Here is a 115,343-nt window from a genome sequence, read left to right as displayed (position 1 = left end):
CGCGCCGCTATCCCGACGACGCGCGCGCGCGCCTCGACGCCGACGCCGACCGGATCATCGCGCGCTACCCGCAGCCACGATCAGCGCTGCTGCCGCTGCTGCACCTCGTGCAGGCGGAGGACGGTTACATCACGCCGGCCGGCATCGAGTTCTGCGCCCGGCGGCTCGGACTCACCGGCGCCGAGGTCGCCGCCGTCTCCACCTTCTACACCATGTACCGCCGCTCGCCGACCGGCCGCCACCACGTCGGAGTGTGCACGAACGCGTTGTGCGCGACGATGGGCGGCGACGAGATCTTCTCCGCGCTGTGCACCCGGCTCGGCATCGGGCACGACGAGACCACCGCCGACGGCGCGATCACCCTCGAGCACATCGAATGCAACGCGGCGTGCGACTACGCCCCGGTGATGACCGTCGACTGGGAACTGTTCGACAACCGCACTATCGACTCCGCGATCGAACTCGTCGACGACCTGCTCGCCGGCGGCACCCCCGCACCGACGCGCGGCGCCCCGCTGCGCAGCTTCCGCGACACCGCACGCTTGCTCGCGGGGATCCCCGACGACCGGCCCGGTGCGCTCGAGGCCGCCGGTACCGCCGGGCCGGCCTCCCTCGCCGGGCTCGAGGTCGCCCGCAAGCACGACATGCGGGCACCCGAACCGCCGGAGAATGACGAGGCCGTCGTCGCCGTCGCGAAATCACCGACAGGTCTGACCCCCGTACTCACCCGTTATTGGGCCGAGGAACAGGCGTGGACCCTCGACGCCTACCGGCGGCACGGTGGATACGAAGCCCTGCCCATCGCGCTCGGCATGGACCCGGATGCGGTCATCGCCGCAGTCAAGGATTCCGGGATCCGCGGTCGCGGCGGCGCCGGATTCTCCACGGGCACCAAGTGGTCGTTCATCCCGCAGGGCGACGACAAGCCGCACTATCTCGTCGTCAACGCCGACGAATCCGAACCGGGCACCTGCAAGGACATCCCGTTCATGCTGGCCACCCCGCATGCCCTCGTCGAAGGCGTGATCATCGCCGCCTACGCGATCCGCGCCCGGCACGCGTTCGTCTATCTCCGCGGCGAAGCCGTCCCGGTGCTGCGGCGCCTGCACGCGGCGGTCGCCGAGGCCTACGAGGCCGGTTATCTCGGACGCGACATCCTCGGCTCCGGATACGACCTCGAACTCGTCGTCCACGCCGGTGCGGGCGCATACATCTGCGGTGAGGAGACGGCGCTGCTCGACTCCCTCGAGGGCCGCCGCGGCCAACCACGCCTGCGCCCGCCCTTTCCCGCCGTCGCCGGCCTGTACGCATGCCCGACCGTCGTCAACAACGTCGAATCCATCGCGAACGTCCCGTTCGTCATCCGCAACGGTGTGGACTGGTACCGCTCGATGGGCACCGAGAAATCACCGGGATTCGCGATGTTCTCGCTGTCCGGGCACGTCACCACCCCCGGCCAGTACGAGGCCCCGCTCGGCATCACCCTGCGCGAGCTGCTCGGCTACGCCGGAGGTGTGCGCGCCGGCCACCGGCTCAAGTTCTGGACACCCGGCGGTTCGTCGACCCCGATCTTCACCGACGAACACCTCGACGTCTCCCTGGACTACGAGAACGTCGCCGCCGCCGGGTCGATGCTCGGGACCCGGGCCCTGCAGATCTTCGACGAGACCACCTGCGTCGTCCGCACGGTGCTGCGCTGGACCGAGTTCTACGCGCACGAATCGTGCGGCAAGTGCACCCCCTGCCGCGAGGGCACCTGGTGGCTCGTGCAGATCCTCGAGCGGCTCGAACACGGCCGGGGCGCCGAAGCCGACCTGGAGAAGCTGCTCGACATCTCCGACAACATCCTCGGCCGGGCGTTCTGCGCGCTCGGGGACGGCGCGACCAGCCCGATCACGTCGTCGCTGAAGTACTTCCGCGACGAATACGTCGCCCACTTCGAGCACGGCGGCTGCCCGTTCGACCCGCACCTGTCGACGCTCGCCGCCGACGCCCCCGCGGAAGGAGGCGAGCGATGACCGCAGTGTCCGGTGCCGGTGCGGAGAAGTCCGAGACCACCGACCTCGTGAACGTCACCATCGACGACACCGAGATCGCCGTGCCCAAGGGCACTCTCGTGATCCGCGCCGCCGAACTGATCGGGGTCCAGATCCCGCGGTTCTGCGACCACCCGCTGCTCGAACCGGTCGGTGCGTGCCGCCAGTGCCTCGTCGAGGTCGAGGGCCAGCGCAAACCGCTCGCCTCGTGCACCTCCGTGGTCACCGACGGGATGGTCGTGCGCACCCAGTTCACCTCACCGGTGGCCGACAAGGCCCAGCGCGGCGTGATGGAACTGCTTCTCATCAACCATCCGCTCGACTGTCCGGTATGCGACAAGGGCGGCGAGTGCCCGCTGCAGAACCAGGCGATGTCCAACGGACGCGCCGAGTCCCGCTTCGAGGACACCAAACGCACCTACCCGAAACCCATCGCGATCTCCTCGCAGGTGCTCCTCGACCGCGAACGGTGCGTGCTGTGCGCGCGGTGCACCCGCTTCGCCGACCAGATCGCGGGCGACCGGTTCGTCGACATGCTCGACCGCGGGGCGCTGCAGCAGGTCGGTATCTACACCGAGGAACCGTTCGAGTCGTACTTCTCCGGCAACACTGTCCAGATCTGTCCGGTCGGCGCGCTCACCGGCGCCGCCTACCGGTTTCGCGCCCGCCCGTTCGATCTGGTCTCCACGCCGAGTGTGTGCGAACACTGCGCGAGCGGCTGCGCCCAGCGCACCGACCATCGTCGCGGTGCCGTGCTGCGCCGACTCGCCGGGGACGACCCCGAGGTCAACGAGGAATGGAACTGCGACAAGGGACGCTGGGCGTTCACCTACGCTACCGCCGACGATTGCCTCACGACACCGCTCGTCCGCGACGATACCGGAGCGCTCGTCCCCGCCTCGTGGATCGAGGCGCTCGGCGTCGCCGCCCGCGGGCTCGCGGCGGCGCGCGGTAGGGCCGGGGTGCTCACCGGTGGCCGGCTCACCGTCGAGGACGCCTACGCGTACGCGAAGTTCGCGCGAACGGCGCTCGGCACCAACGACATCGACTTCCGCAGTCGAGCCCTGTCGGGGGAGGAGACGGACTTCCTCGCCTCGCGGGTCGCCGGGCGGCGCCTCGACGTCACCTACCGCGACCTCGACCGCGCGCCGGCGGTGCTCCTCGTCGGATTCGAGCCGGAGGAGGAGTCGCCGATCGTCTTCCTGCGGCTGCGCAAGGCGGTCCGGCGGAACAGGCTGCAGGTCTTCACGATCGCACCGTTCGCCTCGCGCGGTGTCCACAAGCTGTCGGGCCGGGTCGAACAGTGCGTCCCGGGCGACGAGGCACGCGCGCTCGACGCGATCCGCACCGGCGCATCCGCCGACGCCGCGGCCGCGCTCCGGGCTCCCGGTGCGATCGTGCTGGTGGGGGAGCGGGCAGCAGCCTCGCCCGGCACGCTGTCCGCCGCCGCCGTCCTCGCCGACGAGACCGGAGCCCGCCTCGCGTGGATCCCGCGCCGCGCCGGTGATCGCGGAGCCCTCGAAGCCGGCGCCTTCCCGACACTTCTCCCCGGCGGTCGCCCGATCGGCGACCCGCAGGCCCGGCGCGACATCGAGTCGGCGTGGGGTCTACCGGCCGACACCCTGCCGTCGGAGCCGGGCCGCGACACCGACGCCATCCTCGCCGCGGCCGCCGAAGGTGATGTGGCTGCGCTCGTGGTCGCCGGCGTCGACCCCGCCGACCTGCCCGACCCCGATGCCGCACTCGCGGGTCTCGACGGTGCCGGCTTCGTCGTGAGTCTGGAAGTGCGACGCAGCGCGGTGACCGACCGCGCCCACGTCGTCTTCCCCGTCGCGCCGGTGGTCGAGAAGGCCGGGAGCTTCCTCGACTGGGAGGGACGCGAACGTGCCTTCCCGATCGCCCTCCGCGACACCGGAGCACTGCCCGACCACCGGGTGCTCGCGGCGATCACCGACGCGATGGACCTCGATGGAGGCCTCGACGATCCCGGCCCCCACGACGTCGAGACCCTCCGCCACGAACTCGCGGAGCTCGGACGATGGACGGGCACCGTTCCCGAATCGCCGGGAGTGTCCCCGCGACCCCCGCGACGTCCCGTTCTCGGGGAAGCGGTCCTCGCCACCTGGCGGATGCTCCTCGACGCGGGCCGGTTGCAGGACGACGAACCGCACCTCGCCGGAACGGCGCACGAACCCGTCGCCCGTCTGTCGGCCGCGACAGCCGCGGAGATCGGCGCCGCCGACCATCATTCGATCACCGTCTCCACCGAGCGCGGCTCGATCACGCTGCCGCTGGTGGTCGACGACCTGCCCGACCGTGTCGTCTGGCTGCCCACCGCCTCACCAGGATCGATGGTGCACGCCGATCTCGGTGTCACCGCCGGTGACGTGGTGCGGATCCGGGCCACCGCCACGACGGGCTCCGGATCGGACGAGGAGGATCCGCGATGAGCGTCACCGCCCAACCCGTGGACCTGTCGATGTTCGGCATCGACCCCTGGTGGCTCGTCGTCGTCAAGGCCGTGGCGATCTTCGCGTTCCTCGTCCTGACGACCCTCGTGATGATCCTCGCCGAACGCAAGATCATGGCCTGGATGCAGATGCGGGTCGGACCCGACCGGGTGGGGCCGAAGGGACTGTTCCAGACCGTCGCCGACGGTCTGAAACTCGCGCTCAAGGAAGGCATCATCCCTACCGGGGTGGACAAGCCGATCTACATGCTCGCCCCGATCATCGCGACGGCCCCGGCGTTCATGGCGTTCGCGGTCATTCCCTTCGGGCCCGAGGTGTCGATCCTCGGGAACCGGACGCCGCTGCAGCTGACCGATCTTCCCGTCGCGGTGCTCTACGTCCTGGCGATCACCTCCGTCGGCGTCTACGGGATCGTGCTCGCCGGCTGGGCCTCGGGTTCGACCTATCCGCTGCTCGGTGGTCTCCGCTCGACCGCGCAGGTCATCTCCTACGAGATCGCGATGGGACTCGCGTTCGCCGCGGTCTTCCTGCAGGCGGGCACGATGTCGACCTCGGGCATCGTCGCCGCGCAGAACGACCTGTGGTTCGTCGTGCTGCTGCTGCCGTCCTTCCTGGTGTACTCGGTGTCGATGGTGGGGGAGACCAACCGCGCCCCCTTCGACCTGCCCGAGGCCGAGGGCGAACTCGTGGGCGGTTTCCACACGGAGTACTCGTCGCTGCGGTTCGCGATGTTCATGCTCGCGGAGTACGTCAACATGGTCACCGTCTCCGCGCTCGCGACCACCCTGTTCCTCGGTGGCTGGCACGCGCCGTGGCCGCTGACACTGTGGAGCGGCGCGAACTCGGGCTGGTGGCCGCTGCTGTGGTTCGTGATCAAGGTGTGGGTCGTGCTGTTCGTCTTCGTGTGGCTGCGCAGCACCCTGCCGCGACTGCGCTACGACCAGTTCATGGCCCTGGGCTGGAAACTGCTCATCCCCGTCTCGGTGGTGTGGGTGATGATCGTGGCCGCGCTGCGCATCCTCGACACCGACGACGTCCTGCCCGGCACCGCGAGCCTCATCGTCGCCGGGGTGCTGTCCACCGCCCTGCTGTTCGCCTACCTCACCCTGCAGGGGCGGCGGAGCCGGCGCATCGCACAGGCGACGGAACCACCCGCCGGCGTCGACGAGGAGTTCGACGCCATGGCCGGAGGTTTCCCCGTGCCGCCACTACCTGCTCGGTCGAGCACCCGATCGAGTCCGCCCGCCCCGGCGGGTCGTCTCCCAGGAGGATCGTGATGGTCGAATTCCGCGGCCCGCTCGCCGGTTTCGGTGTGACGCTCACGACGATGTTCAAGAAGCCCAACACCGAGCAGTATCCGGAACAGAAGAGACCCACCGCCCCCCGCTATCACGGACGCCACCAGCTCAACCGGTATCCGGACGGACTCGAGAAGTGCATCGGCTGCGAACTGTGCGCGTGGGCCTGCCCCGCCGACGCCATCCACGTCGAGGGTGCCGACAACACCGACGAGGAGCGGTACTCGCCCGGCGAACGGTACGGGCGCGTCTACCAGATCAACTACCTGCGGTGCATCGGCTGCGGATTGTGCATCGAGGCGTGCCCGACCCGCGCGCTGACGATGACGAACGAGTACGAGATGGCCGCCGACAACCGCACCGACATGATCTACGAGAAGGACCGCCTGCTCGCGCCGCTCGAACCCGGGATGCAGCCACCCCCGCATCCCATGGCACCCGGCGCCACCGACGAGGACTACTACCGGGGCACGATCCCCGTCCCGGAACATGCGTCCGCCGCCGACGGGGAGGAACACCGGTGACCACCGCGCTGCTCGCCGCCGAACTCACCACGACCTCCACCGGGGAGGCCGTGCAGTTCTGGATCCTCGGTGCCGTCGCGGTACTCGGGGCGCTCGGTGTCGTCGTCGCCCCGAAGGCCGTGTACTCGGCGCTGTTCCTCGCCATGACGATGATCGTGCTCGCCGTCTTCTACATCGCGCAGGATGCGTTGTTCCTCGGTGTGGTGCAGATCGTCGTCTACACCGGCGCCGTGATGATGCTGTTCCTGTTCGTGCTCATGCTCGTCGGTATCGACTCCGCCGACTCCCTCGTCGAAACCATCAAGGGACAGCGCGTTCTCGCGATCGTCGTGGCGGTCGGCTTCGCGGCGATGCTCATCGGTGGCATCGGGAACACCGCGGTCTCCGGCTTCGCGGGACTCGACGCGGCCAACGCCGGCGGCAACGTCGAGGGCCTGGCGGTGCTGCTGTTCATCGACTACGTCTGGACGTTCGAACTCACCGGAGCGCTGCTCATCACCGCCACCGTCGGTGCGATGGTGCTCGCCCACCGGGAACGTCTGCAGCCGAGGCAGACCCAACGCGAACTCGCCGCACGCCGGTTCCGCGAAGGGGAGCGCGTCACACCGCTGCCGGCCGCGGGTGTCTATGCCCGCCACAACGCCGCCGACGTCCCGGCCCTGCTCCCGGACGGATCGTTCTCCGAACTGTCTGTCGGTGAGCTGCTCGGCCGCATCGGGCGCGACTGGGACCACACCGAACTCGGCCTGCGCGAACCCGGCGACGACGCGAGGAAGGATCGGCGATGAACCCCGAGAACTACCTCTACCTGTCGGCGCTGCTGTTCACCATCGGCGCGGTGGGAGTTCTCCTCCGCCGCAACGCGATCGTCGTGTTCATGTGCGTCGAGTTGATGCTCAACGCCGCGAACCTGGCCTTCGTCACCTTCGCGCGGATGCACGGCAACCTCCACGGACAGGTGTTCGCCTTCTTCACGATGGTCGTCGCGGCCGCCGAGGTCGTCGTCGGCCTCGCGATCATCGTGACCATCTTCCGGACGAGGCGATCGGCCTCCGTCGACAACGCCGACCTGCTCAAGTACTGACGACCCCACGAGGACGGTGAGTGTGAGAGCCCACGACGAACCGAGAGGACACGCGGCATGACTTCGTTCCTGAACTCGGCGCTGTGGACGATACCGGCACTGCCCCTGGCCGGCGCGTTCGTTCTGCTGCTCCTCGGGCGTCGCAGCGACCGCTGGGGACATCTGCTCGGGTGCGCCACGGCGATCGCCTCGTTCGTCGTCGGCGCCGTTATGTTCGCCGGACTGCTCGGACTCGACGCGAGCGAGAGGCTCGCGCAGCAGACCGTGTTCACCTGGGTGCCGGTCGGAGAACTGCAGGTCGATCTCGGACTGCGGCTCGACGCGCTGTCGATCTGCTTCGTACTGCTCATCACCGGCGTGGGCTCGCTGATCCACCTCTACTCGATCGGCTACATGGCGCACGATCCGGAACGCCGGAAGTTCTTCGCCTATCTCAACCTGTTCCTCGCGGCGATGCTGGTGCTCGTCCTCGCCGACAACTTCCTCGTCCTGTACCTCGGGTGGGAGGGCGTCGGTCTCGCCTCCTACCTGCTCATCGGCTTCTGGCAGTACAAGCCCACCGCCGCGACCGCCGCGAAGAAGGCGTTCGTCGTCAACCGCGTCGGCGACATGGGGTTGCTCATCGCTCTCATGATCATGTTCGCGACCTTCGGCAGCCTCGACTACGACACGGTCTTCGCCTCGGTCCCCGCCGCGACCGAAGGCACGGTGACGGCGATCGGCCTGTGTCTGCTCCTGGCCGCGTGCGCGAAATCCGCTCAGCTGCCGCTGCAGTCGTGGCTCGGCGACGCCATGGAGGGCCCCACCCCCGTCTCCGCACTCATCCACGCCGCGACCATGGTCACCGCCGGTGTCTACCTCGTGGTCCGCGCGAACGCGATCTTCGACGCCGCACCGTCCGCACGACTCGCGGTGGTGATCGTCGGCGCCGCGACGCTGCTCTTCGGCGCGATCATCGGCTGCGCCAAGGACGACATCAAGAAGGCGCTCGCGGCATCGACGATGAGCCAGATCGGCTATATGGTGCTCGCCGCCGGTCTCGGCCCCGCCGGGTACGCCTTCGCGATCCTGCACCTGCTCACCCACGGCTTCTTCAAGGCCGGACTGTTCCTCGGCGCCGGCTCGGTGATGCACGCGATGAACGACGAGACCGACATGCGCCGCTACGGCGGACTGCGCGCGGTCATGCCGATCACCTTCGCCACCTTCGGGCTGGGCTACCTCGCGATCATCGGCATCCCGCCGTTCGCCGGGTTCTTCTCCAAGGACAAGATCATCGAGGTGGCCTTCGCCGCCGGCGGTGTCGAAGGCCTCGTGCTCGGTGTCGTCGCGCTGCTCGGTGCGGGACTGACCGCCTTCTACATGACCCGCGTGATGATCCTGACCTTCTTCGGCGACCGGCGATGGGCGCCCGACGCCGTCCCGCACGAGTCGCCGGCCTCGATGACCTGGCCGATGATCGCTCTCGCCATGGGCTCGGTCGGTGCCGGCGGTCTGCTGGTGTTCGGTGGCTCGTTGCAGCACTGGCTCGAACCCGTCGTCGGCTACGACCATCACGAAGGTGGTTTGCCCGTCTGGCTCGTCACCACCGTCACGCTGGCGGTCGTGCTCGCCGGTGTCGCCGTCGCCTACCGGCAGTACGTGCGCGCACCGGTCCCGGCGACGGCACCCGAAGCGGTGTCGGCGCTGACCGTCGCCGCGCGTCGCGACCTCTACGGCGACGCCGTGAACGAAGCGGTGTTCATGCGTCCCGGTCAGGGTCTGGTGCGCGCCCTGGACGGCGTGGAATCCACCGGCATCGACGGCTCGGTCACCGGTGCCGCCACCGGGATCGGTGCGCTCTCGCGCGGACTGCGCCGGCTGCAGACCGGCTTCGTCCGTTCGTACGCGTTGTACATGTTCGCCGGCGCGACCGTCGTGGTCGGCGCGCTCGTCCTGATGACGCTGTGATGGGGGTGTACTGGTGACCACCGTTCCCTGGTTGACGATCCTGTGGGTGCTCCCGCTGCTCGGCGCCGCCGCGATCGCGGCCCTGCCCGCACGCCTCGGTTCCGCCACCCGGTCGATCGCCCTGACGGTGTCGATCGCCGTTCTGGTGGTCGCGGTGATCGTTGCCGTCGGATTCGACCGCGCGGGAGAGCGTTTCCAGTTCGTCGAATCGCACGACTGGATCCCCTCGTTCGGCGCCGGCTACCGGCTCGGCGTCGACGGCATCGCCCTGGTGCTGGTCCTGTTGACCGCCGCGCTCGTGCCGTTGCTCCTGGCCGCCGGATGGCACGATCACCGCGCCGCCGACGAGGACGCCGGCGCGGCCCGCCCACGCTCCGCGCACACCTATGTGGCGCTGATCCTGCTCGTCGAGTCGATGGTGCTCGTGTCGTTCACCGCCCTCGACATCCTGCTGTTCTACGTCTTCTTCGAGGTGATGCTCGTCCCGATGTACTTCCTCATAGGCGGGTTCGGGTCGCCGGGGACACCGCGTGCCGACCGGGCACGAGCCGCCGTGAAGTTCCTGCTGTACAACCTGCTCGGCGGACTGGTGATGCTCGCCGCGTTGATCGGCCTGTACGTGGTCACCGCCCGATCCGGGCTGGGGGAGACCGCGGGAGTGGGCACCTTCGACGTCCGGACCGTCACCGCCGCCGCCGTCGCCGGTGATCTCGACGCAACCCCCGCCGTGCTCGCCGCACTGTGTTTCGGTTTCCTCGTCGCCTTCGCGGTGAAGGCTCCACTGTGGCCGCTGCACGGGTGGCTACCCGACGCGGCGGTGCGGACCACGCCGGTCGCGGCGGTGCTCATGATGGCAGTGGTCGACAAAGTCGGCACCTTCGGCATGCTGCGCTACTGCCTGCAGCTCTTCCCCGACGCCTCGGTGACCTTCGCGCCGGTCGTGGTGACTCTCGCCGTCATCGGCATCGTCTACGGCGCGGTGCTCGCGATCGGTCAGACCGACGTGATGCGCCTGATCGCCTACACCTCCATCTCGCACTTCGGGTTCATCGTCCTCGGCATCTTCGCGCTGACCTCGCAGGGGCAGGCCGGCTCGACGCTGTACATGGTCAACCACGGGATCTCCACGGCCGCACTGTTCCTCATTGCCGGTTTCCTCGTCTCGCGGCGCGGAGACCGCACCATCGCCGCCTATGGCGGGGTGCAGAAGGTCGCTCCGGTCCTCGCCGGAACCTTCCTCGTCGCCGGACTGGCGACCCTGTCCCTGCCCGGGCTCGCGCCGTTCGTCAGCGAGTTCCTCGTCTTCGTCGGCACCTATCCGCGCTACCAGGTGGCTGCGGTGATCGCGACACTCGCGCTCGTGCTGTCCGCGCTCTACGTGCTGTGGCTCTACCAGCGCATGATGGGCGGACCCGTGCGCCTGCCCGGTGGGGACGACGGTGACGACGGGAACGGCGGTGCCGAACACGCCCGCAGGCTCTCCGATCTCGTGCCTCGTGAGGTCGCGGTGGTCGCGCCGCTGATCGCGTTGCTGCTCGTTCTGGGGATCTATCCGAAACCCGCGCTCGATGTCATCACCCCGGCGGTCGACGACACGCTCGTCTCGATCGACATCTCCCGGCCCGAACCGGTGGTGCCCGCCGAGCGACCCGTCGCCGAGAGTGGTGTTCCCGCGCACGGTTCCGAGGAAGGTGAAGCCGAATGAACCCCTCCGAGGGCATCGTCGTTCTAGCCGCATCAATTCCCGCCCCGGCGATCGACTACGGACTGATCGCACCGATCCTCATCGTCTTCGCCGCCGCCGTCGTCGGTGTGCTGATCGAGTCGTTCGCGCCGGCCTCGGCACGCTACCTCGCCCACGTGCTCCTGACGACGGGTGCGCTCGTGGCGGCGTTCGTCGCCGTGGTGATGCTCGCGGGAACCGGTGCGACCACCCTGTCGGGGGCGGTCGTGATCGACGGACCGGCGCTGTTCCTGCAGGGATCGGTCCTGATCGTGGCGGTGCTGTCGGTTGCGCTCGTCGCGGAACGGAGTATCGAACAGGTTCGCGCGCAATCGGTTTCCCGCGCCGCGGCCGGTGCGCATCTCGACGCATTCGCGCCCCAGGCGTCGGCGATTCCGGGTACCGCGGCCGAACGGCAGGCGCTCGCGGCGGGCGGCGCACGGACCGAGGTCTTCCCGCTCCTGCTGTTCGCGGTGGGCGGGATGCTCGTGTTCCCGGCCTCGAACGACCTGCTGACGATGTTCGTCGCGCTCGAGGTGCTGTCGCTGCCGCTGTACCTGCTGTGCGGTCTGGCGCGGCGCCGGCGGTTGCTCTCCCAGGAAGCAGCACTGAAGTACTTCCTGCTGGGCGCGTTCTCGTCGGCGTTCTTCCTGTACGGCGTGGCGATGCTCTACGGCTACGCCGGGACCGTCCACCTCGGCGGGATCGCCCTGGCCATCGACACCGGCGCGGGCAGCGAGACCACCGCGCTCGTCGGGGTGGGTCTGCTGGCCGTCGGGTTGCTCTTCAAGATCGGAGCGGTGCCCTTCCATTCGTGGACGCCGGACGTCTATCAGGGCGCGCCGACGCCCGTGACGGCGTTCATGGCCGCCGCGACGAAGATCGCCGCATTCGGCGCACTGCTGCGAGTGCTCTACGTCGCGGTTCCCGGTTCCGCCGACCAGTGGCGTCCGATCCTGTGGGCCGTCGCGATCGCGACGATGATCGTCGGTGCGGTTCTGGCGGTGACGCAGAACGACATCAAGCGCATGCTCGCGTACTCGGCGATCAGCCATACCGGATTCGTGCTCACCGGTGTCGTGGCCGGCACCGCGTCCGGGGTGTCGTCGACGTTGTTCTATCTGCTCGTCTACGGGATCGGGACGGTCGGTGTGTTCGCCGTGGTGACGCTTGTGCGCGACCCGGAAGGCGAGACGTGGGAGCTGTCGCGCTGGGCCGGTGTCGGGCGGCGCTCACCGTTGCTCGGCGGGGCGTTCGCGCTGTTCCTGCTGTCGCTGGCGGGCATTCCGCTCACCAGCGGGTTCATCGCGAAGTTCGCGGTCTTCGGTGCGGCGATCGAGGGCGGTGCGGCTCCGCTCGTGATCGTCGGTGTGCTGGTCAGTGCGGTCGCCGCCTACTTCTACGTGCGGGTGATCGTGCTGATGTTCTTCACCGACCCGACCGACGACGCCCCGCGGCTCGCGACCTCGACCGTGGCGACGAGCGCGGCGATCGCGTTCGCGGCGGTGGCGACGGTGCTGCTCGGCATCCTGCCGCAACCCGTCCTCGACCTCGCCGAACGGGCGGCGGTGTTCGTGCTCTGACCACGAGCGGGCGCGGGCAGGGAATGTCGCGACCGTCGTATCGGTTCCACCTCCCGAGGAGGCGTAATGACCGATACACGCAACGCGATTCTGGCAGGCGGATGCTTCTGGGGTATGGAGGAGCTGATCCGGAGACAGCCCGGGGTGGTGTCGACGCGGGTCGGCTACACCGGTGGGCAGAACGATCACCCTACCTACCGCAACCATCCGGGGCACGCGGAGTCCGTCGAGATCGTCTACGACCCCGCACGGACCGACTACCGGGCGCTGCTCGAGTTCTTCTTCCAGATCCACGATCCGACCACCCTGAACCGGCAGGGCAACGACGTCGGGGCGTCCTACCGTTCTGCGATCTTCTACCTCGACGACGAGCAGAAGCAGGTCGCGGTGGACACCATCGCCGACGTCGAGGCGTCGGGTCTGTGGCCCGGCACGGTGGTCACCGAGGTGACTCCCGCGAGCACCTTCTGGGAGGCCGAACCCGAGCACCAGGACTATCTCCAGCACTACCCGAACGGGTACACCTGCCACTTCCCGCGGCCGGGCTGGAAGCTGCCGAACAGTCGCATCACCGACGCGGCGAACTGAATCACGCGCACGGGTGGTTCCTTCCGCGGATCCGTATCGTGGAGGTACAGGTTGTGACGCCACTGCGGAGGAGTGCTCGATGGGAATGTTCGGCAAGGCTATGAAGAGCGCCGCCGTGGTCAAGGCGATCCAGGTCGTCCGACGCGAAGCGGCCAAGCCGGAGAATCAGCGCAAGGCCAAGGAGATGCTCGCCAAGCTGCAGCAGAAGCGCCGCGGCCCGCAATGATCTGTCCCTCGCCGGTCCGTTGTCCACCCGGGCAGCGGATCGGCGTGCAGGCTCCCCGGTTTCGTTCTGCCGTCGGTCCGCTCGGGACCGAGCCTCAGCGGTGCTGCTGCTTCACGAGGGTGAACTGCTGGACGTCGATGAGGCGACGTCGGAAGTTCGCGGCGCACCCGGTGAGGTACCTGATGTATCGCTGGTAGACCTCCTCGGAGGCCATCCGCACCGCGTCGTTGCGCCGCGCCTCGAGGGCTCGCGCCCACAGGTCGAGCGTGCGAGCGTAATGAGGTTGCAGGGACTCGATGTTCTGCACCCAGAAGCTGTTGCGTTGTGCGCCGGTGATGACCAGATCCCGGTCGGGGAGCTGTCCTCCGGGGAAGATTTCCCTCATGATGAACCGCAGGAACAGTGCGTCCTCGCGGGTGACCGGCACCTTCATCGCCTCGAACTGGGCGCGGGAATGGCCCACGATGGTGTGCAGCAGCATCCTGCCGTCGTCGGGCAGGATGCGAGAGGCGCGGTCGAAGAAGGTTTCGTACCGCTGTCGGCGGAAATGCTCGAACGCTCCGATGCTGACGATGCGGTCCACCGGCTCGTCGAACTCCTCCCAGCCTTGTAGACGCACTTCCGCGGTACGGCCTCCGGAGGCCATGCCCGAGAGCAGACCGGACACGTGTTCGTACTGGTTGCGGCTCAACGTCAGACCGATGACGTGCACGTCGTATCGCTCCGCCGCCCGCATCATCGTCGAGCCCCAACCGCAACCGATATCCAGCAGCGTCATCCCGGGCCGGAGATCGCACTTACGGAGAGCAAGATCGACTTTCGCGATCCGAGCTTCCTCGAGGTTCATGTCGTCGCATTCGAAGTAGGCGCAACTGTACGTGCGCGTGGGGTCGAGGAACAGTTCGAAGAAGTCGTCGGACAGGTCGTAGTGGGTCTGGACCTTCTCGTAGAACGGCGTCAGTTGCTGCATTCGGACCTACTCTCCGCGAGGAGTGGGACATGAGTTCCGGTGCGGGGCGTCGGTGCGTCCCGGCGATACACCGCTATCGGTCGATAGTGCTCCGGCAGAGCGCCTTCTCCCACGGGAACGGCGATTCCTGGGGCAGATGTCCGACTCGGGCACCGGCGTGCTGCCGTTATTCCGTGGTGTCAGCCCGCACGGACGGATGTCTCGTCGGCGACCGGCACGATGTCGAACGCGTCCTCCAGCTCTCCGAGGGCGGTATGGAAGTGGTCGAGCAGAGGCTGCAGCTGCGGCAGGCTGCGACTGCACGAGGTCAGGCCGAAAGCGATCGCGTCGTCGGTGCTCGTGCACGTGATGTTCAGTGCCTGACCGTCGACCGGCACGGACAGTGGATACACCGCATCCACGCGAGCGCCGTTCCAGTACAACGGATCCGGAGCTCCCGGCACGTTCGAGACGATGACGTTGAAGGGCGGTCGCGGGAGTGCACGATTGCGGGTGAGGATCCCCACCGCCAGAGGCGCGACGCCGAGTGCACTGGCCGCCAACCGGGACAGGGAGGACATCCCCTGCATAGAGGCCTTGCCCTGCGTCGTCGATGCCGACACCCGGGCCAGCCGGTCGGCCGGATCGGCGAGATCCGTACCCATATCAGCCATCAGGACACCGAGTTCGTTTCCGGCGCAATCTTTGTCGGGTCGCAGGCACATCGGGACCATGGCCACGAGCGACTTGTCGGGCAACGCCCCCTGCTCGCTCAGGAAGGCGCGCAGTGCTCCCGACGACATGGCCAGCACGACATCGTTGACGGTCGCGTCGGCCGCTCTCGACACAGCACGCAGGCGGGTCAGCGTCCACGAGCGCGCGGCAAACCGGCGCGTCCCCGAGATCGGCACGTTGATCATGGTGTTCGGCGCGGCGAGCGACAGCGATCCGCCACCGCCGCGCAGCGCCCTGTTCACGGTGCCGGCCAGCGCGGGCACGAAACCGGTGACCTCGGACGTCGCCGTCCGCACCGCCTGCATCGCGGCTTCGGGAAGATCTGGCGCGGTCCCGGACGAGTGGGAGCGGCTCGGCGCGTCGAAGAGCGACCACGGTGCCGGCATGTCGGTCTGCTCGGAGTCCGGACTCAGGGCGCGGCGCAGCAACTTCATCGCGCCCACGCCGTCGGCGAGGGCATGGTGGATCTTCGTGTAAACGGCGAGCCGGCCGTCCGCGAGACCCTCGATGACATGCATCTGCCACAACGGCCGGCTCCGGTCGAGCAGCGTGCTGTGCAGCCGGGAGACGAGATCCCACAGTTCGTCGAGCCCGCCGGGCTGCGGCAACGCGTTGCGTCGTACGTGGTAGCTCAGGTCCAATTCCGAGTCCTCTTCCCACGCCCACTGGCCGAAGGTGCCCAGGGAGCGGACCGCGCGCTTACGCCACAGCGGGGCGACCTCACCGTTCTGTGTGGCGGCGGTGAACAGTGCCCCGAGATCCGCGGCGCTCGTACCGTCCTGGGGACTCAGAAGGATCAGTCCGCCCACATGCATCGGATGATCACGGGACTCCCCGAGAAGGAACATCGAATCGGCGGGCGACATGGGTGGACGCATCAGCACGTTTCCTCCGCCCGGTACCCCGGGCAGTTCGCGACGAGGCCCCCCGCTGCCCCGTCGACATGTGCGTCAAACCATGACCCCATCACAGATTTATGACGCGACACAACTAATACGCGACACCGGGCCATATCGCCAAGTCCGGACGCCCGATTTCCCACCGAAGTGAGAATTGTTGTCCGATTTGCGAACTCCGAGGCGCTTTCGCGGTCCACATGACGCTGTCGACGACGGTTCCCCATTCAGCATCTCGGACCTCCGACATCTGCCAGTGGACGTCGAATCCTTTCAAGGATCACCCCGCGCGGCGGTTGGGGAATACCCGGACGCCGAATCGCGTAGGTCGATCCCGTGATCGGTCACTCCTCGTCCCCGCGATTGCGACGACGCCACTGCACGGCGGCCGTGAGCAATCGGATCCCGAGAGCGAGGAAGATCAGATTTGCGATCATCTGCACCGACACGACGGCTCGCGCGGTCTCGGTTACAGCGGAGATGTCCCCGAATCCCACCGTGGAGAAGACCGTCAGACAGAAGTACAGGGCATCGACGCGGGACAGTGGTTCGGTGAAGTTGTCCGGATGCGCCACGGACATGCGGAGGTAAAGGGTTGCGAAGACCACGAGATAGGCGGACACGATCGTGGTGAGTGCCTCGACGGCCTGGACCGCCGGGTACTCGGACGCGAGAATCCTGCGGATCTGCCACCAGCCGACCATCAGGACCGCAGTGCCACCACCGACGAGGGTCAGGACCTCGGACGTGCTGCGGACATGCTCGACCGGAATCACGAAGTAAACGCTGACCAGCACGAAGGCGGTGAGCGTCGGACGCGCTATCGCGGTCAGGATCAACCGTTTCCGCTCCCGCGGATCAGGTGTGCGCGGAGGATCGGCCACGGTCGTCCCCGTCCCGGAATGATGACCTTTGCCCCTACGGTATCGATCGGGCCGGGGCGACGATGGGAAGACCGAGTATCCGATCCGGCCCGGAAGGTCGACGCGGGCGGGGAGTGTGGGGAGTCGTCGATGACCGAACACGAACTGTGGGTCCGACCGATCGCGGAGGTGGGCGCCGCCGACGCGCCGACCGTCGGTGGCAAGTCCGCGAACCTCGGAGAGCTCACCCGCGCAGGCTTTCCGGTACCGCCGGCGTTCGCCGTCACCACCGCCGCCTATCTCGACGCGATGGACGCAGCCGGCATCCGATCCCGGCTGGCCGCCGAGGCCGTGCCCGACCCCGATATCGACGACGCCACCCTCATCCGTACCTCCGCGGAACTCGCCGCCCTGGTGACGGGTTCGAGCGTCCCGGCCGGGATGCGCGCGGCGATCGTCTCCGCCTACGAGAGCCTCGGTCCCGACGCGCCGGTTGCAGTGCGGTCGTCGGCTCCCGCGGAGGACGCCTCCGACACATCGTTCGCCGGGATCCACGAGTCGTACACGAACGTCATCGGTCCGGACGCGGTGATCCGCGCGGTGCAGGCGTGCTGGGCCTCGTTGTGGTCCGAACGCGCCCGCACCTACCGAGGGTTGCGCGGGGTGACCGACGAGCCGTCCATCGCGGTGGTGGTCCAGGTGATGGTGAAGTCCGAATTGTCGGGCGTGGCCTTCACGGCCGACCCGCGCACGGGCGAACTCGATCGCATCGTCATCGAGGCAGCTCTCGGTCTCGGAGAGGTCGTCGTCGGCGGGCAGGTCGAACCCGACACCTATGTCGTCGCGAAGGACGGCCTCGAGGTGCTCGACGTGCGTCTCGGTCATCAGGAGTTCCGCATCACCTCCACCGACAGCGGGGACAGTCGCGTCGCCGTCGATCCCACGCGCCGCACCCGAGTGCTCGACGACGATCAGCTCGTGCGCGTCGCGCGCCTGGCCGCCGGAGTCGAAGAGCACTACGGGCGCCCCCAGGACCTCGAGTTCGCGTTCGCGGACGACGAATTGTGGATCGTGCAGACCCGCCCGATCACCACGCTCGATCAACCGGCGGCGCCCGCCCCGTCCGGAAACGGCGAGGCACGAGCGTTGCTGGCCGGTCTCGGTGCCGGCCCCGGGACGGCGACCGGCCGAGTGCGGGTGCTCCACGAACTGGTCGACGGGAAGAAGCTGAGCGACGGCGAGATCATCGTGGCGCCGATGACCAGACCCGACTGGTTGCCGATTCTGCGCCGCGCCGGCGGCATCGTCACCGACGGTGGTGGTATCACCTGCCACGCGGCCATCGTCGGACGCGAACTCGGCAAGCCCGTCGTGGTCGGTGCACGTACCGCCACCAAGGATCTGAAGGACGGGCAACTGATCACCGTCGACGGCAACGCCGGTGTGGTGTTCGACGGCGCAGTCCACACGGCGGAACGGCCCGTCGCGACGGTATCCGCGTCTGCGGCGTCGGCCGTAGCCGCCGAAACCGTTACGGCCACAGCGGTCTACGTCAATCTCGCGACTCCGGATGCCGCGGAGTCGGTCGCCGCGACCGATGTCGACGGCGTCGGTCTGCTCCGTGCCGAGTTCATGATCACCGAAGCACTCGCGGGCGAACACCCTTCGCACATGATCGCGCAGGGGCGCCGCGACGAGTACGTGGAGAAGATGGCGGGTGGCCTGGCGCGGATCGCGGCGGCATTCGCCCCGCGTCCGGTCGTATACCGTGCGATCGACTTGCGCAGCAACGAATTCGCCGATCTCGAGGGTGGGGAGGTCGAACCCCACGAAGAGAACCCGATGATCGGTTACCGCGGGTGCTTCCGGTACATCCGGGATCCGGAACTGTTCTCCTTGGATCTCGATGTGCTGCACCGGGTTCGGCGCACACACCCGAACGTGCATCTGATGATCCCGTTCGTGCGCACCCGCTGGGAGCTGCGGGACTGCCTCGCCCAACTCGACCGGCATCCGCTCGGTTCCGACCAGCGCATGCAGCGCTGGATCATGGCCGAGGTCCCGTCGGTCGTCTACTGGTTGCCGGAATACGCGAAGCTCGGCATCCACGGCGTGTCCATCGGAACCAACGACCTCACGCAGTTGATGCTCGGCGTGGACCGGGACTCGGAGGTGTGCAAGGACCTGTTCGACACCCTCGACCCCGCGGTGCTCGACGCGATCGACCACATCATCGAACGGGCCTCGGCCGCGGGACTGACGACGTCGTTGTGCGGTCAGGCCGTGTCGACGAGCACCGACCTCGCCGAGCATCTCGTGCGGCGCGGCATCACCTCCGTGTCGGTCGCGCCCGACGCCGCGGCGCAGACGAGACGGACGGTGGCGCGAGCGGAACAACGCATCCTGCTCGACCGCGCCCGGCGCGCCGGGGCATGACCGGCGGGGAACCGTCCTTCGTCAGGGGCGCCGCGCACTACGGGACGACCATCACGGGCCAGGTCACCGTGTACAGCAGCGCCCATGTGGTGGATCCCAGCATCAGGTTCGGGAACCCGCCTCGACCACGACGGCCGAGAACGAGCAACTGCGCATCGGCAGCGTGCGATGCCAGATAGTGGGAGGGCTGGTCCAGCACCACCACCGGGTGCACCCGCACGTCGGGGAACTCCTCGCCGTGCCCGGCGAGACTCTCGGACAACAGTGCCCGCTCCTTGTTCTCCACGCTGTCCCACTCGATCCGGAATCGGAACGGACCGCGCACATCGAGGTCGGACCACGCGTGGGCTGCCACCACGTCGGTGCCGCGCAGCGAGGCCTCCTCGAACGCGGCGGACACCGCGCACACTGTGCTCCGAACCGTCGACGCCGACGACCACCGGACGCGTGACCACCGCTCGGCTGACCGAACCGAATCGCTCCCAGCCGAACCGGTTGTCCCCGGCCCCGACCACGACCATCGACGCCGACTTCGATCGGTCCACCAGTTCGAGCGACGGAGAATCGGTGCACAGGTGGGTCTCGATGTCGAGCTCATCCTCGGGCACCGCGCGGCGCGCGTATCCGGGCGGCATCGAGGAGCATGTCGCGTCCCTCGGATCCCTCCTGCTCGAAGAATCCGGCGGGCATGCCGATCGGGACACCGAACGTGTTGCGGACCGACACGATGGTGACCAGCGACAACCGGAGCCGGCACCGTTCCGCCTCGCGAGCTGCCCAGACCACGGCCTGCAGGGACGCTCTCGATCCGTCCACTCCGGCGACGATGGGGTGGTGTGCTGTCATCACGATCACCTCGGTGCCTGTCCGAGCTGCGGGCACGGCCGTTTCGGGCCCTGCTTTTTCCGGGATCCTGCGGTTTCGGGACCCTGCCAGCACACGCTCGGACCGGTCGGTCGCACAAGAGTCGACGGTCCCGACCTGCCCGCAGGAAGTGACCGAAGACCCTCACGTGCCGTGCACGCCGCTTCTCACACTGGAGACTGCATCCGGCGCAATCACCCACTGCCGAAAGGCCCCGCCATGTCCGTCCTGATCGGCTACGCGACCGCTCGAGGGTCGACGCGGGGAATCGCCGAACGCATCGCTACGGGACTGGAAAGCCGCGGTGCCGTGGAACTGCGCGCGCTCGGCGATGTCGCGTCGGTACGAACGTACGAGGCGCTGATCGTCGGAAGTGCGATCCACAACGGGCAGTGGCTCCCCGAGGCTTCCGATGCGATCTATCGGCTGGGCACCGAATCGGAAGGGCGACCGGTGTGGGCGTTCTCCGTCTCGTCGATCGGAGCGACCAGCACGATTCTCTCGCCCCGGGTGGCGGCATATCTGCGACGGGTCACGCCGGAACCTCGGGCGGTGCAGAACCTCCGTTCGATCACCGATGTGCGTGATCACCGTTTCTTCGCCGGTGCCATCGCTTCGGGCGACTGGGCCGGAATCGGGCGGATCGTCTTCCGGCTGATGGGCGGACACTACGGCGATGCCCGGGACTGGGTCGACGTCGACGCGTGGACGGAGAGGATCCGGGAAGGCCTCATCGATATACCGCGTGATCAGGGCTGACCGGTGCCGGTCGGGCCGGCCGGGGGAGTGACGGAGACCTAGCCATTTCACCAGCCACAGCCACCGCGACAACGGTTCGTCGAGATCGCCGCGCAGATGCACCGGATAGGGCACCGCCGCCGGGTGCGAAGGTGCGGTGACCGGAGTGGCGCCGGTAGCGGGAGCGGACACCGGACTGGGCGGCGGAGGCCCGTGCCGACCGAGTCCGACCGCGCCGGCGAGCAGCAGAGGGACACCGACGGCGAGAAGAACCAGACCGAGGATCAGCAGGGCGAGCACGGCCGGTCCGAGCAGGTCGATGTGGATCCCGGCGCGCACGTCCACGCCGATCCCTGCGGATGCGTCGGCGTTCATCACCACCACGGTCCATGTGCCGTCGCGCAGATCCCATTCCACTTGCTGGGTGCCGGTCCCTTCCGCCGATGCGACCCAGAACTGTTGCGCGTAAGGAGCAGCCGGGGTGTCGCCCCCGGGAACGTCACGGTAGGTGACCTCGAACGGCTCGAACCGCAGATCGGTCACGACGGTGTGGGCGACCCCTGAGAGATAGGCCTCGACCTCCCCGACGGGAGCGATCCCGACGAACACCGCCGATGCGGGATCGAGTGCGGTGGCCTGCACCAGAAGCCGGCCGATGTCCTCACTGCGCAGACCCGTGGGGCTCTGATCGTCGGTGACGAGGTCGAGACGTTCGGAGACCAACGCGTGCGTCTGCGTCCGGAGGGTCCCCTCGGGACCGGTGATGAAACCGTCGGCGCGCTGGACGACGAAGAACCACCCCAGAATGAGCGCTCCGACCGCGGCAGCGCCTCCGAGGAGCACGAGGAGAATACCGACGACCAGCATGACCACTTTGCCGACGTTCATCGATCCGTCCTCCGCGCACCGTGACGATCACCGAGTCGCTACGGGAGGGTGTTCGTAGAACGATTGTGGCAGCTCGATCGGTCTTTCTCGGCGTCAATCGAGCATTACGGGGTATCGAGAACTTCCTCGGCCGATCGAGCGATCAGCGAAGGCCGAAGGACGGACTCTCCTCGCGCCGCCGCGCGACGATGTCGTCGAACGCGTCGATCAGCCCCTCGGGATACCAGCGGGGATTCGTGTCGGCGGTGGTGGCGACGAGCAGCAACTGGTGTTCGCGTGCGTCCACGGCTACCCGGGCGAGCCGGGTGCGCCCCTCGTCGTCGAGCGCCGCGACCGTGGCGGCGAGATCGGCGACGAGCAACACGCGCGGGGGGTCGACGACCGGCGAATCGAGTTCGGCGACCACGTCGGTGATCTGATCGGTGGTGGTGGCCCAGCAACACGGCCCCGTGGGGAGCGAGGCGGAGCCACCGAGCCAGCGATGACGACGGTGCGGATCGATGACCACCAGGTCGTGGGTGCCGCCGGTCAGTGTCGTCATCGCGATCAGGTCGAGCGACACGCTGGGCGACGAGCGGCGCTCGTCGCGTCGGATCAGCAGGTGCCGTCCGGCGGACAGATCCCACGAGACGGGCGTGCCGTCGTTGTCGCGCCCGAACGGGATCGTCGTCCGGCACGCGATCACCCGGGAGCCCGGTCCGCGAGCGGGGCGCACCGGGACAGACGATCGACACGGTCGACGAGTGGGCGGAGTGGCGGGCATCGACATGGTGGATCCGTTTCGTGTCGCTGGTTCCGGAGCGATCCTCGGACGACCGAACTGTAGAGGCGGGCACCGACAGGAACGGCCGCGTGCAGGTCGCGGCCGTCACTGCTCGTCCGCTTCGGGGTAACCGCCCGATTGCGACAGCCCTCGCCGTAGCCGCCCTCACCGCCCTCGGCGGTCACATCGCCTCCGCAGCGCCCGCGCCGATCGTGGACGACACCGGCGCGATCCCTGCTCCCAGCAGTACCCAGATCTCGTTCGCGCACACCCCGACCGGTCTGCGCGCCGGCACTGCGAACGAGCACGAGTCCCGCGCCGACGTGTCGATCGTCAAGATGTATCCGGCCGAGTACGTTCTCACCTACGTCGATCCTGCGGATCACGCCGACGCGACGGAGATGATCCGGTCGTCGAACGACGCGATCGCGGACCGCCTGCACGCGGAATACCCCCAGGCGATCTCGTCGACCGCGGCGGAGTTCGGGCTCACCGACACCCACGTGCCCGGCTACTGGGGTGTGGGCACCACGTCGACGCACGACATGGTCACCTATCGCGAGACGAAGAAGCGCACTGATCCCGGTTCGCCGGTGCTCGCCGCGATGGCCACGGCCTACGACACCGCGGTCGACGGATATCCGCAGGACTACGGCACGGCGCTGATCGCCGGAGTGATCGGCACGAAGCGGGGTTGGAGCGACGACCGCTCGTTCCACGCCTCCGCCTCGTTCGGTCCCGATTTCTCGGTCGCGGCGTCGACCTACGGATCGGCAGGGACGCTCTCGGAGCACGTCCTCGGCGCGTTCACCGAAAGGGTCCCACCCGGACCGGAGACCGGTCCTTCTCTGCAGGATTGCCCGCCGCTGTGCCGGCTCGCCGACGATCCGCTTCTCGGGCCGCCCGCGCAGGATCTCCTCGACGGGTTGCCGCCGGTCGTCACCGATCCGATCTGCGGCTGATCCCGGTAGGCATCAGATGCGGCGCATAACGGACACGACGGTGCCCAGCACCACCGCCTCGTCGCCGTCGAGGACGGGATAGGCGGAATTCCGGGGTTCGAGGTGGACGTGGCCGCCTCGGCGCCGGTACACCTTGACCGTCGCCTCGCCGTCGATCATCGCCGCGACGATCTGACCGGAGTGGGCCTCGTGCTGCCGCCGAACCACCACTGTGTCGCCGTCGCAGATCGCCGCGTCGACCATCGAGTCGCCTCGCACGCGAAGCGCGAAGACCGTGCCGGAGCCGACCAGATCGCGGGGGAGGGTGAGCAGGTCGTCGGTGTGCTCCTCGGCGAGAATCGGTGCGCCCGCGGCGATGTCGCCGACGACCGGCACGGTCACGGTGTCGTCGGATGCGCGTTCACCGCCGGACGAGCCGAGGAAGGGGCGCACGTCGAGCTGGCGTGCCACAGCGGTGCCGCGGCGGAGGAAACCCTTGTCCGCGAGGCTCTTCAGATGCTTCGAGACCGTCGACGTCGACCGCAGACCCACCGAATCGGCGATCTGCCGGGTGCTCGGCGACGATCCCTGCGCAACGATCCAGTCGCGGATCGCGGCCAGGATCTGCTGCTGGCGCAGCGGCAGGGACGCGGGGTCGAGGCCCCCGAACATGTCGAACTCGTCGAAACCGGTCACCCGGAGAATCGTAGCTACGCGGTCTCCGCCAGGTCCGGGGGAGTACCTGCGGAGGAGCTCTGCCCGTTCTGCAGCTGTTCCATGGCCCGTCGCTCCCGCAGCGCCCGGATGAGCTGCCGCTCCTGCAACTCCGCCGGATCGGCGGACAGGCCGGGAATCGAGAATCCGACCAGGGCACCTGCCAGCAGCGCGAGCGCCACCCGCGCCGAGTCGCCCTCCCGGATGCCCAGGACGAGTTCCACGAACACGAGCGCTCCGACGGCGACGAACACCACTGCGATCAGGGCCAGGATCCGGCGGATCCTGGGCTTCGGACGCGATCCCGGCGCCAACGGCATCGACTGGGCCGCGAGCTGCCACAACCGGGCATCGACGCTCTCCCGCAGGGGGCGCTTCCGGAACTCGTCGCCGAGTCCGTTGTAGATGGCCAGATCGGCTGCGATCCGGGTCCGGAGGTTTCGACGGGACAGCTCGCGCGACAGACGTGCGGCCGCCCACGACACCACCCCGGTGACGAGTGCAACGACGACGGGAACCCAGATACTCACGCCGGAACATTACGACAGCGGAGCCGGAATCGGCGGGATGCGGAAAGCGTGCTCCGGCCGTGTAGCGCGAACCGAAAAGTGGTGCCCCCGGTGAGACTCGAACTCACACTGGACGGGTTTTGAATCCGTTTCCTCTGCCAATTGGGATACGGGGGCGTTGCGGACACCACTGTAGAGGATCGGGCGAAGCGGGCGCGCACCGGTACCCTTCTTACGTTCCACCCTGCACCGGGGACCGCCAGTACCGAGGGGAAGGCCCGACCATGACCTCCGCGCCGCACGACAGCACACCAACTCCTCGTCGGGTCGTCGTAGCGGAAGACGAGGCCCTGATCAGGCTCGATCTCGTCGAAATGCTGCGCGAGGAGGGCTACGAGGTGGTCGGTGAGGCCGGCGACGGACAGCGTGCCGTCGAACTCGCCGAGGAACTCCGGCCCGACCTGGTGATCATGGACGTCAAGATGCCGCGCCGCGACGGCATCGACGCCGCCTCGGAGATCGCACAGCGGCGCATCGCCCCTGTGGTCATTCTCACAGCCTTCAGTCAGCGCGAGCTCGTCGAACGCGCCCGCGACGCAGGCGCCATGGCGTATCTCGTCAAGCCGTTCTCGAAGAGCGATCTCGTGCCCGCCATCGAGGTGGCCGTCAGCCGCTTCTCCGAGCTGCGCGAGCTCGAGCGCGAGGTGCAAGGGCTCAACGAGCGATTCGAGACCCGCAAGCTCGTCGACCGGGCCAAGGGACTGCTCATGGAGAAGCATGCGATGACCGAACCGGAGGCGTTCCGCTGGATCCAGCGCGCCGCGATGGACCGCCGTACCACCATGAAGCAGGTCGCGGTGGTCGTCCTCGAGACCCTCGGAAGCGACACCGCCGGCTAGCCGCGCGAACCGGTTTCGAGTGCTCACGGCGCCCGACGCGTTACCGCCACATCAAATCTCCGCCCCGCAGATAACGGTCGTATCACAAGGATTTCGGCCGGGTTCGCGGGGTGCTTCCGACCGCTATGTTTCGACCACATCCGGAATCCGCCGGATGCGGTGTCAGGCGTTCGAAGGAGAGTTGAATGGCAAGACGGACTCTGGTCCGCGCCGTAGCGGTACTCGGTGCTGCGACGCTCGCCCTCACCGGGTGTGGTTCGGACAGCGACGATTCGGCATCCGGTACGTCGGCCGGTGACGAGGGGGCGGCGGCCGCGACGACCGTCGAGACCGACTGCGAACCACAGCAGGCCACAGCAGGGGCGACTCCCGCCACGGGACCGCTGAAGATCGGCACGATTCTCCCCGAGACCGGCAGTCTCGCCTTCCTCGGACCGCCCGAGGTCGCTGCCGTCCGGCTCGCCGTCGACGACATCAACGCCGCGGGCGGTGTTCTCGACCAGCCGGTCGAACTGTTCCCGGGCGATTCCGGGGACACGACGACCGACACCGCGAACACCACCGTCGACCGGCATCTCGCCAACGGCACCCAGGTGATCGTCGGCGCCGCCTCGTCGTCGGTCTCGCTCAAGGTGATCGACAAGATCGTCAGTGCCGGCGTGGTGCAGTTCTCGCCGGCGAACACCTCCGACCAGTTCGTCTGCTACGCCGACCGCGGGTTGTACTTCCGCACCGCCCCGACCGACGTGCTCCAGGCGCAGGCGCTCGCGCAGCTGATCGCCGAGGACGGGGCGCAGCGCGTGTCGATCCTGGCGCTGAACGATCCGTACGGCACCGGCCTCGCCGAGAACACCGTGACCAATCTCGTCGACGCCGGTATCCCGGAGGACCAGATCCAGAAGATCATCTACGACCCCAACGCGCAGTCGTTCAACGCGGAGGTCGACCAGGTGGCCAACTTCGCACCGGATGCTGTGGCACTCATCGGCTTCGAGGAGTCGGCGAAGATCATCACCCGCATGCACGAGGTGGGCATCGGCCCGTCCGACGGCATGGCGGTCTTCGGTGTCGACGGCAACATGGGGAACGCGCTGGGCGAGAACGTCGCCGAAGGACTGCTCGACGGCATGGCCGGCACCACGCCGCTGACCGACACCGGCGAGGAGTTCCAGCAGCGACTGCTCGGCGTCGATCCGGGCCTGATCGACTTCAACTACGCCGGAGAGTCCTACGACGCCGTGATCGTCTCGGCGCTGGCCGCGGAACAGGCAGGGTCGACCGCGGGGGTGGACATCGCCGCGAACATCAACTCGGTGACCCGCGACGGGGAGAAGTGCACCAGCTACCAGCAGTGCCTCGACCTGCTCCGTGCGGATCAGGACCTCGACTACGACGGTGCCACCGGTGAACTCACCTTCGTGGATGCGGGCGAACCCGGCGTGGGCTCGTACGGCCGACTCGTGTTCGGTCCCGACAACACCCTGACCACCGAGGACTACATCGTGGTGGGTGAGTGACCCGCCGGTCGTGAGCGAAGGGGTGATCGCCGGTAGGCGGTCACCCCTTCCGCTTCTCCCGGCTGCCGGCGAGAGTGCCGAGATACAGTTCGACGACCTTCGGGTCGTGCATGAGATTGCTGCCGGTGTCGGTGTACGCGTTGCGGCCCTGGTCGAGAACGTATCCGCGATCGCAGATCTGCAGGCAGCGACGCGCGTTCTGCTCGACCATGATGATCGACACCCCCGCCGCGTTGATCTTCTTGCAGCGGATGAAGACCTCGTCCTGGAACATCGGCGACAGTCCCGCCGACGGCTCGTCGAGGAGCAGCACCGACGGCTCCATCATCAGCGCGCGGCCCATCGCGACCATCTGCCGCTCACCACCGGAGAGCGCTCCCGCCTTGACCTTCCGGCGCTCGGACAGCAACGGGAACAACGACGCCACCCGCTCGAACTGCTTCTCGAAGTCCTTCGGACGCAGATAGATCCCCATCTCGAGGTTCTCCTCGATGGTCAGTGAGGGAAACACGTTCTGCGTCTGCGGCACGTAGCCGATCCCCTTGCGCACCAGGATGTGTGCGGGCGCCGAGGTGATCTCGTCCCCGCCGAGCGTGACGGTGCCGCTGCGGATGGGGATGAGGCCGAACAACGCCTTGAGCAGGGTCGACTTGCCGGCTCCGTTCGGGCCGATGATGCCCACGATCTCACCGTCGCGCAGGTAGAAGTTGCAACCGCGCAGAATATCGACCCCGGGGAAGTAACCGGCCACGAGATCGTCGGCGCGCAGGAGAGCTATGGTCGCCAGGCGCGCATGTTCCTCCGGGGTCGCGGCACGTTCCGCCGGCGTCGTCCCGGTGAGTGCAGGAGTGATGTTGTCGCTCAAGGCTTCTCCAGGGTCGTGGCCGTCGCGTCGGTCGACGCCGAATCGGGATCGGACAGGTCGCCTCCGGCCTCGAGGGTCTGCGCTTCCGCGTCCGCGAGGGCGTCGGCGAGTTCGGCGGTCGCGCCCACGGGATTGCCCTCGTCGTCGAATTCGAGTGCCTGGTCGTGGTGACTGCCGAGATAGGCGTCGACCACGGCCGGATCGGACGACAGGGCGTCCGGCGGTGCCTCCGCGATCACCGAACCCTGCGCCATCACCACGACCCAGTCGGAGATGTCGCGGATGACGTCCATGTCGTGCTCGACGAATACCACGGTCGTCCCGTCGTCGCGCAGGGTCTTGATGTGTCCCAGCAGATTCTGCGTGAGCGCCGGATTGACGCCGGCCATCGGCTCGTCGAGCATGACGACGGTCGGTTCGGTCATCAGCGCACGGGCCATCTCGAGCAGTTTGCGTTGACCGCCGGACAGTGAACCGGCGAAGTCGTCGGCCTTCGCGGCCAGACCGAAACGGTCGAGCAGTTCGTATGCGCGCGCGGTGATCTCGCGTTCCTGGCGGCGCCACGTCCACGGTAGCAGTGCACCGGCCATGCGCTCGCCGGTCTGGTGCCGGGCGCCGAGGCGGACGTTGTCGAGGACCGTCATCTTCGACAGCGCCTTGGTGAGCTGGAAGGTGCGCACGATCCCGCGCCGCGCCACCTGATGGGGATGGAGCCGGCCGAGCGGGACGCCGTCCATCGCCCAGGTGCCGGTGTCGGGCCGGTCGAAGCCCGTGAGGAGATTGAAGAGGGTGGTCTTGCCGGCGCCGTTCGGGCCGATCAGGCCGGTGATGCACGAGCGCTGGATCTCGAGGTGGGCCACGTCCACGGCCTTGAGCCCTCCGAATGTGCGGCACAGATCGTCGACGACGAGGATCGGGTCGGGTTTGGCGGCGCCGGGGGCGCGGTCGACGCCGGCGAACAGTGCGGCGCGTTCGTCCGCGCCGAGGACCGTGCGCGGTGGTGTCGGGTCGGGTCGGATCGTGTCAGGCATCGAGTTGCACCTTCCGCTTGCTTCCCAGGATGCCTTGTGGCCTGAAGACCATCATCACCGCGATGAGGATGCCGAGCAGCACGTACCGCATCGCGCCGACCTGTTGTTCGGTGAGCGGGAGCAGCGGGTCGGGTCCGGCGATCGCCTGACGCAGGAAGGCATCCGGGAGGGTGAGCAGGAACCAGAACACCATGGCGCCGAGCACCGGTCCGAAGACCGTTCCCGCACCCCCGAGGATCAGCGCGCCGAACGCGAAGAAGGTCTGCGCGGTCGAGTAGAAGTCGGGGTTGATCGACTTGGTCTGCAGAGCGTTGAAGACGCCGCCGAGACCGCCGATCATGCCGCCGAGTACCAGGGCCTGCATCTTGTAGGCGAAGACGTTCTTGCCGAGCGCGCGGGCAGCGTCCTCGTCCTCACGCACCGCCTCGAGGACCCGCCCCCACGGACTGTGGGAGAGGAGGTAGACCAGCCCGCACAGCAACAGCACGAGGGTCCAGCCGACGACCATCGCCCACAGGTCGTCGCCGTAGAACCGCATACCGAGCAGGTTGTACTGGCGACTCGAATCGAACGGGCTCAGGGACGTGAACGGGTCGGCGAAACCCCACAGGCCGCGGGTCGATCCGGTCACCGAGTCGGACGCGGTCGAGCGGAACATCAGCCGCAGGATCTCCGCCGCGGCGATCGTCGCGATGGCGAGATAGTCGGCCCGCAACCGCAGGGTGGGGATGCCGAGTACGAGCGCGAGCAGACCTGCCAGTGCGAGACCGACGAGGATGCCCACCCACAACGGCTGGTCGTAGGTGACGGTCATGATGCCCACGCCGTAACCGCCCAGGAGGGCGAAACCGATCTGCCCGAAGTTCAGCAGCCCTGCATAGCCGTAGTGCAGGTTCAGGCCGATCGCGAGCAGTGCGTAGAAGATCGCCGACGGGCCGATGAGCTGGGCGAAGGAAACCTGGAGTACCGACACGATATCCATGGGTCAACCGATCCTTGTCCGACTGCCGAGGATGCCCTGGGGGCGGATGACCAGGATGACGATGAGTACGAGCAGACCGCCGATGTACTTCAGGTCCGGGTTGATCACGAGGGTGGACAACTGGACCAGCAGTCCCACCACGACGCAGCCGACCAGTGCACCGTAGGCGGTGCCGAGGCCGCCGAGGATGATGCCGGCGAACATCAGCAGGAGCAGCTTGAAGCCCATCTCCCACTGCACGCGCCCGCCGAGTTCCGACAGGCCGAACAGCACCCCGCCGAGCGCGGCGAGCCCGCCACCGAGACCCCACACGAAGCGGATGACGTGTTCGACGTCGATCCCCGACGATGCCGCGAGGTCGCGGTTGTCGGCCACCGCGCGCATCGCCTTGCCGATCCGGGTGCGCTGCAGCAGCAGGGCGACCCCGACGAGCACCACCAGGCTGATCACGATGCACGCGAGGTTGCCCGGGGTGATCGCGATCGGCCCCCACACCAGTTGCTGCTGTGCCTGGTAGTCGTCGAACGGCTGGGTGCGGTCGGAGTAGAAGGCCAGGATGAGATAGCGCAACGAGATCGCGAGGCCGATCGACACCACCAGCTGGGCGATCAGGCCCGTGTGGCGGCGCCGGAGCGGAGCCCAGATGAGTGCGTTGTTGAGCAGGCCGATGATGACGCCGACGATCACCGCCAGGATCGTGGCCGGTATCAGCTGGACACCGAGGGTGACATTGAAGATCCACGCCGCGACCGCCCCGAGGGTGACCAGCTCGCCGTGGGCGAAGTTCGTCAGGCCGGTCGTGCCGAAGATCAGACTCAGGCCCACTCCGGCGATCGCGATGACCAAACCGAAACGCAGACCGTCGACGATCGTGCGCACCAGCGTCTCGCCCCACGCGACCGTCGAACCGCTACGCGCCTCCCCGAACGAGAAAATCACCGTGTTCGCCCGTCCCGGAGCGACATCGCGGGTCACCGAGGTCTGGACGGTGACGTCGTCGGGCAGGCTCTCGGTGTCGACCTCGAAGACGTACGTGCCCGGCGGAACGGTGAGTTCCCAGCGCCCACCGTCGGCGGACTCCGTCTCGGTGACCACCTCGCCGCTCTCGGTGGTCGCACGGACGACGACACCGTCGAGTCGTTCGCCGGCATTGTTGAGCGTTCCGCGGACGGTCACCCCCTCCGCGGATTCCTCGTCGGGTGCGGCCGGTGCCGTGTTCGCGGGCGGTGAGGGTGGGTCCGGCGGATCCTGGGCGGAGGAGAGGCCGGCGCCGACGAGGACGAACAGGACACTCGCGAGCGTGACGAGTGCGGCGCGGACCGATCGGTGGAGGGTCGAGGTCGGTCGTCGCCGACATCCCGAGGTAGGGGCCACGCAGGTCCTCCCGGTGGGTGCGCTGTCATCGAGCGCGGCACTGCGCCCGGGGCATCATCGTCAACCTCGATGACGCCGGACTACGGTGTCGTGACAGGGGACTCTAGCGGCTGGATCGCACGTCCACGGGAAAAATTGGATCACCCGGACGTTTCGGTCTCGTTTCTTCGGACAACGAGTGTTCGCACATACCGGAGAGGTGCTGGTCGGGCGGTGTGGCCGACGCTGTCGTCCTCGGTCCCTAGACTGGCACGCGTGACCCGTGCATCCACTTCCGCGACGTCCACCGCGGCCACCGACGACCGCCCGACCCTGCTGCTCCTCGACGGCCATTCCCTCGCGTTCCGCGCGTTCTACGCGCTGCCCGCCGAGAACTTCAAGACCCACAGCGGGCAGACCACGAACGCGGTCTACGGGTTCACCTCCATGCTCATCAACCTGCTGCGCGACGAGCAGCCCACGCACGTCGCGGCGGCATTCGACGTCAGCCGCAAGACCTTCCGTGCCGAACTGTTCGCCGCCTACAAGGCCCAGCGCAGCGCCGCACCCGACGACTTCAAGGGGCAGATCGACCTCACCAAGGACGTCCTCGGCGCGATGGGGATCCCGGTGATGGCGATCGAGGGCTACGAGGCCGACGACATCATCGCCACGCTCGCGACGCAGGCGCACGCCCAGGGCTTCCGGGTGCTCGTGGTGACCGGCGACCGCGACGCGCTCCAACTCGTCAACGGCGACATCACGGTGCTGTATCCGCGGCGCGGCGTCTCCGACCTGACGCGCTTCACCCCCGACGCGGTGGAGGAGAAGTACGGACTCACCCCCCAGCAGTATCCGGACTTCGCGGCGCTGCGCGGCGACCCGAGCGACAACCTGCCCGGCATCCCCGGCGTGGGCGAGAAGACCGCCGCGAAATGGATCCGCGAGTACGGAAGCCTGAGCGGACTCGTCGACCGCGTCGACGAGGTGCGCGGCAAGACCGGCGACGCGCTGCGCGAGAACCTGTCCAACGTGTTGCTCAACCGCCAGCTCACCGAGATGGTGCGCGACGTGGCCGTGCCGTACACCCCCGAACAACTCGCCCTCGCCCCGTGGGACCGCGACCGCATCCACCGCCTGTTCGACGACCTCGAGTTCAAGGTGCTGCGCGACCGGCTGTTCGAGACGCTCTCGTCGGCCGAGCCCGAGGCCGAGGAGGGCTTCGAGGTGCGCGGCGGGATCGTCGAGCCGGGTGCCCTCGGCGACTGGCTCGCCGAGCACGCCCCGGCGGGTCGACGTCATGGGCTCGCCGTGGTGGGCACCGGCACTCCCTACGGAGGCGACGCGACCGCGATCGCCGTCGCCGGGGCCGACGGTGAGGGCGCCTATGTGAGCACGGTGGCGCTCACGCCCGAGGACGAGAACGCCCTCGCCGCATGGCTCGCGAACCCCGCAGTGGAGAAGGCCGTGCACGAGGCGAAGTTCGCCATCCACGCGCTGCGCGGACGCGGCTGGACGCTCGCCGGCATCACCAGCGACACCGCGCTCGCCGCCTATCTGGTGCGGCCCGGCCAGCGCTCGTTCAAGCTCGACGACCTGTCGCTGCGCTACCTCAAGCGTGAGCTGCGAGTGGAAGACACCGGCGCGCAACAACTCTCGTTGCTCGACGACGAAGACGCCGCCGACGCGCAAGCGGCCGAGGCGCAGATCCTCGCGGCGCGCGCCGTCGTCGACCTCGCCGCGGCCCTCGACACCGAACTCGGCGAGATTGAATCGGTGCGCCTGCTCACCGAGATGGAACTGCCCCTGCTCGAGGTCCTCGCAGAACTCGAGGCCACCGGCATCGCCGTCGACTCGGCGCACCTGCACGACCTGCAGTCCGAATTCGCGGCCCAGGTCGCCGCCGCCGCGAACGCCGCCTACGAGGTGATCGGCAAGCAGATCAACCTCGGCTCGCCGAAACAGTTGCAGGTGGTGCTGTTCGACGAGCTCGAGATGCCGAAGACGAAGAAGACCAAGACCGGCTACACCACCGACGCGGATGCCTTGCAGAACCTGTTCGACAAGACGGGCCATCCCTTCCTCGAACACCTGCTCGCGCACCGTGAGCACACCAAGATGAAGACCACCGTCGACGGACTCATCAAGTCCATCGCCGACGACGGTCGCATCCACACCACCTTCAACCAGACCGTCGCGGCGACGGGCCGGCTCTCGTCGACCGAGCCGAACCTGCAGAACATTCCGGTGCGGACCGAGGCCGGTCGCCGGATCCGCGACGGTTTCGTGGTGGGCGACGGATTCGACGTGCTGCTCACCGCCGACTACAGCCAGATCGAGATGCGCATCATGGCGCACCTGTCGGCCGACGAGGGGCTCATCGAGGCATTCCGTACGGGCGAGGACCTGCACACCTTCGTGGCGTCGCGGGCGTTCGGGCTGCCGCTCGAGGAGGTCACCCCGGAGCTGCGTCGCCGCGTCAAGGCGATGTCCTACGGTCTCGCCTACGGGTTGAGCGCCTACGGTCTCGCCCAGCAGCTGAAGATCTCCACCGACGAGGCCCGCGAGCAGATGGAGGCCTACTTCACCCGCTTCGGCGGCGTGCGCGACTACCTCTACAACGTGGTCGAGGAGGCCCGCAAGGTCGGCTACACGTCCACCCTCTACGGCCGCCGCCGGTACCTGCCCGACCTCAACAGCGACAACCGGCAGCGCCGGGAGATCGCCGAGCGCGCCGCGCTCAACGCCCCCATCCAGGGCACGGCCGCCGACATCATCAAGGTCGCGATGATCGACGTGCAGAAGGCGCTCAGCGAGGCCGGACTGCGGTCGCGGATGCTGCTGCAGGTGCACGACGAACTCGTGCTCGAAGTGGTCGAAGCCGAGCGCGAACAGGTCGAGGCGCTCGTGCGCGACAAGATGGACTCCGTCATCGAATTGTCGGTGCCGCTCGAGGTCTCGGTCGGTTACGGCCGCAGCTGGGACGCCGCGGCGCACTGAGTCGCGGGGACACCGAGTCGCAGGGACACCGGCCGCAGGTACACACACCGTACGTACGACGGCGCCCGCCCCCGGATCACCGGGGACGGGCGCGGTCGACGCGACGAGTGGGTCAGCTCTGCTCGGCGCGAGCCTCCGCGATCTGCTTGCGCACATCGTCCATGTCGAGGTTCTTGACCTGCGAGACGAGATCCTCGAGAGCGGCGGGCGGAAGAGCACCGGCCTGGTTGTAGACGAGGATGCCTTCGCGGAACGCCATGATCGTGGGGATCGAGCGGATGTTCGCCGCCGCCGCGATGGCCTGCTCGGCCTCGGTGTCGACCTTCGCGTGCACGACGTCGGGATGCTTGTCCGACGATGCCTCGAAGGTGGGCGCGAACTGCTTGCAGGGGCCGCACCAGTCGGCCCAGAAGTCCACGAGCACGATGTCATTGCTCGTGACGACCTCGTCGAAGTCCTGCTGGGTGAGAGCCTTGGTTGCCACGGAAATCCTTTCGGTCGGGCGTGTCGACGGGTCCAACATCCGGCCGCCGCTGTTTCTTCCCGTTCGTTCCCGCCGTCACGCGTCGTGACGGGGTTCCTTCCGCCACGCTACGTGACGTGTCCGATCCGGGGGTGTCGTCGGGAGGTGCCGATCGAGGGACGCGTCACACGCCGACCGGTTCGACGGACCGCCGGAAGGTCCGTCGGTAGGCCTGCGGAGTGGTCTGGCGCAGGCGCAGGAAATGCTGGCGCAGCACCGCAGCGGTGCCGAAACCGACGCGGTCGGCCACCACGTCGATCGGAAGGTCGGTCTCCTCGAGCAGGCGCTGCGCGGCCAGGACCCGCTGATCGCGGAGCCAGCGCGCGGGCGTGACCCCAACCTCGGCGACGAACCGCCGCGCGAAGGTCCGCGCCGACATGTGCGCCTTCTGCGCCAGTGCGGCCACCGGGAGTTCCCGGTCGAGGTGCTCGCTCATCCAGTCGAGCAACGGCGCGAGCGACTCGTCCTTGCATTCGGGCAGTGGCATCGCGACGTACTGGGCCTGCCCACCGTCGCGGTGCGGTGGCACCACCATGCGCCGGGCGATCGTGTTGGCGACCTGGGCTCCCTGGGCGGAGCGGACGATGTGCAGGCACAGGTCGATGCCGGCCGCGGTGCCTGCGGCGGTGAGGACCGGATGGTCGTCGACGTAGAGCACGTCCCGGTCGACCTGCGCCGTCGGATAGGTCCGGGCGAGACGGTCGGCGTGCATCCAGTGGGTCGTGCAGCGACGCCTGTCGAGCAACCCGGCCGCACCGAGGATGAACGCCCCGGTGCACATGCTCGCCACGCGCGCGCCGCGGTCGACGGCGGCCCGCAGTTTCGCGAACAACGGTTCGAGGCGCCCGTCGTCGAGCGCGATGCCGTCGCTGTTCACCGCTGGCAGGAGAATCAGGTCGGCGTCGTCGAGGAGATCGAGCCTGTGAGGCACCTCGATGGTGTAGCCGAAGCGGGTGCGCACCGGATCGGAGGTCGCGGCGACGAGGTGGAAGTCGTAGGTCGGCAGGCCGTCGTCGGAGCGGTCGAAGCCGAACACCTCGCACGCCACGCCGAGTTCGAAGGTCTCGACGTAGGGGAGGACGGGGACGACCACCTTCTCGAGCCGGCCGGTGGTTCCAGGTGTTCCGGACACGCAACCCAGTGTGACACCGTGGTGGCAGAAAAACGATGTTCTCCGACGGCTCTGCCACTGTCGGGTGGGACCCCGGCGCGGCAGGCTCGAAGCATGATCCTGCTGGTCCTCGTACTTCTGGCGGTCTTTCTCCTCCTCGACGTGCTGGCCCTCACCGGACGCACGCCCGACACCCATATGGAAGTGACGCAGTTCGGCGACTACCGTTTCTGAACGGCGCACCGTCCCGCTGCTCAGGTGAGCAGCCACTCCCGCTTGGCCTCGCCGTCCCAGCGCCGCACTCCTGCACTCGATCCGGTCAGCTGCCGCTCCGGCGTCTGCGCCGCCAGGACCGCGGTACCGATGCGCGCGGCCGGCACCCGCCGTGCGAGGGTGACGTGCGGCGTCCACTCGCCCGGCCGGATGTGTGCGGGGATGCCGGGGCATTCCGAGAGCACCTCGAACACCCGCGCCTGGAGTTCGAGCAGTTCGATCGACGGCACGACCGTGCGGGCGAGCGTCGCGTACCGGCCACCGAAGATCACCACGCCACCGAGCCGGAGGGTGATCCGCCGGACCGTGATGGTGGCCCGCAGCGCGTCCTCGAGTTCGTCCGGCAGGGCATGGGCGACGAACAGCGTCACGTGCGGACGGTTGGATTCGGAACGGACGCGTCCCTGACTGTGCAGGCCGGCGTCGAGCAGCCGGGTCCACTCGTCGCGCACCGCCGTGTCGAGCGGGGCGTCGAGGAGGAGTTCCACCGACTGGACCACGGTAGGCAATGATGACCGGGTGACCGACGACACCGCAACGCTTCAGACCCATCGCATCGGACTTCTCGAGGGGGACGGCATCGGTCCCGAGATCGTGCCGGCGACCCGCAGGATCGTCGACACCGCCGTCGCGGCAGCCGGGGTCGCGGTCGACTGGGTGCCGCTGCCCGTCGGTGCCTCCGCGATCGAGACGCACGGCAGCCCGCTGCCGCAGGTCACCCTCGACACCCTCGCCGAGCTCGACGCGTGGATCCTCGGCCCGCACGACAGCGCCTCGTACCCACCCGAGTTCCGGGGTCAGCTCACTCCGGGCGGTCGGATCCGCAAGCACTTCGACCTGTACGCGAACATCCGGCCGGCGTGCGCACTGCCGGGAGCGGCGTCGGTGTCACCGAAGATGGATCTCGTGGTCGTCCGGGAGAACACCGAGGGTTTCTACGCCGACCGGAACATGGCCGTCGGCAGCGGCGAGTTCATGCCCACACCCGACATCGCACTCGCGGTCGGAGTGATCACCCGCGCCGCCTGTGAACGCATCGCGCACACCGCCTTCGACCTCGCGTCGCGTCGCCGCAAGCGCGTGACCATCGTGCACAAGGCCAACGTGCTCGCCAGCACGACCGGCCTGTTCCGGGACGTGTGCCAGGAAGTGGGTCGTCTCTACCCGAGCGTCACTGTCGACGACCAGCACGTCGACGCGATGGCCGCGCTGCTCGTCCGCCGCGGCGCCGAGTTCGACGTGATCGTGACGGAGAACATGTTCGGCGACATCCTGTCCGACCTCGCCGCCGAACTGTCCGGCTCGCTCGGTACCGCGGCGTCGATCAACGCGTCGCGCACCAAGGCCATGGCCCAGGCCGCGCACGGCGCCGCACCCGACATCGCCGGGCAGGGCCGCGCCAACCCGATCGCGCTGATCCTCTCCGCCGCCATGCTTCTCGACCGTGTCGGTGCACGCGCGGACATCGAATTCTCCGCGGCCGCCCGCGCCATCGAGGACGCCGTGCGCGCGACCGTCGCGGCGGGTGTCGCGACCGCCGACCTCGGTGGCACCGCGTCGACGGACGAGTTCACCGCCGCCGTCATCGCCCGCCTCGAAGCCTGAGCTTCGGGTTTGCATTCGGACCCCTCCCTGGTTGGATACTGTGCGACTGTGAATCGAGCAGTGCACACCCGCCGCGTGACCTCGTGGGGGCGTCGTCATGTCCGGACCCTGAGCAGGCTGGCGGCGGGAGCGGCGGTGCTTGCCTTCGCGACCGGGTGCGTGGTGAACAGCGAATCGACCGTGCCGCCCGGCGACCGAGTCACCGTCGAGAAGGTCGACGCCATCGCGAGGCAGTTGCCGCCCGACATCGCCGACGGCGGCACCCTCGAGGTCGGGGTGAACGTCCCGTACGCCCCCAACGAGTTCAAGGACGACGACGGCACCATCGTCGGCTTCGGCGTCGAACTCGTCCACGCCCTCGGCGACGTCCTCGGACTCGAGGCGGTGCTCAACGAAGCCGACTTCGACCGGATCATCCCGGCCGTCCAGGCGGGCACCTTCGAGATGGGCTCGTCGTCGTTCACCGACACGAAGGAACGCGAGGAATCGGTCGACTTCGTCACCTACTACAGCGCCGGAGTGCAGTGGGCGCAGCGCACCGGCGAATCCGTCGACCCCGACAACGCGTGCGGACTGCGGGTGGCGGTACAGACCACCACCATCGAGGACCTTGAGGAGGTCCCCGCGAAGAGCGAGGAATGCGTCGCCCGCGGGCTGCCGCCCATCGACAAGGTCAAGTACGACAGCCAGGACGAGGCTGCCAATGCCCTCATCCTCGGCCGGGTGGACGCACTGTCCGCCGACTCGCCGGTCACGGCGTACGTCATCGCCCGCAGCGAGGAACGACTCGAACCGGCCGGTGAGGTCTTCGACGCCGCGCCCTACGGATTCGTCGTCGCGAAGGGGTCGCCGTTCGGTCCCGTACTGCAGCAGGCAGTGCAGTACCTCATCGATTCCGGTGCGTACGACGAGATCACCGCGCGCTGGGGCATGGAGGACGGCGCGATCACCGCCTCGCAGATCAACGGCGCGACGAGCTGAGAAAGGGAACCATGAGCGAGTCCACGTCCGCGAGATCCGCGGAACCGCGACCGGACGACCCGGAGCCGATACGCGCAGTACCCCTGCGACATCCCGGACGATGGATCTCCGGCGCGATCGTCCTGATCGCACTCGGGTTGTTCGCCTGGGGAGCGGCCACCAACGAGGCCTACCGCTGGGACATCTACGCCCGGTACCTGTTCGACGCCCGCATCACCGCAGCCGCGTGGAAGACCGTGCAGCTGACGGTGCTCGCCATGGCCATCGCCGTCGTCCTCGGCGTGGTGCTCGCGGTGATGCGTCTGTCCCCGAATCCCGTGCTGCGTTCCGTCGCGTGGCTGTACCTGTGGGTCTTCCGCGGTACCCCGGTGTACGTCCAACTCGTGCTGTGGGGACTGTTCCCGTCGATCTACAAGCAGATCGACCTCGGGATCCCGTTCGTCCACCAGTTCGTCCACATCGACGTGCAGGGTCTGAACGCGGCGTTCCTGTTCGCCGTCATCGGCCTGGCACTCAACGAGGCGGCCTACATGGCGGAGATCGTGCGCGCCGGCATCACCTCCGTGCCCGAGGGGCAGCTGGAGGCGTCCACGGCGCTCGGCATGTCGTGGTCGCAGACCATCCGCCGCACCGTCCTGCCGCAGGCGATGCGGGTCATCATCCCGCCGACCGGCAACGAGCTGATCAGCATGCTCAAGACCACCTCGCTGGTCGCCGCCGTGCCCTACAGCCTCGAGCTGTACGGCCGTGCCCGCGACATCTCGGGTGCGAACTTCCAGCCGATCCCGCTGCTGCTCGTCGCCGCGACCTGGTACCTGGCGATCACCAGCCTGCTCATGATCGGCCAGTACTACCTCGAGCGGCACTACTCGAAGGGCCTGAGCCGGCAGCTCACGGCCCGTCAGCTGCAGGCACTCGCCGACGCACAGAACGTACCGGTCGCCGAGGCCGGCAAGCCGACGCCGAAGCCCGGCGCACCGGGGGAGGAACACATATGACGTCCGTCGAGACGCCGATGGTGCGGGCCGACCGGGTCTGCAAGAGTTTCGGCGCCGTCAAGGTGCTCAAGGGCATCTCGCTCGAGGTGGGGCGCGGCCAGGTGACCTGCCTGATCGGTCCGTCCGGATCCGGCAAGTCGACCTTCCTGCGGTGCATCAACCACCTCGAACGCGTCGACGCCGGTCGCCTGTACGTCGACGGCGATCTCGTCGGTTACGCCGAACGGGGTTCGAAACTGTACGAACTGCACCCGCGGGCCGCCGCGAAGCAGCGCCGCGACATCGGCATGGTGTTCCAGCACTTCAACCTGTTCCCGCACCGCACCGTGCTCGAGAACATCATCGAGGCGCCGATCCTCGTGAAGAAGCTCAAGCGTGACGAGGCGGTGGAGAAGGCCCGGGACCTGCTCGCGCGGGTCGGGCTGGCCGACAAGGTCGACGCCTATCCCGCGCAGCTCTCGGGCGGCCAGCAGCAGCGCGTCGCGATCGCCCGCGCGCTCGCCATGGATCCCAAGCTCATGCTGTTCGACGAGCCCACCTCGGCCCTCGACCCCGAACTCGTCGGCGAGGTGCTCGCGGTGATGCGCGATCTCGCCGACGGCGGCATGACGATGGTCGTCGTCACGCACGAGATGGGCTTCGCGCGGGAGGTCGCCGATCAGCTCGTGTTCATGGACAGCGGCGTGGTCGTCGAGGCCGGTGATCCCCGCCAGGTGCTGGCCGACCCGAAGGAGAGCCGGACCCGGGAGTTCCTGTCCCGGCTGCTGTGAGTCGGGATCAGGTGGGTTTGCGGCTGCAGAAGATGGCGGTGCCCGGGAAGATCGAACCGCGCAGCGGGCTCCACTGTCCCCACTCGCGGTCGAGATGCTCGGGCCACTCGGGTTCGACGATGTCGTAGACCTCGAGGCCGGCGGCGACGAGTTCGCGCACCCGGTCGCCCACGGTGCGGTGGTGCTCGGCGTAGGTCGCCCGGCCCGTCGCGTCCACCTCGACGTAGGGGGTCCGGTCGAAATACGGGAACATCGCGACCAGGCCCTGTTCGCCCGGATCGTCGGGGAAGATCCACCGCATCGGGTGGTTCACGGAGAACACCCACCGTCCGCCGGGTCGCAGCACCCGCGCCACTTCGCGCATCACCCGGGCGGAATCGGCGACGAAGGGCACCGCGCCGAACGCCGAGCACACGATGTCGAAGCTTCCGTCGGCGAACGGCAGGTTCTCGGCGCCGGCCTGTACGAGCGGAACCGTCGGGCCGGAACCGGTCATCGCCGCGCGTCCGCGCTGCAGCATCCCCATGGAGATGTCCAGCCCGACCGCCCGGGCACCCTGCCCGGCGATCCAGCGGGCGCACGGCGCCGAACCGCACCCGAGTTCGAGGACGTCGCGTCCGGCAACCGGGCCGAGCAACTGCACATCGCCCTCGTGCAGGCCCTCCGGGCACCACACGAACTCCCCGGCGGCCGAGTCCACGCCCAGGAACTCGCCGTGCGTGCGGTGGTAGTCGTCGGTGTCGGCGTCCCACCAGACCCGGTTCGCGCGTTCGCTCTCGAGGGAGCCGAGGCGGGTCCGGGTGGGTCGGGTCTCGCCGAGGATCGTCTCGGCGTCCGCGTGCCGCGCGGCCTCGTCGTCGGTTCCCTCCGGGACGCCCGAAAGGTCTGGAAAAGGGGGGTTCGCGGAGCCCGGCATGGGTGTGAGCCTATCGGGTGCGGGGGAGCGGTCCCGATATCGGTTTGCCCGGGTCCCCTCGAAGCGCGTAGCCTGGTGATCGCGAGTGTCCGCAGTTCGGCCCCAGGCTCGAACGAGGAACTCGCCGTGACTCGCACATCGCCGTATCGCAGTGGGTGTTTCACGTGCCCGACCGAATTTGACCAACCGACTATCAACCCGTCCGGAGCAACTCAACACATGGCCTCCACCACCGTCACCTCGCCGCAGGTAGCCGTCAACGACATCGGCTCCGCCGAGGATTTCCTCGCCGCCATCGACGCCACGATCAAGTACTTCAACGATGGCGACATCGTCGAGGGCACCATCGTCAAGGTCGATCGCGACGAGGTGCTGCTCGACATCGGTTACAAGACCGAAGGCGTCATCCCGTCCCGCGAGCTCTCCATCAAGCACGATGTCGACCCCAACGAGGTCGTGTCGGTGGGCGATGAGGTCGAGGCTCTTGTTCTCACCAAGGAGGACAAGGAAGGCCGTCTGATCCTGTCCAAGAAGCGTGCTCAGTACGAGCGCGCCTGGGGCACGATCGAGGAGCTCAAGGAGAAGGACGAGGCCGTCAAGGGCACCGTCATCGAGGTCGTCAAGGGCGGCCTGATCCTCGACATCGGCCTGCGTGGCTTCCTGCCCGCGTCGCTCGTCGAGATGCGACGCGTCCGCGACCTCCAGCCTTACGTCGGCAAGGAGATCGAGGCCAAGATCATCGAGCTCGACAAGAACCGCAACAACGTGGTCCTGTCGCGCCGCGCATGGCTCGAGCAGACCCAGTCCGAGGTTCGCAGCGAGTTCCTGCACCAGCTCCAGAAGGGCCAGGTCCGCAAGGGCGTCGTGTCCTCCATCGTCAATTTCGGCGCCTTCGTCGATCTCGGCGGTGTCGACGGCCTCGTGCACGTCTCCGAGCTGTCCTGGAAGCACATCGATCACCCGTCCGAGGTCGTCGAGGTCGGCACCGAGGTCACCGTCGAGGTTCTCGACGTCGATCTCGACCGCGAGCGCGTCTCCCTGTCGCTCAAGGCGACGCAGGAAGATCCGTGGCGTCAGTTCGCCCGCACCCACGCGATCGGTCAGATCGTGCCGGGTAAGGTCACCAAGCTCGTTCCGTTCGGCGCGTTCGTCCGCGTCGAGGAGGGCATCGAGGGCCTCGTCCACATCTCCGAGCTGGCCGAGCGCCACGTCGAGGTCCCGGACCAGGTCGTTGCTGTCGGCGACGACGCGATGGTCAAGGTCATCGACATCGACCTCGAGCGTCGTCGTATCTCGCTGTCGCTGAAGCAGGCGAACGAGGACTACACGGCCGAGTTCGACCCGTCGAAGTACGGCATGGCCGACAGCTACGACGAGCAGGGCAACTACATCTTCCCCGAGGGCTTCGATCCCGAGACCAACGAATGGCTCGAGGGCTACGAGAAGCAGCGTGAGGAGTGGGAGTCCCGCTACGCGGAGGCCGAGCGTCGCCATAAGATGCACACCGCTCAGATCGAGAAGATGGCTGCCGACGAGGCCGCCGAGGCTGCGGCCGGCGTGTCCGGTAGCAACTACTCCTCCGAGTCGGGTGCCGAGGCGGCTCCGGAGACCACCGGTGGATCGCTCGCGAGCGACGCCCAGCTCGCCGCTCTGCGCGAGAAGCTGTCGGGTAACGCCTGATACAGCGCTTCGACGGACGACCCCGCACTGTTCGGTGCGGGGTCGTCCGCGTTCCGGGGGGTCATTGTTGCTGTGGCACAAGGGCTCCCGGGCCGCAACGGGACCGGCCCCCTTCCGAATCGGAGGGGGCCGGTCTTCGTGTGTCGTCGATAGCAGGTGCTCAACTCACGGCGAGCTCATCCCACGGCGGGAGTGGCCCACTGCGCGGGTAGGGCCGTCGCTCGCTTGCGCATCGCGGCGTGGCTGTGGCGCGCGTTCGTCAGCAGCGCGGTGAACCAGTTCCGCCGGTGCTCGGCGAGGGCGGCAGCGACCTCGGGGATGAGGATGCAGTGAACACCGTTTTCCATGCCGAGGCGATGCCGACCTGTGGTTGAGGTGGAGGATCGCATGGCCTGCCTTCTCGAATGCTCCGGACGAGCCGGGACGGATGCTTCGCAACGACGATATCGGACAGTCGGTCGAATTCTCCGCATTTACCCCAGGTAGAAGGGGGTGTGTCCAGTTTCCGAGCGGCGTTGCGACCGCCTCGTGACCCCGCCGTGATCGATGTGTGATCCCCGGAGCCCCTCTGAGGGGAGACGTCGACGGTTCTCTCGGCCGTCCAAGAAGTACACCCGGTTCGTCCCAAGCGACGCGGCGCACCGTGTCCGAGGTCCACACACCTCGACACGGAAGGATTCTCGATGACCACACCGACCCCTGCGAGAAGTACCGCGACGAAACGGATCACGCTGCTGGTCGTGTGCGTGACGACGGCGATGCTCATGCTCGACATCGCCGTCGTCAACACCGCACTGCCGTCGATCGCCGTCGACCTCGACGCGGGCGTCAGTTCACTGCAGTGGGTGATCGACGCCTACACCCTCGCCCTGGCCACAGCCGTCCTCGGCGCCGGGTCGTGGGCCGATCGTCGCGGCCGCCGCCAAGTGTTCGTCGTCGGCCTCGTCTGGTTCACGGGCGCCTCGCTCCTGTGCGCCCTCGCACCGACGATCTGGGTCCTCGATCTCGCCCGGGCAGTGCAAGGCATCGGTGGGGCGGTCCTGTTCGCCTGCTCGCTCGCCCTCCTCGCCGACGTCTTCGACCGAGGGCGGGCGTGGGCGTCGGCCCTGGCCGCCTACGGCGCGACCATCGGCGGCGCCTTCGCGGTCGGTCCGCTCGTCGGAGGTCTGCTCACCGAACTGCTGGACTGGCGCGCGATCTTCTTCGTCAACGTGCCGATCGGTCTCGTGACCCTGCTCCTGACCCTGCGCTGGGTGCCCGAATCGCGAGATCCCCGTCCGCGCGCCGCCGACGTGCCGGGGCAGCTCCTGGCCGCGGTGGGGCTGGCGGCGTTCGTGTTCGCCGTGCTGCGTGGCCAGGAGATCGGGTGGTCCGATGCGCAGGCCGTCATCGCCTTCGTGCTCGCTGTCGGTGCCCTCGTCGCCTTCGTCGCGCACGAGATGCGCACCGCCGAACCGATGCTGCCCCCGTACCTGCTCGCCAACCGGGCCTTCGTCGGAGCGCAGGTCGCGGCCTTCGCCATCTCGGCGTCGTTGTTCGCGGTATTCGTCTACACCACGCTGTATCTGCAGAACGTCCTGCTGCTGTCGCCGGTGCAGGCCGGGCTGGTGTACCTGCCCGCGACCGTCGCCATGTTCGTCGTCGCCGGTGCGACGGCGAAACTCGATCGTGTCGTCCCTGCGTGGGTCTCGTTGTCGTGCTCGCTGGCGCTCGTCGCCGTCGGGTTGCTCATGATGACGGTCGCCGAGGCGGACAGTTCGAAGTACGTCCTGCTGCCGGGACTCGTCGTGGCCTGCGCGGCCGCCGGCGTGTTCAACCCGGCGATGAGCGGGATCGTCCTCGGGGAGAGCACCGCGGCGCATTCCGGTCTCGCGGCCGGTATCAACGACGCTTTCCGTCAGACCGGCATCGCCGTCGGCGTCGCGGTGCTCGGGATGTTCCTGCCGGCCGAGTCGCTGTTGCCCGGCGGATCACCGCAGGACTTCGTGTCGGGCCTGCAGGGGGCGCTCGTGGCGGCGGCGTTCGTTGCGGCTCTCGGAACCTTGGTGTGTGCAGTCTGCCTGCGTCCCCGGCCGCAGACCGCACCGGTGTTCGGGGACGCCGAGAGCGACACGGTCGAACTCCCGGCCGTGACGGGATGAGAAGTCGCCGCGCACCCGGCGAAAACGTCCTTACACTGCAACGATCGCGTAGTTCGGCCGGGGTCGAGGGGGCTCACCACATGATGTACCGACTGCTCGGACCGCTGGAGGTGGTCCGGGTCGCGTCGACGGCCGATCCGGCGGTGCCCTCGTCGGAGTCGCAGGTCGATCTCGGGCCGCGCAAGCAGCGAGCGGTCCTCGCCGTCCTGCTGCTCAACCGGGGGCGGGTGGTCTCCACCGACCGGCTGATCGACGCCCTGTGGCAGGACGAAGCGCCTGCCAGTGCGATGGCGAGTATCCAGGCGTACATCTCCAATCTGCGCAGGGTGCTGCGAGGGGAGAGCGGTGCGGCCTCCCCGATCGTGCGCCAGCCGCCCGGCTATGTCCTCGATATCCCGGCCGAGTCGGTCGACCTGGCCCGCTTCCTCGACGACGCCGAGACCGCCCGTCGGCATGCCGAGAACGGGGAATGGGAGTTCGCACTCGACACCGCCGACCGTGCCCTCGACTCCGTGCGGGGGCATCTCCTCGAGGACCTGCGCGACGAACACTGGGTGGAGGTCGCGGCGGCATCCTTCGACGAGGTGCGCACCGAATGCCGCGAGACCCGGATCACCGCACTGCTCGCCCTCGGTCGCCTCGCGCCCGCTCTCGTCGACGCCACCGAACTGTGCAGCGAGTTCCCATTCCGCGACCGCACCTGCTGGCTGCGCATGCTCGCTCTGCACCGAGCGGGGCGTTCGTCGGAAGCACTCGAACAGTTCCGCGTCCACGAGACAAGGCTGGACACCGAGCTGGGGTTGCGGCCCGGCACCGAACTCACCGACTTGCAGGGCGCGATCCTCCGGCACGAACCGGGACTCGCCGCGTGGCCCCGAACCCCGGGATGGACGGGCGCGGAGGAGGTTCCGACACCGGCCGCGCCCACCATTCCCGCACCCACCCCGGCGCCGGGCCCCGGACGCATCTTCGTCGGACGCACCTCCGAGACCGGCGTCCTCGACCGCATGCTCGACGAGGTCCGCTCCGGCGCCACCCGCTGGGTCGTCCTCACCGGGCCCGCCGGTATCGGCAAGACCCGCCTCGCCGAGGAATGCGACGCCCGGACCGCCGCGATCGGCGGGAACACCGTGTGGGCGCGGTGTCTCGAGGACGACGGAGCACCCGCCTGGTGGCCGATCCGGCGCATCCTGCGCGAACTCGGCGTCGACGCCGACACCACCCTGATCCCGCCCACCGGAGTGGAGTCCGACGAAGCCCGCTTCGCGGTCTACGAACGGGTTCTGGGCGTCGTCGAAACGGCCGCGACGCAGACTCCCGTCTTCACCGTCGTGCTCGACGACATCCAGTGGGCCGACCCGACCTCTCTGCGTTGCCTGCTGTACCTCGTGGGAGCCCTGCACAAGCGGGGTGTCTGGATCGTGTGCACACTCCGCGACTCGGAGACGACCCCCGGCGTCCAGCGGTTCGTGGACGCCGTGCTGCACGGCGAGGGTAACCGGCACATCGACGTCCCGGCGCTCGCCGAACCCGAGGTCGCCGCCCTGGCCGGGCATGTGAGCGGCGCGCCGCTCGATTCCGACGAGGCGCGCCTGCTCGCCGAACGCACCGGCGGCAACCCGCTGTTCGTGTCCGAATACGCGCGACTTCCCCGGGACGAACGCCTCGACGGTGGGATCCCCATGGCGGTCCGGTCGGTCCTCGCGCGGCGGCTCGCCGCGGTGGAACCGGCCGTGCTGCAGGTGCTCCGGGTGGCCGCGGTCGTCGGCGACACCATCGAGATGGACATCCTCACCGGTGCGACGCGCCTCGATCCCGACACCCTCGCCGACTACCTCGACGACGCCGCCGACGAGCGCATCATCGTCGCCGATCCGGGACTGCGGGGGTACGCCTTCGCCCACGGATTGCTCCGCGACGAGGTCCTCGCGGCGATTCCCGCCCTCCGCCGCCAACGCATGCACGCACGCGTCGCGGAGGTCCTGGCAGACTCCTGCGACCCGGATCGTGCCGGCAGACGAGCCCGGCATCTCATGGCGGCACTGCCGCTCGTCGACGCTCGCGTCGTGCTCGACGCCTGCGTCATCGCCGCCCGCGAGGCCACCGAGAGATGGAACTCGGAGGAGGCGGCACGCTGGTGGGACGATGCCGTCCGGGCCTTCGACCTGCTGCCCGCCGCGGAACGATCCCCGGGCGATCGCGACGATCTGCTCGTCGCGCGTGTCGAGGCACTCGCCCGGGCGGGGCGCGGCCAGACCGTACTCGACGTCGTCGACGCGGGCCTGCTCGACGCGGTCCGGGACGGCCGAACGTCGACGGCCGGTCGCCTGGCCGCAGCGCTGCTGCGCGCAGCCGGTGCATGGCCGTGGGTGTCCTACGGCAAGGATCCGGGACCGGTCCTCGACCGCCTCGCCGCACTCGAACCGTTCGTCGCGGCCGACCGCGCGGCGCACGCACGGGTACTCGCGGCGCTCGCCGTGGGCAGTTGCTATCACCCCGATTCGTCCGTCCCCGACGGGATGAGCCGCACCGCGCTGGAGATCGCACGCGAACTCGCCGACCCGGACGTCGTCGCCGACGCCTTGCTGGGCCGCATCCTCCTCTACTCGGGGGTCGCGACACACAGCCGCGAATCCGCCCGGCTCACCGACGAACTCCTCGCACTGCCGCACCAGCAGGCCCGGTTCGACGAGGTGATCGCCCACGCCGTTGCGAGCATGACACTGACGAACCTCGGCGACGTCGACGCCGCGACGTCCCACGTCCGCCTGGGCATCGCCGGTTGCGATCTGCTGCGTCTGCCCGTGCTGCGCGTACAACTACGATGGATGGAAGCGACGCTTGCGGCATGGCACGGCGACTTCGCCGAGACCCGGCGCCACTACGACACCGCCACTCAGTTCCACCTGCAGACCGAGCTGTACACGGCGGGCAGCTCCGACCTCGCCACCAACACCCTCGAATGGGAGTACGGCACCCTCGCCGACGCGGATCCCGGCACCGTGGAACCGGATTCCTGGAGCATCGCGATCGCCGGCGCCCGTCGGGACACCGGGACGGTGATCCGCGACATCGAACAATGGGCGGCAAAAGGCGCACCCTTCACCTGGACGACCCTCGGGCATCGCACACTCATCGCGCGCGTCGTCGCCGACCTCGCCCTCGTCGACTACGCCGAGATGTTCCTCGAGCTCCTCGATCCGTTCACCGATCGCATCGCGACGGTGGGACAGGTCGGGGTGATCGGTTCGGTGGCGGAGGTCTGCGCACGCCTGCAGGCACTGCTCGGGCGCACCGACGACGCCGCGGCGCTGCTGGATCGGGCCGAGGACCTCGCGACCCGCACATCGAGCCCCCCGACGCTGATGCGGTGCCGGTTACTGCGCGCCCAACTGCGGCCGGACGCGCCCGAACGCAGCCGGGAGATCGCCGCGATCGCCGACGAAGCGGCCCACACCGGCATGCTCGGACTCGCCGCCTACGCCCGCTCGATCCCCACCTGACCGGTTCTTGGCGACCGCTTGGACGGCGGCCCGCGCCACCGCAAGAAGCCGCCAAGCCGGTCCCGGCACTCTTTTGTCGCACCCCATCCAGTGCGACGAAAGGAAGTGCACATGAACCAGCGGACGCCCACCGTCGGCACCGACCCCATCGACGCTCTCCGTACCGCGGTCACCGGATCGATCTCCCTTCCGGGCGAACCCGGCTACGACGTCGCAACCCCGTGGAACGTGGCGGTGCCAGTCCGTCCCCGCGCGGTGATCGCGGTCGAGAACGCCCTCGACGTCAGCGCCACCGTCCGGTTCGCGGGCGAACACGGCCTGAAGGTGGCCGTGCAGCGCACCGGTCACGGCGCCGTGCCGCTCGGCGACGATGTGCTGCTCGTGCACACCGGCCGCCTCACCGAATGCTCGATCGACCCCGACACCCGCACCGCCCGTCTCGGCGCCGGCCTGGTGTGGCAGCAGGTCGTCGACGCCGCCGCACCCCACGGCCTGGCCCCGCTCGCCGGATCGGCACCCCACGTCGGCGTGGCCGGTTTCCTCACCGGCGGGGGCATCGGCCCATTGGTCCGCACCTACGGACTCTCCTCCGACCACGTGCTGGCCTTCGATCTCGTCACCGGTGACGGAGACCTGCTCCGGGTGACTTCCGAACAGCACGCCGAACTGTTCTGGGGCCTGCGCGGCGGCAAGGCGACCCTCGGGATCGTCACCGCGGTGGAGATCGATCTCGTGCTCCTGCCGCACTTCTACGGTGGCGCGCTGTATTTCAACGGCGCCGACGCGGACGCGGTGGCGCACGCCTGGCTGGACCTGTGCGCTGGCCTGCCCGAGCACAGTTCGACCTCGCTGGCCTTCCTTCAACGGCCACCGCTGCCGGGAGTCCCGGAACCGCTGGCCGGTCGCGCCACCGTGGCCGTCCGTTTCGCGAGCGTCGCCGGCGAAGCCGAGTCCGAGGAGATCCTCGGCGCGCTGCGCACGGTCGCGACCCCGATCCTCGACGGCATCGGCACCCTGCCGTACACGGCACTGGGAGCAGTGCACGCCGACCCGGTCGACCCGATGCCCGTCCACGAACACAGTGCGCTGACACGCGAACTGACGCACGACGCGATCGACGTATTGCTCTCGGTGGCGGGACCTGGTTCCCACTCGCCGCAGACCATCATCGAGATGCGGCTCCTCGGCGGAGCGCTGGCACGTGAACCACGGCATCGCAGCGCCTTCTGCCACCGCGACGCCGCCTTCTCCCTCTTCGTCAGCGGCGTCCTCGCGCCACCCTCGGCCGACGTCGTCGTCGCGCACATCCAGGTCATCGATCGGGCACTGGCACCGTGGGCCACGGGCACGTCGCTGCCCAACTTCACCGCCACCTCGGATCCGGACCGCATCGCGCGGACCTACGACGACGACACCGCGCACTGGCTCGGCGCTCTCGCCGACGAGCACGACACCCACGGTGTGCTGCGCGTCGGGCAGGTCGTGCGCCGACCCCGATGAGACCGACACCTCCCACCGCGAACCCATCCACTCACGCAAGGCAGGCAATGCGCACTTCTCGATCGATCACCGCACTCGCCTTCTCCACCTGCACCGTTCTGACCCTCGCGGGTTGCAGCGACGGATCCGTCCCGACCGCCGAGGGTGCGGAGACGGCAGGGCACGACCATGGTGTCACCACCCTCTACGGGCCGGAAAGCGAACTGGGGGAGGGAATCTCCCGCGCATATATCGTCGTCGATCACGGCGGGAGACCGCGCGAGGTCGGTATCCGGATGTCGGAGTCCGTGCTCACCGGACTTCCCGAGGGTCCGGGCGCCGGCACGACGATGCTCATGCCGGATCTTCCCGCGGGTGCTCCGGACACCGGTTTAGACCACGTGATGCTGGGCTGGAACCCGAACGGGCACGACCCGGAGATCCTCTACGGCGCGCCCCATTTCGACATGCACTTCTACACGACGGACGCCGACCACGAGGTGGACCCGGCCGCACCTGATTTCGCGGCGCGCGCGGCGCGGCTCCCCGAACCCGAGTACGTTCCGGAGGGATACATCCCACCACCCGGTCCACCCGTCGAGAACACCGTGCCGTTCATGGGCATGCACTGGACAGACACCGCGGACGACGTGATCCCCGGCTCCTTCGAGTTCACCGAGGTGCTGCTCAACGGATCGTGGGACGGGGAGTTCATCTTCATCGAGCCGATGATGACGCGGGAGTGGTTGGCGACGAAGCCGTCCCTGCGGGAGATCGTGAAACAACCGTCGTCCTACCGGCGGACCGGCTACTACCCGACGGTGTACACCGTCGACTTCGACGAACAGGCGGGCGAGTATGTCGTCGCGCTGTCGGGGCTGACGATGCGCGAGGCCTCGTAGGGACCGCGAAGGTGCCTCGGTGACGTAGTGATGCGAGACTGGGCAACGTGCTGCGAATGGGGTTGACCGGAGGAATCGGCGCGGGCAAGTCGACCGTCGCCAAGGAGCTCGTCGAACTCGGGGCGGTGATCGTCGACTCCGATGTCGTCGCCCGGGAGATCGTCGCTCCCGGCTCCGAGGGCCTCGCCGAGCTCGTGGACGCCTTCGGTGAGGACATCCTGCAGCCCGACGGCACCCTCGTCCGTCCTGCCCTCGCCGCGAAGGCGTTCGCCAGCGAGGACGCGCGCGCGGTTCTCAACGCCATCACCCATCCCCGGGTCGGGCGCCGTACCGCCGAGCTGGTCGCCGCTGCGCCCGACGACGCGGTGGTCGTGCAGGATATCCCGTTGCTCGTCGAGGGCGGGATGACGCTGGCCTTCCACCTCGTCGCCGTCGTGCACGCCGACGAGGCGGAGCGGATCCGGCGTCTCGTCGAACTGCGCGGCATGCCCGAGGCGGACGCCCGCGCGCGGATCGCGGCGCAGGCGACGGAGGAACAGCGACGCGAGGTCGCCGACGTGTGGCTCGACAACACCGGTGATCAGCAGGTGCTGGTCGAGCAGGTCCGGACGCTGTGGAACGATCGCCTGGTGCCGTTCGAGAGAAATCTGCGCACCGGTGTGGTGGTCGAGGCGGATCCGGTTCTCGTGCCCGCGCGCGAGGAATGGCATCGGCAGGCGCAGCGGCTCGTCGCCCGGCTGGCCCTCGCAGCCGGGGGCGCGGCGAAGCGTATCGACCACGTGGGCTCCACCGCGGTGCCCGGTCTGGCCGGCGTCGACGTCATCGACCTGCAGATCACCGTCGGCGATCTCGCGGCAGCCGATGCGCTCGCACCCGCCTTGGCTGCTGCGGGCTTCCCGCGCATCGACGATGTGGTGACCGACGATCCGAAACCGTCCTACGGGGCCGGGGGAGAGACCGACCCGGCGGTGTGGGAGATGCGGTTGCACGGCAGCGCCGATCCCGGCCGTCCGGCGCGGGTGGCGGTCCGGGTGGACGGCTGGCCCGCCCAGCAGTTCGCGTTGCTACTGCGCGACTGGCTGTCCGCGGTCGACACCGCGAAGCGCGAGTACGCCGACCTCAAGGCCGATGCCGCAGTCGGGGCGTCGCAGAAGACGGATCGTGCCGAGGCGGCGGCCACCTACGCAGCGCTCAAGGCGCCGTGGTTCGACCGGGCGCATCACCGCGCGTGGGAGTGGGCCGAGAGCACCGGCTGGTCGGCCTAGGGGGTCCGGATCCCGGGCGGAGACCCGCCCGGGAATCTTCCGGGCGACCCGCCCGTTAGAATAGTTGACAGTTCAACTACTTGACGGAGGTTCGACCGTGCAGTTCGGCATCTTCACCATCGGCGACGTCACGCGCGACCCCACGACGGGCCGGGTCCCCACCGAACATGAGCGCATCGTCGCGATGACGAAGATCGCGCTGAAGGCCGAGGAGGTGGGCCTGGACGTCTTCGCGTCCGGCGAGCACCACAATCCCCCCTTCGTCCCGTCCTCGCCGACGACGATGCTCGGCTGGATCGCCGCGAGGACCGAGAAGCTCATCCTCTCGACCGCGACCACCCTCATCACCACCAACGACCCGGTGAAGATCGCCGAGGACTTCGCGATGCTCCAGCACCTGTCCGGCGGCCGCGTCGACCTCATGATGGGACGCGGGAACACCGGACCGGTCTACCCGTGGTTCGGCAAGGACATCCGGCAGGGCATCCCGCTCGCCATCGAGAACTACCACCTGCTGCGACGGCTCTGGCGCGAACGCATCGTCGACTGGGAGGGCAAGTTCCGCACACCGCTGCACGGCTACACCTCCACCCCGTGGCCGCTCGACGACACCCCGCCCTTCGTCTGGCACGGTTCCATCCGTTCGTCCGAGATCGCGGAACAGGCCGCCTTCTACGGCGACGGCTTCTTCCACAACAACATCTTCTGGAACAAGGAACACATCCAGCAGATGATCGCTCTCTACCGGCAGCGGTTCGAGCAGTACGGTCACGGTGCCGCAGACCAGGCCGTCGTCGGGCTCGGTGGCCAGGTGTTCATGGCGGAGACCGAGGCCGAGGCGAAACGGATCTTCCGTCCCTATTTCGACAACGCCCCCGTCTACGGCCACGGCCCGTCGCTCGAGGATTTCTCGACGATGACACCGCTGACCGTCGGCACACCCGAGCAGGTCGTCGAACGCACGCTCGGTTTCGCCGACTACGCCGGCGACTATCAGCGTCAGCTGTTCCTCATGGACCACGCCGGCCTGCCGCTCGACGTCGTGCTCGAGCAGATCGAGATCCTCGGCCGGGAGGTCGTGCCGGTACTGCGAGCGGAATTCGAACGCCGCCGCCCTGCCCACGTGCCGTCCGACCCGCCCACACACAGCACGCTCGCCGCGCAGGGAGCCGACTCGGCGCACCGTCAGGTGATCCCGGCCCGCGTCGACCTCGTGCCGGAAGAGGCGGACGCCCGATGACCCGCCGTATCGTCGTCGTCAGCGGTGGCCTCGCCGAGCCGTCCACCACCCGTCTGCTCGCCGACCGCATCGCCGAGGCCACTCGTGTCGCGGTCGGCACGCGCGGAGACGACGCGGAAACCGAGGTCATCGAATTACGCAGCCTCGCGATGGATCTGGCCACCACCTTCACCGCCGGTGTCCCTACCGCAGCGGTCGCACGAGCCCGTGAACAACTCGCGACTGCCGACGGCCTGATCGCGGTGAGCCCGGTCTTCGCCGCCGGTTACTCGGGTCTGTTCAAGATGTTCTTCGACGCGCTCGATCCGGACACGCTCACCGGTGTGCCCACGTTGCTCGCCGTGACCGCGGGTAGCGCCCGACACTCACTGGTCCTCGACCATGCGATGCGGCCGCTGCTGAGCTATCTGCGTGCGCTCGTCGTGCCCACCGGCGTCTTCGCCACCACCGACGACTTCGGAACAGGCGAGGCCGCCACGGCACTGAAGGGGCGGATCGGCAGGGCGGCGGACGAACTCGCCGAGCAGATCACCCGCAGCACGGGATCACCCCGCGGGTTCTCGGACGCCGTGCCCGCCGGACGGCCGCGCGTGTCGGGAAACGCGGTCCGCACGGACGGGCCGTCCTTCCGGGAACTGCTCGGACGTCACCTGGGGTGAGCCCCGACGTCGCGGACCGGTTCGGTCGTCCGCCGGCGGATGCGCGCTGAGCAGGTTCGCGGCGAGAGCGAAGCTCGGCCGCCGGGCCGTTCGCCCGGTGCAGCCCGCCGAGAACGAATCGGCGACTTGCCGTTCCCTGAAGCCACACCTATAGTTCCTTAAGTTATGGGGTCTAACTCAAGGTGACCGGAGGAACGAGCGGGGTGGCCGGCGTCCGCAGACGTGTACGCAAGATCGACATGGAGGACATCATCCGTGTCGGTCGAGCGATCGGGCTGCGCCAGTTGAGCCTCAACGCTGTCGCCGCGGAACTCGGCGTCTCCACAACGGCGCTGTACCGCCACGTGGACGGTCGCTGGGGACTCGAACTCGTCGTGGGGGAGAGTCTGCTCGGCGATCTCGTTCTGCATGACGATTCGGAGCACGACATCGAACGGCACCTGCTGTCGTTCGGTCTGCAGCTACGCGCGTTCGTCCTTGCCCATGCGGGCCTGGGAACCTACATGCAGACCCTCTTCCCGCGTGGGGAAGCGGGGCAGCGGCTGATGGTGAGCGAGGTCGAGGCTCTCGTGCGCCGCGGGTACACACCCGACGTCGCGGTCGCACTGGCGAGTGCGGTGGCGAGCACCGCGATCAACTTCGCGGTCGCCGAGGAAGCGCAGCTCGCGCGTATCTCGGGGCTCCGACAGCAACGCGACGACGTCGCCGAACGGCTGAGCACCGACGAACGCTTGGGTGAGGCCCATCGCGACCTTCCGGAATTCGACCACGAAGGATTCTCGACGATGGTCCTCACGGCGACGATCCGAGGTCTACTGGCGGTCGGTCCGGTCGGGCGACCACTGCACGAGGTGGTCGCCGATCTCGGATCGACCGGGATGGGACTGCGATGATGCGGGCCGGATCTCTGCAGGGCCGGCTACCTCGAGTCGGGATCGGTTGCGTCGACGACGAATTCCGGCTTCGGCAGCTCGTCGTTGCCGTGATCATCGAGTTGTTCGATCGGCAGGTCGTCGATGGCGGGGTGCTCGATATCGTTCTCATCGATTCCCTCGACGGGAACCAGTTCGGTTCCGATGCGAGGGGTGAGGGGATCGGTGGCGATATGGAGCACCCGACGCCAGGCGTCCTCGGGTAGTTCGGGAATCCGGTCCATCGGATCGAGTCCCAGCGATTCCCTTGACGGGGGCAACGAAATCGGTTCGCTCTGCGTCATTGCTCATCCTTCCGGGTTGTCCTCGGCGGTTCGGTGCCCTCCGTGTCGGCGGACCCGACCGTCGGTCGGAGGGCAACCTCTTCGGCGCCGAGCAGTGCCGGACTCAGTAGATCGGCGAGTTGCATACGGGCACGCCTGATCCGGCTCTTCACCGTCTGCACACCCACGCCCTGGTGCGTTGCGATCTCGGCGTAACCGAGCTGCGCATACTCACGCAACACGATGACAACCCGAAACTGTTCGGGGAGAAGGAGAAAAGCTCGCCGGACCACATCACCGTCGACCACGCTCTCGGCGAGAGGCGTTTCCCCGGAGACGTATTCGCCCCGAGCCGTTCGTCGAGGACCTCACCACGTCGCGTCCGCACGACAGCGAGCGCCGCATTGCTCGCGATGTGATACAACCACGTTCCGGATGCTGCTGTGCCACGGAATCTGCCGAGATTCTGCCACGCCGCGATCAGCGCATCCTGCAGTGCATCCTCGGCGTCGTGCCGGTTTCCTGTGATCCGGACGCAGACCGCCCACACGCCTTCCCGTGACGGTGCGACGAGCTCGGCGAACGCTGCCCGATCGCCTGCCCGTCACCGCTCGATCAACTCGGCTTCGTCCATCGAGCCCCCTCGCCATCCCGAGCAGTCACATTGCCCCACATGCGCATTCGAGACTCGGCTCGACGGGCGGCGGAGTTACGAACGTTTCGCGGCCCGAAGTGGTCGACGCCGTCGGGGGCAGCGTCGACCACCCGTCGACAATACCGCGAGATCAGTTCTCGCCCAAGCCTATCTCCTCGGAGCGGACGAACTTCACGTACTGGGTGGCCAAGCGCTGTGACATCGTACGAAGCGAGTCGTTCTCGGGAGCCTCGTTCCCCACCGGCCGCAGCCCGAGAGTTCGGCCACGTACCGCTCGTGGACCATCGACCGTCTCCGCGAGCGCAGCCTCGAAGTCCCGGTGCTCGTGCTCACGACCTTCGACGACGACGAACTCGTGCTCGCGGCCCTACGTGCCGGAGCCCGGGGAAATCTCCTCGAGGACGTCACGCTCGAGCAACTCGCCCGTGCGGTACGGACCCTCGAGGAGGGTGGCACGCTCGTCGCCCCCTCGATCACCGACCGGTTGCTGCGCGCGATCCGCTCCGCTCCACAGCCCGACGACACCCCGGTCGTGCAGGAGTTGACCGAACGTGAACTCGAGGTGCTGCGGTTGATGGCCGAGGGCTTCGGCAACCGCATGATCGCCGACGTGCTGTTCCTGGCCGAGGGCACCGTGAAGAACCACGTGTCGTCGATCCTGCTCGAGCTCGGCGCCCGGGACCGCACGAATGCGGTCCTCCGAGCCGTGCGGGAGGGAATCCTGCGGTGACGGTCAGATCAGATCCTCGCCGTCCCGTCGGGCCTGCAGCCACTCCTTGAAGAACCCGCGGCAGAGCGCCGCCAGAACACCGGCGACGAGTACGGGCCAGATCAGGACGTAGACGGTCAGTGCGAGCGTGCTCATCGGTTCTCCTTCTCCGGAGTGGTCGCCGCGGCGTCCGTCTCGGACCCAGGGGTTTTCGCCGAGGCAGGGACGTTCGCCGAGGCAGGGGCGTTCGGGGAGTCAGGGTCGGTTTCGGGTGTCACGTCGTCCGCAGCCACGTCGAAGTCACCGACACGCTGCGCGATGACCTCGAAGTCGAAGTTCTCGTCGGAGTTCACGGACATCGCCCAGCACACGACCGTGCTGACCGCGTAGGCGACGAGCGAGGCGCTGAGCACGGCGTAGTCGTGGACCGAGCCGAGCGCGAAGGGCGCCACGACCCCCGCGGCGACGACACCGATGACGCGTGCGGCCCGGAGTCCGAAGAAGCCGAATGCCATCAGACCCGCGATCACGCCGACACCGACGACCGATGCGATGTCCACCGTCCAGGCGAGCACCCCGTCCATCGGGAACCACCCGAAACGCACCGGCAGGAACGCTGCCAGGGCGACGAGCACCGACGTCGTGAACGCCTTGTTGGTGACCTTGTGCCAGTAGAAGCTCGCGATGACGGGGAAGACCAGCGCACCCCAGAGCGCGCCGACGAACACGAGCAGGTCGAGGATGCTCAATCTCATGCTCGCGAACGCCACGGCGGCTGCGGTCGCGACGACCATCGTGGCGCGCCCGATGAAGAGCATCCGCTTGGGATCGGCATTGCGGGTGCCGCCGGCGATGTTCTGGCCGTAGATGTCGGCCATGACGATCGACGACAACGCCGACAGGTCGGAATCGGCCGTGGACGACAGCGCACCGATGATCATGACGAAGAACACGACGACCAGAGCCGTGGGCAGGAAGGACGCCACCATCTGCGGCACGATGTTGTTGACATCGCCGTCCATCGGGTCGATGCCCAGGTACAGCGCGAGCACACCGAACATGCCGACGCCGATGACGGTGGCGCCGTAGCCGATCGTCGCGGTGACGAAGGTGGGCTTGATGAGATCCTCCCGCACCGCGAACAGGCGCTGCGCGATCGTCTGGTTGCCGATGGCGTACGCGAGCACGGCGGCGATGTACGGCGCGCCCTGGTTCAGGAAGGCATCGCTGGAGAAGAAGTCGCTCTGCTGGTCGGTGAGGTTCCCGGAACCACCGTCGAACGCGTCGGGGAAGCCGGTGATGAAGAAGACCGCCGGGATGATGACAACGACCGCACCGAGCATCGCCACGACCTGCATGAAGTCGGTGAGCACGGACGCTCGGAAGCCGGACCACAGGGTGTAGAGCAGCACACCGGCGGCGATGAAGACGACACCCTGGACGAAGCCGAACGGCGAGATCAGCGAGATGAGCACACCGCCGGCGATGAAGTTGGACATCAGGCTGATGAGGCTGCCGACGAGATTCGAACCGGCCAGCATGAGCTGGCTCGACCGCCCGTGCCGGGCGAACATGACCTCGGCGAGGGTGTGTGCTTTCGGGGCGACCGCGCGGATGCGCTTCCCGAAGGGGTAGATGAACAGGATCATCAACGCGCCCCACAGCCCGTAGTGGATCGGGCCGGAGATGCCGTAGGTGTATCCGGAGGTCGCCGAGGCGTACAGCGAGGACGCCCAGATCCAGGTGGCGGTCATGCTGGCCGCCGACACCCCGAAACCGACCTTGTTGCCAGCGGTCATGTAGCCGTCGGCGTTCTCGTCCTTCTTCCCGATTCGGGCGGAGACGAGAAGCGTTCCGCCGTAGAAGATTACGAGCAGGGCAACGATCGTCGCGGCGCTGAACTGAACGAGCTCGGTGCCGTTCACTGCGACCTCCTTCGTGTTCGCGTCACGTCCGCGGTCGTCGGAGCGCAGTGGAACGCAGGGCGCGCTGCACGCGTCCTGTCTGTCGGTTCCGCTGCGGCGTCGGTCCGATCCACCGCCGGACGGTGGGCATGCGTCGGGCGCCCGATCGGCCACGGGCCGGCGGGCGCGGCATACCGCTCCAGCAGGGCACGCCCGGATCCGGGCGTGTGCCGACGAAGTGATCGGCGGTGTTCTCGTCGGCGCTCGTGGGCTGCACGGGCGCGCGCCGCCGGCGCGAGGGGTGTCCTCGGTCGGGTGATGTGCACGCGGAGGGGCGATCCGGGCCGGCCCCGATGGTCGCCTTCTCGGTGCACTGCTTCGCCGGCCGGGGCAGATTACCATGTCCTTTGCGGCAGTAACTTTTTCGCTTCTGCGCCCCCGCTGTCTGCGCAGGTGACGGCACCTGCGCAGCGGTGGTGCGCGTCAGCGCCAGGAGACGGGCGCGCCCCGCTCCCGCAGCCACGCGTCGAGGTCGTGGCCGTGCGCGGCGATGCCGTCCACCGCCCGCAGTGCCGTGTCGATCGCCGTCTCGGCCGCCGCCGCGTCGATCATCCCGGCGGTGACCGCGACCACCAGTTCGTCGATGTCCTCGACCGTCGTGTCGCGGCCCGTGCGGACGATCAGGTCGAGATAGTGGTCGCGGGAGTACCAGACGTCGCCCTCGCGCCGAAACTCACCGACGTCGACGTAGCGGTCCTGGTCGCGTTCGTTGCCCGGCGTGAAATGGAAGATCGAGGCCCGCAGACGCAGGTCCGGCAGCAACCACGATTCGAGATAGTGGAACTGCGGGTGGTCGGACGATCGCGCCATGTACAGCCCCCACTCCTCGACGCGGTACTCGTCGACCGCCCGCGCGAAGCCCTTGGGGTCGATGTTGGTCTTCGTGGCGACGTCGAAGATCTCGGTCTTCACGGGATGCGGGGTCGCGGACACGGGATGCACGCTAGCGTGCGAACCGCGCCGCACGCAGGACCGCGATGCGTGTCGGTGGGAGCGCTTACTCTGGATTCCATGGCGTTCGCAAGTGAGCATCCCGTCGTCGCACACTCCGAGTTCCGGCCGGTGGGTGAGATCGAGCGCACCGAGGCCCGTTTCGAGGTCGTCAGCGAGTACGAACCGGCCGGCGATCAGCCGGCCGCCATCGACGAGCTCGAGCGCCGGCTGAGGGCGGGGGAGAAGGACGTCGTCCTGCTCGGTGCCACCGGTACCGGCAAGTCCGCCACCACCGCGTGGCTCATCGAACGCGTCCAGCGACCCACCCTCGTGATGGCGCCCAACAAGACTCTGGCCGCGCAGCTCGCCAACGAGCTGCGAGACATGTTGCCCAACAACGCAGTCGAGTACTTCGTCTCGTACTACGATTACTACCAGCCCGAGGCGTACATCGCGCAGACCGACACCTACATCGAGAAGGACTCGTCGATCAACGACGACGTCGAGCGGCTGCGGCACTCCGCCACCTCGTCGCTGCTGTCCCGCCGCGACGTCGTGGTGGTCGCGTCCGTCTCGTGCATCTACGGTCTCGGTACCCCGCAGTCCTATCTCGACCGGTCCATCCAGCTCGAGGTCGGTGTGGAGGTGCCGCGTGACGCGCTGCTGCGCCTGCTCGTCGACGTCCAGTACGCCCGCAACGACATGGCGTTCACCCGCGGATCGTTCCGCGTCAAGGGCGACACCGTCGACATCATCCCCGCCTACGAGGAACTCGCCGTGCGGATCGAGTTCTTCGGCGACGAGATCGACGCGCTGTACTACCTGCACCCGCTCACCGGCGACGTCGTGCGCAAGGTCGACTCCCTGCGCATCTTCCCGGCCACCCACTACGTCGCCGGTCCCGAGCGCATGGAACGCGCCGTCGCGAGCATCGAGGCCGAGCTCGAGGAGCGCCTGGCCGATCTGGAGAACCGCGGCAAGCTGCTCGAGGCGCAGCGTCTGCGCATGCGCACCCAGTACGACATCGAGATGATCCGGCAGGTCGGCTTCTGCTCCGGCATCGAGAACTACTCCCGCCACATCGACGGACGACCCGCCGGGTCCGCGCCGGCGACGCTCATCGACTACTTCCCGGAGGACTTCCTACTGGTCATCGACGAGTCGCACGTCACCGTGCCGCAGATCGGCGCGATGTACGAGGGCGACATGTCGCGCAAGCGCAACCTCGTCGACTTCGGTTTCCGTCTCCCGTCGGCGGTCGACAACCGGCCACTGACCTGGGAGGAGTTCGCCGCCCGCATCGGGCAGACGGTCTACCTGTCGGCCACCCCCGGCCCGTACGAGCTCGGACAGACCGGCGGCGAGTTCGTCGAGCAGGTCATCCGCCCCACCGGCCTCGTCGACCCGCAGGTCGTCGTCAAGCCCACCAAGGGGCAGATCGACGATCTCGTGCACGAGATCCGCGAACGTGCCGAGCGCGACGAACGCGTCCTCGTCACCACCCTCACCAAGAAGATGGCCGAGGACCTCACCGACTACCTGCTCGAACTCGGTATCCGGGTGCGCTATCTGCACTCCGACATCGACACCCTGCGCCGCGTCGAACTGCTGCGACAACTGCGCCTGGGCGAATACGACGTGCTCGTCGGCATCAACCTGCTCCGCGAGGGTCTCGACCTCCCCGAGGTGTCGTTGGTGGCGATCCTCGACGCCGACAAGGAAGGCTTCCTACGGTCGACGACCTCGCTGATCCAGACCATCGGCCGCGCGGCCCGCAACGTCTCGGGCGAAGTGCACATGTACGCCGACAAGATCACCGACTCGATGGCGCGGGCCATCGAGGAGACCGAACGGCGGCGCGAGAAGCAGATCGCCTACAACACCGAACACGGTCTCGATCCGAAACCGCTGCGCAAGAAGATCGCCGACATCCTCGACCAGGTCTATCAGGAGGCCGAGGACACCGAGGCCGTCGAGGTGGGCGGCTCCGGCCGCAACGCTTCGCGTGGTCGCCGAGCCCAGGGCGAGTCCGGACGGGCCGTCAGCTCCGGTGTGGTGGAAGGTCGCGACACCTCGACGATGCCGCGCGCCGAGCTCGCCGATCTCGTGCAGCAGCTCACCGACCAGATGATGCAGGCCGCCCGCGACCTGCAGTTCGAGTTGGCCGCACGGCTTCGCGACGAGATCTCCGATCTGAAGAAGGAACTGCGCGGGATGGACGCCGCGGGTCTGAAGTAGTCGCCCGGCCCGATCGGCGCCGGCGACTCGGTAGGGTCCACTCCCATGGATCCCTCTTCCGCCGGGCGTGCTGCCCGCGCACTCGAGCTGCTGCACTCGGTCGTCTACTTCGCGCCGGACATCGCGGGTGAACTCGCCGCGCTCGGTGTCGACGGACCGGCTGCGCAGTACTTCGGTGGACGCGCGGCACCCCTGGGTGCCGTCGGCCCCGGGGTCGTGACCGCGACGTTCTGCAGCTTCTCGCCCCGCCTGGTGGCATCGGCCGTCCCGGCAGTGTGGGAGACGGCCGAGCCGGCCACGATCATCGCGGCGCGGTTGCGGGCTTTGGACGCACTCCATCGACGGGTCCTCGGGCAGGACGTACTCGGCTCCGCGGAGATGAACGAGGCGGCGGACCTCGCGGCCACCGCGGCGCGGGCGATTCCCGGCCCGGACGGTCGCCCGCTCTACGCCGCCTACGCCGATCTGCCCTGGCCCGAGGAGGCGCACCTGCGCCTGTGGCACGCCCTGACCCTGCTGCGCGAGTATCGCGGCGACGGTCATATCGCGGCCCTGCAGACGGCAGGGCTTTCGGGGCTCGATGCGCTCGTCACCCACACGGCGACCGGTATCGGGTTCGCCACTGATCCGGCCCGGAAGCTGCGGGGCTGGTCGCGGGACGAGTGGGCGGACGCCGAGAAGGGATTGCGCGGGCGCGGCCTGCTCGACAAGCGCGGCGAGCTCACCGGTGAGGGCTTCGAGGTCCGCGAACTCGTCGAGGATCTCACCGACGACCTGGCGGTCGCGCCGTGGACTGCGCTCGGTGAGGAGGGGGTGGAACGTTTGCTCGACCTCGCGTTGCCGTGGCGCGACGCCTTCGTCGACGCCGAGGTATTCCCTGCCGGCCTGTTCGGCCCGCGTTACGGTGACGCGCGGTAACATCAAACCTGATTGTGGGATGAGACCCAAACCTCCCACCCGGGCCGCCCATCCCGCTACTGTCGACGCAGCGTATGGCGGGGGAGCGTGCGTGTCCTCCGTCGACGACGGCATCGGCGGCCCGCGTCGATGGACCACACACTCGATGGAGGATGAATGAGCGCCTACCGGACCATAGTCGTCGGAACCGATGGTTCCGAATCGTCGTATCGGGCCGTGGAGAAGGCAGCTGCTCTGGCCGGCGACGCGGGCGCCCAACTGGTGATCGCCTGCGCCTACTACCCGGCCGACCCCAAGGACACCGCACAGGCCGCCGACGCGCTGCGCGACGAGGCGTACCAGGTCACCGGCTCGGCACCGACCTACGAGATCCTGCGCACCGCACGGGAGAAGGCAACCGTCGCCGGCGCCCGCAAGATCACCGAGCGGCCCATCGTCGGTGCACCTGTCGAATCGCTCCTCACGCTCGTCGAGGAGGTCGAAGCCGATCTCATCGTCATCGGCAATCGCGGCCTCAACACGCTGACCGGGCGGCTGCTCGGCTCCGTCCCCTCGGACGTCGCCCGCAAGGCCCTGTGCGACGTGCTGGTAGTGCACACGGTCCGCTGACGGATCAGCAGTACTCCTCGCGGGCGGTTTCGAGATAGCGCGCGGCGGCGTCGTCCGCCGACATGCGCGAACCCGAGGCGCCCGCGGCGTAGGCGGCGATCGGCCGGAGCGTGACGAGGACGTCGTGCTCCGGCACGCCCGCGCGCAACTGGTCGCACACCCCTCGCACCACCGCAAGCACCGTGTCGTCCGTGACGTCGGCGACCAGACCGGACGCCTCCAGTGCCTCCTTCACCCGCAGAAAACGCGCGTCGGGCGGCGTCGACGAGGTAGGGGATACCGACGTCGTGGACGTCGTGGCCTGCGCCTCGTCCTGGGTCGGCGTGACCGATCCGCACGCGGCGGAGACGAAGAACCCGCTCAGCGCCGCGATCGCAGCGCACCCCGCTCGACGTATCCGGTGGTGCGCTGCCCGATAGGCCACGTGTTCGTTCCCTCCGCGGATGATCCGTCCCATCTCCTTGCCCCGAAGGACGGTACCGTCCGGTGGCCGGTCCCGGGGTCCGCTCGGCGGTGTCGGCCGAACCGTGTCGGTTCAGCAGCGTGTCGGTCCGGCGATACCGGCCAGCACCTCCGGCAACGCCTCCGAGTGCACCACCCCGAGACGCTGGGTGGCGCGGGTCAATGCCACGTACAGGTCGTTCATCCCGCGTGAGGAATCGGTGAGAATCTCCGCAGGTTCGACGAGCAGCACCGCGTCGAACTCGAGTCCCTTGACCTCCTTGACGGTCGCGACCGTGACCGACTCGGACGCGAGGTGCTCCCACGCACCCACGAGTCGCGCCGGGGCGAGCACGGCAGTCGTACCCGGGCCGGTCTCCGCCTCGAGAGCTGCCTGCACGGTGGCGAGCACCGCGTCCGCCTCGACGTGCTGCGACCACGGCTCGAAACCGGACTCGCGCACCGACTGCGGCGGCACCTGGTCGGGATCGATCTCCGCGAGCACCGCGTGCGCGATCCGCATGATCTCCGCCGGCGTGCGGTAGTTGACCGTCAGTTCGGTCTTCTTCCACCGGTTCGCGACATACGGTTCGAGAATCTGCTGCCACGACTCGGTTCCCGCCGGATCCCCGGTCTGCGCGGTGTCGCCCACCAGGGTCATCCAGCGATTCGGGATGCGGCGCATGATCGTTCGCCACGCCATCGCCGACAACTCCTGCGCCTCGTCGACGATCACATGACCGTACGTCCAGGTGCGATCGCCGGCCGCCCGCTCCGCCGTGGTCTCGTGACGACGGTGGTTCTGCCGTTCGGCGAGCTGGGTGGCGTCGATCAGGTCGTACGCCATGAGCAGTTCGGGATCGAGGTCGTCCTCGAGATCCTGCGGTGCCGAACCGGTGAGGATGTCGAGTGCGCCCTGCGCGTCGGCGATCTGCTTGCGCCAGCGCCGCTTCGCGCGTTCGCGTTCGGCGGCGTCGTCCACCCCGAGCAGTTCGGCGAGCTCGTCGAGCAGTGGAGCGTCGGCGGCGCTGAAGTGTCCCGATGCATCGGGACGGTGCAGCGCATCGATCTGCTCGTCGGTCAGGGCCGGAGCCGCCGACGCGATCCGGTCGCGGGAGGCCAGCAGATCCGAGAGCACCTGCTGCGGGGACAGTTCCGGCCACAGCGCGTCGATCGCACCGACGATGTCGGGATCCGAACGCATCTCGGACCGGATGTCGTGGATGTCCTCCCGGCTCAACAGGTTCGCGCCACCGAGCGGGTTCGATCCGATGATCCCGGCCAACTGGTCGGCGAGGGCATCGATCACACCGTTCACGAAGATCGGCCGGGCCAGGTTGTGCGGCCGACGGGACGACCGGGCGCGACCCCGCGCACGGGTCACGATCGTGCGGTCGAGGGTGAGCGCGTAGGTGTCGAAACTCAGCTGCACGGGGGATCGGGGCACCTCCTGCCGGTCGCGGACCGCCTTCTCGAGCACCTTCACCATGTCCAGGGAGCCCTTCAGTTCGCCGGCCATCGGATCGTCCTCGATCGTCGGCGTGACCCCCGGATACAGATCCCCGACCGTCGACAGCAGCACGCCGGTCTCACCGAGCGAGGGCAGCACCTGACCGATGTAGTCGAGGAAGCGGCTGTTCGGACCCACGATCAGCACGCCGCTCTTGGCCAGTTGCTTGCGGTAGGTGTAGAGCAGGTAGGCCGCGCGGTGCAGCGCGACCGCGGTCTTGCCGGTGCCCGGACCGCCCTGGACGACGAGCACACTGCGATGCTCGGACCGGATGACCGCGTCCTGCTCGGCCTGGATCGTCGCCACGATGTCGTGCATCTGCCCGGTACGCGCGGCGTTCAGAGCGGCGAGCAGCGCCGATTCTCCGGCCACGCCACCGGCCGGTGGGGTGTCGGCGTGCTCGAGCGCGGCGTCGAGGTCGAGGTACTCGTCGTGCAGTGCGGTGACGGAGCGGCCGCGGCTGCGGATGTGGCGGCGCAGCACGACACCGTCCGGAGCGGCGGGGGTCGCGAGGTAGAACGGGCGGGCCTGGGGTGCGCGCCAGTCGAGCAGCAGCGACTCGTAGTCGTTGTCCTCGTCGAGGATGCCGAGGCGGCCGATGTAGCGGGTCTCCGCGCCGTCCTCCGTCACGGGGCCGGAGGTGTCCGTCCCGTCGTCCCTCACATCGATGCGGCCGAAGCACAAGCCGTGCTCGGCGGCGTCGTACTTCGCGATGTCCTCGGTGTACATGTGGGTGTACGACTCGCGTTCGCTGCGCGCCTGGGGGGTGCCTCCGGTCTCGCGCAGCACGCGGGCCAGCCGGGTCTTCGCGTAGTCGCGCAGACCGTCGAGATGCGTGTAGAGCATCGCCACGTAGGCCTGCTCGCGATCGAGCTCCGGATGGGACGCGCCATCAACCGGCACAGGGACTCCTCGGGGATAGACAGGACGAGATCGCTCGCCGCCGCAGGGGTGACGCGTCGACGAAAGTGCCCGAGAAGTCTAGTCGCCGCAGGAGGAAAACGGGCAGAAAGCCTGATCACAGCAGTGCGGGCGTGCGATGCCCTCGCACGCCCGCACCACGGTGCCGTACCGGACTACTTCTTCTTCTCGATGCTCTTCTCGAGCGCCTTCAGGTTCTTCGCGAGCTTCTTCTCCGCCTTCGTGCCCTGCTTGCGCGCGGCCTCGGCACGCAGACGGGCCTTCTCCGCGGCGACGTGAGCCCGAGCGTTCAGGATCGCGGACTGCTCCTCGGCGAGCTTCGCCCATTCCGAGCTGCGATCGACCGTGGTGTCCCACAGCTTCGAGCCACGCTTGCGGGCGACGTCGGCGAGCTCAGGGGTGCGCTCGCGCGCCAGCCCGAGCAGTTCGGTGCCGCGTTCACGGGCGCCCTCGGCGAGTTCGGGGGCGCGCTCACGCGCGACACCGAGGATCTCGGCGCTGCGATCGCGCGCCCGTTCGGTCAGCACCGGGCCGCGGTCGCGGGCGACCTCGAGCAGTCCGCTGCTCCGCTCGCGTGCGGCCTCTGCGAGTTCGGGTGCACGTTCCTTGGCGATCTCGAGGATGTGTCCACCCTGCTCGCCGGCTTCCTCCGTCAGCGTCTTGACCCGCTCGGCGACGGTGTGCAGCGTTTCGGCCGTGTGACCGTCCGAGGAATGGCCCGGCAGTGCAGCGGCCACCGACTTCTGCGCGGCACGCGCGGCGCGACGGCTCCGCCAGCCCAGCGACGGCTTGCCCTCGGTGTCCACGGCGGCGATGAGCAGACCGCCGATCAGGCTCACGTTCTTGATGAGCTGGGTGCGCTGCTGGGCGCGGGCCTCGGGGTCCTCGACGTTCCAGAAGTCATGGCCCGCGACGGTCGTCGGCACGAGGCTGCCGATCAGCGCGAGAGCGGACAGACGAGGTGCTTTCCCGAGAGCGAACAGGGTCCCGGCGCCGATCTGCACTGCGGCGTTGATCTGGACGAGAGTCTCGGGATTGCTGGGAAGCCGGTCGGTGATCGACGCCGGCAAGGCGTTCACAGCCTGATCGAGCCCGGGCTGCGCGGCACCTGCTTTCGGCTCGGGCTTCCGCAGGGCGTCGATACCCCCGGCGATGAAGATGGACGCGAGCATGGGCCGCGCAATTCTCCGGACGAGCATGTGGTTCCTCCCGTGGTCGGCTGTGTTTCCAAACCCTGACACAGGTACCCCAAGCGTCACGGGAATATGCACGAAGCAGGGCCGAAGGGTATGAAACGATATTTCGGGCCATACGGAAACTCGAAAAAAACCCGAATTTCGTCGTCGACGAGCGCCCCCGACATCACCTCGACGGCCGACTCGCCGCGCGGGACGTCGGAATCTCAGGCGGCCGATCCTCAGTAGTGAGCGGCAGATCCGTGACGGTCTCGAACAGGTGCGGACCCGAGGCGGTGTCGACGCTGCGCTCGATGGTCAGGTGCGCGACGCGTCCTCGCGTCCGCAGGGTGGCGATCTGGTTCCCGAAGCTCGGACCTGCCATCTTCGACCACGAGAACGACGTCTCGGGAACGGCCGTCACCGGACCGAGCAGCAACCGCACGACGCGCTCCGCCTTGCGTCCCCATGCGGCGCGGAAGGCGACCCGGACAGCTGCGGGGACGTGGTTGTGCAGGGGCGAACAAGTCAGTTGGTACACCGTGCCGGCGGTCGGCGTCGCGAATCGGACGCGGGCGGCGTAGGCATGGTGCACGTCGCCCGAAAGGACACAGATTGTCGCGGGCGCGCAGCCGGATGTTTCGGCGCGACGCCCGGCAGCGACATCCAGCAACAAACGGGCGAGTCGCTCGAACGAATCGCGGAAGGCCGCCCAGTGTTCGAGATCGGCGGCGCGCCGGAGCTTCTCGGCCCACCGCGCCCATCGGTCACCGCGTACACCGGACGCGAGCTTCTCGTCCCACGCCTCGAGGTCGTGCATCGTGCGGGGGAGGAGCCACGGCAGCGACGTGCCGATCAGGAGGTGGTCGTAGTCGCCGTCGGTCTGCTCCTCGATCCAGTCGAACTCCGGATCGGACACCATGTCGCGCCGGTCGGGCGCGAGCACCCGCCCGCACCGCGAATCGATCACCAGCAGACGCACCGGTCCGAAATCGCGGCGATACGACCATCGCACTCCCGGACTGCCGTCGGCTTCCTCGTCGGCGCCGGACGCGAACGCACGCAAGATCGGTTCGGCGTCCCCGGCACAGTTCCGCACCCGGTCGTAGAGCGGGTCCTCGTCCAGCTCCGAGGGAGCGAGGTTACCGAGATGCTGATAGATCCAGTACGACGCCAACGCCCCGACGATGCGTTCCTCCCACCACGCGGAGGCCTCCATCTCCCTGCGCCACGAATAGGAGGTGTTCCAGTCGTCGTGCACGTCGTGATCGTCGAAGATCATCGAGGTCGGCACGTTCGACAACAGCCATCGGACGTTGTCCTCGGACCACGACCGGCTGTACAGCCAGGTGTACTCCTCGAAGTCGCGTACCTGGGCTCCGGGCGGTTCCGACAGATCGTGACGCTCACCGACCCGTCGCTTCATCTCCTCCGACAGCTCGTCGGCGTAGACCTGATCTCCCAGCAGCAACAGCGCGTCGGGCCATTCGTCGACCGGTAGGGAACGCATGCGCTGCGCGTAGGCGACGAGAGCGTCCTTTCCGAGGACGGCTGTCGGTTCCGCGCTCTCCGAGGCCACCCGGCACGACCCGAAGGCGAGCACTAAATCCTCGGGGTCGTCTTCCGCGGTCCTGATCAGCGGCGATGCAACACCGACGGGTGGCCACACGACCCGGCCGTCGAGATCCACCTCGTAGGGCGTCACCGATCCGGGTTCGAGGTCTCGGACGGTGACGAGCGCGTAATGGTGCCCCGCGACGGTCCACGTGTGTTCGGAACTGCCGAGCACATGCACCGTGCACGGCTCGGACGTCTCCACCCAGATCGTGGCGTCCGTATCGCCGATGTGCCTGAGCACCGGCCCCAGTACGAGATCCGCCACAGTGTCAGGCCTCCGTGCTCGTGCGAGCTCGTCCGGTTTTCGAGCGTACTCGCGGCAGTGGAGCACAGGAGGATTCCGGCGAACTCCGATCCTCGTTCGGCCTCCGCGCCTCTGCGACGGGGCGCACGCTGGAACGGACGCAGCACAAGCGGCCCGCTCGGGTCGTTGCCGCGTGCTGGAAGGGGGCCCGGACATGACCGACGCGGAGAATCCGACCCGCTGGGATCGGCTCGACGACGAAGAGAAACGGCAGGCGAGGGAGAAGGCCGAGGAGATCGACCGCATGTACGAACCGGGAGCGCGGCCGACCACGGTCGTGCCGGGCACGAACGGGATGGTCTCGGGAACGGCCTTCGCAGATATGGCGGGCGAGCGCTCGAGGGACGAGCCTGCCGGAGCGGGCAAGGGCGAAGGGTCGGCCGACAGGGACGGTGCCCCCGACTAGACGTCGTGCGAGCACGCTCGGGTGTCACAGATCCGGCCGTCGCAGGCTAGGCCTCGTACCGAGTGCCGTCCGGCCCGAGGCGGACCGAGACGGACCGTCACCAGCCCCGCTCGCGCCACTCGCCGAGATGCGGACGTTCGGCTCCGAGGGTCGAGTCCTTGCCGTGTCCGGGGTAGAAGATCGTCTCGTCGTCGAAGCGGTCGAAGATCTTGGACTCGACGTCGCCGAGGAGCGATCGGAAGGCGTCGTCGTTCGGGGTCTTGCCGACGCCGCCGGGGAACAGTGAATCGCCGGTGAAGATGTGCGTACGACCCGTGCCCCGTTCCGTGAGGACCAACGCAACCGACCCCGGAGTGTGTCCTGAGAGGTGGATCACCTCGAGATTCAGCTCACCGATCTGCACGGTGTCGCCCTCGGCCAGGATCCGGTCGGGCGTCACCGGCAGGGGATCGGCGTCGAGTTCGTGTGCGGCGGTAGGCACACCGGTCTCCGCGGCGACCCGCTCGAGACCCTGCCAGTGATCCCAGTGCTGATGGGTGGTGACGATGAGCTCGAGCTCCGGCGCGTTGTCGCGGAGGAATCGCACGAGACGGTCGGGTTCGTTTGCGGCGTCGATGAAGACGGACTTGCCGGTGGCGTCGTCGGTGACGAGATAGGTGTTGTTGTTCATCTCGCCGACGGCAAGTTTGACGATGCTCGCTCCGGGAATCCTTCGGCGTTGCGCGGGTCCGCCGGGAGTGACGTCGCCGGTGTAGGTGTCTTCGATGATCACGGGCTGCTGCGTCATGCAGCCAAACCTACCTTCGGGTGCGCGCGCGTGAGCCTGAGGCGCGCGGTTGTTCGTCACGGAAACGTGTCGGTACCCGCGCCTACCATGGCTGAGGGCCGAATTCCGGCCTTGTCTACAGGAAGGATGTGGCGTGGCAGACCGCCTGATCGTGCGTGGAGCCCGGGAACACAACCTGCGTGGTGTCGACCTGGACCTGCCGCGCGACAGTCTGATCGTGTTCACCGGGCTGTCGGGTTCGGGCAAGTCGAGCCTCGCGTTCGACACCATCTTCGCCGAGGGGCAGCGGCGCTACGTCGAGTCGTTGTCGGCCTACGCCCGCCAGTTCCTCGGTCAGATGGACAAGCCGGACGTCGACTTCATCGAGGGCCTGTCGCCTGCGGTGTCGATCGACCAGAAATCCACCAACCGCAACCCGCGGTCCACCGTGGGCACCATCACCGAGGTCTACGACTACCTGCGTCTGCTGTACGCCCGGGCCGGCACTCCGCACTGCCCGGTCTGTGGCGAGCAGATCTCCCGGCAGACGCCGCAGCAGATCGTCGACCAGGTGCTGGAGATGGAGGCCGGGGCCCGTTTCCAGGTCCTCGCGCCCGTCGTGCGCACCCGCAAGGGCGAGTTCGTCGACCTCTTCGAGCAGCTGACCGTCCAGGGCTACTCCCGCGTGCGTGTCGACGGGGTCGTCCACCCGCTGTCCGATCCGCCGAAGCTGAAGAAACAGGAGAAGCACGACATCGAGGTCGTCGTCGACCGCCTCGCCGTCAAGCCCAGCGCGCAGCAGCGACTCACCGACTCCATCGAGACCGCGCTGCGGCTCGCCGAGGGTGTCGTCGTGCTCGACTTCGTCGATCGTGAGGAGGATGCCCCCGATCGCGAGCGTCGGTTCTCCGAGAACCTGGCGTGCCCGAACGCGCACCCGCTGTCGATCGACGAACTCGAGCCGCGGTCGTTCTCCTTCAACTCGCCCTACGGTGCGTGCCCCGAGTGTGCGGGTCTCGGTGTGCGCAAGGAGGTCGATCCCGATCTCGTCGTGCCCGACCCGGATCTGAGCCTGGCCGACGGCGCGATCGCGCCCTGGTCGATGGGCCAGAGCGCCGAATACTTCGGCCGACTGCTGTCCGGCCTGGCCGACGCCCTCGAATTCGACATCGACACCCCGTGGCGGAAACTGCCCGTCAAGGTGCGCAAGGCCGTGCTGGAGGGCAGCACCGAGCAGGTGCACGTGCGCTACAAGAACCGCTACGGCCGCGTCCGTTCGTACTACGCCGAGTTCGAGGGCGTCATGCCGTTCCTGCACCGCCGTCTCGAGCAGTCCGAGTCCGAGCAGGCGAAGGAACGTTACGAGGGCTACATGCGGGAGATCCCGTGCCCGGCCTGCGCCGGTGCCCGCCTTCGTCCCGAGATTCTGGCCGTGACGGTCAGCGCGGGCGACTTCGGTGCGATGTCCATTGCCGAGGTGAGCGACCTGTCGATCGCCGAGTGCGCACGCTTCCTCGACGGTCTCGTCCTCGGCGCCCGCGAGGCCGCCATCGCTGGGCAGGTCCTCAAGGAGATCCAGGCCCGGCTCGGCTTCCTGCTCGACGTCGGACTCGACTACCTCACCCTCTCGCGCGCCGCGGGCACCCTCTCCGGTGGTGAGGCACAGCGCATCCGTCTCGCCACGCAGATCGGATCCGGTCTCGTCGGCGTTCTGTACGTGCTCGACGAGCCGTCGATCGGTCTGCATCAGCGCGACAACCGTCGTCTCATCGACACCCTCACGCGACTGCGCGATCTGGGCAACACGCTCATCGTCGTCGAGCACGACGAGGACACCGTCCGTGCCTCCGACTGGGTCGTCGACATCGGACCGCGCGCGGGCGAGCACGGCGGGACGGTCGTCCACAGCGGCACTTACAAGGAGCTGCTCGACAACCCGGAATCGCTCACCGGCGCCTATCTGTCCGGACGCGAGGAGATCGAGATCCCCGCGCTCCGGCGGCCGATCGACAAGGGCCGGCAGGTCACCGTCGTCGGCGCCCGCGAGAACAATCTGCGCGAGATCGACGTGGCGTTCCCACTCGGCGTCCTCACCTGCGTCACCGGTGTCTCCGGCTCCGGGAAGTCGACACTCGTCAACGACATTCTCGCGACGGTGATGGCCAACAAGCTCAACGGCGCGCGGCAGGTTCCCGGACGGCACACCCGCATCAACGGACTCGACCAGCTCGACAAGCTCGTGCAGGTCGACCAGTCGCCGATCGGCCGCACCCCGCGCTCGAACCCCGCGACCTACACGGGTGTATTCGACAAGATCCGCAGCCTGTTCGCATCCACCACCGAGGCGAAGGTGCGCGGCTACCAGCCGGGTCGGTTCTCGTTCAACGTCAAGGGCGGGCGGTGCGAGGCGTGCTCGGGCGACGGCACGTTGAAGATCGAGATGAACTTCCTGCCCGACGTGTACGTGCCGTGCGAGGTGTGCCACGGCGCCCGCTACAACCGCGAAACGCTCGAGGTGCATTACAAGGGCAAGACCATCGCCGAGGTGCTCGACATGTCGATCGAGGAGGCGGCGGAGTTCTTCCGGCCGGTCACCTCCATCCACCGCTACCTCAACACGCTGGCGGAGGTCGGTCTCGGTTACGTGCGCCTGGGCCAGCCGGCGACGACCCTGTCCGGCGGTGAGGCGCAGCGCGTCAAGCTCGCCGCCGAACTGCAGAAGCGTTCCAACGGGCGCACCGCGTACATCCTCGACGAGCCCACCACGGGCCTGCACTTCGAGGACATCCGCAAGCTGCTCGGGGTCATCAACGGTCTGGTCGACAAGGGCAACACCGTGATCGTCATCGAGCACAACCTCGATGTCATCAAGACCGCCGACTGGATCATCGACATGGGTCCCGAGGGCGGTTCCGGTGGCGGCACGGTGGTCGCGGAGGGCACTCCGGAAGAGGTGGTCACGGTGGAGGAGAGCTACACCGGACGCTTCCTTGCGGAGATCCTCGACGGGCGGATCACTGCACCTGCTTCCGCGCCGGTACGCAAGCGCGCGACGAAGGCGACCAAGGCGACCGCGACCAAGACTGCCGCTACGAAGTCGGCCACGAAGGCGAAGACCGCCAAGAAGAAGGTGGCGGCCGCGAGCTGACGAATCGAGCCGCCCGCCTCGGAAGAGGCGGGCGGCTCGATCTCGTGGCTCGTGAAGCAGCCGGGGAGCGTGAAGTGGGCGGGACTCCGGTTCGGCTCAGTAGACCGGGCCGGTGTACTTCTCGCCCGGGCCCTTGCCGGGCTCGTCGGGCACCGCCGACGCCTCGCGGAAGGCGCGCTGCAGTGCCTGCAGTCCTTCGCGCAGCGGGCCGGCGTGCGGACCGAGATATTCCACCGACGAGGTGATCAGGCCGGCGAGTGCGGTAATCACGCGGCGGGCCTCGTCGAGGTCACGTCGCGCGCTGCTGTCGGGATCCTCGTCGGCAAGACCGAGCTTCTCGGCAGCCGAACTCATGAGCATCACGGCTGCGCGGCTGATCACCTCGACGGCCGGGATGTCGGCGAGTTCGCGCACATCCTCCGCCGCAGCGTCCTGATCGGGGGTCTCGGGAGCATCCGTCATAGCGTCGAGCATAGGGTCGCGCCGCTCGGCGCCGACCGTGCGGGTGCGGCGCCGACGCGCCGATTCGTCGTCGACGTGGCTTTTTGTTAGACTTGATCCCACGACCGCCCGCGGTGATCCTCCGTGGGCAGCAAAGTGGAGTCCGACTCCCACCTCTGGCGGCACATCGATGCAGCTGAGAGGTCCGGTCCTCCGGGCGTAGAAGCCCGGATGTCCGCCCTGCATCGGGCGGTGCGGATCACGCAGCGTGAGCTGGGTGCCGTCGACCGGTCGGTATCGGACCCCGCGTGGAGCCTCGGCACCACAGCGGGGTCTTCTTGTCGAGGAGTAGGGCCACGTGCTGCGGTGCGGTCAAACCGACCACACCGCTCTACCTAGGAGGCCCCATCAGCGCTGAGACCCGCATCAACGAACGCATCCGAGTTCCCGAAGTCCGGCTCGTCGGACCCGGCGGTGAACAGGTCGGAATCGTGCGTGTTGAAGATGCCCTCCGCCTGGCAATCGAAGCCGACCTCGACCTTGTCGAGGTGGCGCCCGACGCCCGGCCGCCGGTCTGCAAAATCATGGACTACGGCAAGTTCAAGTACGAAGCCGCGCAGAAGGCGCGCGAATCGCGCAAGAACCAGCAGCAGACCGTGATCAAGGAGCAGAAGCTCCGTCCGAAGATCGACGACCACGACTACGAGACCAAGAAGCGCAACGTCGTGCGCTTCCTCGAGGCCGGTTCGAAGGTCAAGGTCACGATCATGTTCCGCGGCCGCGAGCAGTCGCGCCCCGAACTCGGATACCGGTTGCTGCAGCGCCTCGGCGCCGATGTCGCCGACCTCGGCTTCATCGAGACCAGTCCGAAGCAGGACGGCCGGAACATGACCATGGTGCTGGCCCCGCACAAGGGTGCGAAGACCCGCGCGAAGGCTCAGGAAGCCGCGCAGGCCGCACCGGCGCAGGCCGCACCGCGCCCGGCAGCCTCCGCTGCCCCGACCACGGAGTCCGCGCCGTCCGCGCCGGCTCCCGGGACGGGCGACGCCCCGAGCAACTAGCCCGCTCAGGCAGCACATCCGGTGCTGTCCGTGAGCACCGATGTACGCACACGACAAGAACTGAGGACTCCATGCCCAAGTCGAAGACCCACAGCGGCACCGCGAAGCGATTCAAGGTGTCCGGTAGCGGAAAGGTCCTGCGCCAGAAGGCGGGTCGCCGCCACCTGCTCGAGCACAAGTCCTCGCGGGTGACGCGTCGCCTCGACGGCAAGGCCGTCGTCGCCGATGCCGACGCTCCGCGCGTCAAGCGCATGCTCGGGCTCTGAGCCTCTCCGACCGATCCATCCGGGGACACCTCGTTCGTCCCCCGAACTCTGACAGGACACATAACCAGTGGCACGCGTGAAGAGGGCCGTCAACGCCCAGAAGAAGCGTCGTTCGATTCTCGAGGCCTCGAAGGGCTACCGCGGACAGCGCTCGCGTCTGTACCGCAAGGCCAAGGAGCAGCAGCTTCACTCGCTGACCTACGCCTACCGCGACCGTCGCGCCCGCAAGGGTGATTTCCGCAAGCTGTGGATCAGCCGCATCAACGCTGCTGCCCGCGCCAACGACATCACCTACAACCGCTTCATCCAGGGCCTTAAGGCCGCCGGTGTCGAGGTGGACCGCAAGATCCTCGCCGAGCTCGCCGTCTCCGACGCCGAAGCCTTCGCCGGCCTCGTGGCCGTCGCCAAGGCTGCCCTTCCGGCCGACGTCAACGCTCCGGCTGCCTGAGTGCTGCCCTGAGCTACGACAACATCCAGGAACGACCCGTGGACACGCTCACCGAGCGCACACCACGGGTCGTTTCTGCTGTGAAACTGCTCCGGGCCGCCGAGCGTCGCAAGACCGGGCGGTTCCTCGCCGAGGGTGAGAACTCCGTCACCGAGGCGCTCGCCGCTGCACGCGTGCACGAACTATTCGTCACCGAGGCGGCCGCCGGCCGGTACGCGACGGTCGTCGACGAAGCACGCCACAAGGGTGTGCGCGTGGGGATCGTCACCGAGCGGGCCGCCGCCCGGCTGTCCGACACCGTCACCCCGCCCGGCCTCGTCGCTGTGTGCGACACCCTCGACGTGCCGCTCGCCGAAGCGGTGACCCCGCGGTCGCGGCTGCTCGCCGTGCCCGTCGCGGTCGCCGAACCCGGCAACGCCGGCACCCTCATCCGCGTCTCCGACGCCGTCGGCGCCGACGCCGTGGTCCTCGCCGGCGACAGCGTCGACCCGCACAACGGCAAGTGCGTGCGCTCCTCGGCCGGCAGCATCTTCCACCTGCCGGTCGCGCGCGAACGCGACACCGACCGGGTACTGGCCACGCTCGCCGAGGCCGGCGTGCAGATCCTCGCGACGGCCGCCGACGGGGAGATCGACCTCGACGACGCCGACGAGTTGCTCGCCGCGCCCACCGCGTGGCTGTTCGGCAACGAGGCCCACGGACTCGATCCGCAGGTCGCCGCCCGCGCCGACCACCGCGTCCGCATCCCCATCCGCGGACGCGCCGAATCGCTCAACCTCGCCACCGCCGCCTCGATCTGCCTGTATGCGAGCGCGCGGGTGCAACATCGGGCCGCTCGGCCCATCACATAGGATTTCCCGGGTGCGCCGCGGCCTCCGGCCCGGACCGCACCCACCGAGATCACCCGTTCGTCCGAAGAAGGAGATGCACCGGTCGTGGCCAAGAAAGAGGGCGGGACCCCGCCGGCAGTCGATCCGAGCGCCCTGACCGAGGACGCGCTCACCGCCGCCGAGAAGTCCGCGATCGACGCGTTCGCCGCTGCGACCGACCTCGACGAACTCGCCCAGTCGAAGATCGACCACCTCGGCGACAAGGCGCCCATCTCCCTCGCCAAGCGCGCCCTCGGCTCGCTGCCCGGCAACGAGCGCGCCGACGCCGGCAAGCGGGTCAACGCCCACCGCACCAGCGTGCAGGCCGCCTTCGACGACCGCAAGGCCGTGCTGCAGGCCGAACGCGACGCCGCGGTCCTCGTCGCCGAAGCCGTCGACGTCACCCTTCCCGCGACCCGCCGCGCGCTCGGCGCCCGCCACCCGATCTCGATCATCTCCGACGAGGTCGCCGACGTCTTCGTCGCGATGGGCTGGGAGGTCGCCGAAGGCCCCGAGGTCGAGACCGAGCATTTCAACTTCGACGCCCTGAACTTTCTGCCCGACCATCCGGCGCGCACGATGCAGGACACCTTCCACATCGCCCCGGAGGGTTCGCGGCAGGTGCTGCGCACCCACACCTCGCCCGTGCAGGTCCGCACCATGCTGCACCGCGACATCCCGATCTACGTCGTGTGCCCCGGCCGCACCTTCCGCACCGACGAACTCGACGCCACCCACACCCCGGTCTTCTCGCAGGTCGAGGGTCTCGCCGTCGACAAGGGCCTGACCATGGCGCACCTGCGCGGCACCCTCGACGCGTTCGCGCGGGCGCTGTTCGGGCCGGAGACCCGCACCCGGATGCGCCCGAACTACTTCCCGTTCACCGAACCGTCCGCCGAGGTGGACGTGTGGTTCCCGAACAAGAAGGGCGGCGCCGGCTGGGTCGAGTGGGGCGGCTGCGGCATGGTCAACCCCAATGTGCTCCGGGCCTCGGGCATCGACCCCGACGTGTACACCGGGTTCGCGTTCGGAATGGGCCTCGAACGCACCCTGCAGTTCCGCAACGGCATCCCCGACATGCGCGACATCGTCGAGGGCGACGTGCGCTTCACCCTGCCGTTCGGCGTGCAGGGCTGACAGCCCGCTCCCGACACCGACTCCACCGACCGACGACCGAACGAAAGAGCTGAGCACAAGTGCGAGTAGCGCAGTCCTGGCTGACCGAGATCCTGCAGCGCGCCACCCCGGAGTGGAACGTCACCGCCGAGGAACTCGACGCGGGATTCGTCCGGGTCGGACTCGAGGTCGAGGACATCGAGACCCTCGGCCGCATCGACAACCTCGTCGTCGGACGGGTCGTGGAGATCACCGAGCTCACCGAATTCAAGAAGCCCATCCGTTTCTGCAAGGTTGACGTCGGTGAGGAGGAACCGCGCGGCATCGTGTGCGGTGCCCGCAACTTCGCCGAGGGCGACCTCATCATCGCCGCCCTGCCCGGCGCCGTGCTTCCCGGCGACTTCGCCATCGCATCGCGCAAGACCTACGGGCACATCTCCGACGGCATGATCTGCTCGCTGTCCGAGCTGGGCATCGGCAAGGACCACTCCGGCATCCTCGTGCTCGAGCCCGGCACGGCCGAACCCGGCACCGACGCCAACGATCTGCTCGGTCTCGGCGACACCGTCGTCGAACTGAACATCACCCCCGACCGCGGATACTGCTTCTCCGTCCGCGGCCTCACCCGCGAACTCGCGTGCGGCTTCGACCTCGAATTCGCCGATCCCGCGGCCGTGCCGGCACTGCCGTCCGACGGCGGGGAGGCCTACCCGATCCGGCTCGAGTCCGAGACGAAGGCCACCCGGTTTGCCGCACGCCGCGTCACCGGCATCGACCCGAAGGCCGTCACCCCGTGGTGGATGCAGCGCCGCCTGCACACCGCCGGTGTCCGCCCGATCTCCCCGGCCGTCGACGTGACCAGCTACGTCATGCTCGAACTCGGCCAGCCGCTGCACGCCTTCGACGCCGCCAGCCTGCAGGGTGAGCTGGTCGTGCGACGCGCCCGGGCAGGGGAGAAGCTCACCACCCTCGACGGTGTCGAGCGCGATCTCGATCCGGAGGACGTCGTCATCACCGACGACTCCGGGGTGATCTCCCTCGCCGGCATCATGGGCGGCGCGACCACCGAGGTCGGCGACAGCACCACCGACGTGCTGCTCGAGGCCGCCGTCTGGGATCCGCTCGCCGTCTTCCGCGGCAACCGTCGGCACAAGGTCAGCAGCGAGGCCGGCAAGCGTTTCGAGCGCACCGTCGATCCGGCCCTGGCCCGCGCCGCGCTCGACCGGGCTGCGAGCCTGCTCGTCGAGATCGCCGGCGGCCGCGTGGAGTCGACCCTCACCGACATCGTCGTGCCCACCGAGAGTCCGACGATCCGCATGGACATCGACCTGCCCGACCGCATGGCCGGGGTGAGCTACCCGAACGGCACCGCTGCCCGCCGTCTCACGCAGATCGGATGCGCGGTCGAGGTCGGTGTCGGCGAGGACGGCCACGGCCAGCTCGTCGTCACCCCGCCGACCTGGCGCCCCGACCTGCGTCAGCCTGCCGACCTGGTCGAGGAGGTGCTGCGCCTCGAAGGCCTCGAGCAGATCCCGTCGGTGCTGCCCACCGCTCCCGCCGGCCGCGGTCTCACGGCCACGCAGAAGCGCCGCCGCGCCGTCTCCCGCGCGCTCGCCCACGACGGCTATGTCGAGGTCCTGGCTCCGGTGTTCCTGCCGGCCGGCGTGTTCGATACCTGGAAGCTCGACGCCGACGACCCGCGCCGGGTGACCACCAAGGTGCTCAACCCCCTCGAAGCCGATCGTCCGGAGCTGGCCACCACGCTGCTGCCGGGCCTGCTCGAGATCCTCGGCCGCAACGTCTCGCGCGGCCAGCGCGACCTGTCGCTCTACGCAATCGCGCAGGTCGTGCATCCCACTTCCGAGACCAAGCCGGTCGACGCGCTCCCGGTCGACCGTCGTCCCACCGACGACGAGATCGCCCTGCTCGAAGGGTCGCTGCCGAAGCAGCCGGTCCACGTCGGTGGTGTGCTCGCCGGTTTGCGCGAACCGGCCGGGCCGTGGGGCACGGGACGCGCCGCCGATGCCTTCGATGCCTTCGCCGCCGCGGAGACCGTGGCACGTGCCGCCGGGGTGCGCCTCGAGCGCCGCGCCGCGCAGTACCTGCCCTGGCATCCCGGCCGCTGCGCCGAACTGCTTGTCGACGGGGTCGTCGTCGGCCACGCCGGTGAACTGCATCCCGCGGTGATCGAACGGGCCGGTCTGCCCGCACGCACGTGCGCCTTCGAACTCGACCTCGACGCGTTACCGATCGTGGAATCGCTTCCGGCGCCGGTGGTCTCGCCGTTCCCGGCGGTCCTGCAGGACGTCGCGGTCGTGGTCGACGCGAATGTGCCGGCCGCCGACGTCGAGAGCGCCCTGCGCTCGGGTGGCGGCGAGCTGCTCGAGGACATCCGTCTGTTCGACGTCTATCAGGGCGCCCAGCTGGGGGAGAACCGCAAGTCCCTCGCGTTCGCGCTGCGCTTCCGCGCCCTCGATCGCACCCTCACCGAGGACGAGGCCAGCGCCGCCCGCGAGGCAGCGGTGGCCGCCGCGGCCACCGCGGTCGGTGCCGAACTGCGCGCCTGAGCCGCCCGCGTCCCCGCCCGGCAGCCACACCTCGGGCGGGACCGTGGTGACCTTGCGGACCGCCCGGTCGAGGATGTGCCCGGCGATCTCCGCGAGGGTGCGCATCGGGGTGCGGCCGTCGACCGCGAGCGCCGACAGGGTCGCGCGATCGGTGGCGGAGATCGTCGTGCGTCCGCGCCGCTCACCCACCCGCCGGGAGCCCGACGTCAGTTCCCCTCGCTCTCCCGGACCGAGCGCGTTCAGCCGCCACGCCCCGCCCTCGGTGAACCACTCCGAGACCACATGGGTGCGGATCGACGCAACGCCGGGCAGCTTCCCCAGGTCGGCGCCCGCCCACGGCACCTCGACGGTCACCGTGCCCGAGATCGCCGCGATGACAAACCGCAAATCCCTCACGGTGCCCGCCGCGGTCCTGAAGTTCGCCCTGAGGATCGGGCGCGCGTTGGGATCGACCGAGCACGGCCCGGAGCGGGTCGCCTTCCTGCAGTACCGTCCAGTGCTCGACAACCGGCGGTTGCGTGAGGAACTCGGTGTGCCCCTGCGGTACACGAGCCGGGAGGCCCTCGAGGCGTATCTGCTGGCTCGCGCCGAAGAGGACTCAGTGGCAGCCGGGCGACGTAGCCTGGAGGCATGAGCAAGGACGAAGCCGGCCGGGTGCCGTCTCCCGAGGAGCCCGACAAGCCGGAGCAGCCCGTCCCCGACGTGACCCCGGCCGGGCCGGAGACGCCGACGGTGCCGGATATTCCCCCGGCCCCGGATATCCCGGACGTGCCGCCGATCGACCCGGAGCCGAGCCCCGATCCCGACGTGACCCCACGCGAGGAAGAGGTCCACGACGCTCAGGTCCACGACGCCGAGATCGTCGAACCGGGTGTCGTCGACACCGGATCCGTCGACGGCCCGGTCCGCGCACCGACGATCGAGGAGATCACCGGATACACCGCGGACGGGGTGCCGACCTTCGAATCGGTGCGTGAGAAGATCGAACAGCGTTCGGCGACCGCGCTCGGCGCGGAGGAACTCGCGCACGCGACGGGTGCGGGTCGCACGCTCGAGGAGCAGTACGAGGAGCGCAAGGCGGCCGCTGCCGACCGGCTCGCGGAGATCCGGCGGTCGTTGCGGTCGGAGTGAATCCTCCGAAAGGGACACCCCCTATGAAATGATTTGCATGAGGGTGCATAATCATTCGTATGGGTACTTCACCGGACTTCACCGCCACCTCCGAGTCGCCGCTACGGGTCGCCGTGGCCGGCGCCAGCGGCTACGCGGGCGGCGAGATCCTGCGCCTGCTCCTCGGCCACCCCGCCTACCAGGACGGCTCGCTCGTCATCGGCGCGCTCACCGCCGGGGGTAACGCGGGCGCCACCCTGCGCGAGTTCCATCCCCATCTGCTGCCGCTCGCCGACCGCGTGCTCGGCGCCACCGACATCGACACCCTGCTCGGGCACGACGTCGTCTTCCTCGGCCTGCCGCACGGCCACTCCGCCGTGATCGCCGAGCAGCTGCCCGAGACGACCGTCGTCATCGACTGTGGCGCCGACTTCCGGCTCGAGAACGCCGCCGACTGGCAGCGCTGGTACGGCAGCGACCACGCCGGCACCTGGCCCTACGGCATGCCCGAGCTGCCCGGCAAGCGCGACGCCCTCGTCGGCGCCACCCGCATCGCGGTCCCCGGTTGCTACCCGACCTCCGCCTTGCTCGCACTCGCACCGGCCGTCGCCGCCGGCATCGTCGAACCCGTCGTGAACGTCGTGGCCGTCTCCGGCACCTCCGGCGCCGGGAAGTCCCCGAAGGTCGACCTGCTCGGCTCCGAGGTCATGGGCTCGGTCCGCGCCTACAGCGTCGGCGGCGCCCACCGGCACACCCCGGAGATCAAGCAGAACCTCTCCGCTCTTGCCGACACCGACGTGAAGGTCTCGTTCACCCCGATCCTCGCGCCCATGCCGCGCGGCATCCTCGCGACCTGCACCGCACCGACCACGGTGACCGCCGCCGAGGCCCGCGCCGTCTACGAGAAGGCCTACGCCGACGAACCGTTCGTGCAGCTGCTGCCGGAAGGCGCACTACCGGCCACCGGCGCGGTGGTCGGCTCGAACGCCGTCCAGATCGCCGTCACCGTCGACACCGACGCCGGACTGCTCATCGTCGTCGCCGCGCTCGACAACCTCACCAAGGGCACCGCCGGTGCCGCCGTGCAATCGATGAACCTGGCACTCGGCCTGCCCGAGACCGCCGGCCTGTCCACCGTGGGAGTGGCTCCGTGACCGAGAACAAGTACGCAGACGACGTCTACACCGGCGCCACCGAGATCGCCGGGGGACGCCTGATCCGCACCCAGGGTGTCACCAGTCCCGCCGGCTTCCGGGCCGCCGGCATCCCCGCCGGCATCAAGGTCTCGGGCAGACAGGACCTCGCGCTCGTGGTCAACGAGGGCCCCGAACTCACCGCCGCCGGTGTGTTCACCACCAACAAGGTCAAGGCCGCCCCCGTCCTGTGGTCCCAGCAGGTGCTGAAGTCCGGCAGCCTGCGCGCGGTGATCCTCAACTCCGGCGGCGCCAACGCGTGCACCGGCGCCGGTGGTTTCCAGGACACCCACGCCACCGCCGAGGCCGTCGCCGACGCCCTGAGCAACTGGGGCACCGAGACCGGTGCCGGTGAGGTCGCCGTGTGCTCGACCGGCCTGATCGGCGACCGTCTGCCGATGGACAAGGTGCTCTCCGGGGTGCAGGAAATCGTCCACGAACTCGCCGGAGGCATCTCCGGTGGCACCGACGCCGCCTACGCGATCATGACCACCGACACCGTGCCCAAGCAGGCCGCCCTGCACCACGCCGACAAGTGGAACGTCGGCGGCATGGCCAAGGGCGCCGGCATGCTCGCCCCCGCCCTGGCGACGATGCTGTGCGTGGTCACCACCGACGCCGTCGCGACCGCCGATCAGCTCGACACCGCGCTGCGCCACGCGTCCCGGCTCACCTTCGACCGCCTCGACGTCGACGGCGCGACCTCCACCAACGACACCGTGCTGCTGCTGGCCTCCGGCGCGAGCGGGATCACCCCGAGCCAGGACGAGCTCAACGCCGCCGTCCTCGCCGTGTGCGACGACCTCGCCGAGCAGATGATGGCCGACGCCGAGGGCGTCACCAAGCGGGTCACCGTCACCGTCCGCGGCGCCGCCAGCGAGGCCGACGCCCTGATCGGTGCCCGCACCGTCGCCCGCGACAGCCTCGTCAAGACCGCACTGTTCGGCTCCGACCCCAACTGGGGCCGCGTGCTCGCCGCCATCGGCATCGCCCCGATCGAACTCGACCCCGACAAGATCTCCGTGTCGTTCAACGGCAACCCGGTGTGCATCGACGGTGTCGGTGCGCCCGGCGCCCGCGAGGTCGACCTGTCCGCGGCCTACATCGCACTCGACATCGACCTCGGCCTCGGCAACGCGCAGGTGTCCATCCGCACCACCGACCTCTCGCACGCCTACGTCGAAGAGAACTCGGCGTACTCGTCGTGACCGGAACGAACACAGGAGACGACGTGACCGACGCACTGATCGCCGACCTCACCTCGCACCAGAAGGCGTTCGTCCTCGCCGAGGCCCTGCCGTGGCTGCAGAAGTTCCGCGACAAGATCGTCGTCGTCAAGTACGGCGGCAACGCCATGATCGACGACACCCTCAAGACCGCCTTCGCCGCCGACATGGCGTTCCTGCGCACCGTCGGCATCCACCCCGTCGTCGTGCACGGCGGCGGCCCGCAGATCAACGCCATGCTCGAGCGACTCGGCCTCGCAGGTGAATTCCGCGGCGGCTTCCGTGTCACCACCCCCGAGGTCATGGACGTCGTGCGGATGGTGCTCTTCGGGCAGGTCGGACGCGAACTCGTCGGCCTGATCAACAGCCACGGCCCCTACGCCGTCGGCACCTCCGGCGAGGACGCCGGACTGTTCACCGCGACCCGCCGCACGGTCGTCGTCGACGGCGAGGCCACCGACATCGGGCTCGTCGGCGACGTCACCAGCGTCGACCCCGGCGCGGTGCTCGACCTCATCGCCGCCGGGCGCATCCCCGTCGTCTCCACGATCGCGCCCGACGCCGACGGCGTGGTGCACAACATCAACGCCGACACCGCCGCGGCCGCCCTTGCCGAAGCGCTCGGCGCGGAGAAGCTGGTCGTGCTCACCGACGTCGAAGGCCTCTACACGAACTGGCCCGACCGCAGCTCGCTCACCTCGCGGATCGACGCCGACGCGCTTACCGCGCTGCTGCCGTCGCTCGACTCCGGCATGGTCCCGAAGATGGAGGCGTGCCTGCGCGCCGTTCAGGGGGGAGTGCCCACCGCGCACGTCATCGACGGGCGCCAGCCGCACTCCGTGCTCCTCGAACTGTTCACCGAAGAAGGCATCGGCACCATGGTGGTGCCGTCCTCCGAGAAGGAAGGCCCCGCATGACCGGCACGTCCGACCTCCAGCAGCGCTGGGCGGGTTCGCTGATGAACAACTACGGCGTGCCCAAGGTCGCGCTGGTCGCGGGCGACGGTGCCGTGCTCACCGACGCCGACGGCAAGCAGTACCTCGACCTGCTCGGCGGCATCGCCGTCAACAGCCTCGGCCACCGCCACCCGGCGATCATCGAGGCCGTCACCGCCCAGCTGAACCAGCTCGGCCACGTGTCGAACCTGTACGCCTCGCCGCCGGTGCTCGAACTCGCCGAGAAGCTCCTCGATCGCTTCGGTCACGAGGGCCGCGCCTTCTTCTGCAATTCCGGCACCGAGGCCAACGAGGCGGCCTTCAAGATCGCCCGGCTCACCGGACGGCCGAGGATCGTCGCGTGCGAGAAGGCCTTCCACGGCCGCACCATGGGCGCCCTCGCCCTGACCGGCCAGCCCGACAAGCGCGCCCCCTTCGAACCGATGCCCGCCGGCGTCGAGTTCGTGCCCTACGGCGACCTCGACGCCCTCGAGGCCGCGGTGGACGAGAACACCGCCGCCGTCTTCCTCGAACCGATCATGGGCGAATCCGGCGTCGTCGTCCCGCCCGAGGGTTATCTCGCCGGCGCGCGTCGCATCACCACCGAACGCGGCGCCCTGCTCGTGCTCGACGAAGTCCAGACCGGTATCGCCCGCACCGGTACCTTCTTCGCCCACCAGGCAGCGGGCATCACCCCCGATGTGATGACCCTCGCCAAGGGCCTCGGCGGCGGACTGCCCATCGGTGCGGTCCTCGCCACCGGTCCGGCCGCCGAGCTGTTCCGGCCCGGCAAGCACGGCACCACCTTCGGTGGCAACCCGGTGTGCGCCGCGGCCGCCCTCGCGGTGCTGCGCACGATCGACGAGCAGAACCTGCTCGACCACGTGAACACCGTCGGGAAGACCCTCGCCGCCGGCATCGAGGAACTCGGGCACCCGCTCGTCTCGCACGTGCGCGGCTCCGGGCTGCTCCTCGGTGTCGTCCTCACCGCCGCGAAGGCGCCGGCCGTCGAGACCGCCGCCCGCGAGGCCGGTTTCCTCGTCAACGCCGCCGCACCGGACGTGATCCGCCTCGCGCCCCCGCTGATCCTCACCGAACAGCAGGCCGAGAGCTTCGTGACGGCGCTGCCCGCCGTCCTCGACACCGCCGACCGGGAAGGGAACTGACGACCCGTGCTCCGCCATTTCCTGCGCGACGACGACCTCACCCCGGCCGAACAGACCGAGGTGCTCGAACTCGCCGCCGAACTGAAGAAGGCGCCGCTGTCCCGCCGCCCCCTCGAAGGGCCCCTCAGCGTCGCCGTGCTGTTCGACAAGACCTCCACCCGCACCCGCTTCTCCTTCGACGCCGGCATCGCCCAACTCGGCGGGCACGCCGTCGTCGTCGACACCGGCTCCACCCAGATCGGGAAGGGTGAGACCCTCGAGGACACCGCCCGGATGTTCTCCCGGTTCACCGAAGCGGTCGTGTGGCGCACCTACGGCCAGGACCGCATCGAGACGCTCGCCGAGCACTCGACCGTGCCCGTCGTCAACGCGCTCACCGACACTTTCCACCCCTGCCAGGTCCTCGCCGACCTGCAGACCATCCGCGAGAACAAGGGCGCCACCGCGGGCCTGCGGATGACCTACTTCGGCGACGGCGCCAACAACATGGCGCACTCGCTGATGCTCGGCGGCGTCACCGCCGGCATGCACGTGACCATCGCGTCCCCGGCCGGGTTCACCCCCGACTCGCAGGTCGTCGACGCGAGCCGCGCACGGGCAGAGGAGACCGGCGGCAGCGTCACCGTCACCGACGACCCGCGTACCGGAGCCAGCGGCGCCGATGTGCTCGTCACCGACACCTGGGTGTCGATGGGGCAGGAGGACGACGGCAAGGATCGCGAGGCACCCTTCCGGCCGTTCCAGCTGAACGACGACCTCGTCTCCCTTGCCGACACCGACGCGATCGTGCTGCACTGCCTGCCGGCCTACCGCGGCAAGGAGATCACCGCCGAGGTCATCGACGGACCGCGGTCTGTGGTGTGGGACGAAGCCGAGAACCGCCTCCACGCACAGAAGGCCCTGCTGGTGTGGCTGCTCGAGCAGAGCCGGAGCTGACCGTGAGCACCGCGGCGAACCATGCGGACAGTGCGGCGACGGCGACGGCGCCGACGCGCGCGGCGCGGCAGGCCCGCATAGTCGCACTGCTCGCCGCGCACCCGGTGCGCAGCCACACCGAACTCGCCGCACTCCTCGCCGAGGACAGCATCGAGGTGTCCACCGCCACCCTGTCCCGCGACCTCGAGGAACTCGGCGCCGTCAAGCTCCGCGCGGCCGATGGGGGCGCCGGGGTGTACGTCGTCCCGGAGGACGGCAGCCCTGTGCGCGGCGTGACCGGAGGCACCGACCGCCTGTCCCGGTTGCTCGGCGAACTGCTGGTGTCCACCGACTCCAGCGGCAACATCGCCGTGCTGCGCACCCCGCCGGGGGCGGCGCACTATCTGGCCAGTGCACTCGATCGGGCATCATTACCCGAGGTGGTCGGAACGATCGCCGGCGACGACACCATCGCGGTCATCGCCCGCGAACCGACGACGGGAGCCGAACTGGCCGCGAAAATCGAATCACTCGCCTGACCTACCACTCATAGACGCACGTCGAAATACGAAGGAGCACAAAGACAATGGCCGAACGCGTCGTACTCGCCTATTCGGGCGGGCTGGACACCTCCGTCGCCATCAGCTGGATCGGCAAGGAGACCGGCAAGGAGGTCGTCGCCGTGGCCATCGACCTCGGCCAGGGTGGCGAGGACATGGAGGTCGTGCGTCAGCGCGCCCTCGACTGCGGTGCCGTCGAATCGATCGTCGTCGACGCCAAGGACGAGTTCGCCAACGAGTACTGCCTGCCCACCGTCCAGGCCAACGCGCTCTACATGGATCGCTACCCGCTCGTCTCGGCCATCAGCCGCCCGCTGATCGTCAAGCACATCGTGCAGGCCGCCCGCGAGCACGGTGGCACCGTCGTCTCCCACGGCTGCACCGGCAAGGGCAACGATCAGGTCCGCTTCGAGGTCGGCTTCGGCGCCCTCGCACCCGACCTCCAGGTCATCGCACCGGTCCGCGACTACGCCTGGACCCGTGAGAAGGCCATCGCCTTCGCCGAGGAGAACGGCCTGCCCATCAACGTCACCAAGCGTTCGCCGTTCTCCATCGACCAGAACGTCTGGGGCCGCGCCGTCGAGACCGGCTTCCTCGAGGACCTGTGGAACGCCCCCACCAAGGACGTCTACGACTACACCGAGGACCCCACCGCCCACTGGCAGGCCCCCGACGAGCTGATCATCAGCTTCGAGGCCGGTCGCCCCGTCGCGATCGACGGCAAGCACGTCACCGTCCTCGAGGCCATCCAGGAACTCAACCGTCGCGCCGGCGCTCAGGGTGTGGGCCGCCTCGACATGGTCGAGGACCGCCTCGTCGGCATCAAGAGCCGCGAGATCTACGAGGCCCCCGGCGCCATCGCCCTCATCACCGCGCACCAGGAACTCGAGCACGTCACCCTCGAGCGCGAACTCGGCCGCTACAAGCGTCGCGTCGAGGAGCGCTGGAGCGAGCTGGTGTACGACGGCCTGTGGTACTCGCCGCTGAAGACCGCCCTCGACGCCTTCATCAAGAACACTCAGGAGCGCGTCACCGGCGACATCCGCATGGTGCTCCACGGCGGACACATCACCGTCAACGGCCGTCGCAGCCCCGAGTCGCTGTACGACTTCAACCTCGCCACCTACGACGAGGGTGACAGCTTCGACCAGTCCAACGCCAAGGGCTTCGTGCAGATCCACGGCCTGTCGTCGAAGGTCGCCGCGAAGCGCGATCTGGGCCTGTAGTCATGACGGCTCACGGCACCAACGAAGGTGCCCTGTGGGGCGGCCGGTTCGCATCCGGACCGGCCGCCGCCATGGCGGCGCTGAGCAAGTCCACGCACTTCGACTGGGCGCTCGCCCCGTACGACGTGCGCGCCTCCCAGGCCCACGCCAAGGTTCTGCACCGTGCCGGACTCCTCACCGACGACGACCTCGCCACGATGCTCGACGGCCTCGACCGGCTCGCCGCCGATGTGGCCTCCGGTGCGTTCGGCCCCGCCGAGTCCGACGAGGACGTGCACGGCGCGCTCGAACGGGGACTCATCGAACGGGTCGGCCCCGAGGTCGGCGGCCGGCTCCGCGCGGGCCGCTCCCGCAACGACCAGGTCGCGACGCTGTTCCGCATGTGGCTGCGCGACAGCGCGCGGCGCATCGCCGACGGTGTCCTCGATGTGGTCGATGCGATCGCCGACCAGGCCGCGGCGCACCCCGATGCCGTCATGCCGGGCAAGACGCACCTGCAGGCGGCGCAGCCCGTGCTGCTCGCGCACCACCTGCTCGCCCATGCGCATCCGTTGCTGCGCGACGTCGACCGGTTACGCGACTTCGACAAGCGCGCGGCGGTCTCGCCGTACGGGTCGGGAGCGCTCGCCGGATCGTCGCTCGGTCTCGACCCCGACGCGATTGCGACCGACCTGGGCTTCGACTCGGCGGCGGACAACTCGATCGACGCCACCAGCTCCCGCGACTTCGCTGCAGAAGCGGCGTTCGTGTTCGCGCAGATCGCCGTCGACCTCTCCCGCATGGCGGAGGAGATCATCCTGTGGAGCACCCCCGAGTTCGGGTACGTCACCCTCGCGGACGAATGGTCGACCGGGTCGTCGATCATGCCGCAGAAGAAGAACCCGGACGTCTCCGAGCTCACCCGCGGTAAGGCCGGTCGCCTCATCGGCAACCTCACCGGTCTGCTGGCCACGCTCAAAGCGCAGCCGTTGGCCTACAACCGCGACCTGCAGGAGGACAAGGAGCCGGTCTTCGACTCCGTCGCACAGCTCGAGCTGCTGCTCCCGGCGATCGCAGGGCTCGTCTCGACGCTGACCTTCCACACCGAGCGCATGGCCGAGCTCGCACCCGCCGGCTTCACCCTCGCGACCGACATCGCCGAGTGGATGGTCCGCCAGGGTGTGCCGTTCCGCGTCGCCCACGAGGCGGCCGGGGCGTGCGTGCGGGTCGCCGAAGGCCGCGGAGCCGGCCTCGAGGACCTCACAGACGAGGAGTTGGCCGGTGTAGATCCGGCACTGACCCCGCAGGTGCGGGAAGTGCTCACCGTCGAAGGCTCCATCGCCTCGCGCGACGCTCGCGGCGGCACCGCGGGCGTGCGGGTGGCCGAGCAACTCGGCCGCGTGCGCGACGCCGCGGCACAACTGCGCGACCGGGTTCGCGACTGACACGCCTGCCGTCCCGGGCACACCCCGAGTTGCCCGGGACGGTGAGGGCCGTGTGGCAGGCTGGCACATACTCTCGGCATGCAGCGGGTACCGGTGTAGAACCGCAGGTGCCGGGGACCGGTGCGGATACATCGTCGAGAAGGGGAACGGACCGTGGGACTGGACGCCGATGTAGTGACCGAGTCGGTGCGACGGCTCGTCGCCACTGCCCAGAACGGTCTCGAAGTCCTGCGCTTCGGTGGCCTCGAACCCGGCCGGTCGTCGTCGCCCTATCAGGTCGTCGAGCGCACCTCCATGTACCGGCTCCGCCGGTACTTCCCCGAATCCGACACCGCCTCCACGGGCATCCCCGTCGTTCTCGTACCACCGATGATGGTGTCCGCCGAGGTGTACGACGTCACCCGTGACGCCGGCGCCGTCGGCAGCCTCCACGAAGCGGGTCTCGATCCGTGGGTCGTGGACTTCGGATCGCCCGACCAGGAGGAGGGCGGCTGGAAGCGCACCCTCACCGATCACATCCTCGCCCTCGACGAGGTCGTCGACTGCGTCCGTGCCTACACCGGTCGCGACGTGCATCTCGGCGGATACTCGCAGGGTGGCATGTTCTGCTATCAGGTCGCGGCCTATCGGCGCAGCCGCGGCATCGCGAGCCTGATCACCTTCGGCAGCCCGGTCGACACCCTCGCCGCCCTGCCGTTCGGGATCCCGGAGATCGTCGCGACCCACTCCGCCGACTTCCTTGCCGACCACGTCTTCAACCGCCTCGCGATCACCGGATGGATGGCGCGCACCGGCTTCCAGCTGCTCGATCCGGTCAAGACGCTGCGATCGCGCATCGACTTCCTGCTCCAGCTCCACGACCGGGAGGCGCTGTTGCCGCGCGAGCCGCAGCGCCGATTCCTCGACACCGAGGGATGGGTGGCGTGGTCCGGTCCCGCCGTCGCGGAGGTACTGCGCCAGTTCATCGCCCACAACCGCATGGTCAGCGGTGGGTTCGTCATCAATGACCGGGCCGTGAGCCTCGCCGAGATCACCTGTCCCGTCCTCGCAGTCGTCGGCGAGGTCGACGACATCGGGCAACCGCTCGCCGTGCGCGGCATCCGCAAGGCCGCACCCCGCGCGGAGGTCTACGAATACACCTTGCGCGCAGGTCATTTCGGACTCGTCGTGGGCAGTGTCGCCGGCCAGCAGACGTGGCCGTCGGTCGGGGAATGGGTGCAGTGGCGCGAGGGCGTCGGGGACCGGCCCGTCGGCATCGCGCCGATGGCGGTGCCGAACCCCACCGACGAGGGCACGGGCGTCTCGGTCGCATCCCGCATCACGCACACGGCCGCAACGCTCGCCGACGTCGGGACCGATCTCGGCAAGGGGCTCGCGGGGATCGCGGTCGGTGCCGTCCGCGGCGCACGCGATCTCACCGGGGAGGCCGCCCGCGCCCTTCCCCGCCTCGCGCGGCTCGGGCAGATCCAGCCGCGCACCCGCATCTCCGTCGGCGGTCTGCTCGCCGAGATCGGCCGCAAGTCGCCGAAGCGGGAGTGCTTCATCTTCGAGGACCGGGTCTACACCTTCGAGGCCGTCAACCGGCGGATCGACAACGTCGTCCTCGGGCTCGCCGACAACGGCATCCGTCCCGCGATGCACGTCGGCATCCTCATGGACGTGCGCCCCAGCGCAATGGCGGCGGTCGCGGCGATCTCCCGCCTCGGCGCCGTCTCCGCCCTCATCCCGCCGGGACCGGACATCGCCGAGGCCGTGCGACTGGGCGGTGTCGAAAAGATCGTCGCCGATCCCGAGAACCTCGACGCGGCCGTCGCGACCGGTCTTCCCGTGCTGGTCCTCGGCGGCGGCGACGTCCGCGACCTCGACGTCGAGCCCGGCGCCGACGTCGTCGATCTCGAACGACTCGACATCTCCTCCGTGCAACTGCCGGGCTGGTACGTCCCCGATCCCGGACTCGCGCGCGAACTCGCATTCATCCTGTTCTCCGGTGGTGGCGACACGCTCGCGGTGCGGCGGGTCACCAACTACCGGTGGGCGCTGTCGGCCTTCGGTACCGCCACCGCCGCCTCGCTCGGCCGCGGTGACACCATGTACTGCCTTGCGCCCCTGCATCATTCGTCCGGTCTGCTGGTCAGTTTCGGCGGGGCGCTCGCGGGCGGGGCGCGTATCGCACTGTCGCGCGGGTTGAATCCGTCGCTCTTCAGCGACGAAGTGCACCGCTACGGCGTCACCGTCGTCACCTATACCTGGTCGATGATGCGTGAGGTGCTCGACAGCCCGTCGCTGCACATCGACGCCATCCATCCCATCCGGTTGTTCATCGGTTCCGGCATGCCACCGGGCCTGTGGCGCCGCACGCTCGACCGGTTTGAGCCCGCCCGGGTTCTCGAGTTCTACGCGTCGACCGAGGGCGACGTCGTGCTCGCGAACGTCTCCGGTTCGAAGATCGGCTCGAAGGGCCGGCCGTTGCCCGGTAGCGCCGATGTGCGCCTCGCTGCCTACGACGCCGGCGTCGGCCGACTCGTGGAGGACGAACGCGGCTTCGTGCGGGAGGCGCAGGTCGGCGAGGTCGGACTGCTGCTCGGCAGACCCGGTCCCGCAGCCTCGGCAATCACCGGTGTGATGCGCGGCGTGTTCGAACCGGGCGACGTGTGGGTGCCCACCGACAACCTGTTCCGACGCGACGACGACGGCGACTACTGGTTGCTCGACAGTCGGGGGACGGTGATTCCCACCTTCCACGGCCCGGTTTTCACCCAGAGCGTGGCGGACGTGCTCGAAGCGATCCCGCGTGTCGATCTCGCCGTCGCCTATGGCATCTCGGTGGGAGGTCGCGACATCGCAGTGGCCGGCTGCTCGCTGCGGGGCAACCGTGCACCGACGGCCGCGGAGATCACTGCGGCGTTCGACTCGGTCTCGGCCGACGAGCGACCCGATCTCGTGCACGTCGTGCCCGACATCCCGTTGGGCCCGTCCTATCGCCCGTCCGCCGATCGTCTGCGCGAACAGGGATTGCCCGTGCCCACCGTCCGTACCTGGTACCTGAACCCCGACACCGGGACGTACAAGCGGTTCACCAAGGCCGTGGCCACGGCGTGGAAGGCGGGCACGGCCGGTTCGCCCGCCGGGGCGCGGTAGCCTGGGTCCGGTTCGGTTCCGCCCTTCGAAAGGACATCCGTGGCTGTCGATCCCACGTTGCTGAGCATTCTGGCCTGTCCGGAGGACAAGGGGCCGTTGCTTCTCGTCGACGACGTCGTCCTGTACAACCCGCGACTGCGGCGGGCGTATCCGATCGAGAGCGGTATTCCCGTCCTCCTCGTCGACGAGGCGCGGGAGGTCAGCGACGCCGAGCACGAGGACTTCACCGCGCGCGGTGTCGCCGGATGGAGCACCGACTGAGCCGCAATCATCGATCCGTCCGCGGCGAACTCGAAAGACTCGATCCGGTCGAGGCCGCCGAAGCGCTGCTCGGAGCAACCATCCGAGTGGGGGAGACCGCCGTCCTGCTGACGGAGGTCGAGGCCTACGGCGGCCCCGAGGACGGACCGTGGCCGGACCCGGCCGCGCACTCGTACCGCGGACCGACCCCGCGCAATTCGGTCATGTTCGGACCAGCGGGACATCTGTACGTCTACCGCAGTTACGGACTGCACTTCTGCGCGAACGTCTCCCTCGGTCCCGACGGCACCGCTGCGGCGGTGCTGTTGCGCGGTGGTGAGGTGATCGCGGGGGAGCAGGCCGTCCGTTCCCGGCGCACGTCCGGCACGCCGTTCGCGAACCTTGCGCGCGGTCCGGGCAATCTCGCTGCTGCGCTCGGTCTCGATCTGGGCGACAACGGCATCGACGTGGATGGTTCCGACGCTCGGGTGCGGGTGGAACTCCCGGCCGAACCGCTGGTCGGGGAGGCCGCGCGGGGGCCGCGGGTGGGGATCAGCGTGGCGGCCGACAGACCGTGGCGGTTGTGGGTTCCCGGGGCGATCGGGGTCTCCGCGTACCGGCGCAGCCCACGCGCGCCCGCTGCGCCTCGAGCGTGATGGGATGATCGAACGGTGACTGAGCACATTCTCGACGAACTGACCTGGCGCGGGCTCATCGCGCAATCGACCGATCTCGACGCACTTCGAGGCGAACTCGACAAGGGTCCGATCACCCTCTATGCCGGTTTCGATCCGACCGGCCCGAGCCTGCACGCCGGTCACCTCGTTCCGCTCCTCGCACTCAAGCGTTTCCAGCGCGCCGGCCATCGGCCCATCGTTCTCGCAGGTGGCGCGACCGGCATGATCGGTGACCCGCGGGACGTGGGGGAGCGCACCATGAACTCCGCCGACACCGTCGCCGAGTGGGCAGGGCGGATCCGTGGGCAGCTCGAGCGGTTCGTCGACTTCGACGACTCCCCGACGGGAGCCGTGGTCGTGAACAACCTCGACTGGACCGGCAAGCTGTCCGCGATCGACTTCCTGCGCGACATCGGGAAGCACTTCTCGATCAACGTGATGCTCGCCCGCGACACCGTCAAGCGCCGCCTCGAAGGTGACGGCATCTCGTACACCGAGTTCAGCTACATGCTCCTGCAGGCCAACGACTACGTGCAGCTCCGCCGCGAGTACGGATGTGCGCTGCAGGTCGGTGGTTCCGATCAGTGGGGCAATATCATCGCCGGCGTCGAGCTCAACCGCCGTACCGACGGCGAGAGTGTGCACGCCTTGACCGTCCCGCTCGTGACCTCGTCCGACGGCAAGAAGTTCGGCAAGTCCACCGGTGGTGGCAGCTTGTGGCTCGACCCGGAGATGACGAGCCCGTACGCCTGGTACCAGTACTTCGTCAACGCTGCCGACGCCGACGTCATGAAGTACCTGCGCTGGTTCACCTTTCTCGACAAGGACGAACTCGCTGAACTCGAGACCGCCACCACGGAGCGTCCGCACGCACGGGAGGCCCAGAAGCGACTCGCTGCCGAGATGACCACGCTCGTGCACGGAGCGCACAACACCGCAGCGGTCGAGTTGGCCAGCCGCGCCCTCTTCGGGCGAGGCGAGCTGGGCGAGCTGGACGAGCCCACGCTCGCGGCCGCCCTGACCGAGGCGTCCGTGACGGAGCTCCGCGCCGGCGAGCCGGACACGATCATCGACCTGCTCGTCGCGTCGGGGCTGTGCGAGAGCAAGGGAGCTGCGCGTCGCACCATCAAGGAAGGCGGCGCGTCGGTCAACAACGTCCGTATCGCCTCGGAGGAGTGGACCCCGCGCGACGGAGAGCTGCTGCACGGACGCTGGCTCGTCCTGCGTCGGGGCAAGCGGAACTTCGCCGGTGTGCGAGTCGTCCGCGACTGAGGCCTTTGCCGACGCTGGCGAGCCCCTGACCAGCGGGTTTGACGGCGCGTTAGCGTCGGCGTAACTTAGTCGTCGTTCGAGCGACACCGAACAGCCCGCCGGACCGAGAGGTTCGGAAACAGGCATGTTCGATGTCGCATCGATCGGCTCTCACAGAAGAGAACGGGAAAGCAACGATTTGCGGCCCTGAAATCGGACGTGATAGCTTGGAACGGTTGCCTCAGAGCGAGCCGGACAGGTGTCCGGTAACGTGATGATGTGTGCGTGTTCTTTGAGAACTCAACAGTGTGCCGATGAATGTCAGTGCCAAATAATATTTGGTGCGGCCACTTCACTTTTTGTGGGTGGTTGTTGCTGGACATCGCATTCTTCCGTCTGCGGTGGTCCAGTGTTTGAGCTAGTTTGAGTTTTTTTGCTAGTGATTTGACTCTTTTGTCTTTGACTAATTACCCCTTTTTTGGGGGTGATTGTGAGTCTTCAACGGAGAGTTTGATCCTGGCTCAGGACGAACGCTGGCGGCGTGCTTAACACATGCAAGTCGAACGATGAAGCCCAGCTTGCTGGGTGGATTAGTGGCGAACGGGTGAGTAACACGTGGGTGATCTGCCCTGCACTCTGGGATAAGCCTGGGAAACTGGGTCTAATACCGGATATGACCTCGGGATGCATGTTCTGGGGTGGAAAGTTTTTCGGTGCAGGATGAGCCCGCGGCCTATCAGCTTGTTGGTGGGGTAATGGCCTACCAAGGCGACGACGGGTAGCCGGCCTGAGAGGGCGACCGGCCACACTGGGACTGAGACACGGCCCAGACTCCTACGGGAGGCAGCAGTGGGGAATATTGCACAATGGGCGCAAGCCTGATGCAGCGACGCCGCGTGAGGGATGACGGCCTTCGGGTTGTAAACCTCTTTCACCCATGACGAAGCGCAAGTGACGGTAGTGGGAGAAGAAGCACCGGCCAACTACGTGCCAGCAGCCGCGGTAATACGTAGGGTGCGAGCGTTGTCCGGAATTACTGGGCGTAAAGAGCTCGTAGGCGGTTTGTCGCGTCGTCTGTGAAATCCCGCAGCTCAACTGCGGGCTTGCAGGCGATACGGGCAGACTCGAGTACTGCAGGGGAGACTGGAATTCCTGGTGTAGCGGTGAAATGCGCAGATATCAGGAGGAACACCGGTGGCGAAGGCGGGTCTCTGGGCAGTAACTGACGCTGAGGAGCGAAAGCGTGGGTAGCGAACAGGATTAGATACCCTGGTAGTCCACGCCGTAAACGGTGGGCGCTAGGTGTGGGTTTCCTTCCACGGGATCCGTGCCGTAGCCAACGCATTAAGCGCCCCGCCTGGGGAGTACGGCCGCAAGGCTAAAACTCAAAGGAATTGACGGGGGCCCGCACAAGCGGCGGAGCATGTGGATTAATTCGATGCAACGCGAAGAACCTTACCTGGGTTTGACATGTACCGGACGACTGCAGAGATGTGGTTTCCCTTGTGGCCGGTAGACAGGTGGTGCATGGCTGTCGTCAGCTCGTGTCGTGAGATGTTGGGTTAAGTCCCGCAACGAGCGCAACCCTTGTCCTGTGTTGCCAGCACGTGATGGTGGGGACTCGCAGGAGACTGCCGGGGTCAACTCGGAGGAAGGTGGGGACGACGTCAAGTCATCATGCCCCTTATGTCCAGGGCTTCACACATGCTACAATGGTCGGTACAGAGGGCTGCGATACCGTGAGGTGGAGCGAATCCCTTAAAGCCGGTCTCAGTTCGGATCGGGGTCTGCAACTCGACCCCGTGAAGTCGGAGTCGCTAGTAATCGCAGATCAGCAACGCTGCGGTGAATACGTTCCCGGGCCTTGTACACACCGCCCGTCACGTCATGAAAGTCGGTAACACCCGAAGCCGGTGGCCTAACCCCTTGTGGGAGGGAGCCGTCGAAGGTGGGATCGGCGATTGGGACGAAGTCGTAACAAGGTAGCCGTACCGGAAGGTGCGGCTGGATCACCTCCTTTCTAAGGAGCATCTCCTGTCTCGGACCAGCACGTAGGTGCTGGGGGAGCAGGCAGAGCCATTACGGATTCACAGGTAATCCGGTGGTGCTCATGGGTGGAACGCTGACAATCATCACCGCGTATGGCGGGGATACAGATCCTCGTCGCGGTGGTTATATCGGTGCACTGTTGGGTCCTGAGAGAACACGCAATGTGTTTGATCAGCGACGATGACTTACGAAGGCGGTTGGCCGTGTGGCCGGCGTTGGTAGGGGTTGTTGTGTGTTGTTTGAGAACTGCACAGTGGACGCGAGCATCTTTGTTGTAAGTGTTTATGAGCGTACGGTGGATGCCTTGGCACCAGGAGCCGATGAAGGACGTGGGAGGCTGCGATATGCCTCGGGGAGCTGTCAACCGAGCTGTGATCCGAGGATTTCCGAATGGGGAAACCCAGCACGAGTGATGTCGTGTTACCCGCATCTGAATATATAGGGTGTGTGGAGGGAACGTGGGGAAGTGAAACATCTCAGTACCCACAGGAAGAGAAAACAACATGTGATTCCGTGAGTAGTGGCGAGCGAAAGCGGATGAGGCTAAACCATGGGTGTGTGATAGCTGGCAGGCGTTGCATCCGTGGGGTTGTGGGGCTTTTCTTCCCGTCACTGTCATGACGGGCGAGAGTAAAAAACCGGTTGGTTAGTCGAAGTGGTCTGGAACGGCCTGTCGTAGAGGGTGAGAATCCCGTAGACGAAAACTTGCCGGCTCTCGTGAGAAGTACCCGAGTAGCACCGGGCCCGTGAAATCCGGTGTGAATCTGTCGGGACCACCCGATAAGCCTGAATACTCCCTGGTGACCGATAGCGGACTAGTACCGTGAGGGAAAGGTGAAAAGTACCCCGGGAGGGGAGTGAAATAGTACCTGAAACCGTGCGCTTACAATCCGTCAGAGCCGATGCACGATTCAGTTCGTGGTGGGTGATGGCGTGCCTTTTGAAGAATGAGCCTGCGAGTTAGTGGCATGTCGCGAGGTTAACCCGTGTGGGGTAGTCGTAGCGAAAGCGAGTCCGAATAGGGCGCATGAGTGGCATGTTCTAGACCCGAAGCGGAGTGATCTACCCATGGCCAGGGTGAAGCGATGGTAAGACGTCGTGGAGGCCCGAACCCACTTAGGTTGAAAACTGAGGGGATGAGTTGTGGGTAGGGGTGAAAGGCCAATCAAACTCCGTGATAGCTGGTTCTCCCCGAAATGCATTTAGGTGCAGCGTCGCGTGTTTCTCACCGGAGGTAGAGCTACTGGATGGTCTAGGGGGCCCACAAGCTTACCGAAATCAGCCAAACTCCGAATGCCGGTGAGTGAGAGCGCGGCAGTGAGACTGCGGGGGATAAGCTTCGTAGTCGAGAGGGAAACAGCCCAGATCGCCGGCTAAGGCCCCTAAGCGTGTACTAAGTGGAAAAGGATGTGGGATCGCTGAGACAACCAGGAGGTTGGCTTAGAAGCAGCCACCCTTGAAAGAGTGCGTAATAGCTCACTGGTCAAGTGGTTCTGCGCCGACAATGTAGCGGGGCTCAAGTACACCGCCGAAGCCGCGGCACTCACACAACACCCATTCGTTCCTGCGGGAACGTGTGCAGTGGTGTGGGTGGGTAGGGGAGCGTCGTGCAGCCGTGGAAGCGCCGGAGTGATCCAGGTGTGGAGGCTGTGCGAGTGAGAATGCAGGCATGAGTAGCGAAAGACGAGTGAGAAACTCGTCCGCCGGATGACCAAGGGTTCCTGGGCCAGGTTAATCCGCCCAGGGTGAGTCGGGACCTAAGGCGAGGCCGACAGGCGTAGTCGATGGACAACGGGTTGATATTCCCGTACCCGTGTATCCGCGCCCAATGGCGAATCAGTTGTGCTAACCGTCCAAAAGTTTCCGCTGTTCCTTCGGGAACTGTGGGGATGGCTGCACGGGACCCTGATTGTAGTAGTCAAGCGATGGGGTGACGCAGGAAGGTAGCTGGGCCAGGTGATGGAGTACCTGGTGTAAGCCGGTAGGGCGAATGGTAGGCAAATCCGCCATTCACACAGCCTGAGAGGTGATGCGTACCCGTTGAGGGGAATTCAGTGATCCTATGCTGCCGAGAAAAGCCTCTAGTGAGTTGGTACACGGCCCGTACCCCAAACCGACACAGGTGGTCAGGTAGAGAATACCGAGGCGATCGAGAGAACTGTGGTTAAGGAACTCGGCAAAATGCCCCCGTAACTTCGGGAGAAGGGGGACCACGCCCGGTGACGGCCCTTGCGGTCCGAGCTGGGGGTGGTCGCAGAGACCAGAGAGAAGCGACTGTTTACTAAAAACACAGGTCCGTGCGAAGTCGTAAGACGATGTATACGGACTGACGCCTGCCCGGTGCTGGAAGGTTAAGAGGACCGGTTAGCGGGGTTTACTCCGCGAAGCTGAGAATTTAAGCCCCAGTAAACGGCGGTGGTAACTATAACCATCCTAAGGTAGCGAAATTCCTTGTCGGGTAAGTTCCGACCTGCACGAATGGCGTAACGACTTCTCTGCTGTCTCGACCACAGACTCGGCGAAATTGCATTACGAGTAAAGATGCTCGTTACGCGCGGCAGGACGAAAAGACCCCGGGACCTTCACTATAGCTTGGTATTGGTGTTCGGTTCGGTTTGTGTAGGATAGGTGGGAGACTGTGAAGCTCATACGCCAGTATGGGTGGAGTCGTTGTTGAAATACCACTCTGATCGTATTGGACCTCTAACCTCGGACCATGATCTGGTTCAGGGACAGTGCCTGGTGGGTAGTTTAACTGGGGCGGTTGCCTCCCAAAATGTAACGGAGGCGCCCAAAGGTTCCCTCAGCCTGGTTGGCAATCAGGTGTCGAGTGCAAGTGCACAAGGGAGCTTGACTGTGAGACTGACAGGTCGAGCAGGGACGAAAGTCGGGACTAGTGATCCGGCACCGGCATGTGGAAGCGGTGTCGCTCAACGGATAAAAGGTACCCCGGGGATAACAGGCTGATCTTCCCCAAGAGTCCATATCGACGGGATGGTTTGGCACCTCGATGTCGGCTCGTCGCATCCTGGGGCTGGAGTAGGTCCCAAGGGTTGGGCTGTTCGCCCATTAAAGCGGCACGCGAGCTGGGTTTAGAACGTCGTGAGACAGTTCGGTCTCTATCCGCCGCGCGCGTTAGAAACTTGAGGAAGGCTGTCCCTAGTACGAGAGGACCGGGACGGACGAACCTCTGGTGTGCCAGTTGTCCCGCCAGGGGCATGGCTGGTTGGCTACGTTCGGAAGGGATAACCGCTGAAAGCATCTAAGCGGGAAGCCTGTTCCAAGATGAGGTTTCTCACCCCCTCGAGGGGGTAAGGCCCCCGGCAGACCACCGGGTTGATAGGCCGGAACTGGAAGCCCAGCAATGGGTGGAGGTGACCGGTACTAATAGGCCGAGGACTTACCACGAAGATGTTACGCGTCCACTGTGCGGTATCTGAAACAACACACACAGATCCGAAAATCCTGCAGCAGCAGGTGATTCGAGGAATCTGCGTGGACTATTGTTTCATAGAGTTACGGCGGTCATAGCGACAGGGAAACGCCCGGTCCCATTCCGAACCCGGAAGCTAAGCCTGTCTGCGCCGATGGTACTGCACTCGACAGGGTGTGGGAGAGTAGGACACCGCCGAACACCCGTTCCGAAAGGGGACCCACTCGTTTGGGTCCCCTTTCGCGTTTTCATGAGAGGATTTTTCTGTGTCCGACGGCAACGGTGAACGTCGGTCCTTCAGGAGTGGAGGATCCACTCCGTGGTCGGGCCGCAAGAACGAGCGCGAGGAACGCGCCGGCGACAGCCGCGACGAGCGCGCACCCCGCGACCGCGACGAGCGTGGACGCGGCGACGACCGCCGGAAGGGTGGCTACGGATCCGCCGGACGTTCGTCCGGACGAGACGACCGTCCGCAGCGCGGTGACGATCGGCGCCCCCAGCGCAGTGACGATCAGCGCTCCCAGCGTGGCGACGACCGCCGTTCCTTCCAGGGCGGAGACCGCCGGGATCGCGGCCGCGACGACGCTCGTTCCGGTCGCAGCGACCGTCCCTACCGCGAACGTTCCGGAGGCGACGACCGCCCCCGCCGCAGCGATGACCGGTCGAGCCGCGGCGACGAGCGTGGTCGGCAGTACGGCGACCGTCCCCGTCAGGGTTCGGACCGTCCCGGCGGTGAGCGCAGCTACGGCAACCGCGACGATCGTCGTGGTGGCGACCAGCGAGGTGGCGGCGACCGGCGAGGCTATTCCGGCGACCGCCGTGGCCCCCAGTCCGGCGACCGTCGTGGCGAGGGAGCACCCCGTCGTCGTGGCGGTGAAGGTGGATTCGGTCCGGGTCGCGGGCGCGATGGCATCGCACCGCAGCGCCGCGATGCACGTCCGGACGAGCCGGACATCCCCGACGACGTCGAGGCATCCGAGCTCGACCCGACGATCCGCCGCGATCTGCTGAGCCTGGACAAGTCGAACGCGAACTCCGTCGCCCGGCATCTGGTGATGGCCGGTCGTCTGCTCGACGACGATCCTCGCGCCGCGCTCACCCATGCTCGCGCCGCCCGTCAACGCGCCGGCCGCATCGCGGTCGTCCGCGAGGCCGCCGGCATCACCGCCTACCACGCCGGGGAGTGGGCGGAGGCGCTGTCCGAACTCCGCGCAGCACGTCGCATGTCCGGTGGTACCGGACTGCTCGCCGTGATGGCCGACTGCGAACGCGGTCTCGGTCGCCCCGAGAAGGCGCTCGAACTGGGCCGGAGCGAGGAAGCTCGCAAGCTGACCGGCGACGAGGCGACAGAGCTGCGGATTGTCCTCGCCGGTGCCCGCATGGATCTCGGTCAGTACGACCAGGCCGTCGTCACCCTGCAGACGCCCGATCTCGACCCCGAGCGGACCGGTACACCGGCTGCCCGTCTCTTCTACGCCTACGCCGACGCTCTCGTCGCCGCCGGGCGGACCGAAGAAGGCCTGCAATGGTTCCTGCACTCCGCAGGCGCGGACATCGAAGGCGTCACCGACGCCGAGGAGCGGGTGGAGGAGCTCACCGGAGAGTCGCCGTGACCGACGGCACCGACGTTTCCGGCAGTACGGCTTCCAGCGACAGTCTGCGTCGGATCTACGACGTCCTGCTGCTCGACCTCGACGGCACCGTCTACCGGGGCGCCGAACCCGTCCCGGGTGCTCGCGAGGCGCTGGCCGCCGGTGACGACACCGTTCTGTACGTGACGAACAACGCCAGCCGCCGGCCGTCGGAGGTCGCCCTGCACCTGCGAGAACTCGGCTTCCCGGCCGACGACTCGTCGGTGGTGACGAGCTCGCAGTCCGCTGCGCGCCTGCTGGCCGAGCGGTTCCCGGCCGGTGTGCCGGTGCTCGTCGTCGGCACCGAGGCCCTGGCCGAGGAGGTGGCCGGTGTCGGCCTCACCCCGGTTCGGTCCGCGGACGCGCATCCGGTGGCGGTGGTGCAGGGGCATTCCCCGGACACCGGATGGGCGATCCTGGCGGAGGCGACGCTCGCCGTCCGCGCAGGCGCTCTGTGGGTGGCCACCAACGTGGACTCGACTCTGCCGACCGAGCGCGGACTCGTCCTCGGCAACGGGTCGATGGTCGCGGCGGTGCACAACGCCACCGGCGCGACCCCGATCGTGGCGGGCAAACCCGCAGCTCCGCTGCTCGAGGACGCGATCCGTCGCGGCGGTGCCCGTCGTCCCCTCGTCATCGGTGACCGGTTGGACACCGACATCGAAGGCGCCAACGCCGTCGGTGCGGATTCCCTGCTCGTGCTGACCGGGGTCAGCACCGTCGACGATCTGCTGCGGGCTCCGGCCGAGCAGCGCCCGACCTACGTCGCGGCCTCGCTCGCGAGCCTCGATCAGCCGGCCGACCGGATCCGTGTCGCCCCGCACGACTCGTGGGACGTCACGGTCGACGGAGGTGATCTTCACCTCGCCGCCGCGCAGTCGGCCGCCGATCCGATGGAGGCGCTGCGGGGTCTGCTCGACATCGCCTGGGCCAACCCCGGATTCGGACAGGTCCGTCCGGTGGACGAGCGTGCGCGGTCCGTCGTGGACGCGTGGGCGGCGACGGTCTGATCCGCACCGGAGGGTGTAGCCCGGTCGCATCCATCGACTAGCGTGGACGGCGATGAGCACGCCGATTCCACGTCCGGGCGAACACCTTCCCGGCGCACGCCCCACCGTCGATCCCGCACACGTCCGCGAGGAGGTCGACGCGTTGCTGGCGCGTGTCCGCGAGGGCGCATCCGTCCCCGGTGCCGAGAGCGCCGATCAGTCCGTGCTGCTCGAGCAGGCCGACCTGCTCGAACGAGCCCACGAGGTCCTCGTGCAGGCTTTGTCGACCGTGGACAAGATCTGACGTGGCACGCCGGGCACGCGTCGACGCGGAACTGGTGCGGCGGGGTCTGGCGCGCTCACGCGAGCACGCCAGCGAACTGATCGCCGCAGGTCGGGTGCTGATCGCCGGCACCGTGGCCTCCAAACCGGCGACCGCCGTCGAACCGAACACGCCGCTGATCGTCACCGAGGGGAGCGACGAGGTCTCCTGGGCGTCCCGCGGTGCCCACAAGCTCCTCGGCGCCCTCGAGGCGTTCACGCCGCAGGGGTTGCAGGTGTCGGGGCGTCGCTGCCTCGACGCCGGCGCGTCGACCGGCGGTTTCACCGATGTCCTGCTGCACGAGGGTGCCGCGGAGGTCGTCGCAGTGGACGTCGGCTACGGCCAGCTGATCTGGCGCCTGCAGTCCGACGAGCGTGTCCACGTGATCGATCGAACGAATGTGCGTAGCATCGACGCGGAGACGATCGACGGGCGTGTCGACCTGGTGGTCGCGGACCTGTCGTTCATCTCGCTGAAGTTGGTGTTGCCGGCGTTCGTCGCCTGCGTCGCCCCCGGCGGCGACCTGCTGCCGATGGTCAAACCGCAGTTCGAGGTGGGCAAGGACCGCGTCGGCAGCGGTGGCGTGGTGCGCGATCCGGCGCTGCGCACCGAGGCGGTGCTCGACGTCGCGCGCGAAGCGCAACGCCAGGGTCTGCTCACCCTCGGAGCGGTGGCGAGTCCGCTGCCCGGACCGTCCGGGAACGTCGAGTACTTCCTGTGGCTGCGGGCCGGAGAGCCGGGGCCGGCGGAACTCGACCCTGCGGTGGTCGAACTGATCGAGCGTGCGGTGCAGGAAGGACCACAGTGAGCGAAGAGACCGCCGCGGCCGCCGCGGCCGCCGCGGCCGCCGCGGCCGACGCGGTGCGATCGGGCCGGGAGATCCTGCTGGTCTCCCATTCGGGGCGCGACGAGATCGCCGGCACCGCGCTGCGGGTCGCCAAGATGCTCGGTGAGGCCGGCATCGGTCTGCGCACCCTCGACGACGAGGCGGTGAGCAACGGACTCGGCGTCCTCGCCCTGCCGGGCAGTTTCATCAGCGTCGTCGAACCGGGACCGGAGGCGGCCGCCGGCTGCGAGATGGTGATCGTCCTCGGGGGCGACGGCAGCTTCCTGCGGGCCGCCGAACTCGCGCAGTACTCGGCGGTGCCCGTCCTCGGGATCAACCTCGGCCGCATCGGTTTCCTCGCCGAGTCCGAGGCCGAACACCTCGAGGAAGCGCTCATGCAGGTGGTGCGCCGCGAGTACCGCGTCGAACAACGCATGACGCTCGACGTGACGGTGCGCATGGACGCCGAGGTCCTCGACCGCGGGTGGGCGCTCAACGAGGCGAGTCTCGAGAACAAGTCGCGGCTCGGGGTCCTCGAGGTGGTGCTCGAGGTCGACGGTCGTCCGGTCTCGTCGTTCGGCTGCGACGGTGTCCTCGTCGCCACCCCGACGGGATCGACGGCCTACGCCTTCTCGGCCGGCGGACCGATCGTCTGGCCCGAACTCGAAGCGCTGCTGGTGATCCCGAGCAACGCACACGCTCTGTTCGCGCGCCCGCTGGTGACCAGCCCCGAGTCGATCATCGCCGTCGAGACCCTCGCCGGCGGCCACGACGGGGTGGTCTTCTGCGACGGTCGCCGCATCATCGACGTCCCGGCCGGGGCCCGGCTCGAAGTGGTGCGAGGATGCGATCCGGTCCGCTGGGTGCGGCTCGATTCGGCACCGTTCGCGGATCGGATGGTGCGCAAGTTCGAACTTCCGGTGAAGGGCTGGCGGGGAAGGAAACTCTGAGATGCTCGCAGAGATCCGGATCGACAACCTGGGTGTGATCTCCGAGGCGTACGCGCGCTTCCACGGGGGACTGACGGTGCTCACCGGCGAGACCGGTGCCGGCAAGACGATGGTCGTCACGAGCCTGCATCTGCTCTCCGGGGTGCGCGCCGACCCCTCCCGGGTACGGGTCGGCGCCAACCGCGCCGTGGTCGAAGGACGCTTCGAGATCGAACCGGCGCCCAGCCACATCGAACAGCAGATCGCCGAACTGCTCGAGGCCACCGGCGCCCAGCGCGACGAGGACGGCAGCATCATCGCCGTGCGCACCGTCGGTAGCGACGGCCGCTCCCGCGCCCACCTCGGCGGACGCAGCGTGCCGGTGGGGGTGCTGTCCGAATTCACCGGGCCGCTGCTGACCGTGCACGGCCAGAACGACCAGCTGCGGCTCCTGCGTCCCGACGAGCAGCGCGCCGCGCTCGACCGGTTCGGCGGCAAGACCGTCGCCGGTCTGCTCGACCGCTACCGAACCCGGCGACGCCGCTGGCTCGAGGCCCGCGCCGAACTGCAGGAACGCACCGAACGGTCGCGTGAGCTCGCGCAGGAGGCCGATCGCTTGCACTTCGGTCTCGACGAGATCGACCGCGTCGCACCCGAACCGGGGGAGGACACCCGCATCGTCGACGAGGTGCGGCGCCTGTCCGACCTCGACTCGCTGCGCGAGGCGGCCACCGTCGCGCACAACGCCCTCGCCGGCGACGACAGCGGCGACGCCGACGCGTACTCGGCGGCACTCGACCTGCTCGGCGAGGCCCGCGCCCGCCTCGAGGGCTGCGACGATCCCGCCCTGCGCGAGCTCGGGCCCCGCCTCGGCGAGGCGATCGCGGTGGTCACCGACGTCACCGGCGACATCTCCGGTTATCTGTCCGACCTGCCGTCCGACCCGAGCGCGCTCGAAACCCTGCTCAACCGGCAGGCGGAACTGAAGAACCTCACCCGCAAGTACGCCGCCGACATCGACGGCGTGCTCGAGTGGGCGCGCGAGGCCCGCGAACGCCTGTCCGGACTGGACGTCTCCGCGGAGGCGATCGACAAGCTCGCCGCCGAGGTCGACGCGGAGGCCGCCGCGACCGCGGAGACCGCCACCGCGCTGTCGGCGGCGCGGCACAAGGTCGCCGGCAAACTCGCGAAGGCCGTGAGCAAGGAACTGTCCGGCCTCGCGATGGGGCGCGCCGTGCTCGACGTGCACATCGCCGACCGCGCGGCGACCGTGAGCGACACCGCCCCGCTGTCGGTCGGCGACCGGCTCCTGCACGCCGGCGAATCCGGGATCGACGAGGTGGAGTTCCGGCTCGCTCCGCACAGCGACGCCCCGGCCCGCCCGCTCGCCCGCAGCGCGTCCGGCGGTGAGCTCTCCCGCGTCATGCTCGCCCTCGAAGTGGTGCTCGCCGGTTCCGAGCGCGGCGCGACGATGGTCTTCGACGAGGTCGACGCCGGGGTCGGTGGCCGCGCCGCCGTCGAGATCGGCCGGCGTCTCGCGCGCCTGTCGCGCACCCACCAGGTCATCGTGGTCACGCACCTGCCGCAGGTCGCGGCGTTCGCCGACACCCATCTCGTCGTCGACAAGGTCGACGACCGGGCCGGGGTGATCAGCAGCGGGGTGCGCACCCTCAGCGAGGAGGAGAGGGTTACCGAACTGGCCCGCATGCTCGCCGGTCTCGACGACACCGAGACCGGACGTGCGCACGCCGAGGAACTGCTGGCCGTCGCCCACGCCGAGCGCACCGGCTGACCCGCCCGGCGCGCCGGGGTGATGTTCACACGACTACCGGCGCGCCTCCACAACCTCACTCGTATACCGGCGCATCATCTCTTGCATGAAGATGCCGGCGCTGCTGTCCCGTAACAACGAAACGCTGCCCGGAGTGAGTGGCATTGCCCGGGTCGACAGGAACACCGCGAAGCTGCTGCGCCGGATCGGTCCCGGCGACGTGGTCGTCCTCGACGCCATCGACCTCGATCGTGTCACCGCCGACGCGCTCGTCGAGGCGGGCGTCACCGCGGTGATCAACGCGTCCCCGTCGATCTCGGGCCGGTACCCGAATCTCGGTCCCGAAGTGATCGTCGCGCACGACATCGTGCTCGTCGACAACGTCGGCACCGAGGTCTTCAAGAAGATCAAGGACGGCGCGAAGGTCCGGGTGCACGAGGGTGGCGTGTACGCGGGGGAGAAGCTGCTCATCGAGGGCGACGAGCAGACCGACATCGAGATCTCCGACCGCATGATCGAGGCGCGAACCGGGCTCGTCGATCACCTCGAGGCGTTCTCGGGCAACACCATCGAGTTCATCCGCTCGGAGAGCCCGCTGCTCATCGACGGCGTCGGCATCCCCGACATCGACCTGGACCTGCGCGACCGGCACGTCGTCGTCGTCTCCGACGGCCCCGGGCATGTGCAGGACCTCAAGGATCTCAAGCCGTTCATCAAGGAGTACTCACCGATCCTGGTGGGCGTCGGCCCCGGCGCGGACGCCCTCTCCAAGGCGGGCTATCGCCCCGACCTCATCGTCGGCGACCCCGACGAGATCGGCACTTCCACCCTCAAATCGGGCGCCGAAGTGGTGCTGCCCGCCGACCCGGACGGCCACGCCCCGGGTCTCGAGCGGATACAGGATCTCGGCATCGGCGCGATGACCTTCCCCGCCGTCGGCACCCCCACCGACCTGGCGCTGCTGCTCGTCGAGCATCACGGTGCGGCGCTGGTGGTGACCGTCGGCAGCACTGTCTCGCTCGACGAGTTCTTCGACCACGGCCGTCGCGACACCAATCCGTCGGCGGTGATGACCCGTCTGAAGGTCGGGCCGAAACTCGTCGATGCGAAGGCGGTGGCCACCCTCTACCGCAGCCGCGTCTCGGGCGGCGTGATCGCCCTGCTCGTCTTCGCGGCCCTCATCGCCGTGATCGCCGCACTCGCCGTGTCCAATCTCGGTGCCGACGTCGTCGAACTCGCCCGGCAGTGGTGGGACTCCGCCGTCGAGTGGATTCGGGGTCTGCGCGCGTGATCTCGATGCGCCATCACGTCGTTTCCCTGGTGGCGGTGTTCCTCGGCCTGGCGGTCGGGATCGTGCTCGGCTCCGGATTGCTGGCCGACAGCGTCGTCTCCGGTTTGCGCGACGACAAGGCCGAGCTGCGCCGCGAGATCCAGGAGGCCGAGGACCACGGCAGCCGGCTCGAGGCACAACTGCTCGCCGCCGACGGGTTCGACTCGACCGTCGGCCCGCGGATCGTGCGCGACGAACTCCTCGACCGCACCGTCCTTCTCGTGACCACCCCGGACGCCGCACCCGAGGACGTCGACGCCGTCGTGCGGTCCGTCGGTGATGCCGGCGGCCGGGTCACCGCCCGGATCGCGCTGACCGATTCGTTCGTCGACGCCTCCGGCACCGACCAGCTCCGCACAACCGTCACCAACGTCGTGCCCGCCGGCGTGGAACTGCAGACCGGCGCCGTCGACCCGGGCAGCCTCGCCGGGGATCTGCTCGGCGCGGTGCTGCTCGTCGACCCGGGCACCGGGCAACCGCGCAGCACCCCCGAGGAACGCGCCCTCGCCCTGACCACGCTGCGCAGCGGCGGTTTCGTCACCTACGAGGACGGTCAGGTCGAACCGGCCCAGAGCGCCCTCGTTGTCACCGGCGACCACAGCGGCAACGCCGAACGCGCCGGCAATCGCGGGTCGCTCATCGCGCGCTTCGCCGGGGTCGTCGACGGCCGCGGCGCCGGCGCGGTGCTCGCCGGCCGCACGGGGGCAGCGGAGGGCAACGGACCGATCGCCGTCGTGCGGGCCGACGCCGCGCTCGCCGCGGGCCTGTCCACGGTCGACAATCTCGACCGCGAATCGGGGCGCCTGACGACGGTTCTGGCGCTGCGCGAGCAGTACGACGGGGGCACCGGCCGGTACGGGACGGGGCCGAGCGCCACCGCCGTCACAGTCGGCTCCCCGGCCCGCTGAGCGTCGCCGCCTGTGACGTCGATTGCACCGAGGGTCGGCAATCGCGAGTCGGGTACGCGCCCGCCCACGGAGGTGTTACCGTGAAGTTCCGTGGGTCGGCAGGCCCCAGCTGTATCGCATCAGTCCAAAAGTCCTGCACCTGACGTCACGGGAGCTTCTTTGCCACAGTCACGCCACTCGCGTACCCCTACCAAGCACATCTTCGTCAGCGGGGGCGTCGCGTCCTCTCTCGGCAAGGGGCTCACAGCGTCGAGCCTGGGCACTCTGCTCACCGCACGCGGCATGCGCGTGACGATGCAGAAGCTCGACCCGTACCTCAATGTCGACCCCGGCACGATGAATCCGTTCCAGCACGGTGAGGTCTTCGTCACCGAGGACGGCGCCGAGACCGACCTCGACGTGGGCCACTACGAGCGCTTCCTCGACCGCGACCTGTCCGCCGACGCGAACGTCACCACCGGGCAGGTGTACTCCACGGTCATCGCCAAGGAACGCCGCGGCGAATATCTCGGCGACACCGTGCAGGTCATCCCGCACATCACCGACGAGATCAAGCGCCGCATCCTCGCGATGGCCGCACCCGACTCCGAGGGCCAGACCCCCGACGTGGTGATCACCGAGATCGGCGGCACCGTCGGCGACATCGAGTCGCAGCCCTTCCTCGAGGCCGCCCGCCAGGTGCGCCACGAGGTCGGCCGCGACAACTGCTTCTTCCTGCACGTCTCGCTCGTGCCCTATCTCGGGCCGTCCGGTGAGCTGAAGACCAAGCCCACCCAGCACTCGGTGGCCGCGCTGCGCAACATCGGTATCCAGCCCGACGCGCTCGTACTGCGCTGCGACCGCGACGTGCCGGCCTCGCTCAAGGCGAAGATCTCGCTGATGTGCGACGTCGACGTCGCCGGCTGCATCTCCTGCCCCGACGCGCCGAGCATCTACGACATCCCGAAGGTGCTGCACAGCGAGGGACTCGACGCCTACGTCGTGCGCCAGCTCGGCCTGCCCTTCCGGGACGTCGACTGGACCGTGTGGGGCAACCTGCTCGAGCGGGTCCACAACCCCCGCGAGACCGTCGAGGTCGCGCTCGTCGGCAAGTACATCGACCTGCCCGACGCCTACCTGTCGGTCACCGAGGCGCTGCGCGCCGGCGGTTTCGCGCACCGCGCGAAGGTCAAGATCCGCTGGGTCGCCTCCGACGAGTGCGAGACCGAGGCCGGTGCCGAGAAGCACCTCGGCGACGTCGACGCCGTCCTGATCCCCGGCGGCTTCGGCATCCGCGGTATCGAGGGCAAGCTCGGCGCCATCCGGTTCGCCCGCACCCGCCGGATCCCGCTGCTCGGCCTGTGCCTGGGCCTGCAGTGCGTCGTCATCGAGGCCGCCCGGTCGGTCGGCATCGAGGACGCCTCGTCCACCGAGTTCGATCCCGACACCACCGCCCCGGTCATCTCCACGATGGCGGACCAGGAACAGGCGGTCGCCGGTGAGGCCGATCTCGGCGGCACCATGCGTCTCGGTGCCTACCCGGCCGCGCTGAAGAAGGGATCGGTCGTGGCCAGGGCCTACGGCAGCGAGCAGGTCTCCGAACGGCACCGGCACCGCTACGAGGTCAACAACGCCTACCGCGACAAGATCGCCAAGTCCGGTCTGGTGTTCTCCGGCACCTCCCCGGACGGGCGACTCGTCGAGTTCGTCGAGTACCCGGCCGAGCAGCATCCGTTCTTCGTCGCCACCCAGGCGCACCCGGAACTCAAGAGCCGGCCCACCCGCCCGCACCCGCTGTTTTCCGGCCTCGTTGCCGCGGCACTGCAGTACAAGGCGGCTGAGCGACTCCCGGTCGACATCCACGGCGAGAGCAGCACCTCCGAGGAATCGGTCGGCTCGACCGCGTCGACGTCCACCGCCGGCGACGCCGAGTAGTCGACATGGCGCAGCGACACGACTTCCGCACCCTGGACAGCCGGCGGATCTACACGGGCGCCATCGTGTCGCTGCGCGTCGACAACGTGGCGATGCCCGACGGGCACACCGCCGAACGCGAAGTGGTCGAACACCACGGTGCGGTCGCGGTGGTGGCCGTCGACGAGAAGGACCGGGTGGTGCTCGTGCACCAGTACCGGCACCCGCTCGGCCGGCGACTGTGGGAACTGCCCGCCGGGCTGCTCGACGCACCCGGCGAGGACCCCCTCGACACCGCCCGCCGCGAACTCGCCGAGGAGACCGGCCTGGCCGCCGCCGACTGGGAACTCCTCGTCGACCTCGCGCTCTCACCCGGATTCACCGACGAAGCCGTGCGCGTCTTCGCCGCCCGCGGCCTGAGCGAGGTCGACCGGCCCGAACCCGAGCACGAGGAGGCCGATCTCGAGGTCCGCCGCGTCCCGGTGGACGAGGCCGTGGCGATGGTGCTGCGCGGGGAGATCGTCAACGCCACCGCGGTGTCCGGTCTCCTCGCGTTCGCAACCGCCCGCGCGACGGGCACCGCGACCCGCGCACCGGACGCGCCGTGGCCGGACCGGCCCACCACCTTCGCCCGCACGCGCGCGGAGGGGTGAGCAGTGCTGCCCGGTGAGGAGCGTCCCGCCACGCAGGTCGCTCCGCAGCCGTCCCCGACACTCACCGGGCAACTCGACGCCTATCTCGCGCACCTGACCGTCGAACGGGGGGTCGCGACGAACACCCTCGCCTCCTACCGCCGCGACCTGCTGCGCTACGTCGAACACCTCACCGACATCCACATCGGTGACCTCGCCGACGTGCACGAACACCACATCAGCGACTTCGCCGCGAGCCTGCGCCGCGGAGACCCGGAACGCAACCGCCCGGCGCTGGCAGCGAGCTCGGCCGCCCGCGCCCTGATCGCCGTGCGCGGCCTGCACCGCTTCGCCGCCGCCGAAGGACAGACCCCGGTCGACGTCGCCCGCACCGTCAAACCCCCGGCGCCCGGGCGTCGCCTGCCCAAGGCGCTGACCGTCGACCAGGTCACCGCGATCCTCGACGCCGCCGGCCGCGACGCCGACGGACCCCGCAGCATGCGCGACCGCGCCCTGCTCGAACTGCTGTACTCCACCGGCGCCCGCATCTCCGAGGCCGTCGGGCTCGACGTCGACGACATCCACACCGAATCACGCTCCGTGCTGCTGCGCGGCAAGGGCGGCAAACAGCGACTCGTCCCGGTCGGACGCCCGGCGCTCGGCGCGCTCGACGCCTATCTCGTGCGGGGACGACCCGCCCTGACAACCGGCCGCACCGCCGCGGTCTTCCTCAACGCGCGCGGCGGCCGCCTGTCGCGGCAGAGCGCGTGGAAGGTGCTGCAGACCGCCGCCGAGCGCGCCGGAGTCGACGTCGGGGTGTCCCCACACACGCTGCGGCACTCCTTCGCGACGCACCTGCTCGACGGTGGCGCTGACGTACGCGTGGTACAGGAGTTACTGGGGCATGCTTCTGTGACGACCACGCAGATATACACCCTGGTCACCGCCGGTGCCCTCCGCGAAGTATGGGCGCAGGCGCATCCGCGGGCACGATGACCGACTCCCCAGGGGACGCGTGTCCGTGCGGTGATCCTGCCGCCGAAGCGGTAGCGTTCTGGGGACGAGCCGCCGGGCCACCCGGCGGGTCGAGGAGAGAACATCTGGGTCGCAAGACAGGGGGAGTACCGAACGTGGGCACACCTCGGCCACCCGCCACGTACATGGAGCCGGAGCACCTCCGGTCGCACACCGTCCCGGTCGACGCACACGGCCGCGAGGACACCGACAGAACGTCCACCACCGAGCCGACCACGACCTCCGGAACCGCCGCCGAGCCCGATCTCGGACCGACCGGCCGGCCCCGCCGTCCCGTCCCGGAACCGGTGCCGTTGTCCACCCACGGACCGGCCCGCATCATCGCGATGTGCAACCAGAAGGGCGGGGTCGGCAAGACCACCTCGACCATCAACCTCGGGGCGTCCCTCGCCGAGTACGGGCGCCGCGTCCTGCTCGTCGACCTCGATCCGCAGGGCGCACTGTCCGCCGGACTCGGTGTCGCCCACCACGATCTCGATCTCACCGTGCACAACCTGCTCGTCGAACCGCGGGTGTCCACCGACGACGTGCTCGTGCGCACCCACGTCGAGGGCCTCGACCTGCTGCCGAGCAACATCGACCTGTCGGCGGCCGAGATCCAGCTCGTCTCCGAGGTCGGCCGCGAACAGGCCCTGGGCCGCGCCCTGTACCCGATGCTCGACCGCTACGACTACATCCTCGTCGACTGCCAGCCGTCGCTGGGGCTGCTCACCGTCAACGCGCTCGCCTGCGCCGACTCGGTGCTCATCCCCATGGAATGCGAGTTCTTCAGCCTGCGCGGCCTGGCACTGCTCAACGACACCGTCGCCAAGGTCCGCGACCGGCTCAACCCGAAGCTGACCGTCGCCGGCATCCTCGTCACCATGTTCGACCAGCGCACCCTGCACGGACGTGAGGTGATGTCGCGGGTCGTGGAGGTCTTCGGCGATCTCGTCTACGACGCCGTCATCAACCGCACCGTCAAGTTCCCGGAGACCAGCGTCGCCGGCGAACCCATCACCCGCTGGGCGCCCACCTCCGCCGGCGCCGAGTCGTACCGCGCCCTCGCGCGGGAAGTGATCCACCGGAGCGGTCGCTGAGCCCCGTGCACGCTCCCGTCCAGGACTCGGCGGAGACCGGCACGGCACCCGATGTGGAGGTCGACGCGGTGGTCCTCGAGGAACCCCCCGAACCGGCCGGCTCGCAGGTCGAGGAGACCACCTCGGGCTTCCATGTGCGCCTGCGCAACTTCGAAGGCCCGTTCGACCTGCTGCTCACCCTCATCTCGCAGCGTCGCCTCGACGTCACCGAGGTGGCCCTCCACGAGGTCACCGACGACTTCATCGCCTACACCCGCAAACTCGGTCCCGAACTCGGCCTCGACCAGACCACCGAGTTCCTGGTCGTCGCCGCGACCCTGCTCGACCTCAAAGCCGCCCGGCTGCTGCCCGCCGGCGAGGTCGACGACCCCGAGGATCTCGCCCTGCTCGAGGCCCGCGACCTGCTGTTCGCGCGTCTACTGCAGTACCGGGCCTACAAGCAGATCGCCGAACAGTTCGCCGCCCTCGAGGCCGCCGCCCTGCGCCGCTATCCGCGCGCGGTGTCGCTCGAGGAGTGCTACGAGAATCTCGTACCGGAGGTCGTGCTCGGTGTCGACGCGCACCGCTTCGCCGAGATCGCGGCCGCGGCGTTCCGGCCGAAACCACCACCGACCGTCGGCCTCGACCACCTGCACACCCCGAAGGTGTCGGTTCCCGAACAGGCCGCCCACATCCTCGGCCTGCTGCGCGCCCGCGGCGCCGGCGT

General features: G+C 68.4%; 96 protein-coding genes, 1 tRNA gene, 3 rRNA genes and 2 pseudogenes (2 of these 102 only partly in view). 73 read left to right on the top strand and 29 right to left on the bottom strand.

Annotation, left to right across the window (positions count from 1 at the left end):
• From nuoF to RBB84_RS09105, 11 genes are all read left to right on the top strand, one after another.
• Positions 1-2,018, top strand: the 3' portion of a protein-coding gene (gene nuoF, locus RBB84_RS09155) for an NADH-quinone oxidoreductase subunit NuoF (RefSeq protein ID WP_082920938.1). It extends 169 nt beyond the left edge of the window; 2,018 of the gene's 2,187 nt are visible here — the last part of the coding sequence; the start codon falls outside the window, past its left edge; the stop codon is at positions 2,016-2,018.
• A complete protein-coding gene (locus RBB84_RS09150; RefSeq protein ID WP_052040086.1) occupies positions 2,015-4,486 on the top strand; it encodes an NADH-quinone oxidoreductase subunit G in 2,472 nt (823 codons plus the stop codon). The genes nuoF and RBB84_RS09150 overlap by 4 nt, the downstream gene beginning before the upstream one ends.
• Entirely contained in the window at positions 4,483-5,784 is a 1,302-nt protein-coding gene (nuoH, locus tag RBB84_RS09145) for an NADH-quinone oxidoreductase subunit NuoH (protein WP_006554038.1), read from the top strand. Before RBB84_RS09150 ends, nuoH begins: the two co-directional genes overlap by 4 nt.
• Positions 5,784-6,329 (top strand): NADH-quinone oxidoreductase subunit NuoI, encoded by a 546-nt coding sequence (nuoI, locus tag RBB84_RS09140; protein WP_006554037.1) that lies wholly within the window; start codon positions 5,784-5,786, stop codon positions 6,327-6,329. Before nuoH ends, nuoI begins: the two co-directional genes overlap by 1 nt.
• Positions 6,326-7,117 carry an NADH-quinone oxidoreductase subunit J gene (locus RBB84_RS09135; protein WP_033097649.1) on the top strand — a complete coding sequence of 264 codons (792 nt, stop codon included), beginning with the start codon at positions 6,326-6,328 and terminating at the stop codon, positions 7,115-7,117. Before nuoI ends, RBB84_RS09135 begins: the two co-directional genes overlap by 4 nt.
• On the top strand, positions 7,114-7,413 hold the full coding sequence (gene nuoK, locus RBB84_RS09130) for an NADH-quinone oxidoreductase subunit NuoK (protein ID WP_006554035.1): 300 nt from the start codon (positions 7,114-7,116) through the stop codon (positions 7,411-7,413). Before RBB84_RS09135 ends, nuoK begins: the two co-directional genes overlap by 4 nt.
• Positions 7,414-7,470: 57 nt before the next feature.
• The gene (gene nuoL / locus RBB84_RS09125) at positions 7,471-9,363 is read left to right on the top strand and encodes an NADH-quinone oxidoreductase subunit L (RefSeq protein ID WP_006554034.1); all 1,893 of its coding nucleotides are present in this window, start codon (positions 7,471-7,473) and stop codon (positions 9,361-9,363) included.
• A 13-nt stretch (positions 9,364-9,376) separates the two neighbouring features.
• Positions 9,377-11,068, top strand: a complete 1,692-nt coding sequence (locus RBB84_RS09120; protein WP_033097650.1) for an NADH-quinone oxidoreductase subunit M — start codon at positions 9,377-9,379, stop codon at positions 11,066-11,068.
• Complete coding sequence (gene nuoN, locus RBB84_RS09115; RefSeq protein ID WP_006554032.1) at positions 11,065-12,669, top strand: NADH-quinone oxidoreductase subunit NuoN; 1,605 nt, start codon at positions 11,065-11,067, stop codon at positions 12,667-12,669. The genes RBB84_RS09120 and nuoN overlap by 4 nt, the downstream gene beginning before the upstream one ends.
• Before the next feature lie 66 nt (positions 12,670-12,735).
• Positions 12,736-13,257 (top strand): peptide-methionine (S)-S-oxide reductase MsrA, encoded by a 522-nt coding sequence (gene msrA / locus RBB84_RS09110; protein ID WP_033097651.1) that lies wholly within the window; start codon positions 12,736-12,738, stop codon positions 13,255-13,257.
• Between the two features lie 85 nt (positions 13,258-13,342).
• On the top strand, positions 13,343-13,483 hold the full coding sequence (locus tag RBB84_RS09105; RefSeq protein WP_162648018.1) for a hypothetical protein: 141 nt from the start codon (positions 13,343-13,345) through the stop codon (positions 13,481-13,483).
• 94 nt (positions 13,484-13,577) lie between these two features.
• Here RBB84_RS09105 and RBB84_RS09100 read toward each other — a convergent pair whose 3' ends face one another.
• The 3 genes from RBB84_RS09100 to RBB84_RS09090 all read right to left on the bottom strand — a co-directional run bounded on the left by RBB84_RS09100 (position 13,578) and on the right by RBB84_RS09090 (position 16,947).
• Complete coding sequence (locus RBB84_RS09100) at positions 13,578-14,453, bottom strand: cyclopropane mycolic acid synthase family methyltransferase (protein WP_033097652.1); 876 nt, start codon at positions 14,451-14,453, stop codon at positions 13,578-13,580.
• Positions 14,454-14,632: 179 nt separating this feature from the next.
• The gene (locus tag RBB84_RS09095) at positions 14,633-16,045 is read right to left on the bottom strand and encodes a wax ester/triacylglycerol synthase family O-acyltransferase (RefSeq protein WP_231911916.1); all 1,413 of its coding nucleotides are present in this window, start codon (positions 16,043-16,045) and stop codon (positions 14,633-14,635) included.
• 362 nt (positions 16,046-16,407) lie between these two features.
• Positions 16,408-16,947 carry a potassium channel family protein gene (locus RBB84_RS09090; protein ID WP_006554027.1) on the bottom strand — a complete coding sequence of 180 codons (540 nt, stop codon included), beginning with the start codon at positions 16,945-16,947 and terminating at the stop codon, positions 16,408-16,410.
• A gap of 129 nt (positions 16,948-17,076) precedes the next feature.
• Here RBB84_RS09090 and ppsA point away from each other — a divergent pair, with 129 nt between their 5' ends.
• Entirely contained in the window at positions 17,077-19,362 is a 2,286-nt protein-coding gene (gene ppsA / locus RBB84_RS09085) for a phosphoenolpyruvate synthase (RefSeq protein WP_033097653.1), read from the top strand.
• A 37-nt stretch (positions 19,363-19,399) separates the two neighbouring features.
• Here the strand turns inward: ppsA and RBB84_RS09080 are convergent.
• Positions 19,400-20,208: pseudogene (locus RBB84_RS09080) on the bottom strand (universal stress protein).
• A gap of 237 nt (positions 20,209-20,445) precedes the next feature.
• Between RBB84_RS09080 and RBB84_RS09075 the strand changes: the two are divergent.
• Together RBB84_RS09075 and RBB84_RS09070 are read left to right on the top strand one after the other, a co-directional pair.
• A complete protein-coding gene (locus RBB84_RS09075; RefSeq protein WP_082920942.1) occupies positions 20,446-20,985 on the top strand; it encodes a flavodoxin domain-containing protein in 540 nt (179 codons plus the stop codon).
• Positions 20,986-21,177: 192 nt separating this feature from the next.
• The gene (locus tag RBB84_RS09070) at positions 21,178-21,528 is read left to right on the top strand and encodes a hypothetical protein (RefSeq protein ID WP_197481776.1); all 351 of its coding nucleotides are present in this window, start codon (positions 21,178-21,180) and stop codon (positions 21,526-21,528) included.
• Positions 21,529-21,994: 466 nt separating this feature from the next.
• Here RBB84_RS09070 and RBB84_RS09065 read toward each other — a convergent pair whose 3' ends face one another.
• On the bottom strand, positions 21,995-22,567 hold the full coding sequence (locus RBB84_RS09065) for a hypothetical protein (RefSeq protein ID WP_006554022.1): 573 nt from the start codon (positions 22,565-22,567) through the stop codon (positions 21,995-21,997).
• Positions 22,568-22,704: 137 nt separating this feature from the next.
• Here RBB84_RS09065 and RBB84_RS09060 point away from each other — a divergent pair, with 137 nt between their 5' ends.
• The gene (locus RBB84_RS09060) at positions 22,705-23,577 is read left to right on the top strand and encodes a hypothetical protein (RefSeq protein WP_052040090.1); all 873 of its coding nucleotides are present in this window, start codon (positions 22,705-22,707) and stop codon (positions 23,575-23,577) included.
• 12 nt (positions 23,578-23,589) lie between these two features.
• Here the strand turns inward: RBB84_RS09060 and lexA are convergent, their stop codons facing one another.
• The 3 genes from lexA to RBB84_RS09045 all read right to left on the bottom strand — a co-directional run bounded on the left by lexA (position 23,590) and on the right by RBB84_RS09045 (position 24,956).
• Positions 23,590-24,252: a transcriptional repressor LexA gene (gene lexA / locus RBB84_RS09055; RefSeq protein WP_033097654.1), complete on the bottom strand. Its 663-nt coding sequence runs from the start codon at positions 24,250-24,252 to the stop codon at positions 23,590-23,592.
• A 14-nt stretch (positions 24,253-24,266) separates the two neighbouring features.
• Positions 24,267-24,800 (bottom strand): hypothetical protein, encoded by a 534-nt coding sequence (locus RBB84_RS09050; protein ID WP_019289675.1) that lies wholly within the window; start codon positions 24,798-24,800, stop codon positions 24,267-24,269.
• A 79-nt stretch (positions 24,801-24,879) separates the two neighbouring features.
• Positions 24,880-24,956: transfer RNA gene (locus RBB84_RS09045), tRNA-Leu, on the bottom strand.
• A 107-nt stretch (positions 24,957-25,063) separates the two neighbouring features.
• Between RBB84_RS09045 and RBB84_RS09040 the strand changes: the two genes are divergently transcribed.
• Complete coding sequence (locus RBB84_RS09040) at positions 25,064-25,678, top strand: ANTAR domain-containing response regulator (protein WP_006554018.1); 615 nt, start codon at positions 25,064-25,066, stop codon at positions 25,676-25,678.
• 185 nt (positions 25,679-25,863) lie between these two features.
• Complete coding sequence (locus tag RBB84_RS09035) at positions 25,864-27,195, top strand: ABC transporter substrate-binding protein (protein ID WP_033097655.1); 1,332 nt, start codon at positions 25,864-25,866, stop codon at positions 27,193-27,195.
• Between the two features lie 40 nt (positions 27,196-27,235).
• Here the strand turns inward: RBB84_RS09035 and RBB84_RS09030 are convergent, their stop codons facing one another.
• From RBB84_RS09030 to RBB84_RS09015, 4 genes are read right to left on the bottom strand one after another with little or no spacing between them, the layout of a single operon-like run.
• The gene (locus tag RBB84_RS09030; protein ID WP_033097656.1) at positions 27,236-28,060 is read right to left on the bottom strand and encodes an ABC transporter ATP-binding protein; all 825 of its coding nucleotides are present in this window, start codon (positions 28,058-28,060) and stop codon (positions 27,236-27,238) included.
• Entirely contained in the window at positions 28,057-29,091 is a 1,035-nt protein-coding gene (locus tag RBB84_RS09025) for an ABC transporter ATP-binding protein (RefSeq protein WP_033097657.1), read from the bottom strand. Before RBB84_RS09025 ends, RBB84_RS09030 begins: the two co-directional genes overlap by 4 nt.
• Positions 29,084-30,073, bottom strand: coding sequence for a branched-chain amino acid ABC transporter permease (locus RBB84_RS09020; protein WP_006554014.1), 990 nt, complete (start codon positions 30,071-30,073; stop codon positions 29,084-29,086). Before RBB84_RS09020 ends, RBB84_RS09025 begins: the two co-directional genes overlap by 8 nt.
• Before the next feature lie 3 nt (positions 30,074-30,076).
• Positions 30,077-31,447, bottom strand: coding sequence for a branched-chain amino acid ABC transporter permease (locus tag RBB84_RS09015; RefSeq protein ID WP_033097658.1), 1,371 nt, complete (start codon positions 31,445-31,447; stop codon positions 30,077-30,079).
• A 255-nt stretch (positions 31,448-31,702) separates the two neighbouring features.
• On the opposite strand from RBB84_RS09015, the gene polA reads away from it, so the two are divergent.
• Positions 31,703-34,426, top strand: a complete 2,724-nt coding sequence (gene polA, locus RBB84_RS09010; protein WP_024101177.1) for a DNA polymerase I — start codon at positions 31,703-31,705, stop codon at positions 34,424-34,426.
• Positions 34,427-34,538: 112 nt separating this feature from the next.
• On the opposite strand, the gene trxA is transcribed toward polA, so the two are convergent.
• The 3 genes from trxA to RBB84_RS08995 all read right to left on the bottom strand — a co-directional run bounded on the left by trxA (position 34,539) and on the right by RBB84_RS08995 (position 36,833).
• A complete protein-coding gene (trxA, locus tag RBB84_RS09005; protein WP_006554011.1) occupies positions 34,539-34,910 on the bottom strand; it encodes a thioredoxin in 372 nt (123 codons plus the stop codon).
• Positions 34,911-35,073: 163 nt separating this feature from the next.
• The gene (locus RBB84_RS09000; RefSeq protein ID WP_170318564.1) at positions 35,074-36,081 is read right to left on the bottom strand and encodes a helix-turn-helix domain-containing protein; all 1,008 of its coding nucleotides are present in this window, start codon (positions 36,079-36,081) and stop codon (positions 35,074-35,076) included.
• A gap of 233 nt (positions 36,082-36,314) precedes the next feature.
• Complete coding sequence (locus RBB84_RS08995) at positions 36,315-36,833, bottom strand: 2'-5' RNA ligase family protein (RefSeq protein ID WP_033097659.1); 519 nt, start codon at positions 36,831-36,833, stop codon at positions 36,315-36,317.
• Between the two features lie 19 nt (positions 36,834-36,852).
• Between RBB84_RS08995 and RBB84_RS08990 the strand changes: the two genes are divergently transcribed.
• The 4 genes from RBB84_RS08990 to RBB84_RS08975 all read left to right on the top strand — a co-directional run bounded on the left by RBB84_RS08990 (position 36,853) and on the right by RBB84_RS08975 (position 40,687).
• Positions 36,853-37,938, top strand: a complete 1,086-nt coding sequence (locus RBB84_RS08990) for an isocitrate/isopropylmalate family dehydrogenase (RefSeq protein ID WP_006554008.1) — start codon at positions 36,853-36,855, stop codon at positions 37,936-37,938.
• Between the two features lie 108 nt (positions 37,939-38,046).
• Positions 38,047-38,919, top strand: coding sequence for an ABC transporter substrate-binding protein (locus RBB84_RS08985; RefSeq protein WP_170318567.1), 873 nt, complete (start codon positions 38,047-38,049; stop codon positions 38,917-38,919).
• Positions 38,920-38,930: 11 nt separating this feature from the next.
• Positions 38,931-39,917: an amino acid ABC transporter permease gene (locus RBB84_RS08980; protein WP_006554006.1), complete on the top strand. Its 987-nt coding sequence runs from the start codon at positions 38,931-38,933 to the stop codon at positions 39,915-39,917.
• The gene (locus tag RBB84_RS08975) at positions 39,914-40,687 is read left to right on the top strand and encodes an amino acid ABC transporter ATP-binding protein (protein ID WP_019289663.1); all 774 of its coding nucleotides are present in this window, start codon (positions 39,914-39,916) and stop codon (positions 40,685-40,687) included. Before RBB84_RS08980 ends, RBB84_RS08975 begins: the two co-directional genes overlap by 4 nt.
• Positions 40,688-40,694: 7 nt before the next feature.
• Here the strand turns inward: RBB84_RS08975 and RBB84_RS08970 are convergent, their stop codons facing one another.
• Positions 40,695-41,603, bottom strand: a complete 909-nt coding sequence (locus RBB84_RS08970; RefSeq protein WP_006554004.1) for a class I SAM-dependent methyltransferase — start codon at positions 41,601-41,603, stop codon at positions 40,695-40,697.
• Positions 41,604-41,822: 219 nt separating this feature from the next.
• Here RBB84_RS08970 and rpsA point away from each other — a divergent pair, with 219 nt between their 5' ends.
• Positions 41,823-43,283: a 30S ribosomal protein S1 gene (gene rpsA, locus RBB84_RS08965; protein WP_006554003.1), complete on the top strand. Its 1,461-nt coding sequence runs from the start codon at positions 41,823-41,825 to the stop codon at positions 43,281-43,283.
• A gap of 176 nt (positions 43,284-43,459) precedes the next feature.
• On the opposite strand, the gene RBB84_RS08960 is transcribed toward rpsA, so the two are convergent.
• The gene (locus RBB84_RS08960) at positions 43,460-43,672 is read right to left on the bottom strand and encodes a hypothetical protein (RefSeq protein ID WP_016934979.1); all 213 of its coding nucleotides are present in this window, start codon (positions 43,670-43,672) and stop codon (positions 43,460-43,462) included.
• Positions 43,673-43,966: 294 nt separating this feature from the next.
• On the opposite strand from RBB84_RS08960, the gene RBB84_RS08955 reads away from it, so the two are divergent.
• From RBB84_RS08955 to RBB84_RS08920, 8 genes are all read left to right on the top strand, one after another.
• Positions 43,967-45,424, top strand: a complete 1,458-nt coding sequence (locus RBB84_RS08955; protein ID WP_033097661.1) for an MFS transporter — start codon at positions 43,967-43,969, stop codon at positions 45,422-45,424.
• 80 nt (positions 45,425-45,504) lie between these two features.
• Positions 45,505-48,927 (top strand): BTAD domain-containing putative transcriptional regulator, encoded by a 3,423-nt coding sequence (locus tag RBB84_RS08950; RefSeq protein WP_082920939.1) that lies wholly within the window; start codon positions 45,505-45,507, stop codon positions 48,925-48,927.
• Positions 48,928-49,038: 111 nt separating this feature from the next.
• Positions 49,039-50,427, top strand: a complete 1,389-nt coding sequence (locus tag RBB84_RS08945) for an FAD-dependent oxidoreductase (protein ID WP_033097662.1) — start codon at positions 49,039-49,041, stop codon at positions 50,425-50,427.
• Between the two features lie 47 nt (positions 50,428-50,474).
• Entirely contained in the window at positions 50,475-51,308 is an 834-nt protein-coding gene (locus tag RBB84_RS08940; protein ID WP_033097663.1) for a DUF5602 domain-containing protein, read from the top strand.
• Positions 51,309-51,355: 47 nt separating this feature from the next.
• Positions 51,356-52,573, top strand: a complete 1,218-nt coding sequence (gene coaE / locus RBB84_RS08935; protein ID WP_350247395.1) for a dephospho-CoA kinase — start codon at positions 51,356-51,358, stop codon at positions 52,571-52,573.
• 97 nt (positions 52,574-52,670) lie between these two features.
• The gene (locus tag RBB84_RS08930; protein WP_033097665.1) at positions 52,671-53,813 is read left to right on the top strand and encodes an LLM class flavin-dependent oxidoreductase; all 1,143 of its coding nucleotides are present in this window, start codon (positions 52,671-52,673) and stop codon (positions 53,811-53,813) included.
• Positions 53,810-54,472: a CE1759 family FMN reductase gene (locus tag RBB84_RS08925; protein ID WP_033097666.1), complete on the top strand. Its 663-nt coding sequence runs from the start codon at positions 53,810-53,812 to the stop codon at positions 54,470-54,472. Before RBB84_RS08930 ends, RBB84_RS08925 begins: the two co-directional genes overlap by 4 nt.
• 203 nt (positions 54,473-54,675) lie before the next feature.
• On the top strand, positions 54,676-55,365 hold the full coding sequence (locus RBB84_RS08920; protein WP_033097667.1) for a TetR family transcriptional regulator: 690 nt from the start codon (positions 54,676-54,678) through the stop codon (positions 55,363-55,365).
• 26 nt (positions 55,366-55,391) lie between these two features.
• Here RBB84_RS08920 and RBB84_RS08915 read toward each other — a convergent pair whose 3' ends face one another.
• From RBB84_RS08915 to RBB84_RS08905, 3 genes are read right to left on the bottom strand one after another with little or no spacing between them, the layout of a single operon-like run.
• On the bottom strand, positions 55,392-55,688 hold the full coding sequence (locus RBB84_RS08915; RefSeq protein WP_033097668.1) for a hypothetical protein: 297 nt from the start codon (positions 55,686-55,688) through the stop codon (positions 55,392-55,394).
• On the bottom strand, positions 55,685-55,909 hold the full coding sequence (locus tag RBB84_RS08910) for a sigma factor-like helix-turn-helix DNA-binding protein (RefSeq protein WP_231911918.1): 225 nt from the start codon (positions 55,907-55,909) through the stop codon (positions 55,685-55,687). The genes RBB84_RS08915 and RBB84_RS08910 overlap by 4 nt, the downstream gene beginning before the upstream one ends.
• Entirely contained in the window at positions 55,837-56,217 is a 381-nt protein-coding gene (locus RBB84_RS08905) for a sigma factor (RefSeq protein WP_231911919.1), read from the bottom strand. Before RBB84_RS08905 ends, RBB84_RS08910 begins: the two co-directional genes overlap by 73 nt.
• 424 nt (positions 56,218-56,641) lie before the next feature.
• On the opposite strand from RBB84_RS08905, the gene RBB84_RS08900 reads away from it, so the two are divergent.
• Positions 56,642-57,052, top strand: a complete 411-nt coding sequence (locus RBB84_RS08900) for a response regulator transcription factor (RefSeq protein ID WP_006553993.1) — start codon at positions 56,642-56,644, stop codon at positions 57,050-57,052.
• A 3-nt stretch (positions 57,053-57,055) separates the two neighbouring features.
• On the opposite strand, the gene RBB84_RS08895 is transcribed toward RBB84_RS08900, so the two are convergent.
• From RBB84_RS08895 to RBB84_RS08885, 3 genes are all read right to left on the bottom strand, one after another.
• Entirely contained in the window at positions 57,056-57,187 is a 132-nt protein-coding gene (locus tag RBB84_RS08895) for a putative transporter small subunit (protein ID WP_006553992.1), read from the bottom strand.
• Positions 57,184-58,956, bottom strand: a complete 1,773-nt coding sequence (locus RBB84_RS08890) for a sodium:solute symporter family protein (RefSeq protein ID WP_033097703.1) — start codon at positions 58,954-58,956, stop codon at positions 57,184-57,186. The genes RBB84_RS08895 and RBB84_RS08890 overlap by 4 nt, the downstream gene beginning before the upstream one ends.
• Positions 58,957-59,418: 462 nt before the next feature.
• Positions 59,419-59,937 (bottom strand): DUF402 domain-containing protein, encoded by a 519-nt coding sequence (locus tag RBB84_RS08885; protein WP_033097704.1) that lies wholly within the window; start codon positions 59,935-59,937, stop codon positions 59,419-59,421.
• 69 nt (positions 59,938-60,006) lie between these two features.
• On the opposite strand from RBB84_RS08885, the gene uvrB reads away from it, so the two are divergent.
• The 3 genes from uvrB (at position 60,007) to RBB84_RS08870 (ending at position 63,693) form a co-directional block, all read left to right on the top strand.
• On the top strand, positions 60,007-62,166 hold the full coding sequence (gene uvrB / locus RBB84_RS08880) for an excinuclease ABC subunit UvrB (protein WP_019289647.1): 2,160 nt from the start codon (positions 60,007-60,009) through the stop codon (positions 62,164-62,166).
• A gap of 45 nt (positions 62,167-62,211) precedes the next feature.
• Positions 62,212-63,084 carry a hypothetical protein gene (locus RBB84_RS08875; protein WP_006553988.1) on the top strand — a complete coding sequence of 291 codons (873 nt, stop codon included), beginning with the start codon at positions 62,212-62,214 and terminating at the stop codon, positions 63,082-63,084.
• A gap of 156 nt (positions 63,085-63,240) precedes the next feature.
• Complete coding sequence (locus RBB84_RS08870) at positions 63,241-63,693, top strand: universal stress protein (protein ID WP_006553987.1); 453 nt, start codon at positions 63,241-63,243, stop codon at positions 63,691-63,693.
• Between the two features lie 4 nt (positions 63,694-63,697).
• On the opposite strand, the gene RBB84_RS08865 is transcribed toward RBB84_RS08870, so the two are convergent.
• The 4 genes from RBB84_RS08865 to RBB84_RS08850 form a co-directional block, all read right to left on the bottom strand.
• Positions 63,698-64,117, bottom strand: coding sequence for a DUF732 domain-containing protein (locus tag RBB84_RS08865; RefSeq protein WP_033097705.1), 420 nt, complete (start codon positions 64,115-64,117; stop codon positions 63,698-63,700).
• Positions 64,118-64,228: 111 nt separating this feature from the next.
• Complete coding sequence (locus tag RBB84_RS08860) at positions 64,229-66,490, bottom strand: ATP-binding domain-containing protein (RefSeq protein ID WP_167414255.1); 2,262 nt, start codon at positions 66,488-66,490, stop codon at positions 64,229-64,231.
• A gap of 230 nt (positions 66,491-66,720) precedes the next feature.
• A complete protein-coding gene (locus RBB84_RS08855) occupies positions 66,721-67,764 on the bottom strand; it encodes a DoxX family protein (RefSeq protein WP_024101156.1) in 1,044 nt (347 codons plus the stop codon).
• Between the two features lie 163 nt (positions 67,765-67,927).
• Entirely contained in the window at positions 67,928-69,622 is a 1,695-nt protein-coding gene (locus RBB84_RS08850) for an alkaline phosphatase D family protein (protein ID WP_033097669.1), read from the bottom strand.
• A 193-nt stretch (positions 69,623-69,815) separates the two neighbouring features.
• On the opposite strand from RBB84_RS08850, the gene RBB84_RS08845 reads away from it, so the two are divergent.
• Positions 69,816-70,067, top strand: a complete 252-nt coding sequence (locus RBB84_RS08845; protein WP_024101154.1) for a hypothetical protein — start codon at positions 69,816-69,818, stop codon at positions 70,065-70,067.
• 97 nt (positions 70,068-70,164) lie between these two features.
• On the opposite strand, the gene RBB84_RS08840 is transcribed toward RBB84_RS08845, so the two are convergent.
• Complete coding sequence (locus RBB84_RS08840) at positions 70,165-70,854, bottom strand: MBL fold metallo-hydrolase (RefSeq protein ID WP_006553982.1); 690 nt, start codon at positions 70,852-70,854, stop codon at positions 70,165-70,167.
• A gap of 133 nt (positions 70,855-70,987) precedes the next feature.
• Between RBB84_RS08840 and uvrA the strand changes: the two genes are divergently transcribed.
• Positions 70,988-73,981 (top strand): excinuclease ABC subunit UvrA, encoded by a 2,994-nt coding sequence (gene uvrA / locus RBB84_RS08835; protein ID WP_006553981.1) that lies wholly within the window; start codon positions 70,988-70,990, stop codon positions 73,979-73,981.
• A gap of 96 nt (positions 73,982-74,077) precedes the next feature.
• Here uvrA and RBB84_RS08830 read toward each other — a convergent pair whose 3' ends face one another.
• A complete protein-coding gene (locus RBB84_RS08830; protein ID WP_016692782.1) occupies positions 74,078-74,443 on the bottom strand; it encodes a DUF1844 domain-containing protein in 366 nt (121 codons plus the stop codon).
• Between the two features lie 317 nt (positions 74,444-74,760).
• Between RBB84_RS08830 and infC the strand changes: the two genes are divergently transcribed.
• The 36 genes and pseudogenes from infC to RBB84_RS08650 all read left to right on the top strand — a co-directional run.
• Positions 74,761-75,483 carry a translation initiation factor IF-3 gene (gene infC / locus RBB84_RS08825; RefSeq protein WP_033097706.1) on the top strand — a complete coding sequence of 241 codons (723 nt, stop codon included), beginning with the start codon at positions 74,761-74,763 and terminating at the stop codon, positions 75,481-75,483.
• Between the two features lie 71 nt (positions 75,484-75,554).
• Positions 75,555-75,749 carry a 50S ribosomal protein L35 gene (rpmI, locus tag RBB84_RS08820; RefSeq protein ID WP_006553978.1) on the top strand — a complete coding sequence of 65 codons (195 nt, stop codon included), beginning with the start codon at positions 75,555-75,557 and terminating at the stop codon, positions 75,747-75,749.
• A gap of 67 nt (positions 75,750-75,816) precedes the next feature.
• Positions 75,817-76,197 carry a 50S ribosomal protein L20 gene (rplT, locus tag RBB84_RS08815; protein ID WP_006553977.1) on the top strand — a complete coding sequence of 127 codons (381 nt, stop codon included), beginning with the start codon at positions 75,817-75,819 and terminating at the stop codon, positions 76,195-76,197.
• A 38-nt stretch (positions 76,198-76,235) separates the two neighbouring features.
• Positions 76,236-77,048 (top strand): RNA methyltransferase, encoded by an 813-nt coding sequence (locus tag RBB84_RS08810; RefSeq protein WP_033097670.1) that lies wholly within the window; start codon positions 76,236-76,238, stop codon positions 77,046-77,048.
• 84 nt (positions 77,049-77,132) lie between these two features.
• Positions 77,133-78,203: a phenylalanine--tRNA ligase subunit alpha gene (pheS, locus tag RBB84_RS08805; protein WP_033097671.1), complete on the top strand. Its 1,071-nt coding sequence runs from the start codon at positions 77,133-77,135 to the stop codon at positions 78,201-78,203.
• Between the two features lie 59 nt (positions 78,204-78,262).
• Positions 78,263-80,749 carry a phenylalanine--tRNA ligase subunit beta gene (pheT, locus tag RBB84_RS08800; protein WP_033097672.1) on the top strand — a complete coding sequence of 829 codons (2,487 nt, stop codon included), beginning with the start codon at positions 78,263-78,265 and terminating at the stop codon, positions 80,747-80,749.
• Between the two features lie 46 nt (positions 80,750-80,795).
• On the top strand, positions 80,796-81,383 hold the full coding sequence (locus RBB84_RS08795) for a hypothetical protein (protein ID WP_197481778.1): 588 nt from the start codon (positions 80,796-80,798) through the stop codon (positions 81,381-81,383).
• Complete coding sequence (locus RBB84_RS08790) at positions 81,380-81,880, top strand: hypothetical protein (protein ID WP_033097674.1); 501 nt, start codon at positions 81,380-81,382, stop codon at positions 81,878-81,880. The genes RBB84_RS08795 and RBB84_RS08790 overlap by 4 nt, the downstream gene beginning before the upstream one ends.
• 59 nt (positions 81,881-81,939) lie before the next feature.
• Entirely contained in the window at positions 81,940-83,013 is a 1,074-nt protein-coding gene (gene argC, locus RBB84_RS08785) for an N-acetyl-gamma-glutamyl-phosphate reductase (RefSeq protein ID WP_033097675.1), read from the top strand.
• Positions 83,010-84,260 carry a bifunctional glutamate N-acetyltransferase/amino-acid acetyltransferase ArgJ gene (gene argJ / locus RBB84_RS08780; RefSeq protein ID WP_033097676.1) on the top strand — a complete coding sequence of 417 codons (1,251 nt, stop codon included), beginning with the start codon at positions 83,010-83,012 and terminating at the stop codon, positions 84,258-84,260. The genes argC and argJ overlap by 4 nt, the downstream gene beginning before the upstream one ends.
• Positions 84,257-85,195, top strand: coding sequence for an acetylglutamate kinase (gene argB / locus RBB84_RS08775; RefSeq protein WP_006554811.1), 939 nt, complete (start codon positions 84,257-84,259; stop codon positions 85,193-85,195). Before argJ ends, argB begins: the two co-directional genes overlap by 4 nt.
• Complete coding sequence (locus RBB84_RS08770; RefSeq protein ID WP_033097677.1) at positions 85,192-86,379, top strand: acetylornithine transaminase; 1,188 nt, start codon at positions 85,192-85,194, stop codon at positions 86,377-86,379. The genes argB and RBB84_RS08770 overlap by 4 nt, the downstream gene beginning before the upstream one ends.
• Positions 86,380-86,385: 6 nt before the next feature.
• Entirely contained in the window at positions 86,386-87,315 is a 930-nt protein-coding gene (gene argF, locus RBB84_RS08765) for an ornithine carbamoyltransferase (RefSeq protein WP_006554813.1), read from the top strand.
• A gap of 2 nt (positions 87,316-87,317) precedes the next feature.
• Complete coding sequence (locus RBB84_RS08760) at positions 87,318-87,833, top strand: arginine repressor (RefSeq protein WP_052040087.1); 516 nt, start codon at positions 87,318-87,320, stop codon at positions 87,831-87,833.
• 47 nt (positions 87,834-87,880) lie between these two features.
• Positions 87,881-89,080 (top strand): argininosuccinate synthase, encoded by a 1,200-nt coding sequence (locus tag RBB84_RS08755; protein WP_006554815.1) that lies wholly within the window; start codon positions 87,881-87,883, stop codon positions 89,078-89,080.
• A 2-nt stretch (positions 89,081-89,082) separates the two neighbouring features.
• A complete protein-coding gene (gene argH, locus RBB84_RS08750; RefSeq protein WP_033097679.1) occupies positions 89,083-90,504 on the top strand; it encodes an argininosuccinate lyase in 1,422 nt (473 codons plus the stop codon).
• Positions 90,505-90,657: 153 nt separating this feature from the next.
• The gene (locus tag RBB84_RS08745; protein WP_006554817.1) at positions 90,658-93,642 is read left to right on the top strand and encodes an AMP-binding protein; all 2,985 of its coding nucleotides are present in this window, start codon (positions 90,658-90,660) and stop codon (positions 93,640-93,642) included.
• A 39-nt stretch (positions 93,643-93,681) separates the two neighbouring features.
• Positions 93,682-93,903: a Trm112 family protein gene (locus tag RBB84_RS08740; RefSeq protein WP_033097680.1), complete on the top strand. Its 222-nt coding sequence runs from the start codon at positions 93,682-93,684 to the stop codon at positions 93,901-93,903.
• The gene (locus RBB84_RS08735; RefSeq protein ID WP_006554819.1) at positions 93,888-94,538 is read left to right on the top strand and encodes a DNA-3-methyladenine glycosylase; all 651 of its coding nucleotides are present in this window, start codon (positions 93,888-93,890) and stop codon (positions 94,536-94,538) included. Before RBB84_RS08740 ends, RBB84_RS08735 begins: the two co-directional genes overlap by 16 nt.
• Before the next feature lie 15 nt (positions 94,539-94,553).
• On the top strand, positions 94,554-95,831 hold the full coding sequence (tyrS, locus tag RBB84_RS08730; protein ID WP_006554820.1) for a tyrosine--tRNA ligase: 1,278 nt from the start codon (positions 94,554-94,556) through the stop codon (positions 95,829-95,831).
• Positions 95,832-96,308: 477 nt separating this feature from the next.
• Positions 96,309-97,830: ribosomal RNA gene (locus tag RBB84_RS08725) — 16S ribosomal RNA — on the top strand.
• Between the two features lie 301 nt (positions 97,831-98,131).
• Positions 98,132-101,267: ribosomal RNA gene (locus RBB84_RS08720) — 23S ribosomal RNA — on the top strand.
• Between the two features lie 109 nt (positions 101,268-101,376).
• Positions 101,377-101,493 (top strand): 5S ribosomal RNA (rrf, locus tag RBB84_RS08715).
• Together the 16S, 23S and 5S rRNA genes form the textbook arrangement of a ribosomal RNA operon.
• Positions 101,494-102,125: 632 nt before the next feature.
• A pseudogene (locus RBB84_RS08710) lies at positions 102,126-102,905 on the top strand (hypothetical protein); the annotation flags it as partial.
• Positions 102,902-103,933, top strand: a complete 1,032-nt coding sequence (locus RBB84_RS08705) for an HAD-IIA family hydrolase (protein WP_033098322.1) — start codon at positions 102,902-102,904, stop codon at positions 103,931-103,933. The pseudogene RBB84_RS08710 and the gene RBB84_RS08705, both read left to right, overlap by 4 nt.
• Positions 103,934-103,985: 52 nt before the next feature.
• The gene (locus tag RBB84_RS08700; RefSeq protein WP_019289625.1) at positions 103,986-104,216 is read left to right on the top strand and encodes a hypothetical protein; all 231 of its coding nucleotides are present in this window, start codon (positions 103,986-103,988) and stop codon (positions 104,214-104,216) included.
• Between the two features lies 1 nt (position 104,217).
• Positions 104,218-105,042: a TlyA family RNA methyltransferase gene (locus tag RBB84_RS08695; RefSeq protein WP_024101115.1), complete on the top strand. Its 825-nt coding sequence runs from the start codon at positions 104,218-104,220 to the stop codon at positions 105,040-105,042.
• Between the two features lie 53 nt (positions 105,043-105,095).
• Complete coding sequence (locus tag RBB84_RS08690) at positions 105,096-106,010, top strand: NAD kinase (RefSeq protein WP_033098333.1); 915 nt, start codon at positions 105,096-105,098, stop codon at positions 106,008-106,010.
• A gap of 1 nt (position 106,011) precedes the next feature.
• Positions 106,012-107,781, top strand: a complete 1,770-nt coding sequence (recN, locus tag RBB84_RS08685) for a DNA repair protein RecN (RefSeq protein ID WP_006552722.1) — start codon at positions 106,012-106,014, stop codon at positions 107,779-107,781.
• Positions 107,782-107,866: 85 nt separating this feature from the next.
• Positions 107,867-109,051 (top strand): putative cytokinetic ring protein SteA, encoded by a 1,185-nt coding sequence (gene steA, locus RBB84_RS08680; RefSeq protein WP_006552723.1) that lies wholly within the window; start codon positions 107,867-107,869, stop codon positions 109,049-109,051.
• The gene (locus tag RBB84_RS08675; protein WP_019289621.1) at positions 109,048-109,998 is read left to right on the top strand and encodes a copper transporter; all 951 of its coding nucleotides are present in this window, start codon (positions 109,048-109,050) and stop codon (positions 109,996-109,998) included. The genes steA and RBB84_RS08675 overlap by 4 nt, the downstream gene beginning before the upstream one ends.
• Before the next feature lie 159 nt (positions 109,999-110,157).
• A complete protein-coding gene (locus RBB84_RS08670; protein WP_082921086.1) occupies positions 110,158-111,912 on the top strand; it encodes a CTP synthase in 1,755 nt (584 codons plus the stop codon).
• 5 nt (positions 111,913-111,917) lie between these two features.
• Complete coding sequence (locus tag RBB84_RS08665) at positions 111,918-112,544, top strand: NUDIX hydrolase (protein ID WP_019289619.1); 627 nt, start codon at positions 111,918-111,920, stop codon at positions 112,542-112,544.
• A 3-nt stretch (positions 112,545-112,547) separates the two neighbouring features.
• Positions 112,548-113,519 (top strand): site-specific tyrosine recombinase XerD, encoded by a 972-nt coding sequence (xerD, locus tag RBB84_RS08660; protein WP_052040137.1) that lies wholly within the window; start codon positions 112,548-112,550, stop codon positions 113,517-113,519.
• Positions 113,520-113,683: 164 nt separating this feature from the next.
• Positions 113,684-114,637 (top strand): ParA family protein, encoded by a 954-nt coding sequence (locus RBB84_RS08655; protein WP_033098320.1) that lies wholly within the window; start codon positions 113,684-113,686, stop codon positions 114,635-114,637.
• Between the two features lie 68 nt (positions 114,638-114,705).
• Positions 114,706-115,343, top strand: partial view of a segregation/condensation protein A gene (locus RBB84_RS08650; protein ID WP_052040141.1) — the 5' portion only. It continues 196 nt past the right edge of the window; 638 of the gene's 834 nt are visible here — the first part of the coding sequence; the start codon lies at positions 114,706-114,708; its stop codon lies beyond the right edge, outside the window.

This window comes from Rhodococcus sp. D-6 (assembly GCF_040256695.1).
GTDB classification, from domain to species: domain Bacteria; phylum Actinomycetota; class Actinomycetes; order Mycobacteriales; family Mycobacteriaceae; genus Rhodococcus; species Rhodococcus pyridinivorans.
Note: the sequence above shows the minus strand (reverse complement) of the source record. Positions and strands in the feature narration are given on the sequence as shown.

What these genes read in the sequence shown, in the direction of transcription:
- RBB84_RS09150 (WP_052040086.1), top strand. Translation starts at nt 2,015, where the DNA reads ATGACCGCAGTGTCCGGTGCCGGTGCGGAGAAGTCCGAGACCACCGAC.
- nuoH (WP_006554038.1), top strand. Translation starts at nt 4,483, where the DNA reads ATGAGCGTCACCGCCCAACCCGTGGACCTGTCGATGTTCGGCATCGAC.
- nuoI (WP_006554037.1), top strand. Translation starts at nt 5,784, where the DNA reads ATGGTCGAATTCCGCGGCCCGCTCGCCGGTTTCGGTGTGACGCTCACG.
- nuoK (WP_006554035.1), top strand. Translation starts at nt 7,114, where the DNA reads ATGAACCCCGAGAACTACCTCTACCTGTCGGCGCTGCTGTTCACCATC.
- nuoL (WP_006554034.1), top strand. Translation starts at nt 7,471, where the DNA reads ATGACTTCGTTCCTGAACTCGGCGCTGTGGACGATACCGGCACTGCCC.
- nuoN (WP_006554032.1), top strand. Translation starts at nt 11,065, where the DNA reads ATGAACCCCTCCGAGGGCATCGTCGTTCTAGCCGCATCAATTCCCGCC.
- msrA (WP_033097651.1), top strand. Translation starts at nt 12,736, where the DNA reads ATGACCGATACACGCAACGCGATTCTGGCAGGCGGATGCTTCTGGGGT.
- RBB84_RS09105 (WP_162648018.1), top strand. Translation starts at nt 13,343, where the DNA reads ATGTTCGGCAAGGCTATGAAGAGCGCCGCCGTGGTCAAGGCGATCCAG.
- RBB84_RS09100 (WP_033097652.1), bottom strand. Translation starts at nt 14,453, where the DNA reads ATGCAGCAACTGACGCCGTTCTACGAGAAGGTCCAGACCCACTACGAC.
- RBB84_RS09095 (WP_231911916.1), bottom strand. Translation starts at nt 16,045, where the DNA reads ATGCGTCCACCCATGTCGCCCGCCGATTCGATGTTCCTTCTCGGGGAG.
- ppsA (WP_033097653.1), top strand. Translation starts at nt 17,077, where the DNA reads ATGACCGAACACGAACTGTGGGTCCGACCGATCGCGGAGGTGGGCGCC.
- RBB84_RS09075 (WP_082920942.1), top strand. Translation starts at nt 20,446, where the DNA reads ATGTCCGTCCTGATCGGCTACGCGACCGCTCGAGGGTCGACGCGGGGA.
- RBB84_RS09040 (WP_006554018.1), top strand. Translation starts at nt 25,064, where the DNA reads ATGACCTCCGCGCCGCACGACAGCACACCAACTCCTCGTCGGGTCGTC.
- RBB84_RS09035 (WP_033097655.1), top strand. Translation starts at nt 25,864, where the DNA reads ATGGCAAGACGGACTCTGGTCCGCGCCGTAGCGGTACTCGGTGCTGCG.
- RBB84_RS09025 (WP_033097657.1), bottom strand. Translation starts at nt 29,091, where the DNA reads ATGCCTGACACGATCCGACCCGACCCGACACCACCGCGCACGGTCCTC.
- RBB84_RS09020 (WP_006554014.1), bottom strand. Translation starts at nt 30,073, where the DNA reads ATGGATATCGTGTCGGTACTCCAGGTTTCCTTCGCCCAGCTCATCGGC.
- RBB84_RS08980 (WP_006554006.1), top strand. Translation starts at nt 38,931, where the DNA reads ATGAGCGAGTCCACGTCCGCGAGATCCGCGGAACCGCGACCGGACGAC.
- RBB84_RS08975 (WP_019289663.1), top strand. Translation starts at nt 39,914, where the DNA reads ATGACGTCCGTCGAGACGCCGATGGTGCGGGCCGACCGGGTCTGCAAG.
- RBB84_RS08970 (WP_006554004.1), bottom strand. Translation starts at nt 41,603, where the DNA reads ATGCCGGGCTCCGCGAACCCCCCTTTTCCAGACCTTTCGGGCGTCCCG.
- rpsA (WP_006554003.1), top strand. Translation starts at nt 41,823, where the DNA reads ATGGCCTCCACCACCGTCACCTCGCCGCAGGTAGCCGTCAACGACATC.
- RBB84_RS08960 (WP_016934979.1), bottom strand. Translation starts at nt 43,672, where the DNA reads ATGCGATCCTCCACCTCAACCACAGGTCGGCATCGCCTCGGCATGGAA.
- RBB84_RS08955 (WP_033097661.1), top strand. Translation starts at nt 43,967, where the DNA reads ATGACCACACCGACCCCTGCGAGAAGTACCGCGACGAAACGGATCACG.
- RBB84_RS08950 (WP_082920939.1), top strand. Translation starts at nt 45,505, where the DNA reads ATGATGTACCGACTGCTCGGACCGCTGGAGGTGGTCCGGGTCGCGTCG.
- RBB84_RS08945 (WP_033097662.1), top strand. Translation starts at nt 49,039, where the DNA reads ATGAACCAGCGGACGCCCACCGTCGGCACCGACCCCATCGACGCTCTC.
- RBB84_RS08940 (WP_033097663.1), top strand. Translation starts at nt 50,475, where the DNA reads ATGCGCACTTCTCGATCGATCACCGCACTCGCCTTCTCCACCTGCACC.
- RBB84_RS08925 (WP_033097666.1), top strand. Translation starts at nt 53,810, where the DNA reads ATGACCCGCCGTATCGTCGTCGTCAGCGGTGGCCTCGCCGAGCCGTCC.
- RBB84_RS08915 (WP_033097668.1), bottom strand. Translation starts at nt 55,688, where the DNA reads ATGACGCAGAGCGAACCGATTTCGTTGCCCCCGTCAAGGGAATCGCTG.
- RBB84_RS08895 (WP_006553992.1), bottom strand. Translation starts at nt 57,187, where the DNA reads ATGAGCACGCTCGCACTGACCGTCTACGTCCTGATCTGGCCCGTACTC.
- uvrB (WP_019289647.1), top strand. Translation starts at nt 60,007, where the DNA reads ATGGCGTTCGCAAGTGAGCATCCCGTCGTCGCACACTCCGAGTTCCGG.
- RBB84_RS08875 (WP_006553988.1), top strand. Translation starts at nt 62,212, where the DNA reads ATGGATCCCTCTTCCGCCGGGCGTGCTGCCCGCGCACTCGAGCTGCTG.
- RBB84_RS08870 (WP_006553987.1), top strand. Translation starts at nt 63,241, where the DNA reads ATGAGCGCCTACCGGACCATAGTCGTCGGAACCGATGGTTCCGAATCG.
- RBB84_RS08860 (WP_167414255.1), bottom strand. Translation starts at nt 66,490, where the DNA reads ATGCTCTACACGCATCTCGACGGTCTGCGCGACTACGCGAAGACCCGG.
- RBB84_RS08855 (WP_024101156.1), bottom strand. Translation starts at nt 67,764, where the DNA reads ATGCTCGTCCGGAGAATTGCGCGGCCCATGCTCGCGTCCATCTTCATC.
- RBB84_RS08845 (WP_024101154.1), top strand. Translation starts at nt 69,816, where the DNA reads ATGACCGACGCGGAGAATCCGACCCGCTGGGATCGGCTCGACGACGAA.
- RBB84_RS08840 (WP_006553982.1), bottom strand. Translation starts at nt 70,854, where the DNA reads ATGACGCAGCAGCCCGTGATCATCGAAGACACCTACACCGGCGACGTC.
- RBB84_RS08830 (WP_016692782.1), bottom strand. Translation starts at nt 74,443, where the DNA reads ATGACGGATGCTCCCGAGACCCCCGATCAGGACGCTGCGGCGGAGGAT.
- rpmI (WP_006553978.1), top strand. Translation starts at nt 75,555, where the DNA reads ATGCCCAAGTCGAAGACCCACAGCGGCACCGCGAAGCGATTCAAGGTG.
- RBB84_RS08790 (WP_033097674.1), top strand. Translation starts at nt 81,380, where the DNA reads ATGAGCAAGGACGAAGCCGGCCGGGTGCCGTCTCCCGAGGAGCCCGAC.
- argC (WP_033097675.1), top strand. Translation starts at nt 81,940, where the DNA reads ATGGGTACTTCACCGGACTTCACCGCCACCTCCGAGTCGCCGCTACGG.
- RBB84_RS08770 (WP_033097677.1), top strand. Translation starts at nt 85,192, where the DNA reads ATGACCGGCACGTCCGACCTCCAGCAGCGCTGGGCGGGTTCGCTGATG.
- RBB84_RS08755 (WP_006554815.1), top strand. Translation starts at nt 87,881, where the DNA reads ATGGCCGAACGCGTCGTACTCGCCTATTCGGGCGGGCTGGACACCTCC.
- argH (WP_033097679.1), top strand. Translation starts at nt 89,083, where the DNA reads ATGACGGCTCACGGCACCAACGAAGGTGCCCTGTGGGGCGGCCGGTTC.
- RBB84_RS08735 (WP_006554819.1), top strand. Translation starts at nt 93,888, where the DNA reads ATGGAGCACCGACTGAGCCGCAATCATCGATCCGTCCGCGGCGAACTC.
- RBB84_RS08700 (WP_019289625.1), top strand. Translation starts at nt 103,986, where the DNA reads ATGAGCACGCCGATTCCACGTCCGGGCGAACACCTTCCCGGCGCACGC.
- recN (WP_006552722.1), top strand. Translation starts at nt 106,012, where the DNA reads ATGCTCGCAGAGATCCGGATCGACAACCTGGGTGTGATCTCCGAGGCG.
- steA (WP_006552723.1), top strand. Translation starts at nt 107,867, where the DNA reads ATGAAGATGCCGGCGCTGCTGTCCCGTAACAACGAAACGCTGCCCGGA.
- RBB84_RS08665 (WP_019289619.1), top strand. Translation starts at nt 111,918, where the DNA reads ATGGCGCAGCGACACGACTTCCGCACCCTGGACAGCCGGCGGATCTAC.
- RBB84_RS08655 (WP_033098320.1), top strand. Translation starts at nt 113,684, where the DNA reads ATGGAGCCGGAGCACCTCCGGTCGCACACCGTCCCGGTCGACGCACAC.